General features: G+C 31.7%; 101 protein-coding genes, 5 tRNA genes and 1 rRNA gene. 52 read left to right on the top strand and 55 right to left on the bottom strand.

The features are described 5' to 3' along the window. The first annotated feature begins 9 nt into the window (after positions 1–9). From rrf to LL966_RS21160, 4 genes are all read left to right on the top strand, one after another. Positions 10–119, top strand: a 5S ribosomal RNA gene (gene rrf / locus LL966_RS21180). Between the two features lie 72 nt (positions 120–191). Next, positions 192–264, top strand: a tRNA-Phe gene (locus LL966_RS21175). A 6-nt stretch (positions 265–270) separates the two neighbouring features. Continuing rightward, a tRNA-Leu gene (locus LL966_RS21170) sits at positions 271–356 on the top strand. A gap of 573 nt (positions 357–929) precedes the next feature. Beyond that, positions 930–1,364 carry a nuclear transport factor 2 family protein gene (locus LL966_RS21160; RefSeq protein ID WP_229356020.1) on the top strand — a complete coding sequence of 145 codons (435 nt, stop codon included), beginning with the start codon at positions 930–932 and terminating at the stop codon, positions 1,362–1,364. Between the two features lie 3 nt (positions 1,365–1,367). Here the strand turns inward: LL966_RS21160 and LL966_RS21155 are convergent, their stop codons facing one another. Next, positions 1,368–2,012 (bottom strand): endonuclease III domain-containing protein, encoded by a 645-nt coding sequence (locus LL966_RS21155; RefSeq protein ID WP_229356019.1) that lies wholly within the window; start codon positions 2,010–2,012, stop codon positions 1,368–1,370. 43 nt (positions 2,013–2,055) lie between these two features. Beyond that, entirely contained in the window at positions 2,056–2,922 is an 867-nt protein-coding gene (locus LL966_RS21150) for an alpha/beta hydrolase (protein ID WP_229356018.1), read from the bottom strand. A gap of 114 nt (positions 2,923–3,036) precedes the next feature. Here LL966_RS21150 and LL966_RS21145 point away from each other — a divergent pair, with 114 nt between their 5' ends. The 6 genes from LL966_RS21145 (at position 3,037) to LL966_RS21120 (ending at position 12,667) form a co-directional block, all read left to right on the top strand. Next, positions 3,037–4,458 (top strand): glycogen synthase, encoded by a 1,422-nt coding sequence (locus LL966_RS21145; protein WP_229356017.1) that lies wholly within the window; start codon positions 3,037–3,039, stop codon positions 4,456–4,458. Beyond that, positions 4,455–5,735: a glucose-1-phosphate adenylyltransferase gene (locus tag LL966_RS21140; RefSeq protein WP_229356016.1), complete on the top strand. Its 1,281-nt coding sequence runs from the start codon at positions 4,455–4,457 to the stop codon at positions 5,733–5,735. The genes LL966_RS21145 and LL966_RS21140 overlap by 4 nt, the downstream gene beginning before the upstream one ends. A 46-nt stretch (positions 5,736–5,781) precedes the next feature. Beyond that, on the top strand, positions 5,782–7,686 hold the full coding sequence (gene glgB, locus LL966_RS21135; RefSeq protein ID WP_229356015.1) for a 1,4-alpha-glucan branching protein GlgB: 1,905 nt from the start codon (positions 5,782–5,784) through the stop codon (positions 7,684–7,686). Positions 7,687–7,891: 205 nt separating this feature from the next. Continuing rightward, positions 7,892–10,291 carry a glycoside hydrolase family 31 protein gene (locus tag LL966_RS21130; protein ID WP_229356014.1) on the top strand — a complete coding sequence of 800 codons (2,400 nt, stop codon included), beginning with the start codon at positions 7,892–7,894 and terminating at the stop codon, positions 10,289–10,291. Between the two features lie 84 nt (positions 10,292–10,375). Further along, positions 10,376–11,185, top strand: a complete 810-nt coding sequence (locus LL966_RS21125) for a M48 family metallopeptidase (RefSeq protein WP_229356013.1) — start codon at positions 10,376–10,378, stop codon at positions 11,183–11,185. 159 nt (positions 11,186–11,344) lie between these two features. Further along, positions 11,345–12,667, top strand: coding sequence for an MFS transporter (locus tag LL966_RS21120; RefSeq protein ID WP_229356011.1), 1,323 nt, complete (start codon positions 11,345–11,347; stop codon positions 12,665–12,667). A 46-nt stretch (positions 12,668–12,713) separates the two neighbouring features. Here the strand turns inward: LL966_RS21120 and LL966_RS21115 are convergent, their stop codons facing one another. The 5 genes from LL966_RS21115 to LL966_RS21095 are packed head-to-tail and all read right to left on the bottom strand — an operon-like array spanning position 12,714 to position 17,039. Continuing rightward, a complete protein-coding gene (locus LL966_RS21115; RefSeq protein ID WP_229356009.1) occupies positions 12,714–14,099 on the bottom strand; it encodes a serine hydrolase in 1,386 nt (461 codons plus the stop codon). Positions 14,100–14,151: 52 nt separating this feature from the next. Beyond that, positions 14,152–14,874, bottom strand: a complete 723-nt coding sequence (locus tag LL966_RS21110; protein ID WP_229356007.1) for a head GIN domain-containing protein — start codon at positions 14,872–14,874, stop codon at positions 14,152–14,154. A 21-nt stretch (positions 14,875–14,895) separates the two neighbouring features. Beyond that, positions 14,896–15,954 carry a DUF4097 family beta strand repeat-containing protein gene (locus LL966_RS21105; protein ID WP_229356005.1) on the bottom strand — a complete coding sequence of 353 codons (1,059 nt, stop codon included), beginning with the start codon at positions 15,952–15,954 and terminating at the stop codon, positions 14,896–14,898. Next, on the bottom strand, positions 15,938–16,471 hold the full coding sequence (locus LL966_RS21100; protein ID WP_229356004.1) for an anti-sigma factor: 534 nt from the start codon (positions 16,469–16,471) through the stop codon (positions 15,938–15,940). Before LL966_RS21100 ends, LL966_RS21105 begins: the two co-directional genes overlap by 17 nt. A gap of 13 nt (positions 16,472–16,484) precedes the next feature. Next, complete coding sequence (locus LL966_RS21095) at positions 16,485–17,039, bottom strand: RNA polymerase sigma factor (RefSeq protein WP_229356002.1); 555 nt, start codon at positions 17,037–17,039, stop codon at positions 16,485–16,487. 274 nt (positions 17,040–17,313) lie between these two features. Between LL966_RS21095 and lon the strand changes: the two genes are divergently transcribed. The 9 genes from lon (at position 17,314) to rpsA (ending at position 28,011) form a co-directional block, all read left to right on the top strand. Then, a complete protein-coding gene (gene lon, locus LL966_RS21090) occupies positions 17,314–19,767 on the top strand; it encodes an endopeptidase La (protein ID WP_229356000.1) in 2,454 nt (817 codons plus the stop codon). A gap of 204 nt (positions 19,768–19,971) precedes the next feature. Next, positions 19,972–20,991 carry a type IX secretion system protein PorQ gene (gene porQ / locus LL966_RS21085; protein WP_229355999.1) on the top strand — a complete coding sequence of 340 codons (1,020 nt, stop codon included), beginning with the start codon at positions 19,972–19,974 and terminating at the stop codon, positions 20,989–20,991. Between the two features lie 4 nt (positions 20,992–20,995). Continuing rightward, positions 20,996–21,601 (top strand): murein L,D-transpeptidase catalytic domain-containing protein, encoded by a 606-nt coding sequence (locus tag LL966_RS21080; protein WP_229355998.1) that lies wholly within the window; start codon positions 20,996–20,998, stop codon positions 21,599–21,601. A 90-nt stretch (positions 21,602–21,691) separates the two neighbouring features. After that, positions 21,692–22,297, top strand: a complete 606-nt coding sequence (locus LL966_RS21075; protein WP_229355997.1) for a murein L,D-transpeptidase catalytic domain-containing protein — start codon at positions 21,692–21,694, stop codon at positions 22,295–22,297. A 45-nt stretch (positions 22,298–22,342) separates the two neighbouring features. Beyond that, positions 22,343–23,035: a (d)CMP kinase gene (gene cmk / locus LL966_RS21070; protein ID WP_229355996.1), complete on the top strand. Its 693-nt coding sequence runs from the start codon at positions 22,343–22,345 to the stop codon at positions 23,033–23,035. Between the two features lie 69 nt (positions 23,036–23,104). Then, positions 23,105–24,481, top strand: a complete 1,377-nt coding sequence (locus tag LL966_RS21065; protein ID WP_229355995.1) for a nucleoside permease — start codon at positions 23,105–23,107, stop codon at positions 24,479–24,481. A gap of 146 nt (positions 24,482–24,627) precedes the next feature. Continuing rightward, entirely contained in the window at positions 24,628–25,116 is a 489-nt protein-coding gene (locus LL966_RS21060) for a hypothetical protein (RefSeq protein WP_229355994.1), read from the top strand. 200 nt (positions 25,117–25,316) lie between these two features. Continuing rightward, positions 25,317–25,856 (top strand): hypothetical protein, encoded by a 540-nt coding sequence (locus LL966_RS21055; RefSeq protein ID WP_229355993.1) that lies wholly within the window; start codon positions 25,317–25,319, stop codon positions 25,854–25,856. A gap of 376 nt (positions 25,857–26,232) precedes the next feature. Then, the gene (rpsA, locus tag LL966_RS21050) at positions 26,233–28,011 is read left to right on the top strand and encodes a 30S ribosomal protein S1 (protein ID WP_229355991.1); all 1,779 of its coding nucleotides are present in this window, start codon (positions 26,233–26,235) and stop codon (positions 28,009–28,011) included. A 122-nt stretch (positions 28,012–28,133) separates the two neighbouring features. On the opposite strand, the gene LL966_RS21045 is transcribed toward rpsA, so the two are convergent. From LL966_RS21045 to LL966_RS21035, 3 genes are read right to left on the bottom strand one after another with little or no spacing between them, the layout of a single operon-like run. Further along, positions 28,134–28,661 carry an ExbD/TolR family protein gene (locus tag LL966_RS21045; RefSeq protein WP_229355989.1) on the bottom strand — a complete coding sequence of 176 codons (528 nt, stop codon included), beginning with the start codon at positions 28,659–28,661 and terminating at the stop codon, positions 28,134–28,136. 19 nt (positions 28,662–28,680) lie between these two features. After that, the gene (locus LL966_RS21040) at positions 28,681–29,211 is read right to left on the bottom strand and encodes an ExbD/TolR family protein (protein ID WP_229355988.1); all 531 of its coding nucleotides are present in this window, start codon (positions 29,209–29,211) and stop codon (positions 28,681–28,683) included. 12 nt (positions 29,212–29,223) lie between these two features. Beyond that, on the bottom strand, positions 29,224–29,751 hold the full coding sequence (locus LL966_RS21035; RefSeq protein WP_229355987.1) for a biopolymer transporter ExbD: 528 nt from the start codon (positions 29,749–29,751) through the stop codon (positions 29,224–29,226). Between the two features lie 212 nt (positions 29,752–29,963). Here LL966_RS21035 and LL966_RS21030 point away from each other — a divergent pair, with 212 nt between their 5' ends. Continuing rightward, positions 29,964–30,518 (top strand): fasciclin domain-containing protein, encoded by a 555-nt coding sequence (locus tag LL966_RS21030; RefSeq protein WP_229355986.1) that lies wholly within the window; start codon positions 29,964–29,966, stop codon positions 30,516–30,518. Positions 30,519–30,575: 57 nt separating this feature from the next. Here LL966_RS21030 and LL966_RS21025 read toward each other — a convergent pair whose 3' ends face one another. The 9 genes from LL966_RS21025 to LL966_RS20985 form a co-directional block, all read right to left on the bottom strand. Next, the gene (locus LL966_RS21025; RefSeq protein ID WP_229355985.1) at positions 30,576–31,421 is read right to left on the bottom strand and encodes an EamA family transporter; all 846 of its coding nucleotides are present in this window, start codon (positions 31,419–31,421) and stop codon (positions 30,576–30,578) included. A gap of 46 nt (positions 31,422–31,467) precedes the next feature. Further along, positions 31,468–31,611: an SsrA-binding protein gene (locus LL966_RS21020; protein ID WP_229355984.1), complete on the bottom strand. Its 144-nt coding sequence runs from the start codon at positions 31,609–31,611 to the stop codon at positions 31,468–31,470. 80 nt (positions 31,612–31,691) lie between these two features. Beyond that, positions 31,692–33,125 carry a serine hydrolase gene (locus LL966_RS21015; RefSeq protein WP_229355983.1) on the bottom strand — a complete coding sequence of 478 codons (1,434 nt, stop codon included), beginning with the start codon at positions 33,123–33,125 and terminating at the stop codon, positions 31,692–31,694. Positions 33,126–33,213: 88 nt separating this feature from the next. Next, positions 33,214–35,055 (bottom strand): M56 family metallopeptidase, encoded by a 1,842-nt coding sequence (locus LL966_RS21010; protein WP_229355981.1) that lies wholly within the window; start codon positions 35,053–35,055, stop codon positions 33,214–33,216. Positions 35,056–35,066: 11 nt separating this feature from the next. Continuing rightward, positions 35,067–35,435 carry a BlaI/MecI/CopY family transcriptional regulator gene (locus LL966_RS21005; protein WP_229355979.1) on the bottom strand — a complete coding sequence of 123 codons (369 nt, stop codon included), beginning with the start codon at positions 35,433–35,435 and terminating at the stop codon, positions 35,067–35,069. Between the two features lie 26 nt (positions 35,436–35,461). Next, entirely contained in the window at positions 35,462–36,121 is a 660-nt protein-coding gene (locus LL966_RS21000; protein WP_229355977.1) for a TonB-dependent receptor plug domain-containing protein, read from the bottom strand. Positions 36,122–36,163: 42 nt separating this feature from the next. Further along, the gene (locus LL966_RS20995; RefSeq protein WP_229355976.1) at positions 36,164–37,735 is read right to left on the bottom strand and encodes a M56 family metallopeptidase; all 1,572 of its coding nucleotides are present in this window, start codon (positions 37,733–37,735) and stop codon (positions 36,164–36,166) included. An 8-nt stretch (positions 37,736–37,743) separates the two neighbouring features. Next, positions 37,744–38,112, bottom strand: coding sequence for a BlaI/MecI/CopY family transcriptional regulator (locus LL966_RS20990; protein WP_111284008.1), 369 nt, complete (start codon positions 38,110–38,112; stop codon positions 37,744–37,746). 164 nt (positions 38,113–38,276) lie between these two features. Then, positions 38,277–39,494: an MDR family MFS transporter gene (locus tag LL966_RS20985; protein ID WP_229355975.1), complete on the bottom strand. Its 1,218-nt coding sequence runs from the start codon at positions 39,492–39,494 to the stop codon at positions 38,277–38,279. 99 nt (positions 39,495–39,593) lie between these two features. Between LL966_RS20985 and LL966_RS20980 the strand changes: the two genes are divergently transcribed. The 7 genes from LL966_RS20980 to LL966_RS20950 all read left to right on the top strand — a co-directional run bounded on the left by LL966_RS20980 (position 39,594) and on the right by LL966_RS20950 (position 44,472). Continuing rightward, positions 39,594–40,193, top strand: a complete 600-nt coding sequence (locus tag LL966_RS20980) for a DUF1684 domain-containing protein (RefSeq protein WP_229355974.1) — start codon at positions 39,594–39,596, stop codon at positions 40,191–40,193. Continuing rightward, positions 40,193–40,837, top strand: a complete 645-nt coding sequence (locus LL966_RS20975) for a TatD family hydrolase (RefSeq protein ID WP_229355973.1) — start codon at positions 40,193–40,195, stop codon at positions 40,835–40,837. The genes LL966_RS20980 and LL966_RS20975 overlap by 1 nt, the downstream gene beginning before the upstream one ends. A gap of 153 nt (positions 40,838–40,990) precedes the next feature. Next, entirely contained in the window at positions 40,991–41,710 is a 720-nt protein-coding gene (locus LL966_RS20970; protein ID WP_229355972.1) for a tRNA threonylcarbamoyladenosine dehydratase, read from the top strand. A gap of 103 nt (positions 41,711–41,813) precedes the next feature. After that, positions 41,814–42,476 carry an HAD family hydrolase gene (locus LL966_RS20965; protein ID WP_229355971.1) on the top strand — a complete coding sequence of 221 codons (663 nt, stop codon included), beginning with the start codon at positions 41,814–41,816 and terminating at the stop codon, positions 42,474–42,476. A gap of 71 nt (positions 42,477–42,547) precedes the next feature. Further along, positions 42,548–43,390, top strand: a complete 843-nt coding sequence (locus LL966_RS20960; protein ID WP_229355970.1) for a DUF2911 domain-containing protein — start codon at positions 42,548–42,550, stop codon at positions 43,388–43,390. A 144-nt stretch (positions 43,391–43,534) separates the two neighbouring features. After that, positions 43,535–44,056, top strand: coding sequence for a TetR/AcrR family transcriptional regulator (locus tag LL966_RS20955; RefSeq protein WP_229355968.1), 522 nt, complete (start codon positions 43,535–43,537; stop codon positions 44,054–44,056). A 5-nt stretch (positions 44,057–44,061) separates the two neighbouring features. Next, a complete protein-coding gene (locus LL966_RS20950) occupies positions 44,062–44,472 on the top strand; it encodes a nuclear transport factor 2 family protein (RefSeq protein ID WP_229355967.1) in 411 nt (136 codons plus the stop codon). Positions 44,473–44,477: 5 nt separating this feature from the next. Here the strand turns inward: LL966_RS20950 and LL966_RS20945 are convergent, their stop codons facing one another. The 14 genes from LL966_RS20945 to LL966_RS20880 all read right to left on the bottom strand — a co-directional run bounded on the left by LL966_RS20945 (position 44,478) and on the right by LL966_RS20880 (position 60,062). After that, on the bottom strand, positions 44,478–45,104 hold the full coding sequence (locus LL966_RS20945) for an MCP four helix bundle domain-containing protein (protein ID WP_229355965.1): 627 nt from the start codon (positions 45,102–45,104) through the stop codon (positions 44,478–44,480). Between the two features lie 20 nt (positions 45,105–45,124). Further along, complete coding sequence (locus LL966_RS20940; RefSeq protein ID WP_229355963.1) at positions 45,125–45,745, bottom strand: hypothetical protein; 621 nt, start codon at positions 45,743–45,745, stop codon at positions 45,125–45,127. Between the two features lie 272 nt (positions 45,746–46,017). Next, positions 46,018–46,446 (bottom strand): hypothetical protein, encoded by a 429-nt coding sequence (locus LL966_RS20935; RefSeq protein WP_229355961.1) that lies wholly within the window; start codon positions 46,444–46,446, stop codon positions 46,018–46,020. A 30-nt stretch (positions 46,447–46,476) separates the two neighbouring features. Further along, positions 46,477–48,198: a sodium:solute symporter gene (locus tag LL966_RS20930; protein ID WP_229355959.1), complete on the bottom strand. Its 1,722-nt coding sequence runs from the start codon at positions 48,196–48,198 to the stop codon at positions 46,477–46,479. Between the two features lie 114 nt (positions 48,199–48,312). Next, complete coding sequence (locus LL966_RS20925) at positions 48,313–50,844, bottom strand: PIG-L family deacetylase (protein ID WP_229355958.1); 2,532 nt, start codon at positions 50,842–50,844, stop codon at positions 48,313–48,315. 182 nt (positions 50,845–51,026) lie between these two features. Continuing rightward, a complete protein-coding gene (locus LL966_RS20920; protein ID WP_229355956.1) occupies positions 51,027–52,649 on the bottom strand; it encodes an LVIVD repeat-containing protein in 1,623 nt (540 codons plus the stop codon). 216 nt (positions 52,650–52,865) lie between these two features. Then, positions 52,866–53,378 (bottom strand): hypothetical protein, encoded by a 513-nt coding sequence (locus LL966_RS20915; RefSeq protein ID WP_229355955.1) that lies wholly within the window; start codon positions 53,376–53,378, stop codon positions 52,866–52,868. 177 nt (positions 53,379–53,555) lie between these two features. After that, positions 53,556–55,388, bottom strand: a complete 1,833-nt coding sequence (locus LL966_RS20910) for a BamA/TamA family outer membrane protein (RefSeq protein WP_229355954.1) — start codon at positions 55,386–55,388, stop codon at positions 53,556–53,558. A 77-nt stretch (positions 55,389–55,465) separates the two neighbouring features. Continuing rightward, positions 55,466–56,566, bottom strand: coding sequence for an AI-2E family transporter (locus LL966_RS20905; RefSeq protein WP_229355953.1), 1,101 nt, complete (start codon positions 56,564–56,566; stop codon positions 55,466–55,468). Between the two features lie 104 nt (positions 56,567–56,670). Further along, positions 56,671–57,201 carry a mechanosensitive ion channel domain-containing protein gene (locus LL966_RS20900; RefSeq protein ID WP_229355952.1) on the bottom strand — a complete coding sequence of 177 codons (531 nt, stop codon included), beginning with the start codon at positions 57,199–57,201 and terminating at the stop codon, positions 56,671–56,673. A 10-nt stretch (positions 57,202–57,211) separates the two neighbouring features. Beyond that, positions 57,212–57,796: a Maf-like protein gene (locus tag LL966_RS20895; protein ID WP_229355951.1), complete on the bottom strand. Its 585-nt coding sequence runs from the start codon at positions 57,794–57,796 to the stop codon at positions 57,212–57,214. Next, complete coding sequence (locus LL966_RS20890) at positions 57,789–58,715, bottom strand: geranylgeranylglycerol-phosphate geranylgeranyltransferase (protein ID WP_229355950.1); 927 nt, start codon at positions 58,713–58,715, stop codon at positions 57,789–57,791. Before LL966_RS20890 ends, LL966_RS20895 begins: the two co-directional genes overlap by 8 nt. Positions 58,716–58,789: 74 nt before the next feature. After that, positions 58,790–59,317, bottom strand: coding sequence for a KdsC family phosphatase (locus LL966_RS20885; RefSeq protein ID WP_229355948.1), 528 nt, complete (start codon positions 59,315–59,317; stop codon positions 58,790–58,792). Further along, a complete protein-coding gene (locus tag LL966_RS20880; RefSeq protein WP_229355946.1) occupies positions 59,301–60,062 on the bottom strand; it encodes a Rossmann-like and DUF2520 domain-containing protein in 762 nt (253 codons plus the stop codon). Before LL966_RS20880 ends, LL966_RS20885 begins: the two co-directional genes overlap by 17 nt. 297 nt (positions 60,063–60,359) lie before the next feature. Between LL966_RS20880 and ccsA the strand changes: the two genes are divergently transcribed. Next, the gene (ccsA, locus tag LL966_RS20875) at positions 60,360–63,584 is read left to right on the top strand and encodes a cytochrome c biogenesis protein CcsA (protein WP_229355944.1); all 3,225 of its coding nucleotides are present in this window, start codon (positions 60,360–60,362) and stop codon (positions 63,582–63,584) included. A gap of 177 nt (positions 63,585–63,761) precedes the next feature. Here the strand turns inward: ccsA and LL966_RS20870 are convergent, their stop codons facing one another. Then, positions 63,762–64,550: an anti-sigma factor gene (locus LL966_RS20870; RefSeq protein WP_229355942.1), complete on the bottom strand. Its 789-nt coding sequence runs from the start codon at positions 64,548–64,550 to the stop codon at positions 63,762–63,764. Next, positions 64,550–65,080, bottom strand: a complete 531-nt coding sequence (locus LL966_RS20865; RefSeq protein WP_229355940.1) for an RNA polymerase sigma factor — start codon at positions 65,078–65,080, stop codon at positions 64,550–64,552. The genes LL966_RS20870 and LL966_RS20865 overlap by 1 nt, the downstream gene beginning before the upstream one ends. A 282-nt stretch (positions 65,081–65,362) precedes the next feature. Here LL966_RS20865 and LL966_RS22765 point away from each other — a divergent pair, with 282 nt between their 5' ends. Both LL966_RS22765 and LL966_RS20860 read left to right on the top strand, forming a co-directional pair. Further along, the gene (locus LL966_RS22765) at positions 65,363–65,497 is read left to right on the top strand and encodes a hypothetical protein (protein WP_262909502.1); all 135 of its coding nucleotides are present in this window, start codon (positions 65,363–65,365) and stop codon (positions 65,495–65,497) included. Between the two features lie 476 nt (positions 65,498–65,973). Continuing rightward, positions 65,974–66,552, top strand: coding sequence for a glutathione peroxidase (locus LL966_RS20860; RefSeq protein WP_229355938.1), 579 nt, complete (start codon positions 65,974–65,976; stop codon positions 66,550–66,552). Between the two features lie 166 nt (positions 66,553–66,718). Here LL966_RS20860 and LL966_RS20855 read toward each other — a convergent pair whose 3' ends face one another. Both LL966_RS20855 and LL966_RS20850 read right to left on the bottom strand, forming a co-directional pair. Beyond that, on the bottom strand, positions 66,719–67,216 hold the full coding sequence (locus LL966_RS20855; RefSeq protein ID WP_229355936.1) for a GNAT family N-acetyltransferase: 498 nt from the start codon (positions 67,214–67,216) through the stop codon (positions 66,719–66,721). Positions 67,217–67,230: 14 nt separating this feature from the next. Then, the gene (locus LL966_RS20850) at positions 67,231–68,406 is read right to left on the bottom strand and encodes a thioredoxin family protein (protein ID WP_229355934.1); all 1,176 of its coding nucleotides are present in this window, start codon (positions 68,404–68,406) and stop codon (positions 67,231–67,233) included. 176 nt (positions 68,407–68,582) lie between these two features. Between LL966_RS20850 and menD the strand changes: the two genes are divergently transcribed. Together menD and LL966_RS20840 are read left to right on the top strand one after the other, a co-directional pair. Then, complete coding sequence (gene menD / locus LL966_RS20845) at positions 68,583–70,244, top strand: 2-succinyl-5-enolpyruvyl-6-hydroxy-3-cyclohexene-1-carboxylic-acid synthase (protein WP_229355932.1); 1,662 nt, start codon at positions 68,583–68,585, stop codon at positions 70,242–70,244. A 91-nt stretch (positions 70,245–70,335) separates the two neighbouring features. Then, positions 70,336–70,677 carry a DUF2853 family protein gene (locus tag LL966_RS20840; protein ID WP_229355930.1) on the top strand — a complete coding sequence of 114 codons (342 nt, stop codon included), beginning with the start codon at positions 70,336–70,338 and terminating at the stop codon, positions 70,675–70,677. A gap of 46 nt (positions 70,678–70,723) precedes the next feature. Here LL966_RS20840 and LL966_RS20835 read toward each other — a convergent pair whose 3' ends face one another. Continuing rightward, a complete protein-coding gene (locus tag LL966_RS20835) occupies positions 70,724–72,070 on the bottom strand; it encodes a M20/M25/M40 family metallo-hydrolase (RefSeq protein ID WP_229355929.1) in 1,347 nt (448 codons plus the stop codon). Positions 72,071–72,228: 158 nt separating this feature from the next. Between LL966_RS20835 and LL966_RS20830 the strand changes: the two genes are divergently transcribed. The 6 genes from LL966_RS20830 to LL966_RS20805 all read left to right on the top strand — a co-directional run bounded on the left by LL966_RS20830 (position 72,229) and on the right by LL966_RS20805 (position 79,066). After that, positions 72,229–73,080, top strand: a complete 852-nt coding sequence (locus LL966_RS20830) for a CvfB family protein (RefSeq protein ID WP_229355928.1) — start codon at positions 72,229–72,231, stop codon at positions 73,078–73,080. A gap of 838 nt (positions 73,081–73,918) precedes the next feature. Further along, positions 73,919–74,752, top strand: a complete 834-nt coding sequence (locus LL966_RS20825) for a 1,4-dihydroxy-2-naphthoyl-CoA synthase (RefSeq protein WP_012024845.1) — start codon at positions 73,919–73,921, stop codon at positions 74,750–74,752. A gap of 162 nt (positions 74,753–74,914) precedes the next feature. Next, positions 74,915–75,877 (top strand): 1,4-dihydroxy-2-naphthoate octaprenyltransferase, encoded by a 963-nt coding sequence (menA, locus tag LL966_RS20820; RefSeq protein ID WP_229355927.1) that lies wholly within the window; start codon positions 74,915–74,917, stop codon positions 75,875–75,877. 29 nt (positions 75,878–75,906) lie between these two features. After that, on the top strand, positions 75,907–76,584 hold the full coding sequence (locus LL966_RS20815; RefSeq protein WP_229355926.1) for a metal-dependent hydrolase: 678 nt from the start codon (positions 75,907–75,909) through the stop codon (positions 76,582–76,584). A 200-nt stretch (positions 76,585–76,784) separates the two neighbouring features. Then, a complete protein-coding gene (locus tag LL966_RS20810) occupies positions 76,785–78,023 on the top strand; it encodes a tetratricopeptide repeat protein (protein ID WP_229355925.1) in 1,239 nt (412 codons plus the stop codon). A 5-nt stretch (positions 78,024–78,028) separates the two neighbouring features. Beyond that, complete coding sequence (locus tag LL966_RS20805) at positions 78,029–79,066, top strand: o-succinylbenzoate synthase (RefSeq protein WP_229355924.1); 1,038 nt, start codon at positions 78,029–78,031, stop codon at positions 79,064–79,066. 157 nt (positions 79,067–79,223) lie between these two features. Here the strand turns inward: LL966_RS20805 and LL966_RS20800 are convergent, their stop codons facing one another. Together LL966_RS20800 and LL966_RS20795 are read right to left on the bottom strand one after the other, a co-directional pair. Further along, complete coding sequence (locus tag LL966_RS20800; protein ID WP_229355923.1) at positions 79,224–79,769, bottom strand: hypothetical protein; 546 nt, start codon at positions 79,767–79,769, stop codon at positions 79,224–79,226. 15 nt (positions 79,770–79,784) lie between these two features. After that, a complete protein-coding gene (locus LL966_RS20795) occupies positions 79,785–80,696 on the bottom strand; it encodes an OmpA family protein (RefSeq protein ID WP_229355922.1) in 912 nt (303 codons plus the stop codon). A 184-nt stretch (positions 80,697–80,880) separates the two neighbouring features. Here LL966_RS20795 and LL966_RS20790 point away from each other — a divergent pair, with 184 nt between their 5' ends. Next, complete coding sequence (locus LL966_RS20790) at positions 80,881–81,354, top strand: CYTH domain-containing protein (RefSeq protein ID WP_229355920.1); 474 nt, start codon at positions 80,881–80,883, stop codon at positions 81,352–81,354. A 1-nt stretch (position 81,355) separates the two neighbouring features. Then, positions 81,356–82,324, top strand: coding sequence for a YpdA family putative bacillithiol disulfide reductase (locus LL966_RS20785; protein WP_229355918.1), 969 nt, complete (start codon positions 81,356–81,358; stop codon positions 82,322–82,324). Between the two features lie 133 nt (positions 82,325–82,457). Here the strand turns inward: LL966_RS20785 and LL966_RS20780 are convergent, their stop codons facing one another. Continuing rightward, the gene (locus tag LL966_RS20780) at positions 82,458–84,026 is read right to left on the bottom strand and encodes a protein adenylyltransferase SelO (RefSeq protein WP_229355916.1); all 1,569 of its coding nucleotides are present in this window, start codon (positions 84,024–84,026) and stop codon (positions 82,458–82,460) included. A gap of 181 nt (positions 84,027–84,207) precedes the next feature. Further along, positions 84,208–84,741, bottom strand: coding sequence for a peptide-methionine (S)-S-oxide reductase MsrA (msrA, locus tag LL966_RS20775; RefSeq protein WP_229355914.1), 534 nt, complete (start codon positions 84,739–84,741; stop codon positions 84,208–84,210). A gap of 182 nt (positions 84,742–84,923) precedes the next feature. Between msrA and LL966_RS20770 the strand changes: the two genes are divergently transcribed. Then, on the top strand, positions 84,924–86,411 hold the full coding sequence (locus LL966_RS20770; RefSeq protein WP_229355912.1) for an aminotransferase class V-fold PLP-dependent enzyme: 1,488 nt from the start codon (positions 84,924–84,926) through the stop codon (positions 86,409–86,411). A 389-nt stretch (positions 86,412–86,800) separates the two neighbouring features. Here the strand turns inward: LL966_RS20770 and LL966_RS20765 are convergent, their stop codons facing one another. From LL966_RS20765 to LL966_RS20740, 6 genes are all read right to left on the bottom strand, one after another. After that, a complete protein-coding gene (locus LL966_RS20765; RefSeq protein WP_229355910.1) occupies positions 86,801–88,543 on the bottom strand; it encodes an APC family permease in 1,743 nt (580 codons plus the stop codon). Between the two features lie 129 nt (positions 88,544–88,672). Beyond that, positions 88,673–89,143 (bottom strand): nuclear transport factor 2 family protein, encoded by a 471-nt coding sequence (locus LL966_RS20760; protein WP_229355908.1) that lies wholly within the window; start codon positions 89,141–89,143, stop codon positions 88,673–88,675. Between the two features lie 48 nt (positions 89,144–89,191). Further along, complete coding sequence (locus tag LL966_RS20755; RefSeq protein ID WP_229355907.1) at positions 89,192–89,716, bottom strand: hypothetical protein; 525 nt, start codon at positions 89,714–89,716, stop codon at positions 89,192–89,194. Between the two features lie 11 nt (positions 89,717–89,727). Beyond that, a complete protein-coding gene (locus LL966_RS20750) occupies positions 89,728–90,204 on the bottom strand; it encodes a hypothetical protein (RefSeq protein ID WP_229355906.1) in 477 nt (158 codons plus the stop codon). Between the two features lie 6 nt (positions 90,205–90,210). After that, on the bottom strand, positions 90,211–90,888 hold the full coding sequence (locus LL966_RS20745; RefSeq protein ID WP_229355905.1) for a peptidoglycan DD-metalloendopeptidase family protein: 678 nt from the start codon (positions 90,886–90,888) through the stop codon (positions 90,211–90,213). 6 nt (positions 90,889–90,894) lie between these two features. Then, positions 90,895–91,560: a spermidine synthase gene (locus tag LL966_RS20740; RefSeq protein ID WP_229355904.1), complete on the bottom strand. Its 666-nt coding sequence runs from the start codon at positions 91,558–91,560 to the stop codon at positions 90,895–90,897. A gap of 64 nt (positions 91,561–91,624) precedes the next feature. On the opposite strand from LL966_RS20740, the gene LL966_RS20735 reads away from it, so the two are divergent. Together LL966_RS20735 and LL966_RS20730 are read left to right on the top strand one after the other, a co-directional pair. Beyond that, positions 91,625–92,182 carry a 1-acyl-sn-glycerol-3-phosphate acyltransferase gene (locus LL966_RS20735; RefSeq protein ID WP_229355903.1) on the top strand — a complete coding sequence of 186 codons (558 nt, stop codon included), beginning with the start codon at positions 91,625–91,627 and terminating at the stop codon, positions 92,180–92,182. 78 nt (positions 92,183–92,260) lie between these two features. After that, a complete protein-coding gene (locus tag LL966_RS20730) occupies positions 92,261–93,265 on the top strand; it encodes a hypothetical protein (protein ID WP_229355902.1) in 1,005 nt (334 codons plus the stop codon). 120 nt (positions 93,266–93,385) lie between these two features. Here LL966_RS20730 and LL966_RS20725 read toward each other — a convergent pair whose 3' ends face one another. Further along, entirely contained in the window at positions 93,386–93,838 is a 453-nt protein-coding gene (locus LL966_RS20725; protein ID WP_229355900.1) for a helix-turn-helix transcriptional regulator, read from the bottom strand. A gap of 311 nt (positions 93,839–94,149) precedes the next feature. Here LL966_RS20725 and LL966_RS20720 point away from each other — a divergent pair, with 311 nt between their 5' ends. From LL966_RS20720 to LL966_RS20705, 4 genes are all read left to right on the top strand, one after another. Continuing rightward, positions 94,150–95,304 carry a M14 family metallopeptidase gene (locus LL966_RS20720; protein WP_229355899.1) on the top strand — a complete coding sequence of 385 codons (1,155 nt, stop codon included), beginning with the start codon at positions 94,150–94,152 and terminating at the stop codon, positions 95,302–95,304. A 77-nt stretch (positions 95,305–95,381) separates the two neighbouring features. Further along, positions 95,382–95,861, top strand: coding sequence for an Lrp/AsnC family transcriptional regulator (locus tag LL966_RS20715; RefSeq protein ID WP_008468989.1), 480 nt, complete (start codon positions 95,382–95,384; stop codon positions 95,859–95,861). A gap of 91 nt (positions 95,862–95,952) precedes the next feature. After that, entirely contained in the window at positions 95,953–98,538 is a 2,586-nt protein-coding gene (locus LL966_RS20710; protein WP_229355898.1) for a phosphoenolpyruvate carboxylase, read from the top strand. A gap of 30 nt (positions 98,539–98,568) precedes the next feature. Continuing rightward, positions 98,569–99,084, top strand: a complete 516-nt coding sequence (locus LL966_RS20705) for a DinB family protein (RefSeq protein ID WP_229355897.1) — start codon at positions 98,569–98,571, stop codon at positions 99,082–99,084. 180 nt (positions 99,085–99,264) lie between these two features. Here LL966_RS20705 and recQ read toward each other — a convergent pair whose 3' ends face one another. The 5 genes from recQ to aroB form a co-directional block, all read right to left on the bottom strand. Continuing rightward, positions 99,265–101,379 (bottom strand): DNA helicase RecQ, encoded by a 2,115-nt coding sequence (gene recQ, locus LL966_RS20700; protein WP_229355896.1) that lies wholly within the window; start codon positions 101,377–101,379, stop codon positions 99,265–99,267. Between the two features lie 138 nt (positions 101,380–101,517). Further along, positions 101,518–101,928 (bottom strand): DNA primase, encoded by a 411-nt coding sequence (locus LL966_RS20695; protein ID WP_229355895.1) that lies wholly within the window; start codon positions 101,926–101,928, stop codon positions 101,518–101,520. Positions 101,929–101,936: 8 nt separating this feature from the next. After that, a complete protein-coding gene (locus LL966_RS20690; protein ID WP_095931202.1) occupies positions 101,937–102,905 on the bottom strand; it encodes a deoxyhypusine synthase family protein in 969 nt (322 codons plus the stop codon). A 106-nt stretch (positions 102,906–103,011) separates the two neighbouring features. Continuing rightward, positions 103,012–104,415 (bottom strand): type III PLP-dependent enzyme domain-containing protein, encoded by a 1,404-nt coding sequence (locus tag LL966_RS20685; protein ID WP_229355894.1) that lies wholly within the window; start codon positions 104,413–104,415, stop codon positions 103,012–103,014. Between the two features lie 307 nt (positions 104,416–104,722). Then, positions 104,723–105,790 carry a 3-dehydroquinate synthase gene (gene aroB, locus LL966_RS20680; RefSeq protein WP_229355892.1) on the bottom strand — a complete coding sequence of 356 codons (1,068 nt, stop codon included), beginning with the start codon at positions 105,788–105,790 and terminating at the stop codon, positions 104,723–104,725. 239 nt (positions 105,791–106,029) lie between these two features. Between aroB and LL966_RS20675 the strand changes: the two genes are divergently transcribed. Beyond that, positions 106,030–107,199 (top strand): proline dehydrogenase family protein, encoded by a 1,170-nt coding sequence (locus tag LL966_RS20675; protein ID WP_229355890.1) that lies wholly within the window; start codon positions 106,030–106,032, stop codon positions 107,197–107,199. Between the two features lie 219 nt (positions 107,200–107,418). On the opposite strand, the gene LL966_RS20670 is transcribed toward LL966_RS20675, so the two are convergent. Further along, on the bottom strand, positions 107,419–109,209 hold the full coding sequence (locus tag LL966_RS20670; protein WP_229355889.1) for an ABC transporter ATP-binding protein: 1,791 nt from the start codon (positions 109,207–109,209) through the stop codon (positions 107,419–107,421). Positions 109,210–109,471: 262 nt separating this feature from the next. On the opposite strand from LL966_RS20670, the gene LL966_RS20665 reads away from it, so the two are divergent. The 4 genes from LL966_RS20665 (at position 109,472) to LL966_RS20650 (ending at position 110,080) form a co-directional block, all read left to right on the top strand. Next, a tRNA-Val gene (locus tag LL966_RS20665) sits at positions 109,472–109,546 on the top strand. Between the two features lie 87 nt (positions 109,547–109,633). After that, positions 109,634–109,708, top strand: a tRNA-Val gene (locus tag LL966_RS20660). A gap of 71 nt (positions 109,709–109,779) precedes the next feature. Beyond that, complete coding sequence (locus LL966_RS20655; RefSeq protein WP_229355887.1) at positions 109,780–109,956, top strand: GIY-YIG nuclease family protein; 177 nt, start codon at positions 109,780–109,782, stop codon at positions 109,954–109,956. A 50-nt stretch (positions 109,957–110,006) separates the two neighbouring features. Further along, a tRNA-Lys gene (locus tag LL966_RS20650) sits at positions 110,007–110,080 on the top strand. Positions 110,081–110,183 lie beyond the last annotated feature (103 nt).

The following is a 110,183-nucleotide window of genomic DNA, read 5'->3' as shown; positions in this document are numbered from 1 at the left end:
TTACAGCCTTAAGGTGGTTATTGCGGCGGGGCTCACCTCTTCCCATCCCGAACAGAGAAGTTAAGCCCGCCTGCGCAGATGGTACTGCAGTTATGTGGGAGAGTATGTCGTCGCCTTTCTTTTGAAAACCCTGTTTTTCATAAAAACGGGGTTTTTTATTCTAAATTTGCCTAATTATTTTAGGTAAATAAGGTACCTTAGCTCAGATGGTAGAGCAATGGACTGAAAATCCATGTGTCCCTGGTTCGATCCCTGGAGGTACCACATAATGCTCGGATGGTGAAATTGGTAGACACGCTGGACTTAAAATCCAGTGAACAGCAATGTTCGTGCGGGTTCAAGTCCCGCTCTGAGTACTAAAACTTCAATTGGCTTTGCTAATTGAAGTTTTTTTTTGGCCTGAAATTTAGTTAACGAATTAAATTTTATATTTTTACTTTTTCTATTTTTTCATTCTTTAACTATGCAAAAATATTTTTTCTATAAAAGATTCTGAAAATTTGTTAATCGTATTAATCAATTGAAAAATGATTCTCAACCACTTTGGGGAAAAATGTCTGTTGATCAAATGCTTGTTCATTGCAAATGTAATGTATGAAATGGTTTATGATACTATAAAACAGAAACCTAGTGTTTTTTTTACGCTTTATTTTAAAATCATTTATAAAGAAAAAGATAGTTACTGAATCTCCTATCCTAGAAATATTAGAACAGCGCCTCAATTTATTATAAGTAATAATCGAAATTTTGAACTTAAAAAATAGATTTATTAATTATATAAATAAAACGCAAGAATTTGGTAAAATGAATTTGAGGGTAAAGAATCAGTTTCATTTGGTAAATTGACTTCAAAAGAATGGAACAATAAGTTTGCTAAACATTTAGATCATCATTTATCTCAATTCGTGGTATAATTTAAATTTGTAATTATGAGAGTTTGTATACTTATCTTTTTTCTTCTTTTTGCACTTACTAGTTTTGCTCAAAAACAAGAAGTTCAAAAAACAATTGAATTATTTTTTGAAGGTTTTCATCAAAAAGATTCGATTAAAATTAAAAGCGTTTGTCTGGACAAAATGATTTTGCAATCGATTAGCGAAAATGCTTTAAAAGGAAATAAATTATCTGAAGAAACAGCAAAAGAATTTTATAAATCTATTTCGTCTATTCCGTCAACTATGAAATTTCATGAAAAAATATTAAGTTATAATATTCAAATTGATGGGGCAATGGCTCATGTTTGGACTCCGTACGAGTTTTATATTAATGAAAAATTAAGTCATTCTGGAGTTAATGCTTTTACTTTATTTAAAGAAAAAGATTCTTGGAAAATTATTTATTTGATAGATACAAGAAGAAAATAATTACTAAGCCACTTCTGTAGCATAGTATAAACAAATATCAGTTAAAAGACATTCTGAGCATTTTGGCTTTGGCCTGCACGTTTCTCTTCCTAAGAAAGAAATTGCCATTCCAATTTCTGACCAGATATTTTTTGGAAGTACCTGCATTAAGTCTTTTTCAACCTTATTTCCATCTTTACTTTCTTTAATTATTCCAATTCTTGGCGCTACTCGAATTACGTGTAAATCTGCAATAATTCCTTCTGCTGGTTTATGAGTTTCTCTCAATATAACATTTGCAGATTTTCTTCCTACACCTTTTAGTGCTGTTAATCCTGACATTGTTAGGGGAATATCTTTGTCATTCTTAATTGTTTGGGCAATTTCTAAAATCCATTTGGCTTTTGTAGCGTGATTACGAACTTTACTGATATAAGGAAGCAATGTTTCAAAATCAGTTTTTGAAAGTGTATGTAAGGTTGGATATTTTTCAAATAAAATGGGAGCAATAGTATTAATATTGGCATCAGAATCTTGAGCAGAAAGAATTACCATTACCAATAATTGATAGGTGTTTTGATAATCTAAAGGGTGTTTCTTTCCTTTATACCTTTTTAAAATGGGTTTCAATTTAACTTCCCAATCAGATGTTTCTCCAAATAAATCCATTTTTATTGCTTTATTTTACTGATAATTAGTTTTTTATATAAAGTTAATCATTTTTAATAAACTCAAGAATCTTTCTAATTACATTTTGATTTCCGAGAATTTTTCTATGACCAAGTCCACCTGTCAAAAACAAATTTCCACTTTTAAGATTTTCATTAATATGAATTCCTGCTTTAACTGGAACTTCTGGATCATCGTTGTCATGCACGACTAAAACAGGAATTTCTATTTTTTGCGCCGCACGATATGCTGAAAAATCGTCCATTTTAACCTGATATTTATTTTCGAAGAAATCTCGTAGATTTTGACTTATTTCTTTTTTCAAACCTAATTTAAAAACAAACTCATCTAAAATATCTTGTACAATATCTCCACTTCCTATAATGACTGCTTTTTCTACAGAAAGTCCGTCTTTTATGGCGTTTAGAACTGACATGCCTCCCAACGAATGACCAATTGCAAATTCAAAAGGACCAAATTGTCTTTCAATTTCTAAGATTGAAGCGATAAATTCAGACATGATAGTAGTTTTTCCTTCCGATTTTCCATGAGCAGGCGCGTCAAAACTTATTGTTGAAAATCCATTTTGCAAAAGTTCATCGGCTATTTTAAATAATTGCGTTCCTCTTCCAGACCAACCATGAACTATAAGTATTTTTCGTTCACTCGCACCGTATAAATAAGTAACAACACTTTTATAAATGCTTGGAACATAAATTGTCTTTTTTAAGCTTTTAGAATCCATTTCAAATTCGCGCTTTGGAACTTTATGTTTTATTGGAGTAGTAAAGATTTTTGCTGCAAATCGTGTCACTAGTTTTGTGGAAATAAATGCGCATAATTTCGCAGAAAGTATAATTAATGCTGGAATTTTTAATGATTTAGTAGGATTGGTTGTCTTTTTTGCCATTTCGATAAAACTTATTTTGAAACAAAACTTTGCTTATTTTTTTCCTAAATTTAAAAAACATAAAAGTAGTATATAAATAATAGCTTCTTAAAAAGTATCATAAATTAATTTCGCATGGAGATATTTCATATTAGTGCAGAATGTTATCCAATGGCAAAGGTAGGCGGATTGGCCGATGTAGTTGGAGCTTTACCTAAATATCAAAAAAATGCTGGTCATAATGTTAGAGTTGTAGTTCCTTGTTATGATACAAAATTTAAAAAAGAGAATGATTTCGAATGTGTTCATTGGGGAACGATTATATTGGGCAACTATAATTTTCCGTTCAGTGTTTTAAAAGAAACTACGGATAAATTAGGTTATGAATTATATCTAATCGAAATTAATGAATTGTTTAATCGACCGAATATTTATGGATATGAAGATGATATTGAACGATTTCTGTCTTTTCAAATTGCTGTTTTAGATTGGATTATAGCGAGAAATAAAGTTCCAGATGTTATAAATTGTCATGATCATCATACTGGATTAATTCCATTTTTGCTTCAGTTTGCTTACAAATATGAAAGTTTGAAAGAGGTAAAAACAGTTATTACTATTCACAATGGCTTGTACCAAGGTTGGTTTGGGTTTGATAAATTATTTTATCTTCCAGAATTTGACTTAAGACATGTTGGATTTTTAGAATGGAATAATTCAATTAATTCGTTGGCAGTTGCTGTTAAATGTGCTGATGCTGTTACAACGGTTTCTCCAAGTTATTTAAATGAAATTAATATTTATGCTAATGGTTTAGAGCCTTTATTTAATTCTGTAAGAAATAAATCAAAAGGAATCTTGAATGGAATTGATATTGAAGTGTGGAATCCGCTTAAAGATCAGATGATTGCAGAACATTATTCTATTGAGAATTTTGAAATAGGAAAAAAGAAAAATAAAGAAAAGCTTTGTGAACAATTTGAATTAGATCCTTCAAAACCTTTGTTCAGCTTTATCGGGAGATTGTTTGAAGAGAAAGGTGGGGATTTACTCCCACATGCGGCTGCATTAGCATTATCTGAAAATTTTGAAGAAATTAATATTTTAATTTTAGGTTCAGGAAATTCAGAAATCGAATCGCAATTGACACAGTTGCGAAATGATTATAAAGGAAATTACAATGTTTTTATAGGTTATAACGAAGATTTAGCGCACTTAATTTATGCTGGTTCAGATTATATTTTAATGCCTTCAAGAGTGGAGCCTTGTGGTTTAAATCAGATGTATGCTATGCGTTATGGAACTGTGCCAATTGTTAGAAGAACGGGAGGTTTGATGGATACCATAATAGATTTTGGAGATGAAGGAAACGGAATCTGTCATGATCAAGCTACGGTTGCAGATATTACTTATTCTATAAATCGTGCAGTAAAGTTGTATGATGACAAAGAAAATTTCAATAAAGTTTTAAAAAGAGGAATGTCAGCAGATCATTCCTGGGAAAGAGTGTGCCAAGAATATATCGAAATATACAACTTAATAATTCAGCCAAAATGAAATTTAAAAAGAAAAATGTAGTTGCCATTATTTTAGGAGGAGGACAAGGATCACGCTTGTTCCCATTGACAGAAACAAGATCAAAACCAGCTGTTCCAATTGGAGGTAAATACCGTTTGGTTGATATTCCAATTTCAAATTGTATCAATTCTGATATTTTTAAAATATTTGTTTTGACACAGTTTAATTCGGCTTCTTTAAATGCCCATATTAAGAATACATTTAATTTTAGCATTTTTAGTCAATCTTTTGTTGATATTTTAGCTGCAGAACAAACTCCAGATAATCCGACTTGGTTTCAAGGAACGGCAGATGCTGTAAGACAATGTATGTCACATTTCTTAAAACACGACTTTGATCATGCACTAATTCTTTCTGGAGATCAATTGTATCAAATGGATTTTAACGAAATGTTAGAAGCTCATATTGCTGCCGATGCTGAAATTTCTATAGCGACTTTGCCTGTAAATGCGAAAGACGCTCCTGAGTTTGGTATTCTTAAAACAGATCATGAGAATAATATTCATGCCTTTATAGAAAAACCAGATGCTTCGTTATTGCCTGAATGGGAATCTGAAGTAAGTGAACATATGCAGGAAAAAGGAAAAAAATACCTTGCCTCAATGGGAATTTATATTTTCAACAAACCATTATTGGAAGAATTAATGGGAAATCAGGAAACTAAAGATTTTGGTAAAGAAATCATTCCGCAGGCTGTTGGAAAACACAAGATTTTGAGTTATCAATATGAAGGATATTGGACAGATATTGGAAATATAGAATCATTTTTTGAAGCGAATATTGGTCTAACTGCTGATATACCTGAATTCAATTTATTTGATAACGAAAATAAAATTTTTACTAGACCAAGATTATTACCACCTTCTAAATTCAGAAATTCAGTTATCAATCAGTCTTTAATTTCTGAAGGTTGTATTATTAATGCGAAAGAGATTAAAAGTTCTGTAATAGGTATTCGCTCGAGAATTGGTGAAGGTACCGTCTTAGAAAATTGTTATGTGATGGGTAATGATTTCTATCAAGATTTAGATGAACTAAATCAAGAAAGCAGTATCAGTAAAATTCACGTTGGAATTGGAGAAAATTGCTATATTAATAATGCTTTAATTGATAAAAATGTGCGTATTGGAAACAATGTGTATATATCAGGAGGAAAACATTTAGACAACTTTACCAATGAATTATATAGTATCAAAGACGGAATTGTTGTTATCAAAAAAGGTGTTACCTTATCTGATAATTTTAGAATAGAGTAATTTTCAATATCAATTTCAATATCAATTTTTGCCTTAAAAACCTAATATGACTAAAGTAATCGCACATTCTCTATTTACAGACTTTGATATTGATTTATTTAAAGCGGGAAAGCATTTTAAATTATACGAAAAATTAGGTGCGCATTTAACTGAGGTTAATGGAGTAAAGGGCGTTTATTTTGCGGTGTGGGCTCCAACTGCACATTCTGTTTCGGTTATAGGCGATTTTAATTATTGGACAAATGGAGAGCACGCTTTGAATGTTCGCTGGGATTCTTCTGGAATTTGGGAAGGATTTATTCCTGAAATTTCAAAAGGTGCTCTTTATAAATATAAAATTGAATCAAGTATAAATGGTGTAATTACTGAAAAAGCAGATCCTTTTGCTTTATATTGTGAAAAACCACCGCATACGGCTTCTGTAATTTGGGATCTAGATTATAAATGGAAAGATGAAAATTGGATGCTAAATCGTAAAGAAAATAACGGTTTGGATAAACCATATTCAGTTTACGAAGTACATTTAGGATCTTGGAAACGCGGAGAAAATAACAGCTTTCTAAGTTATTTAGAATTAGCTGATGATTTAGTAAACTACGTAAAAGAAACAGGTTTTACTCACGTAGAATTTATGCCTATTATGGAATATCCGTATGATCCATCTTGGGGATATCAATTAACAGGTTATTTTGCGCCAACTTCTCGTTTTGGGAAACCGCAGGATTTTATGCTTCTTGTAGATAGATTACATCAAAAAGGAATTGGTGTAATTTTAGACTGGGTTCCGTCTCATTTTCCTGACGATGCACACGGTTTAGGTTATTTTGATGGTTCCCATTTATATGAACATCCAGACCGCCGAAAAGGATATCATCCAGATTGGAAAAGTTTAGTTTTTAATTACGGAAGAAACGAAGTACGTGCCTTTTTAATTAGCAATGCAGTGTTTTGGCTTCAGAATTATCACGTTGATGGATTAAGAGTCGATGCCGTTGCTTCAATGTTATATCTTGACTATTCTAGAAAAGATGGAGAGTGGGAAGCCAATATTTTTGGAGGAAGAGAAAATTTAGATTCAATCAGTTTTCTTAAAGAATTTAATGAAGTAATCTATTCTAATTTTGATGGAGTGCAAACAATTGCAGAAGAAAGCACTTCTTTCCCGATGGTTTCCAGACCAACTTCTTTTGGTGGTTTAGGATTCGGAATGAAATGGATGATGGGCTGGATGCACGATACTTTAGAATATTTTCAAAAAGAAACCGTCTATAGAAAATACCATCAAAATGATTTGACTTTTTCCATGACGTATGCTTTTACGGAAAACTTTATGCTTCCGTTTTCTCATGATGAAGTCGTTTATGGCAAACAATCACTTATTTATAAGATGCCAGGAGATGAATGGCAACGTTTTGCTAATTTGAGATTATTATACGGTTATATGTTCACACATCCAGGAACGAAATTATTGTTTCAGGGAGCGGAATTTGGTCAAACAAGCGAATGGAATTTCGAGCAAAGTTTAGACTGGCATTTATTGCAATATGATTTTCATTCAGGAATAAAAAGATTGATTACAGATTTAAACCATTTGTATAAATCACAACCAGCTCTGTATGAGAAACAGTTTACAGGAGATGGTTTTGAATGGATTAACTATTCCGATCATCAGAATGCGGTTTTGTCTTACATCAGAAAAGGAAATAATCCGGATGAAAATATTATCGTGGTTTGCAATTTTACTCCAGTGGTCAGAGAAAATTATAGAATCGGAATTCCTAAGAAAGGAAAACTAAACGAGATTTTCAATAGTGATGCAGGGATCTACGGCGGAAGTGGCGTAGGAAATTCAAAATCGCTAAAAATTGAATCAATTTCTTATGATGGTCGAGATTTTTCTGCAGAATTAATGCTGCCTCCTTTAAGTGTTACGGTTTATTCTTTGACTTAATAAAAATCTTACAATCATTTTAATGACTAAGATTTTGTTATTTTTTCCTTTTATAATTATCAAATTGCTGCTTTTTTGTTTGGTATTTTGAAACTCATTCAGAAAAAACGTTTTCGTGAATAAACCTTTTATTCATAGGGCTTTATCAACTTTTTTTGTATGTTTGAAATAAAGACAAAGAGCTATAAATTAATTCAGTGAAGATATGATTACAAATACATCATTAGAATACAAGGGAGACTTATATCCATCAAAAGTTGTTTCTTACGAACACGAAGGAGATTCAGTTTTTTTCAATACAGATAATAAAGTAATCCTAAAAGTTACCATTCTTCGCGATAGCTTAATCCGATTTCGTTTTACTACAAAAGGATATTTTAGCAATGATTTTTCATACGCAATCGATAAAACACAGCTTCACGGTTATAATTTTCTAGAAGTTACTGAAGAAGAAACCTATTTTCAAATCAGAACGAGTAAAGTAAAATGCAAAATTCAAAAAGCAGATCTTCGACTTTCAGTATACGATTTAAATGATTTTTTAATTCTTGAAGATGAATTAGGTTTTCATTGGGAAGAAAGTTATGAATATGGCGGGAATATTGTAAAAATGAGTAAATATTCTAAAGACGGTGAATGTTATTATGGTCTTGGGGATAAAGCCACTCAGATGAACCTTAAAGGGAAAAGAGTAGAAAATTTTGCTACAGATCAATACGCTTATCAAAAAGATCAGGAACCTTTATATAAAGTTGTTCCATTTTATATTGGCTTGCATAATAAACAAGCATACGGTATTTTCTTTGACAATACTTTTCGAACTTTTTTTGATTTTTGTCAAGAAAGAAGAAATGTAACTAGTTTTTGGGCTGAAGGTGGTGAAATGAATTATTATTTCGTTTATGGTCCGCAAATGCAGGATGTTGTAACTACGTATACAGATTTAACTGGTAAACCAGAATTACCGCCACTTTGGGTTTTAGGATATCATCAATGTAAATGGAGTTACTATCCTGAAAGCAAAGTAAAAGAGATAACCTCAAAATTTAGAGAACTTCAAATTCCATGCGACGCCATTTATTTGGATATCGATTATATGGATGGATTTCGATGTTTTACGTGGAATAAAAACTATTTTCCAGATCCAAAAAAGATGGTTGCAGAATTAGCCGAAGATGGTTTTAAAACTGTTGTCATTATAGATCCAGGTATTAAAATTGATAAAGATTACTGGGTATACAAAGAAGGTTTAGAAAAAGATTATTTCTGTAAAAGAGCCGATGGACCTTATATGAAGGGAAAAGTTTGGCCAGGAGAATGTAATTTTCCTGATTATACAAATCCCGTTGTTAGAGAGTGGTGGGCCGGCTTATTTAAAGAATTAATTTCAGACATTGGAGTTAAAGGTGTTTGGAATGATATGAACGAACCAGCGGTGATGGAAGTGCCAAACAAGACGTTCCCAATGGATGTTCGTCATGTGTACGATGGAAATCCATGTAGTCATAGAAAAGCGCATAATATTTACGGAACGCAAATGGCAAGGGCGACTTATCATGGCGTAAAACGATTTGCTTATCCAAAACGTCCATTCGTAATTACAAGATCAGCATATTCAGGAGCACAGCGTTACACGTCTTCTTGGACAGGAGATAATGTTGCTACTTGGGAACATTTATGGATTGCAAATATTCAAGTGCAGAGAATGTCAATTTCAGGAATGGGATTTACAGGTTCTGATATTGGTGGTTTTGCAGAACAACCTACGGGAGAATTGTATGCACGCTGGATTCAGTTAGGTGTTTTTCATCCATTTTGCAGAACGCATTCTTCGGGAGATCACGGTAATCAGGAGCCATGGGCTTTTGATGAAGAAGTAATTAATATTACCAGAAAATTTGTAAGCCTTCGTTATCAATTGTTACCTTACCTGTATACCATGTTTTGGCAATACATTGAGGAAGGTGTTCCGATGTTAAAACCTTTAGTGTATTACGATCAAGACGATACACAAACACATTATCGTAATGACGAATTTATTTTTGGAAATCAGATTTTAGTTTGCCCAATACTTGAACCTAATGCTGTAGGTAGACGTATGTATATTCCTAGAGGTGAGTGGTATAATTACTGGACAAATGAATTGTTTATTGGTGGAAGAGAAATTTGGATTGATACCAAATTTGATGAGATTCCAGTTTTTGTAAAAGCAGGTGCCATTATTCCAAAATATCCTGTACAGCAATATGTAGGCGAATTAGATTTTGACGAATTGACACTTGATGTTTATTATAAAAATGGCAAAGAAAATTCTGCTGTTTACGAAGATGCTCAAGATGGTTATGATTATAAAAAAGGACGTTATAGTTTCTTGTCGTTAAGAAGTATCGGAAAAGAAAAAGAGCTGATTATTCAACTTCATAAAGAAGGCAAATACGAAACACCTTATACGAAGTATAAAATCAATTTAATCGGATTGCCTTTTAAAGTTTCAGAGATTGAAATTGATAATGAAAAAATAGAATTTGATAAAATAAATTTTGAGCAAAACAAATTCTTATTAGTTGATAAAGAGTTTAGTGAACTACATATAGTTGGGGAATAATTATAATTGTGATATTTTTTTTACTAATTGTGTAAAATAGTGTTTTGTAATAATTGTATTTTTGTTATAAAATAGCTTTAAATTATGAAAAAATATTTCTTTTTAGGAATCTGTGGAGCACTTGCAATTGCTTGTGCTACAAATCCAATTACTGGAAAACAGAATTTGAATTTTGTTTCAAATAGCGAATTATTTCCATCTTCATTCCAACAATATAGCCAGTTTTTATCAGAAAATAAAGTTATAACTGGAACAGCAGATGCGAAACGAGTAGAAACTGTCGGATATAAAATTAAGACAGCGGCAGAAAAATATTTGGCCTATTTAGGACAATCACAATATTTAAAAGATTATCGCTGGGAATATAAATTAGTGGATAATAAGGAAGTTAATGCTTGGTGTCTTCCTGGAGGAAAAATTGTGGTTTATTCCGGTATTTTGCCAGTTACACAAAACGAATCTGGTTTAGCAACCGTAATGGGGCATGAGGTTTCTCACGCATTAGCCAATCACGGTGCGCAAAGAATGTCTGCGGCACAATTACAACAAATTGGTGGCGTTGCTTTAGATGCTGCAACAAGTAACAAATCAGAATCTACAAGACAGATTTTTTCTCAGGCTTACGGAATTGGTTCTGAAGTAGGAGTGATGTTGCCATTTAGCAGAAGCAATGAAAGCGAAGCCGATAAAATTGGTCTGACATTAATGGCTATTGCAGGATATAACCCTGAAGATGCCGTTGATTTTTGGAGCAGAATGTCTGCTAAATCAGGAGGAGCTGGAACACCTGAATTTATGAGTACACACCCTTCTGATGCAACAAGAATTGCTAATATTAAAGCTTTAATTCCCGAGGCAAAAGCAATTGCATTAAAAGTTGGAACAATAAAATAATCTAATTTTTTCTAAGATATTAAAAAGGCTATCCGAACTCGGATAGCTTTTTTCTTTTTATGTTACTTGATAATTTAATAATACACGAATTGAATAATTTGTATTTGATTATGATAAAAATTAGATAAATTCGTAGCAGATTTAACAAAACCATTTTCGATGAAAAACCTGCAAAAAGGCGACAAGAAATTATTAAATGCTTGGGCATTTTATGATTGGGCCAATTCAGTTTATACACTTACTATTGCCTCGGCAGTATTTCCAATTTTTTATGAAGCTCTATTTAGTGATCGCGATCACTACATTGATGTTTTTGGAATGAATCTTAAAAACTCTGCCTTAATTAGTTTTATAACTGCTTTTGCTTTTATGGTGGTTTCTTTTATTTCTCCGTTATTATCAGGAATCGCTGATTATGTTGGAAATAAAAAATCTTTTATGAAGTTTTTCTGTTATTTGGGAGCACTTTCTTGCATGGGATTGTATTGGTTTGATCTCGAAAATATTTATACAGGTTTAGCTTTCTACTTCTTAGGTTTACTAGGATATTGGGGAAGTTTAGTTTTTTACAATTCCTATTTACCAGATATTGCTTTTGAAGAACAGCAAGATAGAATTAGTGCAAAAGGATATTCATTAGGATATATCGGAAGTGTTATTCTCTTAATTATCAACTTAGCGATGATTATGAAACCAAGAATCTTCGGAATTACGGGAACAGAGGGAGAAGCAGCAATGAAAGCTATGCGTTATTCTTTTGTAATGGTAGGAGTTTGGTGGATTTTATTTAGTCAATACACATACTATTATTTGCCAAAAGGAAGCAAAGAAACGGGACAGAAATTAACAAGTTCTGTTGTCTTTAATGGCTTCAAAGAACTAAAGAAAGTTTGGGCTTTATTAAAAGAAAATATTCCGTTAAAACGTTATTTAGGAGGTTTTTTTGTTTCGAGTATGGCAGTGCAAACTGTTATGTTGGTGGCAACTTATTTTGGTGCGCAGGAAATTCAGTGGTCATCAAAAGAAGAAAGTACGATTGGCTTGATTGTTTGTATTTTAATTATTCAATTAGTAGCCGTTGTTGGAGCTGTCTTAACCTCAAGAGCTTCTTCTAAATGGGGAAATATTCCAACTTTGATTGTAATTAATATAATTTGGGCAGTATTTTGTGCACTTGCTTTTTTCATCACCTTACCAATGCATTTTTATGTAATGGCAACCGTTGCAGGATTTGTAATGGGCGGAATTCAAGCTTTATCACGTTCAACCTATTCAAAATTATTACCTGAAACAGAAGATACAGCATCATTTTTTAGTTTTTATGATGTTGCCGAAAAAATAGGTATCGTAATCGGAATGTGTGTTTACGGAATAATAGATCAAATTACAGGAAGTCCGCGTGCGGCAATCGTAATATTGGGAGTCTTCTTCGTTACAGCAATTTTTTTATTGAGAAGAGTGCATAAAAAAGAAGTTGTATAATAAATTTATTTCCTGCAGTAATTAATTTTCCTGCAGGAAATTTTCTTTAATTTTTCATCATTACTTTCAGTACATTCTCTGCTTGTTTATTATTTGAATCTAATGCGAAAGCTTGTTCATAAAAAGATTTTGACATTTCAAGGTCATTAATTTTGAAATAACATTCTCCAATTAAAAATAAAGCATTTGAGATTCTGCTTTTATCAGTTAAATCAACATTTGTGCTCAAATCTAATATTTTAATTGCGTCTTCAAACTTATTCCTTCGCATTAAATATTTAGCTGAATTTATTAAATCCAAACCTTCATTAGAAAAATCATATATCTCTTTTTTAGAAGATTTAATTTCTTTGTAATATGCCATGCCTTCAGAGAAATTATGGAGGAGCTTTCCCCTAATATCAAGATAAATAGATTTTTTTAGAAAAGAAAAAGGCTTACTATTTAAAATATTTTGAATGCAATCTGCAATTTCAGAAACTTTAAAATTTTGATTATTAGTCATTAAAATAAATATAGTATCGTTTTCTGAATTATAATAAACAAACGATTCGTAATTATTTCCAGATCCTTGATGAGAATGTTCAAGTACCTTGTAATTATTATATTGTACATTTCCTAAACTTGATTCAGTGTTTTTGTCAAAACTTTTTCCGAGATAGAATAAGGATAAATCACTTATAATTTTTCCGGAGTGGAGCGCTTTTTCCCACCTATAAATGTCGCCGATTGTAAAATACATTTCGCCCCCGCCATGAATAAAAGTGGTTTCTTTAAAATCATTGTCAAATGAACCTGCCATGTTTTGGGATAAAATTGCATCTTTTGGAATTTCGCCACCTTTAATTTTAAGTTTAAGAAAGAGGTTTTTTTTAAGAAAGTCAGAATAAGACATTAAACTGATATTTCTAATTATTTCCTGTTGAAGAAAAATATTTGCATTACTGTAGATATATCCACTTCCAGGAGAAAATTCAAGTTTTTGAATCTTCTTTATTTCTGAAATATATTCAGAATCTGAATTTTTTGACATCTGAGGTAAACCGCTTGTATATTCAACTAAATCTTTAATTTGAATTTTATTCGCCCAATCTGGAAGATAGTTTATATAATCAGAAACTTTATCTTCTAACTTTAGTTTGCCTTTTTCTTTTAAATACAATATTCCAACGCTATTAAATTCTTTGCTGATAGATCCAACGGGCATTGAAAATAATTCGGTAAGTTTTTTACTTTTTTTATAATCTGAAAAACCAAGAGCATTTTGATAAATAATATTGCCTTTTTGAGAAACAATAACATTTCCATTAAAGATTCCAATTTTATTAGCTTCTGTTATAAGATCATCTATTTGTCTAGTTTTGTGGGATTGACTTGTAATAATTAAAAATTTAAAGCTCAATAATAAAATAAAATAGGTTTTTGTGTTCATTTTTTGATTGAATGATTTAAAAATAAATTATTATTGAGCTTTTTTATTCAAATCAAGCTTTTGAAATAGATCCCGAACCAGTAACCTTTGCATCGCGTTTCTGAGGATTTCCTGTGTATTTGACATCTCCAGAGCCAGAAACTCTAGCAGTCAAACTTTCGTTACAGTTAACAGCTACATCTCCAGAACCAGAAACGGTTATGTTTGCTATTTTTGATTTCAAATTAGTTGCTTCAATATCACCAGAGCCAGAAAGTTTGATGGAAATGTTAGCTGAATTACCTTTTAGTTTAATGTCTCCTGAACCGCTTAAGCTAAGATCAAAAGAATTTGAAATCACATTTAAGTCAATATCGCCAGAACCAGATAGTTTTGCTGTAAACTTATCATTTTTAATAGGGCTCTGCGCAGTGATATCGCCTGAACCAGAAAGGCTAAGCTCTGATATTTTTTCAAATGGAACAATTAATTCTACTTTATTTCCAGTACTAGGTCGTAAATTCATGCCTTTCTTTGTATAAATTTTCAAAGTATTATCTACGACTTCAACTACAATTGCCGAAATAATATTTTGTTCGCCTTCAATTGTAATTTTTCCTTCTTTTCCAGCAACTAAATCGACATCAAAAAAGCCAGAAATTTTTATTGCATCGTAAGCAGATGTCATTCTTGTTTCAGATACGACCTTTCCATTTCCGTCAATTTTTTGTTGAGCAGTAACAGTAAAGCCAATTAGAAGTGCTAATAAAATTGCTAATTGATTAATTTTTTTCATTGTCATAATTTTTAAAAATGATTAATTTTTTATTAATGTGATATTCCCGTAATTTGAATTAATGTTAACCTTATTCTGTCCTTTTTTCTTGTAGAAACCGCTTATTCTCTTGCTGTTGCTTTTTACTTCAGAAACAGAAACATCTAAAGTATTATCATGTTTGATATTGGAATATCTTGCAGAAATATCAAAATCAAAAGCGTAGTTTTTGGCGTAACCTACGGAAATATCAGTATATCCAGAAGAAATAGAGACATTTCCTGCTTTTTCATTCATAGTACCGATATTGATTTTACTATAATTGGTATCGAATGTAAAATTGCTTGAAACTTCGCCGACAATTACAGTCAAATAATTTCCCGAACCATTTAAAGAATTGATTTTTTGAAATTTAAAAGTTCCATAATTGCAACTGTATTTAATGTTTTGACCCTCATTTAAATTTACGTCTGTGTAGTTGGCATTAAGGTTTAAGTTTCCAGAATCATTAATTTTCAGGCCAGAATATCTTGCATCAATATTTCCAGTTTTAATATAATCAATGCTTGAACTTTGGCAATATGCAATTTCAATTTGGTTATTCGATCCATTCAGTTTTCCTAAATTTACTTTGCCATATTTACAGTTTATATCTGTGAAAGATTCTGCATTTGGAACCAAAATGTTGCCATACTTATTAATTAGTTTTATTGAACCGTTTTTTGGTATTTTGATAACATAATTGATTTCAAAACTATTATTGCTGCCTTTGCTTTTGAGAGTAGAGTTTCCCAAATTAGTCACGGCAGAAACCATCCCTTTCAAAGCTGTAATATCAACATCAATGCTATTAAGACGTTCATTTACCCAATTTTCATTTGGTCCGTTAACTTTAATTGTAATATCAAGATCTATTTTATCTTCATTCCAGGTGGTTACTGTGATATTTCCGTATTTATTGTTCACATCAATTCCAGCATTGGAGTTTACGATATAGGTTTTTTTAATTGATTTTTGTTTGGTTATAAAAGTATCATCGTTTGAAAATCCTAAAAAAGGAATCAAAAGAAATAAGATTAGTAAGTTATAGTGTTTTTTCATCAGAGGTGTTTTTAAATTTTTCGTTTTCTTCAATTCTTTTTAAAACGGTTTGTAAAAAAGAAATTCTAGTTTGCAGATTGCTGATCATAGCATAAATAATCTGTTTGTTCTCTCCATTTTTTTGCAGTTCGTTAATGATTTTCTGATAATCGGCATCAAATGTTTTCATTTGTTTTAATGCATCATTAATAATCTGTTCGTTTTCTGGAGAACTTTTCTCTTTTAATTTAACCAGTTCATTATCAATTAAAATATTGAAAATAGAATCAGTTCGTTTAGTTTCTTTAGAAGCAAATTTGAATTCTTTTGGCTTTTCATTCTTATAAAAAACAGAAACTCCAAGCATTAACACAATAGAAGCGGCAATAGCCGTCATGAACCAATATTTTTTCTTTGGCTGTTTATTGTTTAGTTTCTGCAGAAAATCCATTTGATGGTCAGTATTTAATTCCTGAATATCCCATTTATTTTCTAACTTGCTGAATAATTCGTCTAAATTGTCTTTTTCATTTTTCATATTCCTGTTCATTTTATATTTCCTCTAATTTTTTTCGTAAACTATCTTTGGCTCTGCTCAAGGTTGTTCTGCAATTGGCATAAGTAATATTTAGTATTTCGCAAATTTCTTCCTGATCGTAACCTTCAATGTAAAAAAGTGTCAATACCATTCTGTAATTGTCTTTTAGTTCTAAAATGGTATCTAAAACCTGTTTTACTTTAAGATTGTTTAAGTCAATATTCTCAGAGATAATTCCATCATTTTCTTCAATTTTATAAAGTTGTCTGCTTAAATCTTCTACCTGAAAAGAATTGTTCTTTTTATAAAAATCGATGCTATAATTGATGATTATTTTTTTTAACCATGCTCCAAAAGCCACTTCTTGTTTATAGTCATTGATTTTTGTAAAAGCTTTTAAGAAACCTTCCTGCATAACGTCTTGTGCAAAATGTTCATCTTTTACAATTCGAAAAGCCACATTGTACATCGCTTTGCAATAACGATTGTAAATTTCAAATTGCGCCTTTTGATTTTTGTTTTTACAAAGCGTAATTAATTCTTCGATATTTTGGTCGTTTTTATTCAAGTAGTGGCTTTTGGTTTTTAATAAGGACTTGGCTTTTTTTAGTTTGTTACACTTTTTATAAAATTAATTTTATTTTTTTTTAAATGACGCATGGAATCACGTAAAATCTAATATTAGAACTGACTTCTTTTGCATTTGGCATAATGATTGTCTATTTTTATTTCCTATCTTGTATATGAAGAACATAATGTGTTTTCAAGTAAAACTTCAAAAAGCAATATCGTTTTTGCAAGTAGTTTAAAATTTTTAATGACAAAACGACTTATATATTATTATGTCAAACCATAAAATACTTACTATTGACAATCTGTCACTTCAAGAATTTGATTCAGAAGCAGAATTAATTCCATTATTAACGCCAGAAGACGAGGAGGAAATGAACAATGAGGAACTTCCTGTTTCGCTTCCAATTTTACCTTTACGAAATACAGTTTTATTTCCAGGAGTCGTTATTCCTATTTCTGCAGGAAGAGATAAATCGATTAAATTGATTAATGATGCAAATGCTGGAGGTAAAATTATTGGAGTAGTTTCTCAAATTAATGAGGAAGACGAAGATCCGTCAAAAGACGATATACATAAAATAGGAACTGTTGCTCGTATTTTAAGAGTGTTGAAAATGCCAGACGGAAATGTTACGGTTATTCTTCAAGGAAAAAAGCGTTTTGAAATAGATGAAGTAGTTGCTGAAGAACCTTATATGACAGCAACAATTAAAGAAGTTGCAGAAGAACGTCCAGATGAAAATGATTCTGAATTTACTGCTATCTTAGATTCTGTTAAAGAATTGGCTATTCAAATTATCAAAGAGAGTCCAAATATTCCTTCTGAAGCTACTTTTGCCATTAAAAACATTGAAAGCCAATCATTTTTAATCAATTTTGTTTCTTCTAATATGAATTTGTCTGTAAAAGAAAAACAAGGTCTTTTATCGATAAATGGGTTGAAAGAACGTGCTTTAGAAACGTTACGTTATATGAATGTGGAGCTTCAAAAATTAGAATTGAAGAATGACATCCAGTCAAAAGTGCGCTTTGATTTAGATCAGCAGCAGCGTGAATATTTTCTTCACCAGCAAATGAAAACCATTCAAGAAGAATTGGGAGGCGTTTCGCAAGAAGAAGAAATGGACGAAATGGGATTGAAGGCGAAAACCAAAAAATGGGATGAAAAGACGCAGAAGCATTTCGAAAAAGAATTGTCAAAAATGCGCCGCATGAATCCGCAGTCTCCAGATTTTGGAATTCAAAGAAATTATTTGGAGTTATTTTTAGAATTGCCTTGGGGCGAATATTCTAAAGATAAATTTGATTTAAAATTTGCGCAAAAAGTTTTAGATAAAGATCATTTTGGTCTTGACGAAGTAAAGAAAAGAATGATTGAACATTTGGCAGTTTTAAAATTGCGAAATGATATGAAATCACCAATTATATGTTTAACAGGGCCTCCAGGAGTTGGTAAAACCTCTATTGGCCGCTCTGTTGCCGAAGCTTTAGGGCGTGAATATGTGCGTATTTCATTAGGCGGTTTGCGTGATGAAGCAGAAATTCGCGGACATAGAAAAACGTATATTGGCGCAATGCCAGGAAGAATTATCCAAAGTTTGAAAAAAGCAGGAACTTCAAATCCGGTATTTATTTTAGATGAGATTGATAAACTATCAAGTGGAAATAGCGGTGATCCATCTTCTGCTTTATTAGAAGTTTTAGATCCAGAACAAAACAGCGCTTTTTATGATAATTTCCTAGAAATGGGTTATGATTTGTCTAAGGTAATGTTTATAGCAACCTCAAACAATATGGCGACAATTCAGCCAGCGTTGCGCGACAGAATGGAAGTTATTAAAATGTCAGGTTATACAATTGAAGAAAAAGTAGAAATTGCAAAAAGACACCTTTTTCCAAAACAATTAGAAGCTCACGGATTAACTTCAAAAGATTTGACAATTGGTAAAAAACAATTAGAGAAAATTGTAGAAGGTTATACGAGAGAATCGGGTGTTCGTAATTTAGAAACTAAAATTGCTCAGGTAATTAGAAATGCTGCAAAATCTGTAGCAATGGAAGAAGAGTACAATAAAAAAGTTACCGACGAAGATATCGTTACTATTTTAGGAGTTCCAAGATTAGAGCGTGATAAATACGAAAATAATGATGTTGCTGGTGTTGTAACAGGTTTAGCTTGGACAAGTGTTGGCGGGGATATTTTATTTATAGAATCTTTGATTTCTGAAGGAAAAGGCGCTTTGACTATTACAGGAAATCTTGGAACTGTAATGAAAGAATCGGCAACAATTGCTTTAGAATACATTAAGGCGAATGCGAAGAAATTAGGTTTAAAAACGGAGATTTTTCAAAAGTATAATATTCACTTACACGTTCCAGAAGGCGCAACGCCAAAAGACGGGCCAAGTGCTGGTATAGCAATGCTGACATCTTTAGTTTCGCTTTTAACTCAAAAGAAAGTGAAGAAAAGTATGGCGATGACTGGAGAGATTACACTTCGTGGAAAAGTATTGCCTGTTGGTGGAATTAAAGAAAAAATCTTAGCAGCAAAAAGAGCTAATATTAAAGAAATTATTTTATGTCACGAAAACAAAAGTGATATTGATGAAATAAAAGCAGAATATCTAGAAGGTTTGACTTTTCATTATGTGAAAGAAATGAGCGAAGTGCTTGCTTTAGCTTTGACAGATCAAAATGTAAAGAATGCTAAAGAGCTTAAATAAGTTTTTTTAAAATTTATAAAACACTAAAATCCAAATTTCAATTATGATTGAAATTTGGATTTTTTTTTGGTCCAGATGAGATCTTTTTATTTAGAAATCATTGTTTTTTAATTGATTTACATGTAGTTATAAAATTTAATTTTTAAGTTATATAATTTTATCTTTGTTATTGCGTTATTCCCATATAGGAGCGCCAAAACCAAAATGCCAAAACAAGTTGTTTTATTTTTTATGATTTTAATTTGTTCTGTTACTTTCGGACAAGTTGGAGGACGCTATACCTATCAGTTTTTAAATTTAACAACTTCACCAAGGCAGGCGGCGTTAGGAGGAGATATTATTACCATATATGATGAAGATGTTAATCAAGCCATGTCTAATCCAGCACTTATAAACGCCGACATGGATAATCACTTAGCATTAAATTACGGGAGTTATTATGGGGAAGCCTCATATGGAACGGCTTCATATGCTTATACTTATGATAGACATGTGCAGACTTTTTATGCGGGAATTAGCTATGTAAACTATGGTTCGTTTGAAGGTTATGATGAAAACGGACAATCTACCTCTAGTTTTACGGGAAGTGAAGGAGCATTAACCGTAGGATATGCGTACAACGTTCCTTATACAGATCTATATATTGGCGCAAACGCTAAGTTAATTACTTCATCTTTAGAAAATTATAATTCTATAGGTGGCGCTGTTGATTTAGGTCTTTTGTATTTAGTCGAAGAAAGTAAATTAAATTTAGGTTTTGTAGTTCGTAACATTGGCACACAGTTTACCACTTATTCAGGAATCAAAGAAAATTTACCATTTGAAATCGTTGCAGGTATTTCTCAGGAATTAGAACACGTTCCAATTCGCTGGCATCTTTCATTAGAAAACCTTCAGCAATGGAATATCTCTTTCTCAAATCCCGTTCGTGGAGAAACTAATATTGATGGATCAACAAATCCTGAAAAAGTTTCTTTTTTTAATAATGCTCTACGACACGTAGCTTTTGGCGTAGAGATTTTTCCTCAAAAGGCTTTTAACTTCAGAGTAGGTTACAACTTTAGAAGAGGAGAGGAATTAAGAGTAGAAGAACAGCGTAATTTTTCAGGTGTTTCTTTAGGTTTTGGATTGAAAATAAATAAGTTAAAATTTAATTATTCTTATTCGCGATATACACTAGCGGCTAATACAAGTCTTTTTGGTTTAATTTTAAATTTTCAGTAGGGGTATGAAACTATTTTATTTGGTTTTGTTTATGACGTTGAGTTTTTTTACAGGTTCTACACTTTCTTTCAATAAAGAAGTTGATGCGATTTCTACTATAGAAATGGAGCGGATAAATTCTAGAATCGGAGATATAAAAAACATGATTAAAGTGGATTCTAAATACAATCAAAAAATTGCTTTTTTAATCGATATGAAAGTTCCTTCTGGGAAAAACCGCTTTTTTGTTTATGATTTAGAGAAAAACCAAGTTATAGATCAAGGTCTTGTGGCTCATGGTTCTGGTTCTGAAACTGGCATTAAAGGAATGCTTCGTTTTAGTAATACGCCTAATTCAAATTGTACTGCATTAGGCAGATATTCTGTCGGTAAAACATATAAAGGTATTTTTGGAAAAGCTTACAGATTAGCAGGTTTAGAGGAAAGTAACGATAATGCATTGAAGAGAGCAATTGTTCTTCATTATTATTCCGCAGTCCCTTATGAGGAGCAAGATTACTACATTAGTAATAGCCATGGCTGTCCAATGGTAAATGAACAATTTTTCAAAAGAATAGAAAAAATAATTGATCGTTCCTCGTCAAATATTTTAATGGATATTTACTATTAAGAATATTTTTAAAGATATTAATGACTTTTTATCTTCGATGCTGTGAAGTTTTTTCGTTGATTGAAAGTTTTTTTTTTGAATTAGATAATAATGAAGAAAATACTTTTTGTTGGTCTTTTGCTTGTCGCAATTTTTACTGCCTATATTTTTATATCTAAGAAAAAAGAAATTTTTCCTTCTTTAGAATCAGATAAACGATTTGAATATCAGGTTGTCCAGGTTAAGAAATTATTAGAAAGTAATTCTAAATATAATAAAAGGGTCGCGTTTTTTATCGATATGAAAATACCTTCGGGGAAAAATAGATTTTTTGTCTATGATTTAAAAGAAAATAAAATTATTGACAAAGGTTTAGTTGCACATGGTTCAGGTTCTGAAACTCAAGTTAAAGGGCAATTGAAATTTAGTAATGTTCCCAATTCCTTAAGTACTTCATTAGGAAAATATTACGTAGGAAACCATTATAACGGAAAATTTGGAAAAGCCTATAAATTGTATGGTTTAGATGAAAGTAACAGTAATGCTTTTAAAAGGGATATCGTTTTTCATTACTATTATGATGTTACATATAAAGAGAAAGATGGTTACATTTGCAACAGTTATGGCTGTCCGATGGTAAATAAAAAATATTTCCAAAGAGTGGCTAAAATAATTGATAGCTCTGAATCGGATATAGTAATGAATATTTATTATTGAAACTGGATTGGCTTTACCAAGGAATAAAAATTTAAAAAATAAAAATTGAAAAAAATTACCATTGCAATCGACGGATTTTCATCTACAGGAAAAAGTACTTTAGCAAAACAATTAGCAAAAGAACTTGAATATGTTTATGTAGATACAGGAGCGATGTATCGTGCCGTAGCGTATTTTGCTATGCAGCACAGTTTAATAAGTGCTGATTTCTTTAAGAAAGATGCTTTGATTGAAGGATTATCTGATATTAGACTTGAATTTAGATTTAATTCCGATCTTGGTTTTGCTGAAATGTTTTTGAATGATGAAAACGTAGAAAAGCAAATAAGAACAATAGAGGTTTCTAATTTCGTTAGTAAAGTTGCGGCAGTTTCAGAAGTTCGAGCTAAATTAGTAGAGCAACAGCAGGAAATGGGTACTAACAAAGCAATTGTAATGGATGGAAGAGATATTGGAACGGTAGTTTTTCCTAATGCAGAGCTTAAAATATTCATGACAGCAAGCGCTGAGACGCGCGCACAAAGACGTTTTGATGAGTTACAGCAAAAGGGAGATAATGTAACTTACGAAGAAGTTTTAAAAAATGTAATGGACCGTGATTATATGGACACGCATCGAGAAGATTCTCCGTTAGTGATAGCTGATGATGCGATTGAGATTGATAATTCTTACTTAAATAAGGAGGAGCAATTTGCTGCTGTTTTAGAATTAGTAAATGATGTTGTTAAATTGGATTAATTCTTTGTAGATATTATTTTTAATGCTAGTTTTACCACTTCGTTTTTACTAAAAATACAATTTCATCGCATGGGGATTAAAAATAGATTGATTTTAATGAGCTTTCTTCAATTTTTTGTTTGGGGAGCTTGGCTTATAACAATTGGGAATTATTGGTTTGGTACTAAAAACTGGGAAGGAACCCAATTTGGTCTTGTTTTTGGAACCATGGGAATCGCTTCTCTTTTTATGCCTACACTTACAGGTATTATTGCTGATAGATGGGTAAATGCTGAAAAACTTTATGGAGTTCTTCATATTTTATATGCGGTAGTATTATTTGGAATAGCTCAGGTTACCACACCAGATACTTTTATTATTGTAATGCTATTGGCAATGTGCTGTTATATGCCAACAATTGCTTTAAGTAATTCGATATCTTATACTTCGTTAAAATTAAATAACAAAAATATAGTAAAAGATTTTCCGCCAATTCGTGTGTGGGGAACAATCGGTTTTATTGTTGCAATGTGGATTACCAATTTGAGCGGAAGTAAAGCAACTGAATATCAGTTTTATATAGCTGGAATTGGAGCTTTAATTCTTGGATTTTATGCTTTTACATTACCAAAATGTGAGCCACAGCGTTTAATTAAAGAAAACGCTACTTGGATTGAAACTCTAGGTTTAGAGTCGTTTAAATTGTTTGGAAACTATAAAATGGCTTTATTCTTTGTTTTTTCTATGTTTTTAGGAGGAGCGCTTCAATTAACAAATGCTTATGGAGATGTGTTTTTAGATGAATTTAAACATTTTCCTAAATACGCAGATTCGTTTGTAATTCAATACTCGACTATTATCATGTCGATTTCTCAGGTTTCTGAAACCTTGTTTATTCTTGCGATTCCGTTTTTCTTAAGACGTTTCGGAATCAAACAAGTTATGCTTATTAGTATGTTGGCTTGGGTTTTACGTTTCGGATTATTTGCTTTTGGAGATCCAATAAATGGTTTATGGATGATTGTTTTATCTTGTATTGTTTACGGAATGGCATTTGACTTCTTTAATATTTCAGGTTCTTTATTCGTAGAAAGCAATACCGATTCTAAAATTCGTTCTTCTGCACAAGGTTTATTTATGATGATGACCAATGGAGTAGGAGCTGTTTTAGGAAGTTTGACTTCGGGCTGGGCAATTGATCGTTTCTTTACAAAATCATTTAATTCTACAACAGAATTAGCAGGATTTTTAGAAACAGATCCTTCAAATACATTAATGGCAAAATTTGTAAAAAGCCAAGGAAACTCAATTTCTGCAGATGGAATTTTTACGAATCCGATTTTAATGAAAGATTGGCATACGATCTGGCTTTCGTTTGCAGCTTATGCTTTAGTAATTGCAATTGCATTTGCTGTTTTGTTTAAGCATAAACATGATCCGAAGGAAATTGAGAATTTAAGTCATTAATTAATTCTTTTAAAATATTTGAATCCTATTTTCAGTTTTGGAAATAGGATTTTTTTTAATAGTTTATATTTGTTTAATGATCGTTTTGAAGGAAAAAGTTTTCCTCGCCCTTTAAAGGTTTTATTTTTATTTACTAAGTATGCATTATGGGTATTAAAAAAATAGCATTTTTGATTCTTCTGTTTTTTATAGGTAGCTGTAGTAGAAAAACAGATTATAAGCCAACGGTTAAACTGGATTCAATTTTAAAAAACGAGAAATTAAAGAAAGATTATGCTGAGTTTAGGTTCGATAATGTTTATTTGGTTTTAAGAATGGAGAAAAAACAAAGTTTTGTGAAGTTTTCTAGAGAAGCAAGTATTGATGATCTGGTTTTGATGACAGAATGCGAAAAACCAATTGTAAGATGTTTTGCCTTTAAAGTGTTAGCTGAAAGAAATTATTCTAAAATACGGGAATTATTATTTAGACATCGAAATGATAATGAGTATCTAGATGTTTATCATCCTCCTTGTGTCAGGGTGAATGAGATGGTTAAAGTTTATATGTTGCAACAGTTAGATCCGTTTTCAAATTGCAAAATGAAATTTAGCAGGGTTGAATACGATCGGATTTTTGCTGATTTTTTTAGATAATATTTGGTCGAGTTAAAAAGGCGAGTAAAAGTTCCTTTTAGCAAAATTGAAAAAGCAAAGAGAATTGAAAATTATTATTTTGAGAATAGATAAAAGTTGAAATTAGTTTTAATGTGAAAATTGAAAATCAGAATTTCCTTGTTTTGTAAATCTTTGTCAAAGTTTTTTAGGGTTTATATTTATGTTTTAAATTTGTTTTTATGAAAATTATTAAACCGATTTTACTGATTCTGATACTTTTTGCTTCTGGTATAATTTATGCCCATAAAGATAGAATTGAAGTTCCGGAAAGGTTTGTTTTTATTTTAAAAAGAGGAGATGTAATTAGATTTGAATCTCTTGATTCAAAAGTGGAAGAATTCTCTAAAGAAATTGTTAGAAAAAAAATAGAAATTTCAGAAGTTCATTTGTATTATAAAACAGGAGAAATTGTAACTGTTCAATCTGATGGCGTAAACTGGACATTGTTTAAGATTACTTTTAAAGGTAAAAGCCTATATGTTCCTCAAGAAAAACTAAAAAAGATTAAAGAAATTAATTTTTCGACTTTAAATTTATTTTGGTCGGGAGAGAGCAATGCATTTAATTCCCATTACTTATGTTTGAGATTTGATATAGGAACTCAAAGTTCATTTGGTGTTTTTCCAAATTTAGAATTGCATTTTGAAAACCGTAAATTTTCAAGGTCTGAAGTTTGGACGCAGACGAGCGAGAATTCGAGACATGGAAAAACCTTTTGATTATAAGCATAAGCAGAATGATTGAACTTGATGATTTTCGAAATTTGTCATTTTTGTTTTTTGCTTTTGAAAAACAAAACTTCCTAATCTAGCCCCAATAGAAGTGGAAATCCTTTTGTACCGGGTTTCGGTACAAAAGATTGTAACGGATAGCGGGACTGAACGCGATGTAAAATCTAAAATGTTCTGCTTCTGAAACAAAGGATTTATAATCGGTTCAAATTTATTTTGTAAGTCCAAATATTTGTAGTAATTTTGCAGACCTTTTGGCAGAGAAGAGTTTCCTTTAGGTATCAACCATTTATGTAAAACAACTTCTGTATTTTCTATCGCATTGAGAAACTCAAGAAAAGCAGAATACAAATTTTTTATCAGCATGTCTGAACAATTAAAATCACAAGAAGAGTTTTTAGCAAATTTTAACTGGCATAACTTCCAAGAAGGAATTGATGCAGTAGATGAAAAAAACTTACAAGAGTTTGAAGAACTAGTATCTAAAACTTTCATCGCTACAGATCAAGAAGAAGTAGTTGAAGGAGTTGTTGTTAGAATTACAGATAGAGACGTTATCGTTGATATCAATGCTAAATCTGAAGGTGTTATTTCTTTAAATGAATTCCGTTACAACCCAAACTTAAAAGTAGGTGACAAAGTTGAAGTATTAATTGACATCCGTGAGGACAAAACAGGTCAATTAGTATTATCTCACAGAAAAGCACGTACTATCAAATCTTGGGATAGAGTTATTGCAGCTAATGAAACTGGAGAAATCGTTAACGGTTTTGTTAAATGTAGAACTAAAGGAGGTATGATCGTTGACGTATTCGGTATCGAGGCGTTCTTACCAGGATCTCAAATTGACGTTAAGCCAATTAGAGACTACGATGTATATGTAAACAAAATGATGGAATTCAAAGTGGTAAAAATCAACCACGAATTCAAAAACGTTGTTGTATCTCATAAAGCTCTTATCGAGGCTGATATTGAAGTACAGAAAAAAGAAATCATCGGTCAATTACAAAAAGGACAAGTATTAGAAGGTGTTGTTAAAAACATTACTTCTTATGGTGTGTTCATTGACTTAGGTGGTGTTGACGGATTAATTCACATTACTGACCTTTCTTGGAGTAGAATCAACCACCCAAGTGAAGTTCTTGAATTAGACCAAAAATTAAACGTTGTAATCCTTGATTTCGATGATGAGAAAACAAGAATTCAATTAGGATTGAAACAATTAAACGCTCACCCATGGGATGCTTTAGATGCTAACTTAACTGTTGGTGATAAAGTTAAAGGTAAAGTAGTTGTAATCGCTGATTACGGTGCTTTCATCGAAGTTGCTGAAGGTGTTGAAGGTTTAATCCACGTTTCTGAAATGTCATGGTCAACTCATTTACGTTCTGCACAAGATTTCGTAAAAGTTGGAGATGTTGTTGAGGCTGTTATCTTAACTTTAGATAGAGATGACCGTAAGATGTCATTAGGTATCAAACAATTGACTCAAGATCCATGGACTGATATTACTTCTAAATACCCAGTAGGTTCTAAACATACAGGTATCGTTAGAAACTTTACAAACTTTGGTATTTTCGTAGAATTAGAAGAAGGAATTGATGGATTAATCTACATTTCTGACCTTTCTTGGACTAAGAAAATTAAACACCCATCTGAGTTTGTAAATGTTGGTGAAAAACTTGATGTAGTTGTATTAGAATTAGATGTTGAAGGACGTAAATTATCTTTAGGTCACAAACAAACTACTGCTAATCCTTGGGATCAATACGAAGATTCTTTCGCTGTAGGAACTATCCACAATGGTGAGATTTCTGAAATCGTTGACAAAGGAGCTACTGTAGAATTCGGAGATGATATCGTTGCTTTCATTCCTACTCGTCACCTTGAAAAAGAAGACGGAAAGAAATTGAAAAAAGGTGATACTGCTGATTTCAAAGTAATTGAATTCAACAAAGAATTCAAAAGAGTAGTTGCTTCTCACACTGCTATCTTCCGTGAAGAAGAAGAGAAAAATGTGAAAGCTGCAACTGAAAATACTTCATCTAACTCTACTACTAATGCACCAGCTGCAACTTTAGGAGATAACAATGATGTATTAGCTGCTTTAAAAGCTAAAATGGAAAAAACTGAGAAAAAATAATTCTTAGTTTCCTCTAAATAGAAAGTCCCACAGAATGTGGGACTTTTTTTGTTTCAAGTTTCAAGTTGTTTCTCGTTTGTCAGTTTGAGCGAAGTTAAGGAACTTTTGAAAATGATTTCCATTTATTTTGAAGCCAATAGTTTTGTTTCTTCTGGACTAAATTCATCTACAATTCCATAAGTATCAATATTTGCAATTTTCATTTCATCTAGAATATTAACCAAGTTTTTGAAATTGCTTTTTTTGCTGGGTTTTATAATTACAATAATACCGCTTTTTGGTTTTCCATAAGACATCATCAAATCATGTACTTCTTTCTTTTTATGAAATATTTCAGTTCGGATTCCATTCTTTCCATAAGTAATTTCTTTTGGAGGTTCCATTGAATATTCTAATATACCTGAGTATGTAATTATTTTATCATTATCATCTAGTAAAACTGTATACAAACGACTTCCTTTTATGTGTTCGCAGGAGTTTTTATACCCTGTATTTTTGTCCGGTAAGCAAAAATCCATTCCTTTCGATTTCGATAATTCCCCAACAACCATAAAAAAAATAATCAGCAAAAAAGAAACACTAACCATTGCGGTTAAATCGACTATTGAACTTAGTTTTTTACTTCTGACTTTTTGAGGTAGATTTTTCATATATTCAAATTTTATAGTTTTAATTTAAAGCTAACAGTTTTTCTTCTTCTGGAATGAAATAATCATCAATGTTATATGTTTGAATATTTGCTAATCTCAATTCTTCTAAAATAGCTACTAAATTTCCGTAATTGCTTTTACGGGATGGTTTTATAAATACAATTACTCCTCGATTTGGCTTTCCGTTAGCAGCCGAATATTCAAGGATTTTTTTGTTGATAGCAGATAACTCCTTTCGAAACCCATTTTTACTATAATTTGTTTTTGTTATTTTTTCTGCAGAAAAATTTAAAATACCAGTATATGTTATGATTTTGTCGTTTTCGCCCAATAATACAGTGTAAAAACGATCAGTGTTATAGCAACCTGTTATAGGTTCGCCACATCCTCTGTTTAAATCTGGCAAATTCAAATCCATAATTTTTGGCTTGGATAATTCACCAACAACCATAAAAAAAATAATCAGCAAAAAAGAAACACTAACCATTGCGGTTAAATCAACTCGCGAACTTAGTTTTTTACTTCTGACTTTTTGAGGTAGATTTTTCATAAGTACTAGTTATTAATTTGAAGCTAATAATTTTGATTCTTCCGGCGAAAAATCATTTACTATTACATATGTACTTATATCTGCAATTGCCATTTCATCTAATATATCAACTAGATTTTTAAAGTTAGATTTTTTGCTTGGTTTTATAATAACAACCATTCCTCGTCCTGGTCTTCCTAATTGAGCAGAATAATTAAGCATGTTTTTGTTTTGTTTAAGAAGCTCCTGTCTTATTCCGTCCTTTCCGTATTCAAACTTTTTAGGAGCAACTTTGGGCACTTCTAGTAATCCCATATAAGACACTAATTTATTATCATCTCCCAGTAAAATTGTATAAGATCGGTTTTCTCCACAGCCACCTCTCCAACCACATGTACGTGAATCATTATCTGGCAGACTTAAAGCCATAGCTTTGTTTTTTCGTAATTCTATTGTGACCATAAAAAATATAATCAACAAAAAAGAAACGCTGACCATTGCGGTTAAATCGACTATTGAACTTAGTTTTTTACTTCTGACTTTTTGAGGTAGATTTTTCATAGTAAATAGGTTTTGGAATTTAAATTTAATGATAAAAAGAAAGCAAAAATCATTAGACTATTAAAAATAATCAAAAATATTTTTTGTCATTAAAGTCTTGTTCTTCAGTACAAATTGAGAATTTTTTAATATTCTTTTTAATTATTTTCATTTTTATTAAAACCAAAAGAAATATATCAGCGTAAATGACTTTATAACTTAAAAAATTAATTATGAAAACTAGACAATTTTTAGCAACAGCAATTTTGGCTTTATCATTCGGATTTACATCATTTGCTCAGAAAACAGTAATGGTTGGTGGAGCAGCAATGTATCCAAACAAAAATATTATTGAAAATGCGGTTAACTCAAAAGATCATACAACATTAGTAGCGGCAGTAAAAGCAGCTGATCTAGTAGAAACTTTAAAAGGAAAAGGACCATTTACGGTTTTTGCTCCAACGAATGCAGCTTTTGACAAATTACCAAAGGGAACAGTGGAAACATTGCTTAAACCTGAAAACAAAAAAATGCTGCAAAACATTTTGACTTATCATGTTGTTTCTGAAAAATGGAATTCGGCAGATATTGCTAAAGCAATAAAAGATGGAAAAGGAAAAGCAACTATTAAAGCAGTAAATGGCGGTACTCTAACAGCTTGGATGGAAGGAAAAGATTTATACATTACCGATGAGAATGGTAACAAATCTAAAGTAACTATTGCAGATGTAAACCAATCAAATGGTGTTATTCATGTTGTGAACGCGGTATTATTACCAAAGAAATAATTATCTCCAAAACATAACCTACGATTGAAGAAGTCCTGCAATTTAGTGCGGGACTTTTTATTTTTTAGCTGTTAATGTAGACCCTGCTGAAGCGATTACAACGCATACCACAGCCAGAATTTCATAAATACTAAGATTTTCTTGTAGAAATATAAAAGCGCAGATAGATGCTGCAGCTGGTTCTAGACTCATTAAAATACTAAAAGTTCGCGGAGGAAGTTGTCCTAACGCTTTTATTTCTAGTGTAAAAGGAATGGCACTTGATAAAAGGGCAAGAGCAATACCCATTCCGAAAAGTTTTGGTGTTAAATTAGCTAATCCATTTTCTAGAAAACCAAAAGGTAAAACTAAAATGGCGGCAAAAAACATTCCTATTGTTACTGCTTGTCCATCGTTCATTATTTTTGAAATTTTCCCGCCTAAAACAATATAAGCTGCCCAAAATGCCCCAGCTAAAAGTGCACATAGAAAACCTAAAGGATCTAAACGATCGTTTGTCCAAGGTGCAATTAATAGTATTCCAATTGCCGCCAGTAAAACCCAGCAATAATCGACTAAACGTTTTGAACCTGCTATTGCCAACAATAAGGGACCGACAAATTCTAAAGTAACTGCTAAACCTATTGGAATTTTTTCGATAGCGAAATAGAAAATTAAATTCATTGCTCCTAAAGACAAACCGTATGGAATTACAATTTTCCACTGTTGTTTAGTTACCGCTTTTAAATTTGGTCGATAAGCCAAAAGCAAGATTAATGCTGAGATGCCAATACGTATTGATGCTGTTCCTGCTGCTCCAATTTCGGGAAATAATGTTTTGGCAATTGCGGCTCCACACTGAACACTGATAATTGCTAATAAAACTGCCGGAACAGGAGGGAGATTGAATTCTTTGTTTTTCATAAATTAGGTTGCCAAAAAAAAGATTTCTTTGACGAATAAAATGGGCTTAATTTCCTAGCGCTTTCTTTGTGACATAGGCACGATACCCAATAATAGCCATTTGCCATTTTTTTGCTTTAGAAATATCTAATCCTTGTTTGGTAAAACTGGGAAGTAAAATTTTATTTAGTTTGGCTAGCAATTTGTACATAGTAGATTTGTTTATTCAAAGATATAAAAAAAGACCTTGTGTTTGATGCAAAGCCTTTTTAGGTAAAATTGTAAATAATTCTATATTTTCAAAATCAAATTTTCATCGCCTTCTGTTTCTTTATTTATGGCATTTCTTGGCGCTACCGTCCAACCCGTTTTATTGATAACAAATTTGAACAAGTGCGTTTTGTTCTTTTCAAATTGTGATTTTGGAACAGTTAATTCATACGTGTTTTTGTTTTTTTGAACCATCTGATAATTTTTATCATTCGGATTCCAATTGTCAAACGAACCTGCTATAGATACATTTTTTACCAAATCTGAATTTAAAGCTTTATCGTGCACATAAGTAAAGACTACACTATCATTCACAATTTTGTATCCGTAAATACCAGATTGTTTTTGGTTTTCAGTCAAAAGATCACTTGAAAGCTTTATAATGGCTTCTCCTAAAGCATTTGCGGTGTTTTCATCACTTATGTTTACAATAATCGAAAGTCCTAGTTTTCTTTCTGGATATACTATCAGCATATTTTGTGTTCCAAAAGCTCCGCCATGTTTCCAGCAGTTTCTGCCATTATCATTAACTTGAATATAATCCCAGAAATAACCATTGCAGGTAGTTGTGCTATTGAGAAGATTCCGTTGTGATTCTTGAACAATTTTATCTTTAGTATTTAATTCATAATTAATGAATTTAGTCAAGTCACCTAAAGTAGATTTTAAACTTCCGGCAGCGCCCCAAAGATTATCTGAAATACTAGGCATTAAAACACCTTTTAGATTATAACCATTTGCAACTACCATATTTGAATTTAAATTTATTCCCGTTGAAGTCATTCCGAGTTTAGAAAAGATATTTTCTTTCAGAATCATTTCATAACTTTTCTGATAAACATTTTCCAGAATATGAGCCGTCAGATTGAGACTTCCGTTGCTGTATTTAAATTTTGTTCCTGGTAAAGTATCTAATGTAATCATTTTAAGATCTTCAAAAAATTTATTGCGGTTGTATGATTCATCTAGTTTTTTGAAAGCTAAATAACTGCTGTCATTGCGGTTTTTTCGCAACTCGTCGGTATCTGGAAGATCTTTACTGAAACCTGTTCTGAAAGAAACTAAATCCTTTACAGTAATGGGAGTGCCATTATATTCTAAATTTGGATAACTGCCATTAAGGTATTTCCTGATGTCTTCGTCGAGATTTAATTTTTCTTCTAAGACTGCTTGAGCTGCAAGTAAACCTGTGAATAATTTAGTAATTGATGCTACTTCAAATACGGTGGTATTGTTGGCAATGTTTTCTTTCCCTTTATCAATTTCTCTATAATGCCTAGTGTATGTTTTTCCGTTTTTGACAACACCAATGGAAATTGAATTTGCTTTTGATTTTTGCATCAAAATTGAAGCTGCTTTGTCCATTGATACAAGCACATTCTTTTCAATGGTATTTTGCTGCGCAAAAATTGAAGATGTAAAACAAAGAAATAGTATTGAAAGATATTTTCTCATTTTGAGCAATTTTAAAAAATAATTAAATTTAAAATTGAAAAAACCAGTGTTTTAAGCACTGGTTTTTAAAATTGGGAATAAAGTATGATTAAGCTTTTTTGTTTTGTTTCTCCATTTCCTTCATGTTTTTTTCATGCTGTTTCATGTTTTTTTCATGTTGTTTCATGTTCTTTTCAAGTTGCTTCATATCTAATTCATACTGTTTCATGTCTTGCTCATATTGCTTCATGTTGTTTTCATTGTCACTAGAATCATCTCCAAATTTAAAGTTGAAGTTGTAATTGAATTGTTCCATTTTTTCGTTGAACTTTTCCATTGCTAGTTCATACTTAGCCATTTCTTTTTCAAAGATTGCTTCACGTTTCGACATAATTTCACTAACAGCATCTCCGTAAGCAGACATAGCATCTAAGTTTGGTTGAAATTTTTCCATCTTCTTTTCAAATTCATCCATTTCTTTTTCGAACTTTTTCATAGCTACTTTGTCCATTGGATTTTTAGGCGCTACAGGAGGCTTCGGCATTTTAGACATGTCAACTGTTGGAGCAACTGGCAACGGTCCTGAAGGGAAGGTTGGTGGTGTTGGCGGAGTAGGAGGAGCAACATCTGAATCTCCATAACTGCGAACTATAACTTTTCCATTTTTAACGATTACTGGCGAAGAAATATTTCTATCATTAATAATAGCGATTGATTTACTGCCGTTTTCGTCTGTTCCAATTGCAAGTTCACAATCTTTAATAGGTTCGCTACTGTCAATTTTAATGGTTTGTTTGTGATTAGCACCAGAATTTACTTTAATTTGAATTCCTGTTAATTCTTCTTTGGTATTCCTTTTTACATCTGAAATTTCTACATCAAGATTATGGCTGGCTTTCAATTTGCCTGGAAGTTCATTTAACTCCTTGTTGCTTGTGTTTTTTGTTATCTTGATAATTTCATCTGCGTCTTTAATGCTGTCTTTCTGAACACTTACAACTTCTTTTTGTTTCTTTTCCTGGGCAATTGTTTCAATTTGGAATAAAAGAACAAATGCGCCCAGTGCTGGAATTACAGCATAATATTTCCAATAATTCCTTTTGTTTGATTGATTCTTGTTTAACATAACAATTCGTTTTTTGATTAATGATTGATAAAAATGATTGGTGATTGCAACGCAGGTTTCGTGAGTTGTGATTTTTAAAAGTGTGTATTGATAAGCTTTTTTGTCGCTAATTTTTTTGGAAGCTTCATAATCTGCAATAAATTCGAGATTTTGTAAAATAGCTTTTTTGTAAAGCCAAACAATTGGATTAAACCAAAATAGAATACAAAAGATTCTCGAAATTAAAACGTCAATGGTATGATTTTGATCGCTGTGCACTTTTTCATGTTCCAAAATATTCTCTAGTTCAGCAGCTGTGTATAGTGATGAATTGTACACAATGTAATCGAAATAGGAGAAAGGAGCAATGTTTTCCTTTACATCAATAAGTTTAAAATCTTCCTGCTGTTTAATCTTTTTTCCTTTTAAAACAGTGTTCAGACTATAAAAATCTAAAGCAAATTTTATCATAAAAGCTAAGAAACCAATTCCATAAACCGCGGCAGCAACCAAATTCCAATCGATGTCGAAATTTTCTTCTTGTACCGCAGTCACATGTGACGCGTGAAGAGGTTTGTAAGTTGTACTATTTTGTATTTCTGCTGTAATATTTCTTATTTCAGCCATTTCAGTTGCAGTAAGTTCAGTTGGTGCTGGCGGAGCTTCAACCCAAATTACTTTAGTGTACACTACAAATGGCAGTACCAAAGAAGTAATTAATCCAGCTAATAAAAACCAGCGGCTACTGTTAAAAAAAGTTTCTTTGCGAAGTAGAAAAATGTAAGCGAAATAAAATGTTGCTAAAAGTCCGCTTGATTTTAGAATAAAAATGAAAAGTGCTTCCATACTAATTATAATTATTTACTTTCTTTTGGATTCTCGATCATGTCCAAGATTTCACGTAATTCGTCTGCAGAAATTTTTTCTTCTTTAGCGAAAAAAGAAACCATGCTTTTATAAGAACTATTAAAATAATTATCAATTGCAGTGTTCATAAAACCTTGTCGGTAATCTTCTATACTTACAATCGGATAATATTGGTGTGTGTTTCCAAAAGCATCATGCGCAACATATCCTTTTTCTTCCAAATTACGAACAATAGTCGACAAGGTGTTGTAATGTGGCTGGTCTTCTAAAATCTCTGCTTGAATTTCTTTTACAAAAGCTTTTTTTAGCTTCCATAAAATATGCATGATTTCTTCTTCTTTATTGGTTAGTTTTTGCATCTTCTGATTTGTTAGATTAAAACAGATTATTTTTTAGTTTCAATTTCAATTACTCCATTTGAACCTTTTTCTCCATATTTTGCTGTAGCATTAAGACCTGTGTAAACACTCATAGATTCGATATCGTCTGGTTTAATACTGTTATAATCAAAGGAAGAAGGCATTTCTACTCCATCAACAACTATCAATTGATTTCCAATTTTACTTTTTGGCGAATTTGAAATTTCAGTTTTTTTGCTTTTATCTTTGGACTCATTGATTGTTTGAATTCCGATTTTTTTATCGCCATTTTTATAAGTAATAACAACTACACCAAATTCGTTTATGGTTTGATTTTCGGAGTTTTGAATAGATTTAGCATTCTGTTTTCCTTTTTTAATATCAACTGCAATTGAAGTTAGCTCATTTGATGTGTTTCTCTTTACATCAGAAAACTCAAATTTTACTTTGTGTTTTTTCTGTAAATTGTTTTTGATTACAATCAATTCAGCATCGGTAGAATTTTTGCGGATTTTAAAAACATCTATAGATTCAATATTTGAGTCGTTTTTTTCGTTGACAGTTTGAGTTTTCTCTTTTGCAATTACTTCCATATGAAATAACAATAATGCAAATGTTGCAACTGCTGTAACTACAGCGTAATACCCCAAAGAGTTTTTCTTTTTTGATTGATTTGTGTTTGACATAATGATTCGTTTTTTGATTAATGATTGATGAATGGAAAAAAATTATTTTTTAGTTTCAATTTCAATTACTCCTTGCGAACCTTTTTCGCCATATTTTGCTGTAGCATTAACTCCGGTGTAAACACTCATAGATTCAATATTTTTTGGATTAATACTATTAACATCAAAATTAGAAGGCATTTCTTCTCCGTCAACAACTACTAACTGCATATTCATTTTTGTTTTTACTGAATTAGAAACAACAACTTTTGGGTTAGAAGTGATAACAACATTAGTTGATGATTTATCATCTGTATCTGTAATTACAACAGTGTTAACAGTTGTACTAGTAATACTGTTAGTTTTTGTACTATTAGTAGAATTAGTGTTAGCATTTTTTTCTGTTTTAGTTTTTAATTTATTGCTAGTAGCTTTTTTAGGTTCTTTATTTTTAGAGTTGTCTTCAGTTTGGATTCCGATCTTTTTATCTCCGTTTTTGTATGTAATAACTAAAATTCCAAATTCATTTATTGCTTCTCCATCAGTAGATTGTACAGATGTTGCTTGTTGTTTTCCTCGTTTTACATCAACTGAAATCGACGTTAGTTGGTTTGATGCATTTCTCTTTATATTAGAAACTTCAAACTTAATATTATGATTTTTTTGCAAATTGTTTTTGATTTCGTTCAATTCTGAATCAGTAGAATTTTTACGGATTTTAAAAACATCTACAGATGCAATGTTTGATTCTTTGTCAGTAACAATTTGAGGTTTTTCTTTTGCGATTACTTCTACTTGAAACAATAAAACAAAAGCCGCTAGTGCTGGAATTACTACATAATACTTCCAAGAATTTCTCTTTTTTGATTGATTTTTGTTTAACATAACGATTCGTTTTTTGATTAATGATTGATAAAAATGATTGGTGATGGCAACACAATTTTCGTGTGTTGTTATTTTAAGAAGAGTATATTGATACGCTTTTTTATCTAAAAGTTTTTTTGCTGCTTCGCTGTCTGCAATAAATTCAAGATTTTGTGTAATTGCCTTTTTGTAAAGCCAAACAATAGGATTGAACCAGAAAATAATGCTGAAGAATCTAGAAATCAATACATCAATAGTATGATTTTGATCGCTATGCACTTTTTCATGCTCGATGATATTTTCTAATTCTGAAGCCGTATACAGTGATGAATTGTAAACGATATATTCAAAATAGGAGAACGGAGCAATATTTTCATTAATATCAATAAATTTGAAATCGGCTTGCTGCTGTACTTTTTTTCCTTTAATAATGGCATTCAAACTATAAAAATCTATAGCCAATTTAATGATGAAAATAATAAAACCGATTCCGTAAATTCCTAAGATAATTTGATTCCAATTGAATTGAGGAGCTTCTTTTTCTACACTTGGCAGATTAGGCTGGAAACTCTCTAAAAGTGGAGTTGCCTCAGTCCATATTACTTTGGTGTAAGTTAGCAAGGGCAAAATTGCAGAAACTATTAAACCAGACAATAAAAACCATCTATTACTGTTGAAAAATGTTTCTTTGCGCAATAAAAAAGAATAGGCGCAATAAAACAAAAGCAATAAAAAAGTTGACTTAGCGATATAAATGAAAATTGAATCCATAATCAGAATTATTTTTCTTCGTTTTTATTTTCGATCATTGATAAGATCTCTCTCAATTCGTCTGCTGATATTTTTTCTTCTTTAGCAAAAAAAGAAACCATGCTTTTATAGGAACTATTGAAATAATTATCAATTGCCGTTTTCATGAATCCTTTTCTATAATCTTCAATAGCTACAACCGGAAAGTACTGATGCGTATTTCCAAATGCATTATGTCCAACATAACCTTTCTCTTCCAAATTGCGAACAATAGTAGATAAAGTATTGTAATGTGGCTGATCTTCTGTGATTTCTGCTTGAATTTCTTTTACAAAAGCTTTTTTAAGCTTCCACAAAATCATCATGATTTCTTCTTCTTTGTTTGTTAACTTCTGCATCTTCTCTAATTTTAATTCAAACCTACAACTATTTTTTTAGTTACGCAACTATAAAAATAGTTATTTAACTAAAAATTAAGTTTGATTTCGTTTTAAGCCAAAGAAAAGCTATTCAAATTTAATTGTAATAAATTGAATATTAGTGATTTATAAAGTTAAAGTTTTTATTGAGGTTTTTCTGTGACCAAAGCATTTTTAATCCAAATGCAGCAACCAGTTGCAACAACTCCAATGCAAGCCATAAATAACCAGTTGATTTGATAACCCAAGCGAGTAATAATTTCAAAACCAAGTTTAGAACTTATAATATGAGCCAAACTAAAACTCATGGTATAAAGCGCCATGTAGCGACCTTCTTGTCCGCGGGGTGCACGGCTCAAAGCAAAAGCATTCGAAAAAGGAAAAGTTAAAACTTCTCCAATAGAAATACAAATCATGCTGACAACCAAAATTCCAGCCCAGAAATTAATAAGCAATAAAAAGAAACTTGATGCCATTACGAAAGAACCCAAAATGATAATTCTGATTTTCGCAAAACCTTTCTTTTCCAAAAAGCCAACGGTTGGCATTTCTAAGGCAAAAATCAAAAGTCCGTTCAACGTCATTAATAAACCAGTCTGAAATTCGCTTAATCCAAACTTTTCATTATGATATAAAGGTAAAGTTGTAAAAAGCTGAAAGAAAATCATGGCAGTAATGAAACTTACAAATAAGAAAACCCAGAAAATCTTGTCATGGAAAACTGATTTTACATCTTCAGCGCTTTCAGCTTTATCTTCGTGAACTACTTTTTTCTTTTCTTTTACTAAAAAGGCAAATATAGATATGGCTATAATACAAGAAGATCCGTCAACCCAAAAAAGACCAGAATAGCCCATTCCCATAATAATTAGTCCGCCAAGAGCTGGTCCTGCAGCAAAACCTAAATTTACAGCTAATCGAACAAGCGTTAAAGCTCGAGTTCTATTTTCAGGTTTAGCATAAGCCCCTAAAGATACGAACATGGCCGGCCTGAACATATCTGCAACGGTCATCAAAAGAAACATTGCAATGCAAAGCGACCAGAAGTGGGTAATATATTGAACGAAGAAAAGGGAAACTCCGCTAGTAAATAAGCTGAAAACCATTATTTTGTAGAATCCAATTTTGTCTGAAAGCTTGCCGCCAAGCCAAGAACCTAACATAGAGCCAAGACCAAAAGCAACCATAATCCATCCCACTTGATTATACGAAAAATGAAGATCTTCTTTTAAATATTTAGATAAAAAAGGAAGTACCATTGTTCCGGCACGATTAATAAAAGTAACAATTGTAAGAATCCAAATTTCTCTAGAAAAACCTCTAAAATTATTAATGTAGTGAGTAAAAGCGTTTTTAAGCATTTTGTGTGATAGATTATCGCAACAAAGTTAGCAAACTTTGTCAAGTTAAGTGGTTGTCGTTTTGTTACTTTTGAACTATTTTTGCATAAAATTTCTAAGATGAAAACTATCTGCGCCCTTGTTTTATTGTTTGTTTTTAATTTAGGCTTTGGTCAAAAAAAGTTTAACAAAAGTGATGTTATAAAATTTCAGAAGAAATTGAATTCAGAATTTGCTGATCCTAAGACTAGTCCATTAATGGCAAAGGATTTAAAGACTTTTAAAAGCTTAGAATTTTATCCTATAAACGAAACTTTTTTTGTCAATGCAACTTTGGTAAAAGCAAAAGGCGGAAAAGTGATAGAAATGAAAGAGAGCGGAAAATACACTTCAAAGTATACTAAATATGGTACTTTGAACTTCAAAATCAATGGAAAAGCTTTTAAACTTGCCGTTTATCAAAATTTAGAACTCATTATTCAAGATAAATATAAAAATTATCTATTTCTGCCTTTTTCAGATTTAACGACTGGTAAGCAAAGTTACATTGGTGGCCGCTATATTGATTTAGAAATTCAGAAAGGAAATACAATTGCAATTGATTTTAATCAAGCGTATAATCCTTATTGTGCATACAATTATGAATATTCTTGTCCGCTTGTACCGCTTGAAAATGATTTGAAAATCGAAATTAAAGCAGGAGTGAAAGACTTTCATTAATGGAATATTTTAATTTTCATACCCATCAATTTACCAATCAAAAAGATGTTTTAGAATTGGTCAATCAATATCCAAAAGATTTTGATTCTTCTATTGCATTTTATTCTATTGGAATTCATCCATGGTATATTGACGAAAATCGTTTGAACGAAGATTTGAAAATTATAGAAGAAAAATTGCAGCATAACAATTGTTTAGCAATAGGAGAATGTGGTTTAGATAAAAGAATTGAAGTTCCGTTAGAGTTGCAGATTTCAGTTTTTGAAAAGCAATTGGAATTGGCTGAACAATTTAAAAAACCGGTTGTCATACATTGTGTTGCGGCTTTTCAAGAAATTACAGCGATTAAGAAAAGAATGAAAATTTCTGTGCCAATGATTATTCATGGTTTTTCAAAGAATAAACAATTGGCAGAACAATTAATTAAAGATGGATTTTATCTTTCGTTTGGAAAATATTTATTGAAAAATCCAGATTTAAAAACCGTTTTCCAAGAAATTCCAAACGATCGTTTTTTCTTAGAAACTGATACAATTCAAGAAACAATTCAGCAAGTTTACGAATTGGCATCTGAATATAAAGAATTAAATATAAAAGAAATACAAGGTATTATTTCAAGTAATTATAAAAGTGTGTTTGAGTAAAAAAAGAAAATTAAAAGTTTGTCACCCTGAGCGAAGTCGAAGGGCACTTCAATTAGAAACGGGCTTCGACTTCGCTCAGCCTAACACTTGGAAACTGAAACAAAAAACGAAAAACAAAAAAAGAATAAACTAAAAAATTACAAAATAGAGAATATGGCAGAATGGACAGAAAGAGCTGAGCTTTTGTTTACCAAAGAAGGATTAGAAAATTTACAAAAAGCGAATGTTTTAGTTGTAGGATTAGGAGGAGTTGGCTCTTTTGCAGCTGAATTTTTAGCAAGAGCAGGAGTAGGAAACATGACAATTGTTGATGGTGATGTTGTGGATATTACCAATATAAACCGCCAATTGCCTGCATTACATTCAACAGTTGGTGAACCAAAAATAACGATTGTTGGAGATCGTTTGATGGATATTAATCCAGAATTGAAACTTACTCGTGTTAAAGAGTTTCTTTCTCCAGAGCGAGCTTTCGAAATTGTTTCTCCAGAATTTGATTACGTATTAGATTGTATTGACAGTATTACGCCAAAATTAAATTTGATTATTGCTGCAAAACGCAAAAGAGTAAAAATCATTAGCAGTATGGGTGCGGGAGGAAAAATGCTGGCTTCTAAAGTTAAAGTTGTCGATATTTCTAAAACGATCAATTGCTATTTTTCTAAAACAATCCGTAAGCGTTTGAAAGCAGTAAAGATCAATAAATTGAAAGTAGTCTTTTCATCTGAAATTCAAAATGAAAAAAGCTTAAAGTTAACAGACGGAAAAAATTTCAAAAAATCTTTCTACGGAACCAATAGCTATATGCCTGGATTATTCGGTCTTCATGCCGCAGAAACGGTGATTCGCTATTTGATTTCGAACGAAAAATAAGATTCTAAGTTGCTAAGGTTTACCTTTGGAGACTTAGAATCTTTGTCCAAAAAATAAACCTCAAAACACTAAAAAAACTTAGAACCTCAGAACCTTAAAAAAAATGATTAAAACAGTAATTTTTGACATGGATGGCGTAATCGTAGACACGGAGCCAGTTCATCGCTATGCCTATTATTTACAATTTTCAGAGTTAAATATTGAAGTGCCGGAAGAAATGTACACTTCATTTACTGGATTTTCCACTCGAAATACATTTCAGAGCTTAAAAGAATATTTTCCATCTGTAGATCAAGAAGTTGAAGATTTAATTCAAAGAAAAAGAACTATCTTTAATGATGCTTTTGATACAAAAGAAGATTTATATCTTTTAGATGGCGTCGAAGATTTGATTAAAGACCTGTACAATAATGGTATACAATTAATTTTAGCATCTTCGGCTTCAAAAGTCACTATTGAACGCGTTTTTACTCGATTCAATTTGCATCAATATTTTACGGATATTGTAAGTGGAGAAGATTTTCCGCAGTCAAAACCAAATCCGGCGATATTTATTCATGCAGCGTCTTTATCAATTGCACCTAAAGAGGAATGTATTATAATTGAAGACAGTACTAACGGAATAAAAGCCGCTAAAGGAGCAGGAATTTATTGTGTAGGGTATAAAAGTGAACATTCGAACCTGCAAGATCTATCAGAAGCAGATTTGGTTATCGATCATTTTAATGAATTAAATGCTCAAAAAATAGCACAGCTCAAGCCTTGAATTATATAAAATTTAACATTTGTTCCCTATTTGAATTTGTAAATTTGAAATAAAAAAAAAAAAACTGAAGAATGAAAAAAATACTTATTGCATTAGCCCTGATTTTAGCGCCATTAGCATCAGAAGCACAAGTAAAAACTCCGCAAGCAAGTCCAAAAGGATATATAAAACAAACTGTAGGTTTAACGGATGTTGAAGTTACGTACTCACGACCAGGAGCAAGAGGAAGAGCTGTTTTTGGAAATTTAGTTCCATTTGGTAAATTGTGGAGAACCGGAGCAAACGAAAATACAATTATTAATTTCAGTGACGACGTTATTATTGACGGTAAAACATTGAAAAAAGGTAAGTATGCAATTTACACTGTTCCAAGAATTGAAAGCTGGGATGTTATTTTTTACCTTTCTACAGATAATTGGGGATTACCAGAAAATTGGAGCGAAGCTTATGTAGCTTTAAAAACTACTGTAAAAGAAGATGCTTTACCAACTCCAATAGAAACATTTACAATCGGAATAAATGGTTTAGACCCGAATTTTGGTTATTTAGAAATGGCTTGGGAAAATTCTCATGTAGCTTTAAAATTTGAAGTGCCAACTGCTAAAACGGCTATTGCTAGTATCGATAAAACGTTAGCTGGACCATCATGGAACGATTATTATGCGGCGTCTCAATATTTATTTCAATCAAACGGAAATATCGAATTATCTAGAACGTATGTAGACAAAGCGTTGGATATGAGCACTGATAAACCTTATTACGTAACAAGATTGAAATCGTTGATTCAAGCAAAACAAGGTGATAAAAAAGGTGCGGTAGAAACTGCAAAAGCTTCTTTAGCCTCTGCAGAAGCAGCAAACAACGCGGATTACGTAAAATTGAATAAAGACAGTATTGCCGAGTGGAGCAGATAAGTTCTAATTTTATTCTATAATATTCAAAAACCAAAGCTTTATGCTTTGGTTTTTTTTTGCTCATTTCGTAAAAAAAAAATATAGACAGACTTGTCTGTTTGTGTTGTGAATTTTTATATATTTGCTACTATAAATTATGTTGCTATGTTACCAAAAGAGAGAATATTAGAAAAAACATTTATTTTATTTCATAGACAAGGTTACAATGCGACGGGCATTAATCAAATTATTGAAGAAGCAAAAGTTGCAAAAGCAAGTTTTTATCAGCATTTTAAATCTAAAGAAGATTTATGTGTTGCCTTTTTAAATCAGCGTCATTTATTTTGGTTTGAAGAATTGCAAAAATTCACAACAAAAGAGAACGATATGAAGCTAAAGGTTTTGGCTTCTTTTGATTTTTTAATTTATATGAATAAAAATGAAAATTTTAGAGGCTGTAGTTTTCTAAATATTTTATCAGAAATTCAATCTGACAATATTAAAATTCTAGCAGTAATTCAAAATCATAAAGCTGATTTGCGTTCTTATTTTACTGAAATTTTAAAGGATAATCTTTTATCCGATCATGTATATCTGCTTTTTGAAAGCTGTATTATAGAAAGTCAGCTTTTTAAATCCAATCAGCTTATCGAACAAACAAAAAAAATTATTCAAACTTTAATGTAATGATTATGGAACAAAAATTGCCATTGCCACCTTTCACGTACGAAACAGCAATAGAGAAAATTCAATTAGCAGAAGACGCATGGAATAGTCAGGATCCGGAAAGAGTTTCAAAAGCATATACAATTGACAGCGAATGGAGAAACAGAAATCAGTTTGTAAACGGAAGAGAAGAAATTGTACAATTCTTAACGCAAAAATGGAAAAAAGAGAAAAATTACAAACTTAAAAAAGAATATTGGGCACATACAGAAAATAGAATCGCAGTTCGATTTGAATATGAATATCAGGATACTGAAGGAAACTGGTTTAGAGCCTACGGAAATGAAAACTGGGAGTTTGATGCAAATGGTCTCATGCAAAAAAGATTTGCCAGTATAAATGATCTTTCAATAAAAGAAGAAGAAAGAAAATTGTAAATAATTTAATTCATAGAGGGCGGTTCAGGAATCTTTACCGTCCTTTTTATTTTCTTAATCAATAAATAAAAAGTAATTCCTCCCAAAATGATAAGCAATCCAATTTGTAATTGACCAATCGAATTATTTCTATTGTACATCGAATTGGCAGCTGCGAGTTTTGCTTTTCCTTCCACAATTTGAATTTGTGATAAAGATTCTAATGTTTTTAACGCTTCAGCACTTGAGACGGCGATTTTATTCCAATTTTTGTTTTTAACTTGTAAATTTATTTCTTTACAAGCGCCTAAAAATACATCGAAGTGCTGTTTTTCTTTATTGGTTAAAACCGTTTTTGCATATAAATCATCAATGTTATGAATGATATCTAAAGTATGAATGATTTCACTTTTCTTAATATTATCACTCAAATCGAGTTTTTCGGCTTCGGCTTTTATAAAATGAAGCTGCTTTGAATATTGAAAAATGTAATGTGCAACAACTAATCTATCATTGTAAATTGCATTGATATTATCGTTTACATTTTTAGAATTTCTAAGCGTATTGAAATTTCCTAACAAAATAATTAGCATTACTATTAGTAGCACAAATGCGGCTTTGGCTTTGTTACTATACTTTTTTAAATCTTTCATAATGCTATTTTTTTGAAAAATTAGAAAAACGGAAAATCTTTATCAATTATTCTATTTTTGGTCATCTCTATATTTTTGATAGAAGAGACTGGTGAAATTTGGATATGTTTATCTCCTTTAATTAAGTAGAAATAATAAAGACTGTTATTTCCAATTAGGTACACTTCTTTAGAATCTCCTTCATTAAAATCCAATTTATAAATGTAATCTAAATCGTTGTTTTTTATCTTTTGCCTGCCCATATAGCCACCCGCAAATCCATAACCTAGAAAAAATGATAATAAAAAGGTAGCAAGAAATTTTATTGCAATACCATTATAGTAATTTTTGGCTTCTTCAATCGATAATAAATCTGTCGGCTTTAACTCAAAAGATTTTTGAATAAACTTTTTTTCTTTATTTTTTAATAAATAGTCAGGTAAATAATAATGAAGTACAAACAATGAAATTATTGAAAATAAAATAATAGGATTCGAGGTAAACTCAGCAATAGGGCTAATTAAAATATCCATTATCGTAGAGTATTTTAAAATGTTTATGCCGAAAAGATGATAGTATATGCTATCTTTTAATATTCCCATTATAATTAGAAACAGATAACCAAATGGTAATAATTTTTCTAAATTGTCTGAAATTTTCATTTATAATTTCTCCAGTTAAAGTTACATTAGTTTTTGGAAAGTAAATCTTTAAGAAAAGATTTACAGCTACTAAAATAGTGTTTTTTACTTACAAATTTAATGCAGAAATATGGTTTGTTGAATTTAGTTTTAGAATACTAATGTTTAGGAGCTTCTTCCTGCTGTTCGCTATATCTTTTTGTTTTTAAAGAAAAAACAAAAAGGATGCCGCTTCCATCAGGGCTAGGGCATTAGGATTATTTAATAGAATGTTTATTGTATGAAAAATTACTCTATAACCTAAATTTTTTGCCCTCTTTATAATTTAATGGAAAATTTGGACTTTTCACTCCAAAAGGTCCAGAACCATTTTCATTATAATAGTAATCATCTTTATCACCACTATATTTTCCAGAACATAATAGATTAAAAGTTGTACTTTTTCTACTTGATTTTAAAACGCTGATATCAATCCAAATTGGTATTTTATTGTTTCTATATAATAAATCTACAACTTCATTATCAGTTAAATCCAGTTTTATAATATCTTTTTCTTCAGGATATATCTCAAATTGCTTTACCCCGACAATATTACCAGCAACAGTAAGAATCACATTATACTTAAAGTCTGTAACTAATTTATCTTTGACATATCGTTCTGCAAATTTGAGAGCAACAAAACTTGCTCCTTTTAAACAAAATAAAAATTCTTCTTTTTTCATTTGCTGAAAATATCAAATTTATAAATCAGATTATTCTTCAATTACTTCTAGTTCACTTTGCCCTCTGAAAAATAAAAATTGGAAAAGTAAAGCCAAAACAATTGTCAAAATAGCGCCAATAAAATTCAGCCATAAATAACCTAGTTTTTCTTGCGTATAAATCATAAAGTAATAAATCACAAAAATCGTCAATTGACTAATGATGGCACTAATAAACATTGGTTTTGCTTTAACTCTTTTTAAATAAAAACCAACAAGGAAAATTCCTAAAACGGTTCCGTAGAAAATCGATCCGATAATGTTTACTAGCTGAATTAAATTCTCAAACAACGTTCCTACACAAGCAAAAAGGATTGCTATAATTCCCCAAAAAAGAGTAAAAAACTTCGTTACGTTCAAATAATGCTTTTCTGATTTTGGTGTTTTCTGATTTCTTTTGTAAATATCAATCGCCGTTGTAGAGGCCAATGCAGTTAATCCAGAAGCGGTAGAAGACATTGCTGCAGAAAGAATAACGGCCAATAGCAATCCGATTAGACCTTTTGGTAAATAATGCAGAATAAAGTGAAAGAACACATAATCTTTATCGTTAGTCTCGGTATTGTTATCTGCTTTTACAATTATTTCTTTTGCTTTGTCTCGTAAATCTTTCTCTTTATTAGACAACGCTACCAACTCTTTACGCAAAATAGGATTGTCATAATCTTGATTTAACTGATCGATATACAACAAGTTAATTACTTTTTTGTCTTCCGATAATTTTACTAATTTTTGTTCTAAAGCATGATATTCATCTTTATAAATCGATTTTTCAATCGCAATTTTATTATTTGGATTGAAATTTAAAGGAACCGGATTGAATTGAAAAAACACAAAAACCATAACTCCTGTCAAAAGAATAAAGAACTGCATTGGAACTTTCAAAAGGCCATTCATAATCAATCCCATTTGACTTTCACGAATTGATTTTCCAGACAAATAGCGTCCAACTTGCGATTGATCAGTACCAAAATAGGCAAGAGCCAAGAAGAAACCTCCTGTGATACCGCTCCAGATGGTGTATTTCTCTTCTGGATCAAAAGAAAAATTCACAATATCCATTTTATCGTTTGCACCTGCAATATGAAGTGCACTATTAAAAGTCATATCGTTTGGAAGGTAATGAAGAATCAAAAAGAAAGTGATAAACATTCCAGACATAATTACGAACATCTGCTGTTTTTGTGTAACGTTAACGGCTTTTGTTCCGCCAGAAAAGGTATAAATGATAACTAAAAAACCGATAATGATATTCATAACAGTCAAGTTCCATCCTAAAAGGGCAGACAAAATAATGGCTGGAGCATAAATTGTTAAACCAGTTCCTAATCCGCGCTGTACTAGAAACAGAATAGCGGCTAGAGAACGAGTTTTAACATCAAATCTTCTTTCTAAAAATTCGTAAGCCGTAAAAACTTTGCTTTTATGATAAAGAGGAATAAAGGTGACGCAAATTACAATCATGGCTATTGGCAAGCCAAAATAAAATTGAACAAATCCCATTCCGTCATGATAAGCTTGTCCTGGAGTAGATAGGAAAGTAATCGCACTGGCTTGTGTGGCCATAACAGAAAGGCCAACAGTATACCAAGGCGTTTCGTTGTTTCCTAAAATGAAATCTTCAACGTTTTTACTGCCTCGCGTTTTCCACGAGCCATATCCAACAATAAATAATAATGTTACAATAAGTACGATCCAGTCAAATAGCTGCATAGGTTATGAGTATAATTGCATGATTAAAACGAAAATAGCAATGTAAATTGCATTAACGACCAAAACGTAGGTATAGCTTTTTTTCCATTTTTTTGTTTTTTTCGTTTCCATAGTTTATTGCTTTAATTCTTGTTTAGGAGCTTCAATTGGCTGTTTAAGAGAAATAATATTCGATAATAATCGGTAAGCGCCAGAAACTCCTTCTGGTAATTCTCTAAAGAAACTTAAACCCGTGTAAATGTAATATCCTTTTCCGTAAGGTGCGACTAATAATGCACCATCTTTTGCCGATTCTCCTTTATCGTGAGAAGAAATAATAGGAGTGAAGGCCGCATCGTATTCATTTGGGTAATATAAACCTTGTTCTTGTGTCCAGCCTTGAAAATCTTTTTCTGAAATTTTATTTGGCGTATTCAAAACAGGATGATTTGGTGCTAAAAAAGTGATTTTTGCATTTTCTTCCGTAACACGATCGTTTGATAATTTTAATGGATAAGGCGCAATTTTATCGGTTACTAATTTTCCGTTTGTGTTGTATTGCACAATCATATTTTTTCCGCTTTTTACAAAATTGAAAAGAATATTTTGTTTGTTAGCCAAAGCATTTACAGTATTGTAAGCACGTATTCCAGTAATAACAGTACTAAAAGAATCTAACTTTTCAGGGGTGATTTCTTCTGGTTTTAGAATAGAAACTTTATATCCCATTTGGGCCAAGCTTTCAGGAACTTCATCTCCAGCACCCATGATATAAGCAATAGCATCTCCCGAAGTTTTTAGGTCAATTCGAATACATTTTGATTCTGCGTTCTTTAAAACCATTTGTTTCGTAATATGGTTAAAGTCTATAATCGTCTGATCTTTATCAAAACGTTTTCCATCAACAATGGCTATACTTTTTACCATCGCTTCTTCAGGATTAACAGGAGGAGTTACTTCAAAATAAAATATCTGTTCATTGCCTTTTTTATCTAAATCAAAGGGAATTTCTTTTGGAGAAACTGTCCAGCTTTTTGGTAATTCTAATTGTAAATTTCCTTTTACATTATCTTTTCCAGCACGAACTTTAACTGGAATCATTTTGCTTTTGGTATCCCTAAAAATCAAAACTTTCTCTAAAATAGAAGTGGTAATCTCAGGAACTATATCAAGAAAATTATACATTTCTCCTTTTACACCGTCGTTGTATTTGTAAACAATAATACGTTCAAAAGGAATTTCGGTGTCATTAATCTTAACATTAAAAACGACTTTAGTTTCTCTGATAATATCTGGAATTCCAATAATTTCTTGATTAGAAACAGTGTACATTCCAACTGTTGCTTTTTCCTTTAACCAATACGGTTGCGTGTATTCTATATTTTCTGGAAGTTGCAGTTGAAGATTTATTTTTTTATCGCTATTGTTTTTTAAATCAATATTTTGAGAAATGGTCTTATTATCAGGTAAAGTTTTTATGCTAACTAATTGCATATCAATACTACATCTGTTAATAGCTTCAAGATACAGTTTAAGAGTGCTTCCAGGAGTCGCTTCCTGCTCATTTGCAACAGCTTCAAGGTATAAGCCAGAACAAGAGGCAATTATATTTTTAATCGCTACAGATTTAATAGCTTTCCAATGATCATCTTCCAAAGCTTCAATCATGGCGTAAGCTTTTACTAAATCAGGAATACTAGCCGACGGTTTGTTAAAATCATATTTTGAAATAATTGAAGAAATCAAATCACCGATTGGTTTTCCATTTTTAACGCGGTTCCAGCTTGTATCAATACCATCAAATAAATTATCACGATTTTTGGGTGTTTCACCGTTAATTAATTCTAGGTATTCTGTTTCTTCACCACGTACTCCTGTGCTTCCAAAACCTTGTGATTGATGACGGCTTCTGCTTAATGCTGCTATTTCCTGATTCGATTTTCCAATTCCATTATAATAAACACCAGTTTCTAGCTTTGTAAATTTAGCTTTATTGGCAGCATCAAATTTTTCCTGACTTCCATAAAACCACCATGACGGATTGAAAAATTGGCGTTTTACTTGCCAAGGAGCAACATATTTTAATTGCTCAGGATATATTTTTGGGTCGTTGGTCAATTTAAAACTTTCAACACTTAACATTGCTGAAGATGTATGATGCCCGTGTGTAGTTCCTGGTGAGCGATGATCAAATCTATTGATAATAATATCTGGCTGAAATTTTCTAATAGTCCAAACTACATCGGCAAGAACTTTGTCTTTATCCCAAATATCTAAAGTTTCGTCAGGATTTTTTGAGAAGCCAAAATCATTTGCTCTAGAAAAAAATTGTTCGCCTCCATCAATTTTTCGTGCTTCAATTAATTCTTGAGTTCTTATAACTCCTAATAATTCGCGCAATTGCGGACCAATTAAATTTTGACCTCCATCGCCACGAGTTAAAGATAAATAACCAGTTCTGGCATTCATATCGTTTGCTAAATACGAAATCATTCGGGTATTTTCGTCATCAGGATGCGCTGCTAAATAAAGAACAGATCCTAAAAAGTTTAATTTTTTAATCTGATTGTAAATTTCAACTGAATTTGGTTTTTGTGGCTGCTGCGCAAACGAAATCTGAAAACCTAAAAAAAATAAAAGAAAGATTTGAATCTGTATTTTTCGCATGTTAGAGGTAGATGTTTTTGAAACTGTTCCAAAAATACTAATTATTTTATGGAAGATTATTTAAATGAAATGTTAATGCACAATAATTATACCTTATTTTTGAGAATAAAACAAAAAAGCTGTTAGAAATTAATCTAACAGCTTTTTTATTTATAAGATATAAGTGATTGGAACTTATAGTTTTATTTTAATTTATTTTCAGTGTCTTTATAATTCCCTGTAATGGTAACATTGCTTCCTTTGGTTACTTTTCCGTAAATAGTAATAGACGAATCGTTTCCAATAAAGTTGATTTTAGCACCACTGTTTAATCTCAAATCTCCCCAAATTACAACTGATCCTTCTATGTTTAAAACAGATTCGCTGTTGAGGATAAGTTCTGTTGGATTGGTTTGCTGGTATTTTCCTTGAGATAAACTTCCTCTCATATTGAATGTACCTTTACTGTTTAAAGTCAAATTACTAAGAATAGCAATTGAACCGCAATGTGTTAAAACAGCACCAGAGTTTATAATAGCTGAATTAATAGCTGTTGCACCTTGGTAAGATTTAGTTTCATTAGAATTTAAGATTAAATTGCTGCCTTGGTTATAAATACCATATGAAGAACAACTTGCAAATGTAGTGCTTGGTTTTTCTAATTTAATGATTTTTAAACCGCCTGTACCACTAGCAACATATATGTAATTACCACTAGATTTTACATAGTTTGATGAACCAGCAATTCCTAAAGAACCTAATAAACTAAGTTGAGTGGCAGATTGATAAACATTAAGTCCAAGAGCTCCATTTGCAATAAAAGCGTAACCGTCATTAAAAGAAACCGCATTAGTAACATTATCTTCTCCAGCAACTGGAATTCCGATAGTCTGTAATTTTGATCCGCTATTGATGTCATAAACTCCTAAACCATTTCGTCCCTCAGAAACAAAAAGTTTTGTTCCGTCGATGTCCATAGTTCTCTTTGCACCACTAATATCAGTAGAAGTTGCAAAAGTTTTTTGCAAAGCTAAAGTCGATTGGTTGTAAATATTTACTCCTTTAGTTCCGCTTAAAGTCACTACTTTGTCAGTTGTTAAAGCAATAGAACGTAAGTCGGCAACAGCAACTTTTCCTGTAACAGCTTTAGTTGAAGTGCTCAATTTGAATAAACTTCCATTGTCTCCTGTAACTGCAAAATAATTAGCTGTATTTGCAGCGACGTCTGTTGTCACTCTACTTTCTAAATAATTTGTTTTTATTGTATTGGTAAGTAATCCGGAACTTAAATCCATATTAAACACAATTGCAGGATTTCCTGCAAGCTGAGAATCTTTATCCACATCTTTTGCTGCACCAATAATTAAACTGTTATTGACATAAGTAAGAGAAGTGATATCCGTATTTGGAATCAAAGCAGAAGTAACTAATTTTGGTTTGTAAGGATCAGAAACATCAATAACATCGATTGCTCCAGAATAAACATCGCCTCTTGTGATGTAAGAAACGTAAGCGTAATTTCCATTTACTGTTACATGGCTTGCTTGAAGTGTTCTTCCGTTGGCATCAACAGGAGGCTTTACTTCGGCAATCTGCACTAAGGGTAAAGTTGTAATTGCAGTTTCTGTACTTTTTCCAGTAGCTGAAACATTTTCAATTGAAATAACACCAGAATTAGTTAGGTCAAGTCTCTGATTTAAGGTAGTTTGATCTGAGTTAATTGTAATGTTATTTACCGATTGGCTGTCGTTTCCATCATTATTATCGTCACAACCTATTAAAAGTGACATTGCTAAAAATGAAAATAAATAAACATTCTTTTTCATAAAAATTTTGATTTGAGTTTAAAAATTCGCTGCAAATATATATCATAATCACATTAAACAAAGGTTAATATTTAAAATAACTCAATTGAAGCCATTGTTGTTCAGTGATTTATATTGAAGTTACAATATTTTGACAAAACTTGGAAACTAAAAAAGCAAAAAAAAAGAGAGTATCGTTTCTGATACTCTCTAGCGCTAAAAATTAACATTTTAGCATTATCTTCTTCCTCTACCGTGGTCGTGATCATCATGGTGATGGTGATCATCATGTCTATCGCGATGTTTATCGTGTTTATCATGTTTGTCGTAACGTTTGTAATCTCTTCGATCATTATAACCATAAACCGGTCTTGGTTTGTATGGTCTTTGTGGCGCTCCGTGGTATCCTTTATAGTATTTTACTCTATGGCGATCAAAGTAAGCATAAGGTGTTCTACCATGGTAATCAGTTAAAACTACTTTGTAACCACCGTATAAATCATAGTTTCTGTATTGTCTTGGTAAATAGGTTGTTCTAACCCATTTTCCTCTTCCAAAATAAATAAACTGAGAAGCTCTTACATCATAATACGCTTCAATATCTGGCAAGTAGTAATATTCCATTTCGGCATATCCTGCAGGTCCCCAAGCTGGCGGAGTACCTATATTAACGTTAATCGATACTTGGGCTTGCGTGGCATTTGCAACCATTAGAAATAATCCAGCGATTGCTAATTTTATCGTTTTCATCTTTTTTAAATTTTTAATGTTAATCTTGAAAAGGAGTATTCACATACTGTGCCAAAAAAAATAATCATGCATTTTGTCGAGTAAAAAATGTATTTCGTCGAATTATTTTTTGATTTGTTTAACACTTAATTTTCTGATATTAAGTGTTTTATTTAAAGATGAAAATTTTAAAAAAAATTACTGATAATTGACAACTCTAGGCTTATTTAACTCAAAACTTTGCATTCTGTAATCTGTAGTTTCAAATGTATTTGTCTTAAATACATTATCCCCTTGCTGCGGAATGCTCGGGTAATAAGAAATTGAAAGCTGAAAAGAACTAAAAACCAAATAGTCATTGCTTACCAATAAACCTAGAGTAATTTTAGAATATGGCTTACTTTTGGTCATAGCGATTTCTGGACTTCCTAAAACGGCTATCGCGTAATTAAAAAACGGATTTAAACGAAAACCTAATAAAGAATGCGGAGAGTAGGTTTGTGTTTGAAGTGAAAGAACGGCTTTGCTGGTTCCGTACAAAGCTGTATTAAAGCCCGCTAAACCATTTTGTTCGTTAATATTAAGCTGATCTCCCATAACATCATCACGATTTATTCCAACAACAAATTTCGGATTTACGAATTGTCTCAATTTCCAATTTCCAATACTGTATAATTTTGTAAAATAGTTTGATTCAAACAAAAATGCAGTTTGATAGGTCTTGGATTGATGAAAGAAAGTTCCAGCCTCAAAGTTCATACTTAAAAAACCTAAACGATAGTAATTACCAAAAGAGAATTGTGCGCCAACATACGGCCGCCAGAAGGTGTTTTTATACTGATAACCAAACGTAAGTCCGTAAACACGCCCTATCGGTACGTCTTCGGTTTGGCCATTTCTAAAGATGTATCGATCTTGAATAAATTTTCTGGTATTCAGTCCTACACCGCTTAAAATTAGTTTTTCGCTAGAATAGAAATTATCAGGATCGTAAACTTCGGTAGGAGATTCGGTGAAATTCTTATTTAAAAAACGAGTGGTTACAACAAGATTCGTAATAGCTTCGTGCTGATCTTCAAATATTTTAAAAGCACGCCCAGCCCAAAAATCCTGAGATTTGTATTTTACCGGCTGAAAGGCAAAAGTAAGATCTGGCGCTTGAAGCGTATCTCTTCTATAATATTCATCTACATATACGCCACCTGCCCATTTGGTTAAAGGTGAATAGAAGTCTCGCTCTACATTAATACTTTTAATATAATTGTTATCCAAATCCATTCTGTAATGGAGCACTGTACCGATATAAGTGTTTTTTATATTTGGAACAGTATAAGTTGCTTCGTTTGCATTTCTACCATCATCAAAACGGTTTGTAAAACGATATTCCAACTGCTGTCCAGAACCAAAAAAATCTTTCTCTTTAAATCCAACAGAAACCTGATTACTAGAAATAGAAAACTTCGGAATTGTGCTCCAGGAGTCCAGCACACGAATTGTTACGTCTACAGAATCTGATGCAACACCAACGGTCTGATTAGAAATACGAACAGCTGTAACATAGCGTTGCGCACGAATCAAACGTTCAGATTCCAAAATTTTATAGGTATTGTACGGTGTGTTTTTTTTGAAAAGAAGTAAATTATAAATTGCTATTTTTTTTGTTTTTAAATGGAGCCTATTACCGGTTCTCTCTCCCCAGTTTTTTGGCATTTGTGCTGTATCTGCAACAGAATATCCAAAAGGATCTAATGTTATGATGTTTATTTTACGAATAATTTTTCCATCATAATGCGTCGAATCAATTGGTACCAGTAATTCTTCCTTTTTCTTTGATTTCTTGGATCTAAAAAATAGCTTGTGCATAGTCTGCGTAAACTTATTTTTTTTAGAATAGTTTCGAATTCTATTGTAAATTTCAGTCGTGTCTTTTTTGTTTTGTGCGGCTTTTTTTGCCTGCTGTACCTGAGCATATCCTCCTTGTAAACACAAGCACAATAAAATAAGAAATAATATTTTTTTGTTTACAGACATTAGGATAGTTATTCTACAGATAGTTTTATTGTTTATGAATTTAAGGAATAATAAAGAGATTTTTAGATTCCTCTTGTTTAATTTTCAATAGTAACTTTTTTTGCTCTCCATCTAAATTTGCGCGGAACATGATTTCCCATCAAATAGCCCCAAGGAGCGAGAGATTCAATTCGGTCAAAGATTATTTTTAGAATGGCTAAAAGTGGAATTGCTAAAAACATTCCGGCAATTCCTGCTGCTGCGCCTCCAATAATAATTCCCATAATGGAAACAAAAGCATTGATTTCGACTTTTGAATTAATAATTAACGGCACAAGAAGATTATTATCAATAAATTGAACAATTACATTAACAATAAGAATTCCTAGTATCATAGAAAATTCAGCAGATCCGGTTAAGGAAGCCAAGACAGTAATAATTCCGGCAATTAGAATTCCGATGTAAGGAATCAAATTTAGAATTCCTGTTATCAATCCCAATAGAATAAAATATTTGATGCCAATAATCCATAATCCTAAACTTGTCAGTACCGATACAACGATCATTTCGATAATCAAACTAACAATATAATTGTTTATCGAAACTTTTATTTGAGAAAGAATATCCACCAAAACAGGATGATTTTCTTTGCGGATTAATTTGGCCAAAAACAGTTTAAAATGTTCTTTATATATTAAGAATAAAAAGGTGTAAATAATAATTATAGTGCTATCTAAAAGTACGTCGCTCATTGATATAATAAATGAGCCTAATTTAGCCTGACCCGTTTTTACAGAATCTTTGGTAACAGAATCCAAATATTTTTTCTGATCTCCGATGCTTACTTGGAAGTTTTCTCGTACAAATTTATGAATTTCTATAATAAAAGAATTGGCATTTTTCTTTATAGTTTCAAAATCATTGGCCATATAAGTCACTTGATACGAAATGAAAATCAAGATTCCGACGATGATTGATAAAAAAACAGCAAGACAAACAAGTGCAGCAAGATGCCGAGGAAACTTGAATTTAGTATTCAAAAAAGTAAAAATTGGCAACAGTAATACAGCAAATAAAAATGCCAGTAAAACGGGTGTCAAGATATCTTTTCCGGTACAAAATATAAATGCAAAACAAATTAAAGTAACAAGAATAAAGGCAAGTTTTGCATAAAAAGGTAAAGTAATAGGTCGAGTCATTTTTAATGAGGTTTAGCTAGATTTATTAAACAAATATTACACTTTATTTGTCTTTTTATGTTCTAGCTTTTTTGCCTGCACTTATAAAATTCCCATTCTATATCTTAGTCAAAAAATTCTCTTTCTTCGTATTTTGCAGGTATTATAGAAATTCCTTTTTGAAGCAAAAGATTGTTTGGAAAAATTATTTTTTCTCCTTCTTTCGTTTTTAAACTTACATGAAAAGTATTAATATCTTCAATTTCAGCTTCAATAGGGAAATCTTTATCGTGTATTTTTATAGTATCTCCAATTCTAAAAGGAAAAGAGAAAAATAAAATCATTCCAGAAGTCACATTACTTAAAATAGACCATTGTGCAAACATTGCCACACCTATAACGGTTGCTATAGAAGAAATCGTAAAGAAAATATCCTCAGTTTGAACGCCCCAAATTACGATTAAACTAGTCGTTACCAAGATATTCATTAAAATATTAATGTATTTGATAACCAAATTGGTACGATCCTCGAACAACTGACTTGTAGCGGCGAAACGTCTTATTAGATTAGCAATTACTACTCGAAGTACAATTAATACTGCTATAAGAATTACGGTGACTAAGATTTCGCGGCTATACTCTTTGAAAGAAAACATAAATAAATTTTTACACTAAAGTAGTCAAAAATTTGTAGACTTTTGCTGTCGGAAGTCCCATAACATTGGTATAAGATCCTTCAACTTTTGCAACTGCCATAAAACCAAACCATTCCTGAATACCGTAAGCACCAGCTTTGTCGTAAGGTTTGTAATTTTCGATATAATATAAAATAGCTTCGTCAGATAAATCATTAAAAGTAACTTTAGTGATATCGTGCAAAAGAGTAGAGGAGTCACTAGTTTTAAAGCAAACAGAAGTAATAACTTCATGTGTTGTATTCGACATTGACTTAATCATTTCAAAAGCTTCTTCGGCATTCTTTGGTTTTCCTAATGCCTTATTTTGATGCCAAACAATAGTATCACTTGTTACTAAAATTTCATTTTCTTTTAATTCACCTTCAAAAGCTTTTGCTTTAAGTTCGGACAGATAATCAGTAATTTCAACTGCTTTTAATTCAGGAGGATAGATTTCTTCTATATCCTTTAAACGAATTTCAAAATCAAGATCTAAATCCTTGAAAAACTGCTGTCTGCGAGGTGAACCTGAAGCTAGGATGATTTTATATTTTTTTAATTTTTCTTTAAGCATTGTATTTAATATTTAGGGCAATAACCAAAATAGATAAAATTCCGAAGAATAAAATAAGTTTTAAAATAGTACTCAAATGATGAAAATCTTTTTGAGTTTTGGCACTGAAAATTTTTACAATAAAATATAATAATGGAGCTAAAACGGTAGCAAAAGCATAAAATATAACAATGTAAAGTTTATTCTGCATGAAATATGTATTACTGTAAAGCGATAAAAGAATAAAAGCAATTATTGCGAATCCTAAAGCAATTTTAGCAGCTCTATTAATTCCGATTGCAATCGGTAACGTATTCATTCCTTGATTGTAATCTCCATTTACATCTTCTATGTCTTTAATGATTTCACGGATAAAATTAATCATAAAAGCAAATAATGCATAGTCTGTCAAAATAGAAAAAAGACTAGCCATTAGAGCCTTATTTTCAGAAGTTGTAACTGGAAAAAGGTCAAAAACACCAATTATTAATACGCTTGCGGCAAGAAGTACAGCGACAACAACATTGCCCAAAATCATAATTTGTTTTAAACTGGTGGAGTAGAAATATAACAAAGAAGCGATTAAAATGAAAAGCGAAGCAAAAGTTGGTTTCTGAATGATGTTAGAAAGTAAAAAACCAATTCCAACTCCAGAAACATTTAGTGCAATATAAATATTGAAAGCTGTTGTTTCGCTAATTCCTTTTCCAACAACTACATCATTTGGTTTATTAATGCTGTCGGTTGCAACGTCGTAAATATTATTAATTACATATCCCGCGGCAGCTAATAAAACCGTACTTAAAACTAATAATCCGTATTGCCAGTCTGACAATGCTAAAGGAATTTCTTGCTGTTTTAAAAAAGCATAACGAAAAAGAAGTTGCATAAAAGCAAGCATCAAAAGATTTTGGTAACGAATTAGTTTTAGGAATTTCATTTTTTTGAGGTTCTGAGTGGCTAAGATGCTAAGGTTCTAAGTTTTTATAACTAACAATTGATAATTCACAATTATTAATCGTGTTTTCCATTAAAATATTCCATCCATTTTCCTTGCACTTTCATCACTTGTTCGATAACATCTCTTACAGCACCTCGTCCGCCTTTTACGTGCGAAATGTAACGGCAGATATTTTTAATTTCCGGACTTGCATCTTGCGGACAAGTTGGAAGCCCAACTAATTTCATTACATGAAAATCAGGAATATCATCTCCCATATATAGCACATTCTCATGTTTAATATTATTTATTTCGACGTATTCATTTAGCGTTTTTACCTTATCAGGAGTTCCTAGATGTATATCGTTTACTCCTAAATTACGCAAACGAATGCGAACTCCTTCATTGCTTCCGCCAGAAATAATGCACACTTTGTAACCACTTTCAATTGCTGCTTTAATGGCATAACCATCACGAATATTCATTGTTCTTAACATTTCGCCTTCGTTGGTCACAAAAACAGAACCGTCAGTAAGTACGCCATCTACATCAAAAACAAATGTTGTGATGTCGTTCATTATTTCTTTATAACTTTTTGCCATTATCTTGTATAGATTGTGTTAGAATTTTATAGATTTTTTTTTTGTTTTCGTCTTGTAAAAATGCTAAATGTGCTTCGGTTGTATTCGAATCGTGACGTTTAGCAGGACCAGTTTGTGCATCAGCAGGATCTAGCGTGTTTATTTTGTCTGCAGTTTCTGTTATTAAAGGTCTTAAAATAGCAAAAGGAAGCTGATTTTCTTCACAGATTTCTTGTCCTAAATGATACAGATGATTGGTAAAATTATTCACAAAAACAGCGGCTACGTGCAATGCTTTACGCTGTTCAGAATTTATCGAATAAACTGCTGTAGAAATGCTTTTAGCAGTTGTTTCTAAGATCTTAAAATCGGCTGTATTTTCTGCTTCGAGACAAAATGGAATTATAGAGAAGTCAACCTCTTTGGTTTTAGAAAATGTTTGAAGAGGATAAAAAACACCGCGTCGGTTTTTCTCATTTAAAATTGTCATTGAAGAAGTTCCTGAAGTATGAACCACAAGCTGATTATTAAAAGGAAGTTGTTCTGAGACTTCGCTGATTGCATTATCTGAAACAGCAATTATGTGTAGGTCAGCTGTTTGTAATTCATTGTAATCAGTAACAATTTTTTCAAAATCAATTAAATGATGAATGGCTTCTGTTTTTCTTGAAAAAACCTGTTTAATTTCAACAGTTTTACTTGCACTAAAAGCTTTTATCAAATGCTGTGCAACATTGCCGGAGCCAATTATATTTATCTGAATCATAAAAGCAAAATTAGTATTATTTTTTTAATGCAATGAGCCCCTAAAGTATTGATAATGGTTTTTTAGAATTTTTATTGTTAGAAAACGCTATCTTTTTCATTTTGAATAATTAGTGTTGCTTGATAATATTCAATAGATATCAAAAACAGTTGTTTTTTGTAAGCTTTAACTTTCTCTATTATCAATTTGTTTGAAAATTAAGCCTTATTTTTGGTTTTTATTAACAAAACTGCGAGTCTGCAAATCAACATTTTTAAGTACTTTTGTGCCACTTTTATACAATGTAATTCCTAAGAAATGGATAAAAAAATATTCTCTTTTTTGTTTTCTACACGATTAATGGCCGTTCTTTTTTTAACATTCGCAATTGCAATGGGTGTTGGAACTTTTATCGAAAGTAAATACAATACCGATACAGCCAGAATCCTAATTTACAATACTTGGTGGTTTGAGGCAATTATGGTCATCTTTATGCTTAATTTCTTCGGAAATATTAAACGTTATCAACTGCATAAAAAAGAAAAATGGGCAACACTTTTACTGCATCTTTCTTTTATTTTTATCATTTTAGGGGCTTTTATTACTAGATATATCAGTTATGAAGGTGTCATGCCGATTCGCGAAGGTTCGGCAGAAAATCAGATTTATTCAGACAAGACATTCTTAACCATTTTTGCAGATGGTGAATATAAAGGAGAAATGAAACGCAGGGTTTTTGAAAAAAGCCTTTTGCTTTCTCCAGTTACCAATAATGATTTTACTGTTTCGGGAAAATTTGATGAAACTCCTTTTGAAGTGACGTATTCTAAATACATTATGGGAGCAAAAGAAGTGGTTAAACCAGATGCAAACGGAACATTATATTTAAAATTAGTTGAAGCGGGAGCAGGCGGACGTGAAGAACATTATTTAAAAGAAGGTGAAGTTCAGAACATCCATAATGTTTTATTTGCTTTAAACAAACAAACTGACGGCGCTATCAATATTAATACAAAAGGTGAAAAATATACCATTCAGACTCCATTTGAAGGGGAGTTTATGCGAATGGCAGATCAGTTCAAAGGGAAAGTCACTAAAGATGATGTTCAGCCTTTGATGATGCGTTCTTTATATAGTATTGGTGATATCAGAATTGTTTTTCCAGATCCTCCAATGAAAGGAAAAGTAGATTATGAATCTAATAATGATTTTAAAGCGAAATCTCATACAGATGCCTTAGTTGTAAAAGTTAAAGCGGAAGGCCAGGAAAAGGAAGTAATGCTAATGGGGTCTAAAGGACAAGTTGGAGAAGCTAAAACAGTTAAAATTGGGAATATTGAATATTCTTTATTCTTTGGAAGTAAAGCTTATGTTTTGCCTTTTAAAATAAAATTAAATGATTTTATTGCTGATAAATATCCAGGAACAGAAAAAAGTTATTCTGCTTTTGAAAGTAAAGTAACGGTTCAGGATTCAGCAGAAACGTTCAATGCAGATATTTACATGAATCATGTTTTAGATTATAAAGGTTATCGTTTTTTCCAATCTTCATTTGATCCAGACGAAAAAGGAACGGTTCTTTCTGTAAACCATGACTTTTGGGGAACTAATATTACTTACTTTGGATACTTTCTGCTTTACATAGGTTTAATGGCAATTATGTTTACAAAGAATTCTCGTTTTGGAGATTTGAAAAAGAAACTGGAAAATATTCAAAAGAAGAAAGAAAAATTAATTACTATTTTAATTTTATTGATTAGTTTGAATGGTTTTGCGCAACAATCACCGCACGTTCACTCACATAATCACGAACACGATCATGCACATTCTGCAGATCCAAATGATCACGCTAATCATGTGACAGCGCCACCAAGTAAAAAGCAATTAGATTCTTTATTGACTATTTATAAAGCACCAGAAGCTCACGCCGCAAAATTTGGACGTTTGATTATTCAGGATGCAGGAGGAAGAATGAAGCCTATTAATACGTTTTCTTCTGAACTACTTCGTAAAGTAAGTCATAATGATACCTATAATGGAATGAATTCTGATCAGGTTTTCTTATCCATGACGCAATATGCTCAGGTTTGGATTCAGATACCGCTTATTTACATTAAACCTGGAAATGACAGTATTCGTAAAATTATCGGAATTGATTCTAAAGATAAATATGCTCCATTTGTTAAGTTCTTCGACGAAAACGGAAATTATAAACTTTCTAAATATTTAGAAGAGGCTTATAAAGTTGCAAATCCGAATAATTTTGAGAAAGATTATATCGAAACAGATAAAAAAGTGAACTTAATGGAATCTGCTTTAAGCGGAAGTATTTTAAAGATTTTCCCAGTTCCAAATGATCCAAATCACAAATGGGTTTCTTTCTTAGAACGCGAAAGTGCTGGTTTTAAAGGAATGGATTCTACTTATGTAAAGCAAATTTTGCCATTGTATTTTAGCGCTTTAAATAATGGTTCTATTGCGAAAAATTTTGATACGGCAGATAATCTAGTAGAAAGCATTAATGGTTTTCAAAAGAAATTCGGAGCCAAAGTAAGACCAACTGAAGAAAAAATCGACGCTGAAATAGCTTATAATAAGTATGATGTTTTTAAAGTATTGCCTTATTGGTATATTACGGTATCGATCTTAATGTTGATGTTTACGATTATAAATATTTTCTTTGATAAGAAATGGCTTCGTATAACAGTAAACGCGTTCCATATTATGGTTGGATTGTTATTTGCGATTCATACCTTAGGATTAATAGCACGCTGGTATATTTCTGGGCACGCGCCTTGGAGTAATGCCTATGAATCAATTGTATATGTAGCTTGGTCAACAATGTTTTTCGGATTGGCTTTTGATAGAAAATCAAAATTAACCGTTGCTTCATCAGCTTTTGTTACGGCTATGATTTTAATGGCGGCATACATGAACTGGATTGATCCTGAAATTGCAAACTTACAGCCAGTTCTTAATTCATATTGGTTAATGATTCACGTTGCAGTTATTGTGGGTAGTTATGGTCCAACTGCATTAGGATTTATTTTAGGTTTCGTAGCATTAGTCTTGATTTTCTTTACAACAGATAAAAACAAAGCCAAAATGGAACTTCATATTAAAGAGGTAACCTACATCAACGAAATGGCGTTAACGATTGGTTTAATCATGCTTACTATTGGAAACTTCTTAGGTGGACAATGGGCAAACGAAAGCTGGGGACGTTACTGGGGATGGGATCCAAAAGAAACTTGGGCTTTAATCTCGATTATGCTTTATGCCTTTGTAATTCACGCTCGTTTTGTTCCAGCTTTAAGAGGAGCTTGGACATTCAATTTGATGAGTATGTTCGTTTTCATTTCCATCTTGTTTACTTATTATGGAGTAAACTTCCATTTAGTTGGTTTGCACTCTTACGCAAGTGGAGAAGCGCATTCTTTAAGCTGGGTTTACTACACATTTGCAACTATTTCTCTAATAGGATTAATTACATATCCTAAATACAGGAAACATTTCAAGAAAAAAGAAAAAGTAAAAAAATAAATAATTATTGATTCGTAGAAAAAAGCTCAGTTTTACACTGAGCTTTTTCTTTGAGCTTAATTCAAAAAGAAAATAAATATTTATTTGACTCTAAAAATTTTGCTTCTCTAAGGCTAAAAAAAAAGGAACTCTCTCACATGAGTAGTTCCTTTTTTCAATTTTATACATATTTTAAGTTTAAACTTTTCCTAAAGTATAAAGCTGCTCCATTGTTGGTGTTAGACTTCCTCCAGCTGGTTCCAAAGTAATTCCGAAAGCTTCTGCAGAATCTGTTTGACTCACAGCAAAGATTTTCTGTGAATTCCCCTCAAAATTATCCAGTAAACCAATGCTAGTTGGCGTAAGAACCGGACTTAGCTTAAGAGACCAAACTTGGTAAACCATACCTTTTGGAGGTGTTGGCAAACCGGCAGCATCTATATAGGTTGTTTTAGTCTGCTGATTCCAATATACTTTTGCGAAAGATTTTGGAGAAACTGCCTGACCGCCAAGTGTAACTCCAGTGTTTTTGATATCTCTAACAATATTTAAGTTTTTCTCAGTCTGCTTATTTTGCTGATCTAAGAAAGCATAATCTCTTTGTATTTTGTTTTTTTCGTTTCCAACAGTAGAGATTGCTTCTTTTGTTTTTGTCAGTTCCATAGTTTGATATCCTAAACCTAACAATAATAAAACAGCGGCAGCCCAACCAATATACTGAGAAGATTTTGATGCTGGTTTTAAATCGAAGACTTTACCATGTTTAAGTTCTAAACGTGCTTTTATCTTTTGAAAGTTTTCTACAGAGTGGAAAGGAGAGAAGCTTGATGATAATGCAATTATCGCTTTTTCTATCGAAATAATTTCCTGATCAACTTCAGTATTCTTTTTTGCCAGTTCGGCAATTTCTAAATTTTCTTTTTCACTCAGTAAGCCGTAAACATACAGCTCTAATATACCTGATTCTATATATTCTTGTGCTTCCATTATATTTTTAAATAATTACGTAAATCGTTAATACAGTTTCTGTTTTGTGTCTTGATAGTTCCCAGTGGCATTGCCAATTCTTCTGAAGCTTCTTGCTGGGTATATCCTTTAAAGAATAACAAATTAATTATTTCAATACATTTTGGTTTTAGTTTCTTTACGAATTCCTGAATTCCAATTGCATCAATCTTGTGGGTTAATTTATTACTCTCATCTAACAGATTTACGAAATTATCTGAGGAAAGGTTTTTTTGACTGTTATTAAAATTTTTTGAACGGAGTTTATCAATAGAAGTATTTCGAGCAATATTAAGGATCCAAGTGTAAAATCGGCCCTTGCTTTCGTTATAAGAATCGATGTTTTTCCAAATTTTCACAAAAACATCTTGTAAAACATCTTCTGCTTCTTCTCGATTTTTGATTAAGACATGAATGACTGAAAACAAACTTTTAGAATACATGTCGTATAAATGTGTAAAAGCTTTTTCGTCTTTTTTATAAATTAAAACTAACAATTCTTCTTGACTCATAGATTTGGATTTTTAAGTTTAAACATTAAAAGTTAGATGTTATTGGGTAACTGTTATAAAGGTAAATTATTTTTTTTTATTTTTTTTTATTTTTTTTTGTAGTCCTAAACCTAGAAAAATCAAGGGTTTGAAAAAAAATGTGATTTTTTTTACATTTTTTTAAAACCAAAAACAATCCAGTTACGTAAATGTAATTATAAACGTGAGAATGATCTTGAGAAATTAAGAGATGAGTTCTTAAATAATAAAACTGTTGTTGAGTCCAATTTTAAAAAGGGAATTATGGATAGCAAAATAATTAAAATAGTTATAGTTGGTTTGACAACAGTTTTAGCATTGTGTACTTTTTCTAAAAATGATTTTTTAAAAGATATTACGCAATGTCAAAATGAAATAAAAACAAAATGGATTAAATAACAGCAAATTATGAATCTGTTGAAATTATTCGTTTTGCTTGTTTTTATTCTGTTTTTTATTTCAATATATAAGCAGTAGATAGGTAAAAAAAGATATAAAGAGATTAGTAATTTTTAATAGTTGATGCACTCGGACTTCCAGACCGAAGATTATTTTAATATGTCATAACAATTACAAAGAGTTTAGATTAGATAAATACAAGCCATTTGAAAATATTTTGAAAAAGGTGTGACATTTAGGGGTTAAAATGATTTTCACAATAACCGAGGCATCAACTTCTTAAAAAGTAAAATATATTTTATTATAAAAGATTGCATAATAATTAATTCATGGTTTGATTTGTTTGTATGGGGGGAAGCCTAACGTCTGATTAACGTTAGGCTTCATTTTTTATTTAACTTTTGATTAGCAAAATTTAAATAAAGAAAATAGTTTTAATGAAATCTATTTTAGCTAATTTTATAAAAAATTATCAGATGAAAAATATAGCAATTTTAGTTTGCAGCGCACTATTTATGATCGCTTCGCAAATTCAGGCTCAAACGAGCCATAAACCTAAAAAAGAAGTTATGGCAAAACAAAACATTTATCAATTTAAAGTTGAAGACTTATCAGGAGATACTTTTGACTTTGCATCTCTAAAAGGAAAAAAAGTCATGATTGTAAATACGGCTTCAAAATGTGGCTTAACACCTCAATACAAAGATTTAGAAGCTGTTTACAAAGAATATAAAGATAAAGGTTTTGTAATTGTTGGTTTTCCAGCAAACAATTTTGCTTCGCAAGAACCTGGAACTGCTAAAGAAATTGAAACTTTCTGTCAGCAAAACTATGGTGTAACTTTTCCTATGATGAACAAAGTTTCTGTAAAAGGAAGCGATATGTGCGAAGTTTACAAATTCTTGACGGAGAAATCTAAAAATGGTTTGCAAGATTCTGAAGTAGAATGGAACTTTCAAAAATATTTGATCAATGAAAAAGGTGAATTGGTAAAAGTAATTAAACCAAGAACTCTAGTAACAGATCCGGAAGTTATTAATTGGATTAAAAGTTAAACTATAACTATCTAAACCCAAAAAATCCACAAAATTGAATATTTCAATTTTTGTGGATTTTTTTTGTAGCTGTCAGACTGAGCGAAGTCGAAGTCCCGATTGCTGAATCACTTTGCTTGACTTCGACTTCGCTCAGTCTGACAAAACATATTTTTTTGCGGTTAAATTAAACCAAAATCAACTGCATAAAAACCAAATCCAACCAATGATCAAACTTATAGCCAACTTCACGAATTGTTCCCGTTGCAACAAAGCCAAATTTTTCATGAAAAGCAATACTTCCAGCGTTATCGGCATCAATAGCGCCAATCATTACGTGATAACCTTGTTCTTTTGCCAAACGAATTAATTCTGTTAAGAGTTTAGAGCCAATGCCTTTTCCAATAATACTATCTACAACATAAACAGAATGTTCTACAGTATATTGATAGCCTATTTTTTCACGAAACTGTCCATAACTTCCAAAACCAACCACTTCGCCTTCTAAATCAGCAACAACGATCGGAAGATTTTTTGCTGTTTTATCTTCAAACCATTTTTTTTGAACTTCTAAAGTCTGAATTTCGTAACTATAATTAGCTGTTGTATGCAAAATAGAGTGATTTACAATTTCTAATATTTTCTGTAAATCGCTTTCAGTTGCCGGTCTTAAAGTAATGCTCATATTAATTTCTGTAATTATTTTTTGTTTAGTTCTGCTAGCAAAGCATCGGCCTCTTTAGAATCCCAACCCATTTCTTTGGCAATTGCTTTGGCTTCTGTAGCGTATTCTAAAGCTTTCTTTTTGTCTTTTATTTTGTAATAAAGTTTAGCCTCGAGTAAATTTCCGTCATAAGAATCATTTAATTCTAGAGAATGATTTACCCAAAAAACAGCTTTTTTTAAACTTTCGGTGTCATTAATATGTTTGAAATAGGTGTTTCCAATATCTTTTAAAAAGCTAGCATCATTCCAAACTAGTTTTTGTGTGTCTTCAAGAGTCACTTTTTTATAAAAATCCCACTTTTCAGTTCTTTCAGCTAAAGTCAAATCATACTTAAAAACCAAAGAATCCGTTTTTTGCAAACGAATAGATTTGGCAATTTCTCTTTGTTTATAATAATTTATAGTATCTAAATTATCAACCAGCGGGCGCAGTAATTCATTTACAATATTTTCAATCTTCTTATCGATTCTATTTTGTGAAGCCACTGCTGCAAATTCTTTTTGGTGCTGTAAAACAAATTGAAATTCTCTTGATTTTATATCAGTCACGCCATTTGCAATAACTCTCCAATTTAATTCGCTAATTAATTGTTTATCAGATTGTGTGTTTAAATAAATATGTGTTGCTGGCGATAATTCTGTTCTGTCTTTTCCTTTTTTTAAAGTGTTTAAATAAGTGAAAAATTTATCAGAATTGCTAGGATCACCCATAAATTCTTTCTCTAAATAAGGCAATTGCATTTTTGGATTTAGTGCATATTGAAGCTCATTTAAGAATTCAGCTTTTTTCATTTCCCCTTTTAAAGCATATACTAAATTTTCGTTCGAATCTAAAAACAAAAAAGTCGGCAACGATTTGGTGTTGAATTTACTCTTTAGAGCAATTCCTTCTTCCTTTTCAACATTCTTGTAAGTGCAGATAAAATTCTTATTTAAAAAATCTTTTACAGCTGGATCGCTTAAAACTTCGCTTTTCATCAAATTACAATGCGGACACCAATCTGCATATAACATAACAAAAAGTGGTTTTGCTTCTTTTTTAGCAGTTTCTAAAGCTGTTTTGTACGGAATATCAATAGGAACAAATTGATTTTGAGAAATTACGGTTTGAAAAGTGATTGCTAAAAAGGCTATAAATAAGAAACGCATATCGAGTTGGTTTTTATTAATTATTCGATTTTACAAATATATTTCCTTTTTCGTGAAAGAGCCTTAATATATTCCTAATTATAATTTAAATGAACTGCGAAGTTTGTAACTTTGTATGCAATAAGAAGAAAAATCAAATTTTAGATTTTTTTTAAAAAAAGTAATACACAACTAGAATGATTTACCCCAAAATAGCGCTTGCACAAAGCATTATCGAAATATTATCTGCCAAAGGGATTGTCAATATTATTATTTCTCCAGGATCAAGAAATGCACCCTTAACGATCGGATTAGCTCAAAATTCCAACTTTAAATGTTATAGCATGGCAGACGAACGTTGCGCTGCTTTTTTTGCTCTCGGAATTGCACAGCAAACTAAAGAGCCAACAGCAGTTGTATGTACTTCTGGATCTGCTTTATTAAATTATTACCCAGCCTTTGCGGAAGCGTTTTACAGCCAGATTCCTCTAATTGTAATTTCTGCAGATCGACCTCAAAGTAAAATCGATATAGGCGATGGACAAACTATTCGTCAGGAAAATGTTTTTGCCAATCATTCTGTTTTTAATGCTAATTTAACCGAAGAAGCATCAGAAGAAAATGATTTAAAAATTAATCAAGCGATTGAAATAGCTGTTCGCTTAAAAGGTCCGGTTCATATTAATGCACCTTTTGAAGAACCTTTATATGAAATAACCGAAGAACTTTGTGTGCAGCCAAAAATTACAAATCCTGTTGAAGAAACTGCTGAAAAAGTGATCAAAAACAGTGATGAAATTGTTTCTGTTTGGAATAATGCGAAGCGAAAATTAATAGTAGTCGGAGTAAATGAAGCGAATGCTATTAATCAGGAAATTATTGAGAAAATGGCCTCAGATTCTTCAATCGTGGTGCTGACAGAAACGACTTCAAATTTACATCATCCAAATTTTATAAATTCAATAGATACTTTAATTACGCCATTTGATGATTCTGATTTTAAAGAATTTAACCCGGAGGTATTAGTGACTTTTGGAGGAATGGTAGTTTCTAAGAGAATAAAAGGTTTTTTAAGAAAATACAAACCAAAACACCATTGGCATATTGATACTTTGCGTGCGTATGATACTTTTGGGGCATTGACAAACCATTTTAAAATGCAACCAAATGATTTTTTTAAAGATTTGTTCTCAAAAAGCATTTTTGTAAAAAGCAATTATTTTAAAAATATAGATACAGTTTATAAAAAAAGACTGCTCAAAAAAGAAGAATATTTAAGTAAAATTGGCTTCTCTGATTTTAAGGTTTTTGAAAAAGTGATCGAATCGCTTCCTAAGAATAGCCAGCTTCAAATTAGCAACAGTTCTGCAATTCGTTATGCACAGTTAATCGACATTGACGAATCAATAGAAGTTTTTTGTAATCGAGGAACAAGCGGAATAGACGGAAGCACTTCTACAGCTATTGGAGCTTCTGTAGGAAGTTCTAAGCAAACTGTATTTATTACTGGTGATATCAGTTTTTTATACGACAGTAATGCGCTTTGGAACTCTTATATTCCGAAAAATTTTAAAATTATTTTGGTTAATAATGGAGGAGGAGGAATTTTTAGAATCCTTCCAGGACATCAGGAAAAACCTGTTTTCAATATTTATTTTGAAACTTCGCATCATTTAACTGCAGAACATTTGGCTAAGATGTATAATTGCCACTATTATACAGCAAATGATGTAGTCTCTTTAAACAAGGGAATCCAATCGTTATATAGTACAAATGATGCTCCTGCAATATTGGAGATTTTTACGCCAACAACAGAGAACGACATTATTCTTAAGCAATATTTTCAACATCTCACTTAATTTTTTTTGTAAGTTAATTTTTGTTAAAAATTAGTTTTACTTATTAAATGTTATTAGTTTTGATTTTACAAATTATAAACTATATAGCATTATGAGCAAAAGAAACGAGTTAATCCTGAAGTATGCAGCAGATTTAAAAGAAAAGTGTGGAGTAACTCCGAATATGGATCTACTTACAAAAGTAACAATAGGATGTGGACCATCAATCTATAATGACGATGCGTCAACTGTAGCTGGAAGCCAGCAATCTGAATTAGATACAGTTAAAAACAACTTTTTAGTTAAAAAATTAGGTTTAAAAGACGGACCTGAATTATTAGAAGCAATCCATTCTGTTTTAGAAAAATACGGTAAATCTAATAAGCACAAATACAGAGCTGTAGTATATTACCTGTTGACTGTACATTTCAAAAAAGAAAGTATTTACAAGTAAGTTAAAAAATAAAAGCGCCTTTGTAGGCGCTTTTTTATATTCTATACTATCGAATTGGAATTGGAAAAACGGGTAAACTTGTATGCCCCAAAGCATCTACAGTTTGAACTGCAAAAAAGTAATTGTCTTTAGAATATGGAATTTCTATCTGGGTTTCTTTCGTAAAAAATGTTTTTTCCCAATGAGAAGACACCGTTTCTCTCATTAAAATTTGATAACCGTACGGAGCCTTTTCAGGAGCAGACCAAATAAGTGTAGAAGAATTAGAAAGTTTCTTTACTTCGATTCCAACATTTACAGGAGTTTTCGGCGATGATGCCAAATTTGCCAGTGTAGCTAAGTTAGCACAGGTATTTTTTCTAAGATATTCAAAGTCCATAAATTCTGGAAGATCTCCGTAAACAACATTGTTTTCTGTTCTTAAATCTTGATGTTGATGATCGAAATTTTCATTCATTTCGCATAAGCGAACAGCTGTAAATCCGTTTTGGCTAAATGGTGTATGATCGCCACCGCGCAAAAAGCGATCATTTCTATAAACCAATTTAACCGTTAATTGATCTACATATTGTTCTGTAGTAGTTTTAATGTAACGCGCCAATAATCTCGACGGACTGTCATTATCGCGACTTATTGCTTTTCGCATTTTTGCATCTTCCTCTGTTTCTAAATACGGAATAGTTTCACTAAAAACACGAACCTGAGTGTTGTCTCTTAAATTTGTACCGCTAGACAAGCTGTTTCCAATCATATCATTGTTAAGCATTGCAATGATATTCCAATTAGAGGCTTTTGCTTTTTCAGCAAGATAGCGAGCACCAATAAGACCTTGTTCTTCACCGGTCACAGCGACAAAAATAATAGTAGCTGGAAAAGATCTTTTGCTCATTACTTTTGCTAACTCAATTAGAGCCGCAACTCCAGAACCATCGTCGTTAGCGCCAGGGGCATTAGATTTAACATTCATTACATCCGTTACACGAGAATCAAGATGTCCGCTAATAATAAGAACTCGATCATCAGTAGGATCTGTTCCTTTAAGAGTGGCCATTACATTTCCTATATAACTATCAGCTGGAATTCTTTTTCCATCTGCTTTTGCAGTAAAATAATCAATAGTTGTTGTTAATCTTCCGCCAGATTCAAGAGAAGCTTTGTCAAACTCATTTTTAACCCACTGTTGAGCGGCACCCATACCTTTTGTTTTGCTTTTGGTTTCACTTAAAGTATGTCTTGTGCCAAAAGAAACTAATTTATGTATTGTTGCTTCTAGATTCTCCGTTTTAATTTCGCTGATCATTTTTCGTATTTCTGGATCTTCAGTAACTTGGGAAAAGGAAAGCTGAGTAAAAACTAAAAAAGAAAAAATGGAGTAGAATAAAGTCTTTTTCATTGATTTGGGATTAATTATAGATATCCCAAATTTAATTAAAAATTGATTCAAGCGTAAAGTGTTTTTTATCTAAAACATTTTTTGTTTTACCATTTTCAAACTTCGTACCTTTGCACCTCACAAACTTAGTTGTTTTATCAACTTAGAATATTTAGAAAATGCTAGAAATAGGAAAATACAATACCCTAACTATATTACGTGATACTAAAGTTGGTTTGTTTTTGGGAGATCCTGAAAATGATCCAGAAGGAATTCATGATGTTTTACTTCCAAACAAATACGTACCAAAAGTATTTGAAATTGGAGAAGAACTGATTGTTTTTGTTTATTTGGATCACGAACAACGACCAGTGGCAACAACTTTAGTTCCTTATATTTTACTAAACGAATTTGCCCTTTTAAGAGTAAACTATATTAATAATGTAGGCGCTTTTATGGATTGGGGAATGGAAAAAGACATTCTTGTTCCGTTTAAAGAACAAGCGCGTCCGATGGAAAAAGGAAAACGCTATTTGGTTTATTTGTATATGGACAAACAAACCAATCGTTTAGTGGCTTCAAGTAAAACAAATCAGTTTTTGAGCAACGATCAGCTTACTGTTGAAAAAGGTGAAGAGGTTGATTTGATTGTTTCTCATATCACAGATATGGGAATTAATGTCATTATTAATGAACAGCATAAAGGACTTTTGTATAAAGACGAAGTTTATGATGATTCGATAAGAACTGGAGATAGAATGCGTGGTTTTATAAAAAACATTCGTCCAGATAATAAGATTGATGTAGCAGTTCAGGCGCAAGGTTTTGAAAGTATTGAACCAAATGCAGATAAAATTTTGAGTGAATTAAGAGCAAGCAGAGGTTTTCTTCGTTTGAATGATAATTCGCATCCTGAAGATATTAAGACCGTTTTGAAAATGAGTAAAAAATCTTTTAAGAAAGCTATTGGAGCTTTATATAAAGAAAAATTAATAGAGATTAAAGAAGACGGAATTTATCTAGTAAATTAAATTCCAATATTTTTAAATTCCAAATTCCAAAATGAATTGAACACAATACATTGGAATTTGGAATTTTTATTTTAGAATTTTCAGAAGTCCAGAGTTTGGAATTTTTTAATTGAAATTTATTTTGCACTAGCAAAACTATTATAACACAAAAGGCTGCTCATTATGAGCAGCCTTTCGCTTTTTATTCTAGTTTTAAAAAAAATTGTAATTAAAAAAAAACAGAAATAAAATAATTCGAATCCTTCTCAGGATAATAGCTTTATAAATTTTAGAAATTACCCCTTGACGGTATGTCTTTTAAATAATCTAATGCGTAAATCTTAAAAGCAAAAAGATAATTTCACGGCTTAATCCATTGGTTTTTAAAATAACTTTTAGAAAGTGTGAATTAGTACTTTTTCCTCTTTTTCGTTATCAATTCTATACTAATTATAGATACAATTCTAACTTTTAACCTTAGGTGTTACTTTTTTCTTTTTGAAGTTTCGACAAACACATAAATCATTTGCTCTTTATTTTGAGGTTTGTTACTTAAAACCCTAAAAAAATGAGCGACAAATTTTTTAAATTTTCTCAAAAAAATCATTTTTTAGGTTAATAAATCAGTGAAAGAAAATCAATCTGAAACCAATAAATAAAATGTATCTCATTGATTTCTAGGGTGTAAAATTAAATATTATTTTTCTAAACTAATGTTAAAAAATGTTATTTTTTGTAAGTAAATACCAATTGTTAACATTCGACGTCAATTTCAGAAAGACTTAAGACAATTTGAGTAGGTAAAATAGTAAAAATGCCTTATTTTTACCCTATAATTATTTTAAACAATAAAATCAAAATGGATTGGATTACAGCCAGAGAATTTGAAGATATAACCTATAAAAAATGCAACGGAGTAGCGAGAATAGCCTTTAACAGACCAAATGTCAGAAATGCATTCCGTCCTAAAACTACTTCAGAATTATACCAAGCTTTTTACGATGCGCAAGAAGACACTTCAATTGGAGTTGTTTTGTTATCTGCAGAAGGGCCGTCTACTAAAGATGGAGTTTATTCTTTTTGCAGTGGCGGTGATCAAAATGCCCGTGGGCATCAGGGATATGTTGGAGATGACGGACAGCATCGTTTGAATATTCTAGAAGTACAGCGTTTAATTCGTTTTATGCCAAAAGTGGTTATTGCTGTTGTTCCAGGATGGGCAGTAGGTGGTGGACACAGTTTGCATGTTGTTTGTGATATGACACTTGCTAGTAAAGAGCATGCTATATTTAAGCAAACTGATGCAGATGTAACAAGTTTTGATGGCGGCTATGGATCAGCTTATTTGGCAAAAATGGTTGGTCAGAAAAAAGCGCGCGAAATCTTTTTCTTAGGGAGAAATTATTCGGCTCAAGAAGCTTTTGAAATGGGAATGGTCAATGCGGTAATTCCTCATGATGAACTAGAAGCTACTGCTTATGAGTGGGCGCAAGAAATTCTTCAAAAATCACCAACTTCTATAAAAATGTTGAAGTTTGCTATGAACTTAACTGACGACGGAATGGTTGGACAGCAAGTTTTTGCCGGAGAAGCAACTCGTTTAGCTTACATGACAGAAGAAGCTAAAGAAGGAAGAAACGCTTTCTTAGAAAAAAGAAAACCAAACTTTGGAGAAAATAAATGGTTACCATAAATATTTTAGATTTTAGATCGCAGATTTTAGATTTTATCTAAACTGAGATCTGATTTTAAATTAAAAACAATACTTTTTAGGTTGCAGATTTTAGATTAATAAAATTCAACACAAGTTGAAATAATCTAAAATCTAAACTCTAAAATCTAAAATTTAAAAATAATGAAACATTGGATTGAAGCCGCAAGATTGCGCACATTACCATTATCCGTTTCTGGAATTATAGTTGGAAGTATTTATGCTTTATCTAATCCAACAGAAACTATTAACACTCCAACGGAAGTATTTAGCTGGAAAGTTTTTGGTTTTGCACTTTTAACGACATTAGGATTGCAAGTTTTATCTAATTTCGCTAATGATTATGGCGATGGGGTAAAAGGTACTGATAATGCTGATCGAGTAGGGCCGCAGCGCGCCATTCAGAGTGGTGTTATCACACCTCAGGCAATGAAAAAAGCAATTATAATTACTTCTTTATTGACTTTATTGTCGGCAATAATATTGATTTATTTTGCTTTTGGAAAAGACAATTTTGGATATTCTATTTTTTTCCTTTTGCTAGGAATAATGGCAATCTTATCTGCGATAAAATATACTGTCGGTAATTCTGCTTATGGTTATAGAGGATTTGGAGATGTATTTGTATTTGTCTTTTTCGGATTAGTAAGTACTCTGGGGGTTAACTTTTTGTACGCGAAAGAAGTAGATCCGCTTTTAATTCTTCCCGCTATTTCAATCGGATTATTGAGCGTTGGAGTTTTAAACTTAAACAATATGCGTGATCAGGAATCAGATAAAAAAGCAGGTAAAAATACCATTGTAGTGCAAATTGGAGCTGCAAACGCTAAAATTTATCATTATACTTTAATCATTACAGCAATGCTTTTGGTAGTTGTTTTTGCTATTTTAAGCGATTATAATTTTGATCAATATCTTTTCTTATTGGCTTATATTCCTTTAACTAAACATTTAATTACGGTTTATAAAAATCAAGACCCTAAGTTGTTGGATCCAGAATTGAAAAAACTGGCTTTAAGCACATTTTTACTTTCAATCTTATTAACAGTTTGTATGATTTCTTTGATTTCGGATATTATTGTAAACCTGTTTTTAGGCGGAAGATAAGATAACTTTAAAACTTAAAATTACACAAAATGAAAATTACATACTACGGACATGCTTCATTAGGAATTGAAGTAGGAGGAAAAAATATTATTGTTGATCCATTTATTACTGGAAATCCAAAAGCTGCAGGAATTGATATAAATTCATTAAAGGCCGATTATATATTGGTTACGCATGCACATGGCGACCACGTTTTAGATGTTGAAACCATTGCAAAAAACACAAATGCAGTTATTGTTTCAAATGCTGAAATTGCAACTTATTATGGAAACAAAGGTTTTAACTCACATCCAATGAATCATGGCGGAAGCTGGAAATTTGACTTTGGAAGAGTGAAATATGTAAATGCAATTCATTCCAGCAGTTTTCCCGATGGATCTTACGGAGGAAATCCAGGAGGATTTGTAATTGAAGGCGAGCATAAAAATATTTACATCGCAGGCGACACAGCTTTGACTTACGATATGAAATTGATTCCGCTTCGCACGGAATTAGATTTGGTTATTCTTCCAATTGGAGATAATTTCACAATGGATGTTGAAGATGCTATTATTGCTTCTGATTTTGTAGAATGTGATAAAATTTTGGGCTACCATTTTGATACTTTTGGTTACATTGAAATCAATCACGAAGAAGCTATTCGTAAGTTTTTTGATAAAGGAAAAGATTTGATGCTTTTACAAATCGGAGAATCTATCGAATTATAATTGTCATCCTAAGAGTAGTCTAAGGGAGGAGCTAATACGACAAACATTATATCTTTTGTGGCTCCCGATTACTATCGGGGCCACCACAAAAGAATATTATTGCTATTGAGGCTACGGCACTCATTTTCATAAGAAAGTTATTTGGCACAATCTATGTTATTCATTTCGTGAAGTTTTTAAAATAAAAATCATTTTAATCTGTGAAATCTGTGGCAATTCAATCATCCTCACAAAATTCAACTTTCAAAAAAATAATTCTTTCCCTTTTAGTTTCTTTTTCTTTTAATGCTTTCGCTCAAAAAGACGGCTATTGGGATAAAGAACGAGCTACTACTAAAGAAATCATGGTTCCCGCCAGAGACAGAATTGCTATACCAACAGAAGATCTGCCAGTTGGAACCACAGAGATTGTATATAGAATTACACTTTTAGATAAAAACCAGGAAATGGCGAATAGCCTCGTTTCTCTGTTAAAAGCCATTCCAGATCCAACAGGAGTAAGCCAGGGGTCTGCTGGAGCAGTTTTTTTAATGTCGAAAATATCTGGAGACGACCAATGCACGTATTCGATTTTTACTTCTAATGAAAATGCAAAAAAATATATCGCTGATGGTAAAATAGATAAAGCGTGTTATTCGCAAGCTGAACCTGTTAGTAAAGACGCGAAAAGATTATCAGTAAATAGATCTTCTTGTCTAAAGGAAAATATCAGTACTATTTGGTTCGGTTTTGAAAGTAAAAATTGGATTTTAAGTCAAAAAGTAGTTTTAGAAGTAGTGCCATGGGTTGATACCAAATTAAGCCGAGGTTGGAATCAAGATAATAAGAACGAAATTATAAGCTTGTGCAAAACTTCTACAATGGCTCAAAAAATGGCAAACTCAGATGATTTCTGCGTTTGTATTTTAAATAAAATTATGAAGCAATATCGTTATGATGAGTTTCAAAAATTATTAGCTGTTGAAAAAACAAAAGTGTACAAAGATTTCGGAAACGCATGTTACAAAGATGCTGATATTTCTAAAAATGTCTTCAATGATTTGAGAACGCAAGCAGCTTCTTTAATAAAAACACAAAAATACAATGAGGCAATTCCAAAATTAAGCACAATTGTTAATGAAGGAAAAGCAACGGCACTAGATTACAGTTCGTTAGGTTATTGCTATATATTGACAAAACAATATGCAAAGGCTTTAAAAGTATTATTGGAAGGAGAAAAGCTTGATGATACAGAATTATTGATTAAATTAAATCTAGCACATACTTATTTAGTAAGCAATGATTACAGCGCTGCTAAGGCAATTTATAAAAAGTACCAAGATCAAAATGTGACAGACAGTTTAAGCTGGATTACTAAAACAAAACAAGATTTTGCTGTATTTGAAAAGGCTGGACTTTCGTCTAAAGATTTTGAAAGAATACTAAAACTTTATAATTAAACAAATTGAAAGCTTCTTACCACAAATATTTGCTAGAATTTAAACGTCCTTCAGGAACTTCTAGAGGTATAATGACCGAAAAGGAAACTTGGTTCATAATTTTAGAAGAAAACGGAAAAAAAGGAGTAGGAGAATGTGGAATCTTACGCGGCTTAAGTATTGATGATCGCACTGATTATGAAGAAAAACTAAAATGGACTTGTGATAACATTCATTTAGGTGAAGAAGTTCTTTGGGATTCGTTATTAGAATTTCCATCAATTCAATTTGGTGTAGAAATGGCTTTTTTATCTTTAAAAAATAAGAATCCATATCTTTTATTTCCATCTGATTTTACGGAAAATTTGAGTTCAATTAATATAAATGGTCTGGTTTGGATGGGAGAATCTTCCTTCATGAAAAAGCAGATTGAAGATAAATTAGCGGACGGTTTTAATTGCATTAAACTTAAAATTGGAGCGATTGATTTTGAAAAAGAACTAGAATTATTAGCCTTTATTAGGAACCATTTTTCACCAGAAGAAATTGAAATTCGTGTAGATGCGAATGGAGCCTTTAGTACAAGTGAAGCTTTAGATAAACTCAATCAATTAAATAAATTTGAACTACATAGTATTGAGCAACCAATTAAAAAGGGTAATGTAAATGAAATGGCAAAACTTTGCAAGGAGACACCATTTCCAATTGCATTAGATGAAGAACTTATTGGAGTGTTTTCATTTGAAGCAAAAGAAAAATTGCTGCAGCAAATAAAACCACAGTATATTATTTTGAAGCCAAGTTTTGTTGGAGGTTTTAAAGGAACACAAGAGTGGATTACTTTGGCAGAAAAGTACAATATTGGCTGGTGGATTACATCAGCTTTAGAAAGTAATATAGGTCTTAATGCAATTGCGCAATGGACTTATACTTTACATTCTAATATGCCTCAAGGTTTAGGAACCGGATCATTGTATACTAATAATATAGATTGTCCATTAGAAGTTAAAAACGGAAAGTTATGGTATAACTTAACCAAAGAATGGCAATCGGATTTTTTTTAGAAGGTTCAAAAGCATAAAAGGTTCAAAGATGTAGAGGTTTAAAACTTTGTGCATTTTTTTATGATTTTAAATATGAGAAAAAAGAAAAAAGGGACAGAGTTTCGCACAAAAGATAAACCTTTGTTCCTTTGTAACTCTGTCCCTCTGAACCTATATTTTACTCTTTTCCGCCTAAAAGATTGCGTTGCCAATCTTTCAATTCCTGCCATTTTCCTTGATAAGCGAATAAAGCTTGTTTAGCCCAAGTACTCGGATTATGTATGGAATAATTTTCTCCGCCTGCATCTAAAATAGACTGCAATTTTTCTGTTGATGCTTGAGAAAGATCGTACCAGGTTTTTATGCCAGCGTTATTCAATAATGCTTCGATTTTTGGTCCAATTCCTTCTACAACCTTCAAATCGTTTTCTTTTATTTTTTTACCTAAGGCTGTAGACGCCAAAGAGCTGTCAAAAGGAATAAGAGTAGGAGCTGCTGCAGCAAATGATTGTGGTGCTATTTTTGCTTTTGCAGCCAAATCTGCTTCTAAAGTTGCTATTCTTGCATTTAAGTTTCGGGTATTTGCTTTGCAGGCATCTAAATCTGCTTGTAAAGATAATGCTAGCGAATCATCATTTTTTGAGTTCATTTTTCCTAGTAAATAACCTAAAATTCCACAAATTAGGCCTACTAGAGCAGGTATTAAGATACAAGGTATATTCATGATCGTATGTTTTAATTATTTAATTGTAATGACTGTTCTTCTGTTTGATGCTTTTCCTTCCGAGGTATTGTTATCACCTATTGGTTCATCTGGTCCTTTAGACTGTGTTTCAATTCGGGTTGCATCAATGCCATTTTTAGAAAGATAATTTTTAGAAAAATCCGCTCTTTTTTGACCTAATATTACGTTAGAATCATGGTTTCCAATATTATCAGAATGTCCAACAGCCAAGACAACAGCATCTTTCACATGCTCTAAATACTGCTTAATTGCAGTAATTTTTTGCTTTTCTGAATCGTTTAAAGTTAGACGAGATTGATTTGTGTTAAAATGAAGAATTAACGGATCAGCGTTAATTTTATCTCTTAAAGCACTCCATTCATCACTTGCAGTTGAAGTAGAATCAATTGCGTCAAATGAGTAGTTTGCGGGACCTAAAAGTGTGTCAGCACTCATTTTCCATTTGTCTATAACCTCTCCCTTCGTATTGAATTGATTTTCCAACATCCCTTTCGAAACAAAATAATTCTTGACATCATTGGCTCTTGCTAAGCCTAAATTTTCAAAAGTTGTGGTGTTTTTTTCGTCAGAGGTAGCATAGCCGGTTATGGTCACTTTCTGTTTCGGATTTGAAGACAAGAAAGCTTTTAATTTTTCAATACCAGCTGTTACAGAATCGCTTACAGGCATTACAAGAATGGCGCTGTTTTTAAGGAACTTGAGATTATCATGAGTCTGATATTCAATTCCCGAACCACTTAATACAAACGGAACAAAATTTGGCTCTTGAACAGCTGGGGAAACTATTTTAGGAGCATCATCCGTACTTGTTTTGTCACAGCAATTGCAGCAAAATTTTAGGTATAAAAAAGTGCCTAAAATAATGGTTATCGCAATGCCTAATAGATAAAGTGCTTTTTTAGACATAGATGATGAGTTTAGATTCTCTCAAATTTAACTAAAATTTTAATACGTAACGTATTAATAATCAGTTATTTTATCGTTTGTTATTCGTGTTTAAAAAAATGAATTAACATATTTTTGATTTTGATATTTTACAACCTCTTAATTTAAATGAGTAACTTGCATTAAAAATAATTCAAATTAAAAAATGGTCGAAATAGAACGAAAATTTCTTGTAAAATCTTACGACTTCAAGAATCAAGCTTTTGCTCAGAATAAAATTGCTCAAGGCTATTTAAGTTCTGTTCCTGAGCGCACAGTTAGAGTGAGAATTAAAGGCCATAAAGGCTTTATTACAATAAAAGGATTAAGTCATAGCAGTGGAATGTCTCGTTTTGAATGGGAAAATGAAATTCCGTTAGAAGAAGCCCAACAACTTTTAAAACTTTGCGAGAAAGGAAAAATCGAAAAAACACGTTACGAAATTAAATCTGGAAATCATGTTTATGAAGTTGATGAGTTTTATGGCGAAAATGAAGGTCTAGTAATGGCTGAAATTGAATTAAACTCGGAAGATGAAGCTTTTGAAAAACCTGAATGGCTAGGTGAAGAAGTAACCAACGATGAAAGATATTACAACGCTTATTTAAGTAAAAATCCTTTTAAAGACTGGCAAAAATAAAATGACAGAATTAGTATACGACCTTATTATTGTTGGAGGAGGACCAATTGGTTTGGCTTGTGCAATAGAAGCTGAGAATAAAAAACTGAACTATTTAATTATTGAAAAAGGAGCAATTGTAAACAGTATTTTTAATTATCCGCTTTACATGACCTTTTTTTCAACTGCGGAAAGATTAGAAATCGGAGAAATTCCATTTAATTGTTTAGCGCCAAAACCCGGACGCCAAGAAGCTTTGGAGTATTACAGAAATATTCATAGATATTTTAAATTCAATATCAATTTATTTGAAAAAGTCCTTGATGTTAAAAAGGAAAATAAGCTTTTTAAAATCAAAACGGACAAACAAAACTACGAATCTAAAAATGTTGTGATTGCTACGGGTTTTTATGATATTCCGATAGAAATGAATGTTTTGGGAGAAAATCTTTCTAAAGTTCGTCATTACTACAAAGAAGCACACGAATATGCCTTTAGAAAAGTTTTGGTTGTCGGAGCAAACAATTCTTCTGTAGATGCTGCTTTGGAATGCTGGAGAAAAGGTGCAGAAGTAACTATGGTGATTCGTAAAAATGAAATCAACAATCGTGTGAAATATTGGTTAAAACCAGATATTGAAAACCGAATTGAAGAAGGAAGTATTAAAGCTTATTTTGAATCTAATATTACTGAAATTAGAGAAAATGAGGTTGAAATTGAAACTCCAACAGGAAAGATTACAATTGAAAATGATTTTGTTCTAGCGCTAACTGGTTATAAACCAGATTTGAATTTCCTTGAAAAAATGGGAATTGAACTTTCTAAGGATGAATTGAAAATTCCAAATTATAATTCAGAAACGATGGAAACCAATATAGAAGGTTTGTTTCTTGCGGGCGTTGTATGCGGCGGAATGCAAACACATAAATGGTTTATCGAAAATTCAAGAGTTCACGCCAATATGATTGTGGATTGTATTACTTCGAAGTAAAAAAAAAGTTCGCCACGAATTACACAAATTTCCACTAATTTTTTTCATAGGTGAAATAAATTCTTTTTTAATTTCATTTAAACTGACAAACTTAATTCGTGGAAATTTGTGTAATTCGTGGCAAAAAAACTTTTTAAGAACTACAAGAAAGCATTGAACAACCTACTTTGGTTCTTGCCCAATCCGGACGTTTGGCAAACCATTTTTCTGATTCTGGTTGTTCATCGTACGGATTTTTTAAAAGTTGAAATAATTCATCAATTAAAGAATAATCCTCTTTGTCAGCCGCATCAATTGCTAATTGCGCCATATAATTTCTTAAGACATATTTCGGATTTATAAGATTCATTTTTAAAGCACGCTCTTCATCAGAAAGTGTTTCAGCATTTAATCTTTTCAAATAAACAGAAAGCCATTTTTGCCATGCATCAAGAATTTTTTCTTTGATTTCTTCCGGTAGATAAAATGCATATTCAATTTTTTCGAATGCTTGTTCTACAGAATCCTCTTTTTTAATTTTGCTTAGATTTCTAAAAAAGATCGTCATATCGGTTTCGGATAATTGTAGAATTTCTTCTAGACCTTGCATGATTTTATCATCAGATTCACTTGAAGTAAATATTCCTAATTTGCTTAAAAACATTGTTTTATAATCTTTTTCAAAATCAATTATGAAAGAGTCCAATATTTTTTCTAATGGAGCAGCTTCATTAATTAAAGGATAAAGTGCATTGGCCAATTGAAATAAATTCCACTGCGCCACTTGAGGCTGATTTCCAAAACGGTACCTTCTATTTTGACTATCTGTTGTATTTGGAGTCCAATCTGGATCATAATTTTCTAACCAACCATATGGACCATAATCAATCGTGATTCCGTGAATGGACATATTATCAGTGTTCATAACACCATGTACAAAACCAACACGTTGCCAATGTAAAACCATTTCGCGCGTTGTGTCAGCAACCTTTTGAAAGAACTGCAAATATTGTTCTTTGGGCTCTCCTGCAATTTCAGGAAAATAATGTTTAATAGTAAATTCTACAAATTGCTTTAGATTTTTTAACTCGTTTCTGGAGGTAAGCATTTCAAAACTTCCAAAGCGAATAAAGGAAGGAGCCACTCTACAGACAATTGCTCCTTTTTCATACGCAGGATTTCCGTTGTATAAAATGTCTCTTAAAACTTGATCTCCCGAAAGAATCAATGAAAGCGATCGAGTAGTAGGAACGCCTAAATTGTACATTGCTTCGGCGCAAAGATATTCTCTAACCGATGATCGCAAAACGGCTAAACCATCTGCGGTTCTAGAATAAGGCGTTTTGCCTGCACCTTTTAATTGAAGTGTAAAAAACTCATTATTATTTTCAACTTCTGTCAAATTTATGGCTCGTCCATCTCCCAACTGTCCAGCCCAATTTCCAAACTGATGCCCTGCATAACACATTGCATACGGCATTGTTTCAGGATAAATCTTTTTTCCTGAAAAGGTGTTTAAAAAATCTTCTGACTGAATTTCATCTTTTGAAATTCCAACCAATTCCGCAACTTCTTCTGATGCATGTATCAATTGAGGGTTAGAAGGTTTTGTTGGATTTACATATGAAAATAGCGTGTTTTTTACCTGACGAATTTCGTTCGTTAAGTCAGGATCAGCTGGTAATTCTGCTGTAAATCGATTATTTATTTTAAGATTTTTCATTTTTTTTACTTTCTTTTTTTTGCCACAGATTATGCAGATTATATGGATTTTTTATCCTAATCTTTGTCAGGCTGAGCGAAGTCGAAGCCAAGGTCCAATTGGAACGCCCTTCGACTTCGCTCAGGGTGACAAGCTAATTCATAAATAATTCTAATCTTTACAATCTGTGACAAAAAAACTTTTAGCCAATCAATTTATCGGCATACATTTTTTTTAGTTTTTGAATTTTCGGGTCAATTACAACTTGGCAATATCCTGCTTCTTGATTTTCATTATAATAATTTTGATGATAATCTTCAGCTTCATAAAAAACTTCAAAAGGTTTTAACTGCGTAACAATAGGATCTGCATATGCAGGCTGAACTTCTTCAAATACTTTTTCTGCAATTTCTTTTTGTTCATCGTCGTGATACAAGACAATAGAGCGATATTGAGTTCCGCTGTCTCCGCCCTGACGATTTAACGTTGTTGGATCGTGACTTGTCATAAATATAAAAATTAAGTCATGATATGAAATTATGTCAGGATTAAAACTGACTTGAATCACTTCTGCGTGTCCAGTTCTTCCTGTACAAACTTCACGATAAGCAGGATTTTTAATAAACCCATCTGAATATCCTGATTTTATTGATTCTATTCCTTTTAAACGCTGAATTACAGCTTCTATACACCAAAAACATCCACCACCAAAGGTTGCTACTGATAAATTTTCCATAAGTACTACTTTCTATTCGTTTATTGCCTATTAATTCGATAGGGTATTATGATAATTTATTAAAAAAAAGATCTTTTAACTAAAGATACCAAACAGATATTTAATGTTTGAAGTTTAGTATTGATAAATTCGCAATTTTATAAAAAAACGATATATTTGCATTCGAACACAAGGCACAACTAATGAATAGCAAAAATAATACCATGACCCTGGAAACTTATTTTCAGGAATTTAGACAAAATATTGTCGGTATAAATCAGGAATTTACGTCACCTTATGGCAGAAAATCAATCGTATATACTGACTGGACTGCCAGTGGAAGATTGTATCGTCCGATTGAAGAAAAACTTTTAAACCAATTCGGACCTTTTGTTGCCAACACGCATACGGAAACTACTGTGTCGGGAACTGCCATGACAAAAGCATATCATCATGCGAGACATATAATTAAGCGCCATGCAAATGCTAATAATGATGACGTTTTAATTACAGATGGAACCGGAATGACTGGTGTCATAAATAAATTTCAGCGTATTTTAGGGCTAAAAGTTCCTGAGAATTTGAAATCTTTTACGAATGTTCCTGCAGAGAAAAAACCTATCGTTTTTATTTCGCACATGGAGCACCATTCGAATCAAACTTCTTGGTTAGAAACTATTGCTGATGTTGAAATTATTCCGTCTTGTGAAAAAGGACTTTTTAATGTTGAGAATCTAGAAATATTATTAGAAAAATATAAAGATAGAACGATTAAAATAGCGTCTATTACTGCTTGTTCTAATGTTACGGGTTTAAGAACGCCTTATCATGATGCTGCAAAAATGATGCACAAACATAATGGGGTTTGTTTTGTTGATTTTGCTTGTTCTGGCCCTTATGTAGAAGTTGATATGCATCCAGCAGATCCAGAGGCTTATTTGGATGCTGTATTTATGTCGCCTCATAAATTTTTAGGAGGTCCTGGTACTTCAGGTGTTTTAATATTCAATAAGAAATTATACAATAATATGATTCCTGATTGCCCTGGAGGAGGAACTGTAAGCTGGACAAATCCTTGGGGAGAACATAAATACATTGACAATATTGAAGATCGTGAAGATGGGGGAACTCCTGGTTTTCTTCAGGTTATAAAAATTGCACTTGCAATTGAGCTGAAGGAAGAAATGGGAATTGAGAACATTATGCAACGCGAACACGAAATTGTAGATTATATTTTTAGTGAATTAGATCCTGTTTCGAATATTAAAATTTTGGCTGGACAGCACAAAGAGCGTCTTGGTGTAATTTCTTTTTTTATTGATGATCTTCACTTTAATTTAGGAGTTAAAATTTTAAATGACCGTTTTGGAATCCAGACTAGAGGTGGATGCAGCTGTGCGGGTACCTATGGACATTATCTATTACATGTGGATCAGGAAACTTCTAATAAATTGGTAAATGAAATTACAATTGGTGATTTGATCAAAAAACCAGGATGGATCAGAATGTCTATTCACCCAACGACTACTGACAAGGAAATTGCCTTTGTGTGTGAAAGTATAAAAGAAATGGCTGCAAATCATAAAACTTGGGCTTTGGATTATTCTTATGATAAAATGAGAAATGAGTTTATTCATAAGAATGCTACTTCTTTTGAAGATGAACTGGTAGCAGGATGGTTTAAATCTTAGTTTTTTAACAGCAAAGCGCGCGAAGATTTTTTTTAAATTATAAATAAACCCGACAGTTTTAAACTGTCGGGTTTATTATTTCAAAAACTTGTCATTTCGACTGGAAGGAGAAATCACATGTGAAATTATACAAAGATTGAAGTAAATGGAATTACTTGTGCAATTTCTCCTTTCAGTCGAAATAAAAAATAGTATTGATAAGTTTGAAATGAACCTTTGTCAAAGCTTTAATCTTTTGCAATGGTTTTTATATTTCTTATGAAAAGGATTCTTCAAATCTAGCCCCGATAGAAGTAGAAATCTTTTTGTGCCGGTGTTCGGAACAAAAAATTGAAACGGATAGCGGGACTGAACGTCTTGAAAAAACAAGAACTTCTGCTTCTAAAAAATCACATAATCAATCTTACACCTCCTAGATCTGAAACGCGGTAAGAAAATTTATTTCCTGGTGAACCGATAAACATAAAGTTTTTAGGGATTTTCCATTTTTGAGAAAGTTCATCTATAATCTCTGGTCCAAAAACTCCTTGAATTTCAATATATTCAATATCAATTCCATCGTATGCACGGTCCAGAACTTCCAAGTCTTTTCGTAATGCATCGTTATTGACGGTATCATTAATGACTTGAACTATTTTTAGTTTTTTTGTTGTTTCGTTATCTTCTACATATTGTAAAACCTTATTTAATATGGTAATATCATCGCCTTTTGTAAAGAACACAAACTCCTGAGAGTTAATTTCTGTACTCAAATTTTGCAGATAACGGTTGCTGATAATAACCATTTTTCTGAGTGGCTGATAAAAATATTCTAGAGCTTCAATTAGTAAACGGATCAGGATAACACGATTTAGCATAATTCCGATAAAGACCAGAGCAGGAATCATATATTTCAGAAAGGTATAGAATGAATTGATATTCAGTTCCATGTTTCCTAGAAAAGCGGCAATTACAAAACTTACGGCGGCAACAACTGCAATACCACGAGCACGTTCTGGCCTTGGAAGTTTTCTTCGTTTGTATTTTAAAAGTAAATTACCAATTCCGAACAAAGCCATTACAGCAAGAAACGAAAAAGTATAGACTCCCGCTAAAGATTCTAAATGACCGCTTGTAGCAAAAAGTACAGAAATGCAAAGGATTAAAAAGCTGATAACGATTCTGTAATGCGCTCCTCGTTTATTGGTTTTAAGGAAATAATTGGGGAGAATTCTATCTAATGTCATTCGGTTTAAAAGACCAGAAACACCAACGAAAGAAGTTAAAACTGCTCCACAGAGTACCATTACAGCATCGATTGAAATAAGCCACGCCAGCCAAGCGCCTCCAGTTGTTTGGCCTAAATGTGCTAAAAGGGACTCTTTGTTTTCGCCAACTTCTGTTAACGGAATTACACTTATCAAGAGAATAGCAATAATTGGATTAAAGAAACTTACAATTCCCCACATATTTCTAAGTGTTTTAGGAAAAACACCCTGTTCTTGCTCTTCGACAAAATTGGCAGAACTTTCAAAACCTGAAATTCCAAGCATTGCTGCCGAAAAACCTAAAAAAAGTGCTGTTTTGATACTTTCGTATGCAATAGGAGTATGCCAGTTGATGTGGAAAGTTTCTAAACCATGCGTTAAAACGAACCAGATGGACGCTAAAACCAATAAAGACAAGGTTCCAATATGTGTTAAGAAAATTATCACGGCTACAAAAGCAGATTCTCCAATTCCTAAAATTGCAAGTCCAGTAAACAAAACTAGAACAACAACAGTCGCAATAGTGACGTTTAAACCTTCGAAAATTCCATGTAAATAATGCATTCCTTCTGAAGCAGAAATTACGGCCGTTGCCATATAAGACAAGACCGTTAAAGTTGCGGCCAATGAAGCCAAACGCTTTGTAGAAGTATTTAGCAAAACATTGTAAGCTCCTCCATTTAAAGGAATTGCACCAACAACTTCTCCGTAAATTTTCCTGAAAAGAAATAAAACTACAGCGACAATTAGTAATGAAATCCAAGCATATTGTCCAGCATATAAAATAGTTAACGCTGAAACATATAGACAAGAAGAGCTAATATCATTTCCGCAAATGGCAGTCGCCTGTAATTCATTTAATTTCTTGTGTACGATTTCTTTCATCAGTATTTAATTAACACTTTAAGTAAAAAACAATAAGCAGCAAATAATCAGAATCGAGAAAAAGGCAGATATTAAATTGAAAACTTATTATACTTTTAGTCTTATAAAAGTATATTCAATTTAAGGATTTTATTTTGTTTCTTGAAATTTTTGTAGGGATAATAAAGCTTGGCTCTGAACTTTCTTCTGAAAAAAACCAGTCCAGCCTAATAAATAACCTGTAGTGCCAAAAGCTTGTTTTGACCATTTCCAAATATCAAAATTGTCAGTGTGTTTGATGATTAAACCGTCTTGGAAAACGAATTCAGCATAAATTCGATTTACTACTTTTCTGTTTGTTTTGCTGAAATTATAGGTAGCAACCCAATTTGCCGAACCAGTTGAATCGTCTGCTTTTACATTTGAAAATTCAATTTTTATATTTCCTTTACTTTTCAAAAGAAGCATTTCCCACATTTTAGCTACCTGATTTTCTTTTAGTAAACCGAAAGCGGGATCAATAAAATGAATTTTTGGATGGTAACATTCAATCATTGTTTTATAATCGGAATTCGCAAAAGCGGTATAAAATTTAGCAATTAAAGCTTCATTTGCATTCATAAGAAATATATTTCCGATAAATATAAGATTAATTAGATAAAAATGATCTTACAAGACACTAATTTCTTTAGCAGTATCAAAAGATTTTTTAGATTTATCGTAAGCAGTTGAAAAGTAATTCATTTTATTATAAGCTGTAAAATGTCCTGTTTGATTTCCAAAATTATCTGGACCGCCAGCAATTATAAAGCGTACGGCATAAATATCATTTTTCTTAAGCTTTAGCCATTCAGCTGGTGTAAAGTAGTAATAAGATGTTGTTTTTCCGTCTGTAGTTTCTTTTACATTTTTGTCTGTACATGCAATAACATCTGCATTAGCCAAATCTACATAAACACCTCCTGCAATTCTGGCTTTGTCATTTGAGGTATCAATCGTTAGTTTTAAAATACCACCTTTATCTGTTTTTGCAATTTGAACTTTTATCTCGCCAGTAAAGGCATATTTTTCGCAAATAAAAGTATATTCTTGTGTTGCCGGAAAAGGAGCAGAGCCTTTTACGGTTATGTTTTGCTGTGCAATTGCAAAAGTTGAAACAAACAATAAAAGAAAAAGTGGTAATTTAAAATTCATAGTTTTTAGGTTTATTGATCGGCTAATTTGGCATCAAATTTTTCATCCCAATCCATTGATTTTATTGCTGAAATAAGATTGTCTTCATTTACAAAAACACGTAATTCTTTATTTGCTACTTTTTTAGAATACAATGCGTGATAGCGATAAATAACTTCTTGCTTGGTTTTGTAAACTCCATCTAATTTTAAATCAATAAAACTTCCGTAATATTGTCTAAATCTTTGGCAGGTCTTGGTTAAACGCTCTTCTGTAGTGTTTTCCATTACCGATTTAGTTACTTCGGTTTCATTAAAAGGTTTAAATTTAGAAGTATTACAAGTTTCTAAAACTCTTTTTCCTAAATCATAAGCTTTTCGCTGCTGATTTGTATTCACTTCTGCGATAGCAACTTTTTTAATCTTTAAATCTTCAGTATTTCTGCTAACCGTTTTAGACTTACATCCGATTAATAACAACAAACATATAATCAATCCTGCTTTCTTCATAACTATTTAAGTAATTTTTAATAATAAGTTAGGATCGGGACAATTCTCAATATAAAAGTTTAGATCTTTTGCATTGCAAACACCAGGATAATCTCCCCAATAATTTTCAATATTATGAATGATTTGAAAATGGACATGGGGTGCATAATCTCCATTTACTGAGGATTCTCCTAAAGTTGCAATCGTTTCACCTTTTTTAAAATGGTCTCCGACATTTAAATTTTCTATACTTTCTAACGATAAATGTCCGTATAAAGTATAAAATTTCTCATTTTCCACGTTATGTTCTAATATTATTGTAGGACCATAATCGCCTAAACCCTCATTGTTTTTAAAGCTATGCACTTTTCCGTCAAGTGCTGCAAGAACATCAGTTCCTGCATCGGTCCATAAATCTAAACCAATGTGAATATTACGCTCTGGTTTAGATTCGTTATAAAATATAGAGCTTCTTTGGTATAAAAATCGTCCTTCGATATATCCGCCAAAAGCGACTTTGGCACTGTTTTCTCTTAGATAATTAAAAATATATTTCTCAAAATCTTCGGAAGTTTCCAGTTTTGCATCAACTAGCTCTTGATTCGAAGCTGATAAATTTAATGGTGCGTAATCCGAAATGTTGATTTCGGCATCGATAACTTTAGTAGGTGGTAAGGCGTTTAATATGGAGCTAAGGGGTTTCATAAAATGTTAAGCAACTTTATTTATAATTATTAATTCGTTGTGTACTTCTATTCGGGGCAGCATTTTAGCAGTAAATTTTTTTTCATTTACATCAGCAATGTACTTTCTGTTTCTAATGTTATGAGCTTCATCTAAAATCATAGTATTAAATAAAATAAAACCATTCTCTTTTAAAAGCGTACAAATTCGATCTAAAAAGAATTTTTCAAATAAAAAGTTTGGCATATTAGTATCTTCAAAAACATCTATAATAATAAGATTATATTGTTCTTTTGTTTTGAGTACAAATTCAAATGCATCATCAATTACAAGTTCTAATTGCTTAATTTGATTCAAATTAAAATATTCATTTGCAATTTGAATCATATCTTTATCAATTTCAACTCCTGTAATTTTTCCTTTATATTCTATTTCATCAACCAAGGTTTTTACGACACTTCCGCCGGCAACTCCTAATAATAAAATATGATCCATTTTTAAGATTTTATCGTAACCGATATTTCGTAGACCGTACCTTAATATGCGTTGCAAACTTCCGTATGAATAATTGGTGTTTTCAGAATCTAAAACTAATTCGCCATTGGCCCACGTAACTTCGATAATTTTACTTCTTGCAGATTTCTTTTTAAATATTTTTACTGGAATGATGTAACTGAAAAATTTTCGAATCATTTTAAATGCTTTTACTCAAATTTAGCATTAAATCTTTTATTTTGCACCAAATTTTGAATGATTAATGAAAAAACTATTGTACAAATTCATATTTTTCAAGCTAATGGGCTGGAAAATAGTAGGGATAGAAAATGCGGAAATAAAAAAATGTATCTTAATGGTTATGCCTCATACGAGTAATCATGATTTTTATATAGGACTTTTTACCCGAGGAATTTCTGGATTTGAAATGAATTGGGTCGGAAAAAAAGAATTATTCAAATTCCCTTTTAGATATTATTTTAGAAGTGTTGGGGGAGAACCTTTAGATCGTTCTGGCGGACTGAATAAAGTAGATTCCATCGCTGCTATTTTTGAGAGAAAAGAAATTTTTCGATTGGCTGTTGCTCCAGAAGGAACACGAAAAAAAGTAACAGAGATTAAAACCGGATTTTATTTTATTGCGCTTAAAGCGAAAGTGCCAATTGTACCTGTAACTTTTGATTGGGGTAAAAAAGAAGTGAATTTTGGCAAACCGTTTTTCCCAACTGGAAATTACGAATCTGATTTTGAAATTTTAAAAAAACATTATAATGGTGTAACAGGTAAAATTTCTGAAAATGCTTATACATTCTTAATATAGAAAGATCGGTCAATTTTGTATTTAAAACCTAATTAACATTTTTTTCGTAAGTATAGTTAACTATCAAAAATTATATATATGAAAAAAATAATTATTACATCGGCATTTTTACTAACTATTCTCGCATCATGCGACAGTAGCGATTCTGAAAAAACAAATTCTAGTGAAGCAGTATTGTTTACATCTAGTAACACTTCTGGAAAAATTACTTACCAAGACTTACTTTCTTCTTCCGCAACCGTTAAATCTTTTACTATAGCATCACTTGATGCTGAGGGTATATCTTATAATAGTGATACGGATGCAGTTATTGTTGCTTCAAGAACTAATAATAAATTAGAAACTTATACAGGAGTAAAAGACGCAGTTAAAACAGGAATGGATAACTTAAAGTTAACTTTGAGTGGCTTAAGTACTGAATTTACAAATGCAAGAGAAACTGCTGTTTCTGGTGATATAGTTGTGGTGGCACAGGATCAGCTTGCATCAAATGGTATGATAAATAAACTTTTTGTTTATAAAAAAACTGCAACGGGTTTTTCTCTACAAAAAACATTTACAACCGATTTTAAATTATGGGGAATTCATCTAAATGGAAATGATTTGTACGCTGTAGCAGATTTAACGGGTGATCTTGTTTTATTTAAAAATTATATGAATAATGCATCAGGAACAATTACTGCAACAAAGCGAGTTACAATTGCAGGTTTGGTACGCACACACGGAATCACATATTCCGCTTCAGATGATACTATGATTTTAACAGATGTCGGAAGTGCAACTTCAGGAACTGATGGAGGATTGATTTTTATAAAGAATTTCTCAAGTGTATTTAATTCAACTTCGGCTGCAGGAACAATTGCACTAACGAATCAAATTAGAATTTATGGACCAAATTCTCTTCTTGGAAATCCAGTGGACGTAGCATATGACCAAGTAACAAAAAAGATTTATGTTGCTGAAAGATTAAATGCAGGCGGAGAAGTTTTAACTTATACATACCCAACTGCGTCTGGAGATTTTGCTCCAGCGAATGTAAGATTAGAAGCCGGAGTAACATCTGTTTTTGTGTTGAGAAAATAATTCATAAATAATATTATTTTGCCTGATTCATTAAATGAATCAGGTTTTTTTTGAAACGCGTGAGAATCGCGTAAATAAAAATTTTCTTTACAAAGACTCAAATATGCGCTAATTTTTGCATTATGGAGAATAGTTCTTAAATCTTCCGTTTTTATAAAAAATAACTATTTTTTCAATTTCTTCATTTGCGAAACTAAAATTTAAGTTTTCCAGTTCTGATGAAATTTTCGTTTTAACTACATCTTCTTTTTCTGATTCTATTTTAGCAAATAAGTCTTCTTCAAAATTTTCTTGAGATGAAATAGGAGAGGTTATTTTTTTTATTTCGCCAGAAAGTTTTTCGTTGTCTTTGGGGAAATTTCCAGTTCCAAGCAAAATCCAATACAGATCTATTTCTGGAAAAACTTCTAAAATTTTCATTACAAAATCTAAGCTTGGCTTATTTCTTCCAGACAAAAGGTGCGACATACTAGAACGCTGAACGCCAATTTTATCAGCAAAAGCAGAAGTGCTTAAACTATAATAATCCATTACAATTTCAAGTCTCTTTACAAAATCTTCTATGTTTACCATTGTAAATTATTATTTAAGATTAAGCTATTTACAAATGTAAACAAAAAGTTTGTTAGAAAAAATTTTAATCAAAAAGTAAGTATATAAAAAGCACTATTACTTAAAGTTTTAATTTGATAATAGTAATTAAGTTGTTGAAATACAATAACTTTAGTCTTATTAATTTTAATGCAAGATTTACTATTCCTAAAATAGGGCTAATCTTTATTAATGTTTTAAAAAATTGTTTACAATATTAAATTGTTAAAGCTTTAGAAGATTTACAATTGTAAAAATAAAGATGTTTACTTTTGTAAACTAATCAAAAAGCAATGAATTTAGAACAACTTTTTACTCAATACAAAGAAGAAACAATATCAGGTAGATATCTTACTTTAGACCATATTCAACCACTTTTAGAAAAGCTTAATACAGACAATCAAGTTCAGGTAATTGGAAAATCGGTTTTAGGCGAACCTATATATAGTTACCAATTGGGAACAGGAAAAATACGTGTTTATTTATGGTCGCAGATGCATGGTAATGAAAGTACAACTACAAAAGCTCTTTTTGACTTTATAAATTTATTAAATGACAATACGGATTTGTCTAGGAAATTGCTCGAAACTTTTACCTTTTATAGTATTCCAATTTTAAATCCTGATGGCGCGCGACTTTACACACGTGCAAATGCAAACGAAATAGATCTAAATCGAGATTCTCAAGATTTAACACAGCCAGAAAGTACTGTTTTGCGTGATGTATTTGAAAGTTTTAAACCTCATTATTGTTTTAATCTCCATGATCAGCGTACTATTTTTGGAGCTGGAAATACAGGTAAACCAGCTACCGTTTCTTTTTTGGCACCATCATATAATGAAGAAAGAGAAGTTAATGAAAATAGATTAAAAGCTATAAATATCATTGCAGGTATAAATGAAGAGCTTCAAAAATATATTCCAGGACAGATTGGCCGTTTTGATGATTCTTTTAATATTAATTGTATTGGAGACACTTTTCAATTTTTAGGAGTTCCAACTATTTTATTTGAAGCAGGGCATTATCCAGATGACTACGAAAGGGAAATTACTCGTAAATTCATATTTTTCTCGTTAATTTTGAGCTTTAAATTGATTTCCGAAAACGATTTAGTTAATAATAGATTTGGTGAATATTTGAATATTTCACAAAATAACGTGGTTTTTTATGATTTTATGTATAAAAATGTCAAAATAAATTATGATGGTATCGAAATTATTACGAATTTTGTCGCACAATACAAAGAGGAATTAATCGAAAATAAGATTCATTTTAATGCTTACATAGTTGAAGTAGGCGAATTGGAAAAATATTTTGGACATTATGAATACGATGCAAAAGGGCAAGAATATTCAGACGATTTGTTCAATTTTCCAAAAGTGGGTCAAAAAGCAAATTTTTATTTAAATAAAAATGTTAAATTTGTTAACGGATTAATAAAAAGTTAATTTTTTTGTGAATTTGTTGTTTTTTATATATAATTTTATACTTTGTAATAGCAATTAGTAATATTAATTAAACAATTATGAGTAAATTTCGTTTAGATGAAGTAGATCACCAGATTTTAGATATGTTAATAGACAATACGAGAGTTCCGTTTACTGACATTGCAAAAAAACTATTGATATCTGCTGGTACAGTACACGTTAGAGTTAAAAAGATGGAAGATGCCGGTATCATCATGGGATCTTCATTAGCCTTAGATTACGATAAATTAGGTTATTCATTTATTGCTTATGTAGGAGTTTTTCTTAATAATACATCTCAAACTAAATTTGTATTAGAGAGAATTAATCAAATTCCGTTCGTAACTGTAGCTTCTGTAACTACAGGAAAATTCAATATCTTTTGTAAAATTAGAGCAAAAGACACTAAACACGCGAAAGAAGTTATCTTTATGATTGACGATATCGATGGTGTATACAGAACAGAAACAATGATCTCATTAGAGGAAAGTATAAACGATAAGAAGCGTTTGATGCATACTATTTTCAAAAATATGTAATAACTTTTCTTGAATGCTATATTAAAATATACCTCAAGTTTACTCTTGGGGTTTTTTTATGACTAATTAACCAACCAACTATAACACGATTATGTATACGTTGCCAAAAATTGAGCGTTTTAATCAAGATGTTCTCTCAAAATATCACATTTACAATAGTGTTTTTATAACATTACCATTTGATTCTATAGATAATACTGGAGTTCTACTTCCTTTATTTACAGAAACTTGCGAAACGGGCTTTAAAAAACAAGAAACTCCAAAAGAAATTTTTGATTTCTTCTCAAATAAATTTCTAAATAACGCTTCAGAGACTGAAAAAGTCGACTTAATGTTTCGATTTATTCAATACATTGAGCGTCAAATTGTATTATTTGATGCAATAGAAGATGCGGCTTTTCCAGAAGTTAATAATATGGAAGGGCGCGGATCTCTGCGTGATATCAAAGAAAAATCGGATGCAAAAGAGAAAGACGACGAATTGGTTGAGTTCTTAGAGAACTTTAATGTTCGTACGGTTTTAACGGCGCACCCAACTCAATTTTATCCTGGACCAGTTTTAGGAATTATTAATGATTTGACTGAAGCGATCCGCCAGAATGACTTGCTTAAAATTAAACAATTATTAGCGCAGTTAGGAAAAACGCCTTTTATTCAGCATGAAAAACCAAATCCTTATGATGAAGCGGTGAGCTTAATCTGGTATTTGGAAAATGTATTTTATGCTACAGCTGGAGAAATTGTTCATTATCTTCAAAAGAATATTAACGACGGAACACCAATTAAGAACCAATTAATAAAACTTGGTTTCTGGCCAGGTGGTGACCGTGATGGAAATCCGTTTGTTACTACAGAAATAACTCTTAAGGTTGCTGATCGTTTACGTACTTCAATTCTGAAATGCTATTATGTCGAAATGAGAAACTTAAAACGTAAGCTAACTTTCTCAGGTGTAGATACTTTGGTATCCGATCTTGAACATAAACTTTACCGTTCGGTATTCTATTCTAAAGGTGATATTTTTATTACTTTAGAGGAATTGTTAACGCAATTGAATAAAGTTAGAGAGATTATAATCGAAAAACATCAGTCTTTATATTTAGATGAATTAGAAGCTCTTTTGGTAAAAATCAATTTATTTGGATTCCATTTTGCGACTTTAGACATTCGTCAAAACAGTAAAATTCATAATAAAGTATTTAAGGATGTTGTAGATTATTATCAGAAATCTGATTCGACTATTTTTCCTGCAAATTATTATGAACTGTCAGAAGATGAAAAAATTGTTGTTTTATCGAAAGTTAAAGGAGATTTAAATCCAGCCGATTTTGAAGATGAAATTACAAGATCTACTTTAGAATCTGTTCAAGCAATTAAAACCATTCAGAAAAACAATGGTGAACAGGGAGCAAATCGTTATATTATTAGTAATAACGAAAGCGCTTTGAATGTTATGGAGACATTTGCTATGATCCGTCTTAACAATTGGGAAAATCCTACTGTTGATATTATTCCTCTTTTTGAATCTGTAGATGATTTACAAAATGCACATTCTATTATGGAGCAGTTGTATACTAATCCAGAGTATGCTAATCATTTAAAATCGAGAGGAAATGAGCAGACTATTATGCTTGGTTTCTCTGACGGAACAAAAGACGGTGGTTATTTAATGGCTAACTGGAGTATTTATCAAGCAAAAATTTCGTTAACAGAAATTTCAAGAAAATACGGAATCAAAGCTATTTTCTTTGATGGACGTGGAGGACCGCCTGCACGTGGAGGAGGAAAAACACATAAATTCTACGCTTCTTTAGGGCCAAAAATCGAAAATGATGAAATTCAGATTACAGTGCAAGGACAAACTATTAGTTCTAACTTCGGAACGTTAGATTCTTGCCGTTATAATATTGAAAATTTAGTTACTGCCGGTGTTACGAATCAGGTTTTTGGAAAGAATAAAAATGAATTGTCTGCTGATGAAACTCAGATTTTAAATCAGTTGGCTGATTTGGGATATCAAAAGTATTTAAGTTTTAAAAACCATCCGAAGTTTATTCCATATTTGGAAAAAATGAGTACACTGAAATACTACTCAAAAACAAACATTGGAAGTCGACCATCAAAAAGAAGCAAATCAGAATCTCTTGATTTTGCGGACTTAAGAGCGATTCCGTTTGTAGGTTCATGGAGTCAATTAAAACAAAACGTACCGGGATTCTTTGGGGTTGGTTCAGCTTTAAAACATTTTGAAGAATCTGGACAATGGGATAAAGTAAGTGATTTGTATCATAATTCATTGTTTTTCAAAACATTACTTGAAAATAGTATGATGTCTTTAGCAAAATCATTCTTGCCTTTAACAGCTTATATGAGTAAAGATCCTGAGTTTGGAGAATTTTGGAATATTATTCATAGTGAGTTTTTAGAAACAAAAAGACTTCTGTTGAAAATTGCAGGTCATAAAACACTGATGGAAAATTATCCTGATGGTATTGCTTCTATTCAGATTAGAGAGCGAATTGTATTGCCATTGTTGACTATTCAGCAGTATGCTTTGTTAAGAATCAATGAGTTGAACAAAGAAAAAACTCCAAACGAAGATTTGATCAAAGTGTATGAGAAAATTGTAACTAGATCTCTTTTCGGAAATACTAATGCCAGTAGAAATTCAGCATAAAACAGAATTATAAATTTTAATTTTATAAAAATGAATGTCAGCGATATTTTAGAAAATGAATATGCAGGTCATTTTGGAACTTATATTAAACAAGCGGGAGAAGGCAAATTACTAGAAGAGTTAGAGATTTCTCTTCATGAATTTATCAGATTTGTTCAAAACATTCCGATGGATAAATTTGATTATCGTTATGCAGAAGGAAAATGGACAATTAAAGAAATTATCCAGCATGTAATTGATACGGAACGTATTTTTGCTTACAGAGCTTTGCGTTTTTCAAGAAATGACAAAACACCTTTGCCTAGTTTTGAGGAACAGGATTATGCAGATAATTCAGATGCAAATGCAAGAAGTATTCAAGATTTGTTAACGGAATTTTCTGCTGTAAGACATTCCAATTTATTATTTTACAAAAGTTTATCTGATGAACAGCTTAAAAGAATAGGTACTGCATCAAACAATCAAATTTCTGTGTGTGCTTTAGGTTTCGTTATAATTGGACATCAAAAACACCATCAGAAAGTTTTTGAGGAAAGATATTTGTAGTACTTAAAATTTTTATACAATTAAAAAATCCTGTGAATTATTTATTTCACAGGATTTTTTTGTTTTGTCATTTCGAGGAATGAGAAATCGCACTAGAAACTCGACAAAGATTGAAAATTAGTATGAGGAAATACTTTTGTGATTTCTACTTTCGTCGAAATGACAAAAATGATTGTTTAATTAAATTGTTTGATTCTTTCTTTCTAAAAAAGCTAAACCAAATCGAATCTTATCGTAAGACATTTTTTCTTCAAAATATTCAAAGTAAGGTCTTAATGCTTCAGGTTTTTCCAATTCAATCTGCGCTTTTTCTATTTTTAGAATTTCATCTTCTGAAACAAACTGACTTGGATTTATATCATTTCCGTCAACATATAATTTTGCTAAATGAGAAATAATTGTAGTTTCTCCTAAATTTCGTTGTTCAGCCATTTCTTTTACAGAAAGTCCATTCTGAAATAATTCTAGCGTTTTTTTATATGTACTGTCTTTCTTTTCTTTTTTGACTACCGATTTGTTTCTATGAAATTCAATTATAGCATTAATAAATTCAGTTCCATATTTTTCCAGCTTTGCTTTTCCGACACCTTCAACCGCAAGGAAATCTTCATCTGTCATTGGTCTTAAGACTTCCATTTGCCTTAATGAAGCATCACTAAAAATAACGTAAGCGGGAACTTCTTCTTCTTGAGCAATTTCATAACGTAATTTTCTGAGTGTTTCGAAAAGTGAATTTTTAGTACTTTTAGCTTTGGTGACTTTAATTTCATTTTTATCAATTACCTTTTTAACAACGGTAGTCAATTTTACTTTTTCCCCTTCGAATAAAACTTTTTTAGCAAAAGGAGTAAGCAGAATTTTATTGTGTTGATGGAATGCAATTTCGCAATAACCAAGATTTATCAATTGAATAAGATATTGATTCCAATCATACCAAGAAATGTCATCGCCAATTCCGTACGTTTTTAGCGTTTGATAATTTTTTTCGTAGATATACGCGTTTCTCGAGCCTCTTAAAAAATCTACAATTACTGCCAAAGGCTCAGATTCCTGCAAACGAGTAATGGCCGACAAAGCTTTTTGCGCGAGAATCGTGCCATCGAAAAAAGTTGGCGGATTTTTACAAATATCGCAGTTTCCGCAATTCTCAGTAACCAATTCTCCGAAATAAGAAAGTAGAATTTTTCTGCGACAGCTTACAGCATCGGCATATTGTTTCATACGATCTAATTTTGCCAATTGAATATCAGCATTCAAACCATCTGAAGCAAATTTCTGTAGTTGGATAACATCTGCATAACTTTCAAACAAAAGAGTTTCGGCTGGCAAACCATCACGCCCGGCGCGTCCAATTTCTTGATAATAACCTTCAATATTTTTGGGAAGATTATAATGGATGACCCAACGAACATTTGATTTGTCAATTCCCATACCGAAAGCAATAGTGGCACAAACAACTTGGCAATCATCATTAATAAATTGATCTTGGGTTTTAGCACGAGTTTCATTATCTAAACCAGCATGATATGCTTTCGCTGTAATTCCATTCTTCTTTAATTTCTCAGCTAGTTCTTCTGTTGTTTTTCGACTTAGACAATAAATAATACCTGATTCGTTGGGTTTATTTTCTATAAAATCAATAATCTGTTTGACACGATCTAAAGCTGGTCGAACCTCCAAACTTAAATTTTTTCTATCAAAAGAAGCAATAAACGTTTTTGACTTATTCAAATTCAGTTGTTTGATAATGTCAGTACGCGTTGCTTTATCTGCGGTGGCTGTTAAAGCTAAAACTGGAGTAGAAGGGAAGCGATTTTTTAAATATCCTAAATTGGTATAAGCTGGTCTGAAGTCATGACCCCATGAAGAAATACAGTGCGCTTCGTCAATTGCTATAAGGCTGATTGTTAACTCATTAAAAGCCATATCTAAATAAGAAAGACTTTCAGGAGCAATATAAACTAATTTAAAAGTATTGGATTTTAAATTATCAATATAATATTGCTGTTCTTGAGATGATTGCGAACTATTTATAAAACAAGCAGAAATTCCGTTTGTTTTTAAACTATCCACTTGATCTTTCATTAAAGCAATTAATGGAGAAATTACAATAGTAATTCCTGGGAGAATCAAAGCAGGAAGTTGAAAACATATCGATTTTCCTCCTCCCGTCGGCATAATTGCTAATGTATCTTGCCCCGAAAGAATGGTATTTATTATGGTTTCCTGATTCGGTCTGAATTTTTCAAAACCAAAATTTTCTTTTAACGTTGCGTGTAAAATTTCTGAAGTCATGGGCGTATAATTTTTATATCGTAAGTTTAAAAATAAGAATAATCTTATAAATATAAAAATTTAATATTAGTAAGTATTTATAGGTATAAAAAAAGGAACCCAAGTTGAGTTCCTTTTATTTATTATAAAGAAAATGAATTAATCTTCATCATCTTCATCATCATCTTCGTCAGCAATATCATCTGGGTCTCTGTCTTCATCGTCATCATCATCTCCGCCATCTGTATCTGGTTTATCAACTGCATCATCGTCGTCATCGTCATCGCTATCGTCATCAAGATCAAGACCTTTTACTGGTTCGATTGTATCGACATCCAGATCAATGTCATCATCTTCATCGTAGTTTTCAATTCTGTCTGCAAGTTTAGTACTAATTTTTACCAAGTAAATTGTATCTTCAGTACGAACTTCAACAGCTTCAACCAGCTCGTTTTTAGCGTTTCTGAAACGGATTACATCCGAATCGTCATAACCATCAGGAAATTTTTCAACCAAAAGGTTTAAAATTTCATTGGTAAGTTTAGCGTAGTCTACTATAACTCTTTTCATAAATTATTTTATAAATCTAATAAATATGCAAAAATCAACGGAGCAACAATTGTAGCATCCGACTCAATAATAAATTTAGGGGTTTTGATGTCTAGTTTACCCCAAGTAATTTTTTCATTTGGAACTGCTCCAGAGTAAGAACCATAACTAGTTGTTGAATCTGAGATCTGGCAGAAATAACTCCAAAATGGAACATCGTGCATTTCCATATCTTGGTACAACATTGGTACAACACAGATAGGGAAGTCACCAGCGATACCACCACCGATTTGGAAGAATCCAATTCCGTTTGAACTGTTTTTAGAATACCAATCTGCAAGGAAAGTCATGTATTCAATTCCAGACTTCATTGTAGATGCTTTCAGTTCTCCTTTTATTACGTATGAAGCAAAGATATTTCCCATTGTACTATCTTCCCATCCTGGAACGATAATTGGTAAATTTTTCTCTGCAGCTGCATACATCCAGCTATCTTTTAGGTCAATTTCGTAGTATTCTTCTAAAACACCAGACAATAACATCTTATACATGAATTCGTGCGGAAAATAACGTTCTCCTTTATCATCTGCATCTTTCCAAATTTTGTAAATATGTTTTTGTAAACGACGGAAAGCTTCATGTTCAGGAATACAAGTGTCAGTAACACGATTTAATCCTCTTTCTAATAAAGCCCATTCGTCTTCTGGAGTTAAATCACGATAGTTTGGTACTCTTTCGTAGTGAGAATGAGCTACTAAATTCATGATATCTTCTTCAAGATTTGCACCAGTACATGAAATAATATGCACTTTGTCTTGTCTAATTACTTCGGCAAAAATTTTACCAATTTCAGCTGTACTCATTGCGCCAGCCATACTTACAAGCATCTTTGCGCCATCGGCTAATTGCTGCTCATAAGCTTTTGCAGCATCTACTAATGAAGCAGAGTTGAAATGCAAATAATGTTTTTCAATAAACTGACTGATTGGTCCTTTCATTTCTTTTGTTTTTGTTTTTTTTGAATTAAAAAGTTTAACCTTTTTGGATGTTAATGCAAATTAAGAATTTTCTAATTATATCCATTACTTAATCTGCCGTTTTTTTTTACAACTTTTTTTTATATCCTAAAATCTTTAGAACGTCGTCTGAAGTCTGTTGTTCTGAGAAAACCTCAGTCGCTAGAATTCCGTTTTCGTCTCTGTCAATTAAGATATGTTTTGGTTGCGGGATTAGACAGTGGTGTAAACCTCCGTATCCTCCAATTGTTTCCTGATAAGCGCCAGTATTAAAGAAACCAATATACAAAGGTTTTTCTTTATTGTACTTTGGCAAATAAATGGCGTTCATGTTTTGCTCAGAATTGTAATAATCGTCACTATCACAAGTAAGACCACCTAACAGAACCCGTTCGTAAGTATCATTCCAACGGTTAACCGCCAGCATAATAAAACGTTTGTTTATAGCCCAAGTATCTGGTAAAGTGGTAATGAAAGATGAGTCAATCATATTCCATTTTTCTCTATCATTTTGTTGTTTTTGATACAAGATCTGATAGATTGCACCACCACTTTCACCTACAGTAAATGATCCAAACTCCGTAAAAATATTAGGAACATCAACTTCGGCTTCATCACAGGCAATTTTAATCTGATTGATAATTTCATCAATCATATATTGGTAATCATATTCAAAAGCAAGTGAATTCTTAATCGGGAAACCTCCACCAATGTTCAAGCCATCTAGAGTAGGGCATTCTTTTTTAAGAGCGATGTATACTTTAATACATTTTACAAGCTCATTCCAGTAATATGATGTATCGTTGATTCCGGTATTAATGAAAAAGTGAAGCATTTTAAGCTCTAATTTATCATTTTCCTGAATTTGTTTTTTATAAAAAGAAACAATGTTTTTGTAACCAATACCTAACCTAGAAGTGTAAAACTCAAATTTAGGTTCTTCTTCAGCAGCAATACGGATTCCAATTTTGAACTTTCCTTTAATTTCTGCCTGAAGCAAATCTAATTCTTCATAATTATCAATAATCGGAATAGTATTTTTATGTCCGCTATTGATTAGTCTTGCGATATTGCTAATGTATTCGTCTCTTTTGAAACCATTACAAATCACATAAGTACTTTTATTGATTTTACCATTTTCAAGTAAGTTTTCTACAATATTAACATCAAAAGCAGATGATGTTTCAATGTGAATGTTATTCTTGAAAGCTTCATTCATAATATATTCAAAATGAGAGCTTTTTGTGCAATAGCAATAATAGTATTTTGCGTCGTATTTGTTTTTTTCCATTGATTTTCTGAACCAAGATTTTGCCTTGTTGATATTTTCAGAAATTTGAGGTAAATAAGTAAACTTTAATGGCGTACCATATTGTTCAACCAATTTCATTAAATCAATGTTATGAAAATGCAGGTTGTCTTTGTTTAATTTAAATTCCTCTTGTGGAAAGTAGTATGTTTGGTTTATTAGATCAGAATATTTTGTATTCATTTATTTGTCAACTTTTAGAGATTGTAATTTTACTTTTAAATTTAGTGTTTTTTTCTGTGCTAAATCTTCATTCAAACTCTAATATTGGCAAATATAATCGGCAGTTTTTCGTGCTCGGCTTTTGAACATTGGAAAACATCGAAACAGAACGGGCTTTTACTATTATAAAAACGATTCAACATTCTAAGTAAAGAACTGTTGAGGCGGTTTCTGTAAGAGCTAAATTGTCTTTGCTGCTTGTTTGTTTTCATGGGGCAAATGTAAAAAATAAAATATACCAAATGCAACGCTTTCGATTAAAAAAAGTTTAAGATTTATAATCTTGAAACGCGTCTAGAATTAATTTATTTTCAACGGATTGGTTAATTTTTATTTTCCCGATTCCTTCAATCAATGCAAATTGAATTAAACCATATTCGTTTTTTTTGTCGTGAATCAGCAATTCTAGGATCGGATCGATGTCATTTTCTTCAAAAATAATATCTTCATAAATACCTTTAATTATCGTTTTAATTTCTCTGTATTCTTCAGGTGAAATTAAATTTTTCTGTAAAGAAATATAACTTTCCAAAATCATTCCCACAGCAATAGCTTCCCCATGCAGTAAAGTTGTTTTTTCTGTGCTTTCTAGAAAATATCCTTCAATAGCATGACCTAAGGTATGTCCGAAATTTAAGGCTTTACGAATATTCTTTTCAGTTGGGTCCTGAATTACGATTTCGTTTTTAATTTCAACTGAACGATAAATTAACTGATCCAGTTCGTCAAAAACAATTGATTTTAAATCAGAAAACTGTCTCCAGTAAGGCGCATCATAAATTAAACCATGTTTTAACATTTCTGCCAAGCCAGAACGCATTTCGCTTTGTGGTAGAGTTTCTAAATATTGTGTGTCTATTAATACCATTTGAGGTACATTGATAACACCAATCTGATTTTTAAGATTTCCTAGATCAACTCCTGTTTTTCCTCCCACAGAAGCATCAACCATAGATAAAAGAGTAGTAGGGATATTTATAAAATCTACACCTCTTTTAAAAGTAGAGGCAACAAAACCACCCAAATCAGTAACAACACCGCCTCCAAGATTAATTACAAGTGACTTTCTATCAGCGCCTAATTCTGTCAAAACATTCCAAATCTGAATACAAGTCTCTATATTTTTGTTTGCTTCACCGGCCTCAAATTCGATAATTTCGATGTTTAAATCCGTTTCAATTATAGGTAGTAATTTTGGTAAACAATGCTCATTGGTTTGGTCATCAACAATGATGAATAAATTAGAGTATTTATTTTCTCTTAAATGTTTATTTAAAGCTTCGTAGGCATTCTCGTTAAAATGTACAAGGTAATTATTGGCTTGAATAGACTGCATAATTCTTTAGTTAATTAAAAGCACAAAAATAAAGTATTTTAAGCTAAATAAACTTCAAACTTCTGTCCTAATTTGTTTAAATACTTGTTTAATTTTAATTGTATAAATAACTCTTATGGTAAACATTTACTTCATAAAATAAGATTTTTACTTCTCTCATTAGGGATATTAAAAAATATGGCGCTGTTTAGTAAATAATATTCAAAACACTCTCTATATTTGCATAAAAAATAAATTTAATGGAAAAAATATTCGATAATACTCAAGTTGCATTTTCACTTAAAAGTGATACGGAACTTGACAGAGCTTATTTTCTTTTCAAAATGATTGACAGTGAGCCTTTGGTAAGAATTGGAACTGCTGTAACCAACTTTGCAATTAAAGCTCATTTACCAGTTGAAGGTCTGATCCGTGCAACTGTTTTTGATCATTTTTGTGGCGGTGTAAACGAAAATGACTGCCTTACTGTTGTAGATAAAATGTTTACTAAAGGTGTTTCATCAGTTCTGGATTATTCTGTTGAAGGAAAAGAAGAAGAAGAGCAGTTTGATGCCGCTTTAGAAATGACTTTAAGAACTATCGATTTTGCAAAAGAACGTTTAGCTATTCCGTTTGCTGTTTTTAAACCAACTGGTTTAGGTCGTTTTGAATTGTATGAAAAATTAGGAGAAAAACAAACTTTGACTCCTGCAGAGCAAGCAGAATGGGATAGAGTAGTGGCTCGTTTTGATAAAGTTTGTGGTGAGGCACATAAAAAAGATGTAGCCTTGTTGATTGATGGTGAAGAAAGCTGGATGCAAGATGCTGCTGACGATTTAGTTACAGATATGATGCGTAAATACAATAAAGAAAAAGCTATTGTATTTAATACATTACAAATGTACCGTTGGGACCGTTTAGATTATTTGAAAAAACTTCACGAGGTTGCTAAAAGTGAAGGTTTTTACATCGGAATGAAATTGGTTCGTGGCGCTTACATGGAAAAGGAAAACAAAAGAGCGGAAGAAAAAGGTTATGTTTCTCCAATTTGCGTTTCTAAAGAAGCTACAGATGTAAATTACGACAATGCTGTACAATATATGTTGGAGCATCTTGATAAAATGGCCATTTTCGCTGGAACACATAATGAATTGAGCTCTTATAAATTAATGGAAATGATGGCTCAGAAAGGAATTGCCAAAAACGACCCAAGAATCTGGTTCGGGCAATTATACGGAATGAGCGATAATATTAGCTATAACTTAGCCGAAAACGGTTATAATGATGCTAAATATTTGCCTTTTGGACCAGTTAAAGATGTTATGCCGTACTTAATTCGTCGTGCTGAAGAAAATACTTCGGTTGCTGGCCAAACAAGCCGCGAATTATCAATGATTAAAGCTGAACGTAAACGTAGAAAAGGGAAATAATTTTTAGTTTTCAGTCTCAGTTTACAATTGACATAAAAAAAAGCTCCAATTTTTAATTGGAGCTTTTTTCTATTTATCTCAAACTGGACTGAAGTCCAGCTCTACAATATTCTTTGTTCCTTCGGAACTCTTGTGAAGAGCCTTTGGCTCGATATATATTGTAGGGCTGGATTTCAGTTCAGTTTAAAAGTTGTTGTTTTTTTTATTGGATTTTCTATTTTAAGAATTGCTAAACTGAAGATTGCTTAGATTTTTATAAATACCGTTTTCAAGATTTATTAATTCTTGATGTGTTCCTTCTTCTGATATTTTTCCATTATCTAAAACTAAAATTTTATCCGCATTTCTAATTGTCGAAAGTCTGTGAGCAATAATAATGCTTGTTCTTCCTTCCATCAAAACTTCTAGGGCTTCTTGAACTAATTTTTCACTCTCGCTGTCCAAAGAAGATGTTGCTTCGTCTAAAATTAAAATACTTGGGTTTTTAAGCAAAGCCCTTGCAATGGCAATACGCTGGCGCTGTCCGCCTGAAAGTTTTACACCACGTTCACCAACCAAAGTTTCAAATTTCTCTGGAAATCCATCAATAAAATTGAAAGCATTCGCTTGTTTTGCAACGGCAATAATTTCTTCTTCAGAAGCGTTAGGTTTTCCGTAAGCAATATTTTCTCTAATAGTTCCGCCAAAAAGAATAACATCTTGCGGAACAATACTCATATTTCCACGAAGATCTTCTAAATCATAATCATGAATATTCTTTCCATCAACTATAATTTCTCCAGAAGTAATATCGTAAAAACGAAGTAATAGAGATGAAATTGTAGATTTTCCGGCACCACTTGGTCCAACGATTGCAATTTTCTGACCAAATTCTGCATTAAAATTTACGTCTTTTAAGACTTGAACTTCTTTTCTTGAAGGATAACTAAACGCAACATTTTTAAAAGATACGTTTCCTTTTATTTTTTCTATAGGGGTAGTTTTCGGATTCGCATTAATTTCTTCAGGTGTTTCTTCTAGCAATTCAAAAACACGTTCTGTTGCTCCAACCGCTTTTTGAATCTGTGCATACATTTCGGCAATTCCTCCGAAAGAAGCACCAATAAAAGTGGTATAAAGCACGAATGAAATTAAATCTCCAACACCTTCAACTTCTCCTTTAATAGTTAAGGTGATTCCGTACCAGACTACCGCAACCACGCACCCGAAAAGGCATAGAATAATAAACGAAGCAAAATAACCTCTGTATTGTCCTCCTTTAATAGCAATCTTTACAATTTCTCTAATTTTGTCTTTATAACGCTGAATTTCGTACCATTCGTTAGCAAAAGCTTTTACATTACTGATCCCTTGTAGAGTTTCTTCAACAATAACTTGGCTTTCGGCAACTTTATCTTGTGTTTTTTTTCCGTATTTACGAATGAATCTTCCAAAAATCACTGCTGCAATTGCCACAACTGGTACAATTGCCAACATCATAAAAGTCAGCTTCGGACTAATGCTTCCTAATATAATAAATCCTCCGATGATTAAAATAAACTGACGCAAAAACTCCGCAATTGTGGTGCTGAAAGTATCTTGCAATTGTGAAATATCTGCGCTGATTCGGCTATTAAGTTCACCAACACGTTTTTGAGAATAAAACGACATTGGCAATTTTATTAAATTTTCATATAATGCAAAACGAATATTAGAAAGAGAGTTTTCTGTAAAGTTTACAAATAATGAAATTCTGAAAAAAGAGAAAATAGCCTGAAGAACCAGGATTCCCATCAATCCTAAAGCAATTTCGTTTGCTTTAGAAAGATCTTTATTGGTAACACAATCAATCAGCATTCCCATTAATTTAGGAAAGGCGAGGGCAGTGGCGCTTGTTAAAAACAGAAAAATCAAACCAACGAAGAATTTCCATTTGTGGTTTTTAGCATATTTAAAAATTCGAAGTGCTTTTTGAAGGGAATTAGAGTTTAATTTAGCTTTCGGTAAATCATTTTCTTGAAATCTTGCCATTTGAATATACAATTAAGGTATGCAAAGGTATGACTAAGTCGATTTACTACAAAGAAATATTAAGAATTAGAACTTTTAATTTGGCTTTTTAACGAAATTACAAGAAAGAGTAAATAAACTTTGTTTTTTAAAGGTTTGAAAGATAGCTTTCTAAAGAAAAACACAAAAAAATATTTCATTTTTTTTATAAAAAGGCTTGCAAATACAAAATCTAAACGTATTTTTGCACCCGCAATCACAAAGATAGCAGCCTAGTAAAATAGGGCGATTAGCTCAGCTGGTTCAGAGCACCTCGTTTACACCGAGGGGGTCGGGGGTTCGAACCCCTCATCGCCCACAATTTTTTTTAAAAAAAGGCTTGCAAATACAAATACTAAATGTATATTTGCAGACGCAATCACAAAGATAGCAACCTAGTAAAATAGGGCGATTAGCTCAGCTGGTTCAGAGCACCTCGTTTACACCGAGGGGGTCGGGGGTTCGAACCCCTCATCGCCCACAAAATTATAAAAACTCCAAAGTCATTTGATTTTGGAGTTTTTTGCTTTATATAAATTTTCATAAATTTTATTGTATTTAGCGAAAGCAAAGAATAGATTCTATATTAGATTTACTTCGAATTTAGAAGAAAGAATTATTCGTCATAATCAAAAAAGCAAAGGTTTTACAGGAAATGTGAATGATTGGAAAGTAGTTTATACTAAAAACTACGAAGTGAAAGAACTTGCACATAAAAGAGAGCTGTAAATTAAATCCTGGAAAAACGGAATTAAGATTCAGGAATTAATTAAAAACGAGATTAGCTCAGCTGGTTCAGAGCATTCCGATTTTTAATCGGAAGTGGTCGAGGGTTCGAACCCCTCATCGCCCACAAAATTATAAAAACTCCAAAGTCATTTGATTTTGGAGTTTTTTGCTTTATATAAATTTTCATAAATTTTATTGTATTTAGCGAAAGCAAAGAATAGATTCTA

Source organism: Flavobacterium chungbukense, from assembly GCF_020805785.1.
Classification (GTDB): Bacteria; Bacteroidota; Bacteroidia; order Flavobacteriales; family Flavobacteriaceae; genus Flavobacterium; species Flavobacterium chungbukense.
This window is presented reverse-complemented; position numbering and strand designations above follow the sequence as displayed.

What these genes read in the sequence shown, in the direction of transcription:
- LL966_RS20790 (WP_229355920.1), top strand. Translation starts at nt 80,881, where the DNA reads ATGGTCGAAATAGAACGAAAATTTCTTGTAAAATCTTACGACTTCAAG.
- LL966_RS20770 (WP_229355912.1), top strand. Translation starts at nt 84,924, where the DNA reads ATGAATAGCAAAAATAATACCATGACCCTGGAAACTTATTTTCAGGAA.
- LL966_RS21110 (WP_229356007.1), bottom strand. Translation starts at nt 14,874, where the DNA reads ATGAAAAAAATTAATCAATTAGCAATTTTATTAGCACTTCTAATTGGC.
- LL966_RS20710 (WP_229355898.1), top strand. Translation starts at nt 95,953, where the DNA reads ATGTATACGTTGCCAAAAATTGAGCGTTTTAATCAAGATGTTCTCTCA.
- aroB (WP_229355892.1), bottom strand. Translation starts at nt 105,790, where the DNA reads ATGCAGTCTATTCAAGCCAATAATTACCTTGTACATTTTAACGAGAAT.
- LL966_RS21145 (WP_229356017.1), top strand. Translation starts at nt 3,037, where the DNA reads ATGGAGATATTTCATATTAGTGCAGAATGTTATCCAATGGCAAAGGTA.
- LL966_RS20900 (WP_229355952.1), bottom strand. Translation starts at nt 57,201, where the DNA reads ATGTTTTCTTTCAAAGAGTATAGCCGCGAAATCTTAGTCACCGTAATT.
- menA (WP_229355927.1), top strand. Translation starts at nt 74,915, where the DNA reads ATGAAACATTGGATTGAAGCCGCAAGATTGCGCACATTACCATTATCC.
- porQ (WP_229355999.1), top strand. Translation starts at nt 19,972, where the DNA reads ATGCCAAAACAAGTTGTTTTATTTTTTATGATTTTAATTTGTTCTGTT.
- LL966_RS20735 (WP_229355903.1), top strand. Translation starts at nt 91,625, where the DNA reads ATGAAAAAACTATTGTACAAATTCATATTTTTCAAGCTAATGGGCTGG.
- LL966_RS21045 (WP_229355989.1), bottom strand. Translation starts at nt 28,661, where the DNA reads ATGAAAAATCTACCTCAAAAAGTCAGAAGTAAAAAACTAAGTTCAATA.
- LL966_RS20720 (WP_229355899.1), top strand. Translation starts at nt 94,150, where the DNA reads ATGAATTTAGAACAACTTTTTACTCAATACAAAGAAGAAACAATATCA.
- LL966_RS21060 (WP_229355994.1), top strand. Translation starts at nt 24,628, where the DNA reads ATGGGTATTAAAAAAATAGCATTTTTGATTCTTCTGTTTTTTATAGGT.
- LL966_RS20855 (WP_229355936.1), bottom strand. Translation starts at nt 67,216, where the DNA reads ATGAGCATTACTTTAAGACCGGCAACTGAAAGCGATTTACAGAAAATA.
- LL966_RS21020 (WP_229355984.1), bottom strand. Translation starts at nt 31,611, where the DNA reads ATGTACAAATTGCTAGCCAAACTAAATAAAATTTTACTTCCCAGTTTT.
- LL966_RS20955 (WP_229355968.1), top strand. Translation starts at nt 43,535, where the DNA reads ATGTTACCAAAAGAGAGAATATTAGAAAAAACATTTATTTTATTTCAT.
- LL966_RS20850 (WP_229355934.1), bottom strand. Translation starts at nt 68,406, where the DNA reads ATGCGTTTCTTATTTATAGCCTTTTTAGCAATCACTTTTCAAACCGTA.
- LL966_RS20930 (WP_229355959.1), bottom strand. Translation starts at nt 48,198, where the DNA reads ATGCAGCTATTTGACTGGATCGTACTTATTGTAACATTATTATTTATT.
- LL966_RS20865 (WP_229355940.1), bottom strand. Translation starts at nt 65,080, where the DNA reads ATGAGTCAAGAAGAATTGTTAGTTTTAATTTATAAAAAAGACGAAAAA.
- LL966_RS20740 (WP_229355904.1), bottom strand. Translation starts at nt 91,560, where the DNA reads ATGATTCGAAAATTTTTCAGTTACATCATTCCAGTAAAAATATTTAAA.
- LL966_RS20950 (WP_229355967.1), top strand. Translation starts at nt 44,062, where the DNA reads ATGGAACAAAAATTGCCATTGCCACCTTTCACGTACGAAACAGCAATA.
- LL966_RS20755 (WP_229355907.1), bottom strand. Translation starts at nt 89,716, where the DNA reads ATGAATTTTAAATTACCACTTTTTCTTTTATTGTTTGTTTCAACTTTT.
- LL966_RS20970 (WP_229355972.1), top strand. Translation starts at nt 40,991, where the DNA reads ATGGCAGAATGGACAGAAAGAGCTGAGCTTTTGTTTACCAAAGAAGGA.
- LL966_RS20715 (WP_008468989.1), top strand. Translation starts at nt 95,382, where the DNA reads ATGAGTAAATTTCGTTTAGATGAAGTAGATCACCAGATTTTAGATATG.
- LL966_RS20920 (WP_229355956.1), bottom strand. Translation starts at nt 52,649, where the DNA reads ATGAAAAAGAATGTTTATTTATTTTCATTTTTAGCAATGTCACTTTTA.
- LL966_RS20670 (WP_229355889.1), bottom strand. Translation starts at nt 109,209, where the DNA reads ATGGCAAGATTTCAAGAAAATGATTTACCGAAAGCTAAATTAAACTCT.
- LL966_RS20895 (WP_229355951.1), bottom strand. Translation starts at nt 57,796, where the DNA reads ATGCTTAAAGAAAAATTAAAAAAATATAAAATCATCCTAGCTTCAGGT.
- LL966_RS20760 (WP_229355908.1), bottom strand. Translation starts at nt 89,143, where the DNA reads ATGAATGCAAATGAAGCTTTAATTGCTAAATTTTATACCGCTTTTGCG.
- glgB (WP_229356015.1), top strand. Translation starts at nt 5,782, where the DNA reads ATGACTAAAGTAATCGCACATTCTCTATTTACAGACTTTGATATTGAT.
- LL966_RS21025 (WP_229355985.1), bottom strand. Translation starts at nt 31,421, where the DNA reads ATGAAAAACAAAGAATTCAATCTCCCTCCTGTTCCGGCAGTTTTATTA.
- LL966_RS21130 (WP_229356014.1), top strand. Translation starts at nt 7,892, where the DNA reads ATGATTACAAATACATCATTAGAATACAAGGGAGACTTATATCCATCA.
- LL966_RS20695 (WP_229355895.1), bottom strand. Translation starts at nt 101,928, where the DNA reads ATGAAAAGAGTTATAGTAGACTACGCTAAACTTACCAATGAAATTTTA.
- LL966_RS21000 (WP_229355977.1), bottom strand. Translation starts at nt 36,121, where the DNA reads ATGTCAAACACAAATCAATCAAAAAAGAAAAACTCTTTGGGGTATTAC.
- LL966_RS20870 (WP_229355942.1), bottom strand. Translation starts at nt 64,550, where the DNA reads ATGGAAGCACAAGAATATATAGAATCAGGTATATTAGAGCTGTATGTT.
- LL966_RS20945 (WP_229355965.1), bottom strand. Translation starts at nt 45,104, where the DNA reads ATGAAAGATTTAAAAAAGTATAGTAACAAAGCCAAAGCCGCATTTGTG.
- LL966_RS21005 (WP_229355979.1), bottom strand. Translation starts at nt 35,435, where the DNA reads ATGCAAAAACTAACCAATAAAGAAGAAGAAATCATGCATATTTTATGG.
- LL966_RS21115 (WP_229356009.1), bottom strand. Translation starts at nt 14,099, where the DNA reads ATGAACACAAAAACCTATTTTATTTTATTATTGAGCTTTAAATTTTTA.
- LL966_RS20965 (WP_229355971.1), top strand. Translation starts at nt 41,814, where the DNA reads ATGATTAAAACAGTAATTTTTGACATGGATGGCGTAATCGTAGACACG.
- LL966_RS20990 (WP_111284008.1), bottom strand. Translation starts at nt 38,112, where the DNA reads ATGCAGAAGTTAACAAACAAAGAAGAAGAAATCATGATGATTTTGTGG.
- LL966_RS21125 (WP_229356013.1), top strand. Translation starts at nt 10,376, where the DNA reads ATGAAAAAATATTTCTTTTTAGGAATCTGTGGAGCACTTGCAATTGCT.
- rpsA (WP_229355991.1), top strand. Translation starts at nt 26,233, where the DNA reads ATGTCTGAACAATTAAAATCACAAGAAGAGTTTTTAGCAAATTTTAAC.
- LL966_RS20780 (WP_229355916.1), bottom strand. Translation starts at nt 84,026, where the DNA reads ATGAAAAATCTTAAAATAAATAATCGATTTACAGCAGAATTACCAGCT.
- LL966_RS21160 (WP_229356020.1), top strand. Translation starts at nt 930, where the DNA reads ATGAGAGTTTGTATACTTATCTTTTTTCTTCTTTTTGCACTTACTAGT.
- LL966_RS20985 (WP_229355975.1), bottom strand. Translation starts at nt 39,494, where the DNA reads ATGCTTAAAAACGCTTTTACTCACTACATTAATAATTTTAGAGGTTTT.
- LL966_RS20830 (WP_229355928.1), top strand. Translation starts at nt 72,229, where the DNA reads ATGCTAGAAATAGGAAAATACAATACCCTAACTATATTACGTGATACT.
- LL966_RS20785 (WP_229355918.1), top strand. Translation starts at nt 81,356, where the DNA reads ATGACAGAATTAGTATACGACCTTATTATTGTTGGAGGAGGACCAATT.
- LL966_RS20890 (WP_229355950.1), bottom strand. Translation starts at nt 58,715, where the DNA reads ATGAAATTCCTAAAACTAATTCGTTACCAAAATCTTTTGATGCTTGCT.
- LL966_RS20690 (WP_095931202.1), bottom strand. Translation starts at nt 102,905, where the DNA reads ATGAAAGGACCAATCAGTCAGTTTATTGAAAAACATTATTTGCATTTC.
- LL966_RS21105 (WP_229356005.1), bottom strand. Translation starts at nt 15,954, where the DNA reads ATGAAAAAACACTATAACTTACTAATCTTATTTCTTTTGATTCCTTTT.
- LL966_RS20795 (WP_229355922.1), bottom strand. Translation starts at nt 80,696, where the DNA reads ATGTCTAAAAAAGCACTTTATCTATTAGGCATTGCGATAACCATTATT.
- ccsA (WP_229355944.1), top strand. Translation starts at nt 60,360, where the DNA reads ATGGATAAAAAAATATTCTCTTTTTTGTTTTCTACACGATTAATGGCC.
- LL966_RS20750 (WP_229355906.1), bottom strand. Translation starts at nt 90,204, where the DNA reads ATGAAGAAAGCAGGATTGATTATATGTTTGTTGTTATTAATCGGATGT.
- LL966_RS20915 (WP_229355955.1), bottom strand. Translation starts at nt 53,378, where the DNA reads ATGAAAACGATAAAATTAGCAATCGCTGGATTATTTCTAATGGTTGCA.
- LL966_RS20995 (WP_229355976.1), bottom strand. Translation starts at nt 37,735, where the DNA reads ATGGATTCAATTTTCATTTATATCGCTAAGTCAACTTTTTTATTGCTT.
- LL966_RS20745 (WP_229355905.1), bottom strand. Translation starts at nt 90,888, where the DNA reads ATGAAACCCCTTAGCTCCATATTAAACGCCTTACCACCTACTAAAGTT.
- LL966_RS21030 (WP_229355986.1), top strand. Translation starts at nt 29,964, where the DNA reads ATGAAAACTAGACAATTTTTAGCAACAGCAATTTTGGCTTTATCATTC.
- LL966_RS20815 (WP_229355926.1), top strand. Translation starts at nt 75,907, where the DNA reads ATGAAAATTACATACTACGGACATGCTTCATTAGGAATTGAAGTAGGA.
- LL966_RS21075 (WP_229355997.1), top strand. Translation starts at nt 21,692, where the DNA reads ATGAAGAAAATACTTTTTGTTGGTCTTTTGCTTGTCGCAATTTTTACT.
- LL966_RS20675 (WP_229355890.1), top strand. Translation starts at nt 106,030, where the DNA reads ATGGAAAAAATATTCGATAATACTCAAGTTGCATTTTCACTTAAAAGT.
- LL966_RS20860 (WP_229355938.1), top strand. Translation starts at nt 65,974, where the DNA reads ATGAAAAATATAGCAATTTTAGTTTGCAGCGCACTATTTATGATCGCT.
- msrA (WP_229355914.1), bottom strand. Translation starts at nt 84,741, where the DNA reads ATGGAAAATTTATCAGTAGCAACCTTTGGTGGTGGATGTTTTTGGTGT.
- LL966_RS21150 (WP_229356018.1), bottom strand. Translation starts at nt 2,922, where the DNA reads ATGGCAAAAAAGACAACCAATCCTACTAAATCATTAAAAATTCCAGCA.
- LL966_RS21140 (WP_229356016.1), top strand. Translation starts at nt 4,455, where the DNA reads ATGAAATTTAAAAAGAAAAATGTAGTTGCCATTATTTTAGGAGGAGGA.
- LL966_RS21040 (WP_229355988.1), bottom strand. Translation starts at nt 29,211, where the DNA reads ATGAAAAATCTACCTCAAAAAGTCAGAAGTAAAAAACTAAGTTCGCGA.
- recQ (WP_229355896.1), bottom strand. Translation starts at nt 101,379, where the DNA reads ATGACTTCAGAAATTTTACACGCAACGTTAAAAGAAAATTTTGGTTTT.
- LL966_RS20925 (WP_229355958.1), bottom strand. Translation starts at nt 50,844, where the DNA reads ATGCGAAAAATACAGATTCAAATCTTTCTTTTATTTTTTTTAGGTTTT.
- LL966_RS20960 (WP_229355970.1), top strand. Translation starts at nt 42,548, where the DNA reads ATGAAAAAAATACTTATTGCATTAGCCCTGATTTTAGCGCCATTAGCA.
- LL966_RS21010 (WP_229355981.1), bottom strand. Translation starts at nt 35,055, where the DNA reads ATGGAAGCACTTTTCATTTTTATTCTAAAATCAAGCGGACTTTTAGCA.
- LL966_RS21055 (WP_229355993.1), top strand. Translation starts at nt 25,317, where the DNA reads ATGAAAATTATTAAACCGATTTTACTGATTCTGATACTTTTTGCTTCT.
- LL966_RS20905 (WP_229355953.1), bottom strand. Translation starts at nt 56,566, where the DNA reads ATGACTCGACCTATTACTTTACCTTTTTATGCAAAACTTGCCTTTATT.
- lon (WP_229356000.1), top strand. Translation starts at nt 17,314, where the DNA reads ATGTCAAACCATAAAATACTTACTATTGACAATCTGTCACTTCAAGAA.
- LL966_RS20880 (WP_229355946.1), bottom strand. Translation starts at nt 60,062, where the DNA reads ATGATTCAGATAAATATAATTGGCTCCGGCAATGTTGCACAGCATTTG.
- LL966_RS20765 (WP_229355910.1), bottom strand. Translation starts at nt 88,543, where the DNA reads ATGAAAGAAATCGTACACAAGAAATTAAATGAATTACAGGCGACTGCC.
- LL966_RS20730 (WP_229355902.1), top strand. Translation starts at nt 92,261, where the DNA reads ATGAAAAAAATAATTATTACATCGGCATTTTTACTAACTATTCTCGCA.
- LL966_RS21065 (WP_229355995.1), top strand. Translation starts at nt 23,105, where the DNA reads ATGGGGATTAAAAATAGATTGATTTTAATGAGCTTTCTTCAATTTTTT.
- LL966_RS20705 (WP_229355897.1), top strand. Translation starts at nt 98,569, where the DNA reads ATGAATGTCAGCGATATTTTAGAAAATGAATATGCAGGTCATTTTGGA.
- LL966_RS21120 (WP_229356011.1), top strand. Translation starts at nt 11,345, where the DNA reads ATGAAAAACCTGCAAAAAGGCGACAAGAAATTATTAAATGCTTGGGCA.
- LL966_RS20940 (WP_229355963.1), bottom strand. Translation starts at nt 45,745, where the DNA reads ATGAAAATTTCAGACAATTTAGAAAAATTATTACCATTTGGTTATCTG.
- LL966_RS20885 (WP_229355948.1), bottom strand. Translation starts at nt 59,317, where the DNA reads ATGGCAAAAAGTTATAAAGAAATAATGAACGACATCACAACATTTGTT.
- LL966_RS20835 (WP_229355929.1), bottom strand. Translation starts at nt 72,070, where the DNA reads ATGAAAAAGACTTTATTCTACTCCATTTTTTCTTTTTTAGTTTTTACT.
- LL966_RS21080 (WP_229355998.1), top strand. Translation starts at nt 20,996, where the DNA reads ATGAAACTATTTTATTTGGTTTTGTTTATGACGTTGAGTTTTTTTACA.
- LL966_RS20800 (WP_229355923.1), bottom strand. Translation starts at nt 79,769, where the DNA reads ATGAATATACCTTGTATCTTAATACCTGCTCTAGTAGGCCTAATTTGT.
- LL966_RS21155 (WP_229356019.1), bottom strand. Translation starts at nt 2,012, where the DNA reads ATGGATTTATTTGGAGAAACATCTGATTGGGAAGTTAAATTGAAACCC.
- LL966_RS20910 (WP_229355954.1), bottom strand. Translation starts at nt 55,388, where the DNA reads ATGTCTGTAAACAAAAAAATATTATTTCTTATTTTATTGTGCTTGTGT.
- LL966_RS20980 (WP_229355974.1), top strand. Translation starts at nt 39,594, where the DNA reads ATGAAAACTATCTGCGCCCTTGTTTTATTGTTTGTTTTTAATTTAGGC.
- LL966_RS20825 (WP_012024845.1), top strand. Translation starts at nt 73,919, where the DNA reads ATGGATTGGATTACAGCCAGAGAATTTGAAGATATAACCTATAAAAAA.
- LL966_RS22765 (WP_262909502.1), top strand. Translation starts at nt 65,363, where the DNA reads ATGGATAGCAAAATAATTAAAATAGTTATAGTTGGTTTGACAACAGTT.
- LL966_RS21035 (WP_229355987.1), bottom strand. Translation starts at nt 29,751, where the DNA reads ATGAAAAATCTACCTCAAAAAGTCAGAAGTAAAAAACTAAGTTCAATA.
- LL966_RS20975 (WP_229355973.1), top strand. Translation starts at nt 40,193, where the DNA reads ATGGAATATTTTAATTTTCATACCCATCAATTTACCAATCAAAAAGAT.
- LL966_RS20685 (WP_229355894.1), bottom strand. Translation starts at nt 104,415, where the DNA reads ATGAATACAAAATATTCTGATCTAATAAACCAAACATACTACTTTCCA.
- LL966_RS21015 (WP_229355983.1), bottom strand. Translation starts at nt 33,125, where the DNA reads ATGAGAAAATATCTTTCAATACTATTTCTTTGTTTTACATCTTCAATT.
- LL966_RS20840 (WP_229355930.1), top strand. Translation starts at nt 70,336, where the DNA reads ATGAGCAAAAGAAACGAGTTAATCCTGAAGTATGCAGCAGATTTAAAA.
- LL966_RS20725 (WP_229355900.1), bottom strand. Translation starts at nt 93,838, where the DNA reads ATGGTAAACATAGAAGATTTTGTAAAGAGACTTGAAATTGTAATGGAT.
- menD (WP_229355932.1), top strand. Translation starts at nt 68,583, where the DNA reads ATGATTTACCCCAAAATAGCGCTTGCACAAAGCATTATCGAAATATTA.
- LL966_RS21100 (WP_229356004.1), bottom strand. Translation starts at nt 16,471, where the DNA reads ATGAAAAATGAAAAAGACAATTTAGACGAATTATTCAGCAAGTTAGAA.
- LL966_RS20935 (WP_229355961.1), bottom strand. Translation starts at nt 46,446, where the DNA reads ATGAAAAAAGAAGAATTTTTATTTTGTTTAAAAGGAGCAAGTTTTGTT.